Here is a 91,442-nt window from a genome sequence, read left to right as displayed (position 1 = left end):
CGGTGAATGGATAAAGAATTGGAATGAAGAAAAGCCTGCTGAGGTTTCTCAACAGGCTGAACGAACAACGTTCGTAGTTTATGGACTTTTGTTCTCTAACCACATTTCAAATTAATTCTCTCAGTTATTAGCGTCACATTGTTCGTTATTAGTGCACTGAGGGACTCAACTCTGGAGAACATGGGAAAAAGCAAGGCATGGCCTAAGAGATATCTGCAAAATCATGTTTAGTCTTCCCCATCCATCCTATACGCTTAAAACTGGAAATAAATAAAACTGCTGTCGCCATTGCGCAGCATAATAATCAACACCACAATCAGCAGCGTATAACAGGCAGCGCGTACAGGCGAAGGCAAGGATCGATACCAGACTTCGGCGATGCGCGACCGGTGCTTAAGCAGCCAGTGTTCCAGCACATGCAGTCCAAACAGCAAGATAGCCACATAGAAGTAGATGAGCATATAAGAAGGCACCTGCAGCGCCTCTTGTGAGAACATGCGTCCCAGCAGCATGGATACCGCGTGGCGGTCGTGAATACGGAACATGACCCAGCCGATGCAGGTCAAATGGAAAAAGACAGCAATCGTTAGCCAGCGGTAGACGAAAGATTGATCCCATTTTTCTAGACCTAGCTTCTGCTTGCCCATCCGATATAGATTATGAGCGATGAGCAGAATGCCATGGTACATTCCCCATAGGATAAACGTCCATAGCGCGCCATGCCAAAAGCCTGAGGCGGTCATTGCAATGAATAGAAATAAGTATTTCCGGAACGCACCCTTCCGCGAGCCGCCGAGCGGGATATAGATGTAGTCGCGAATCCAGTTGGACAGCGTAATGTGCCACCTCCGCCAAAATTCAGTCGCATTAGCGCTTAAATAAGGCGTCATAAAATTATGCGGCAGCTGAAGGCCGAACAAATAACCGATCCCGATGGCCATATCACTATAAGCTGAAAAATCAAAATAGATTTGAAATGCAAACAAGTAGGTTGTTATCCAAGCGGCTGAACCCGTCAACGCATAAGGATCTGCGAAAAGTACGTTTACCCGATCAGCGATAGGGTCAGCGAGCATCATTTTTTTCATTAATCCTAAGCCTAAATAAAAGCAGCCGAGCCTGAAGTTTGCATGATTCCACCGCAAAGTTGACAGCTTCTCTACTTGTGGCAAAAATTCATTCCCCCGCATAATGGGTCCTGCAATCAAATGAGCAAAAAATGAAATAAACATCCAGAACTCAAGCAGGGAGCGGGCTGGCTTAATTTTCTGCTTGTAGATGTCTACGGCATAGGAGATGAACTCAAAGGTGTAGAAGGAAATGCCAACCGGCAGCACAATGGAAAGCCAAAAGGAATCTTCGGTCAGGAGCTTGAGCGACAGCACTTTTTCCACATTACGAATAAAAAAGACCGAATATTTGAAAAAGCATAAATTACTCAAATTTACGAGCAATATCGACCACAGCACCGGTCTCCGGTAAGTGCCATTCAAGAAACGAGAGCTATAGTAAGTGAAGAGGGTCATGATGGCAAACAACACAAGCATGCCAAGACCGCTTACACTATAGAACAAAATATTGGCAGCCGTTAATATATATAGCCGTTTCGCAGGAAATAGATAATAGAGCGAAACCGTGATCAAGAGCAGGATCATGAACTCAGGTGTATGAAAAAGCAAGATGACTTCCTCCCTAGCGTTTTGCTTAGCAAAACTTACTTCGTAAGCTTTTGCTTAAAAATCATATGCCTTCAATAGTTTATCAGCCAATTGCCGATAACCTGCGGGTGTTAAATGCAAGTGATCCGTAAACAATGTGTCCGGGATCTGTTTTTCCATATTTACATATTTGAAAGAAGGGTTTTGACTTTTTTGCATAAATTGATCGAGCGCTTGCATGTTAATTATGAATTTCGCATTTTCCACAAAGGTTCGTGCAAGTGTGTGATTCGTGCCGGTTAATACAGCGAGCGTCGGTTTATCTTTTTGATGCTCCATAATTTTATACAGAAAATAAATATCCGGATTCGCATCCGTCATATTAAAAGGCCTAGGATCAAAGGCAGCGATCACGTTAGGGTCATTGACTCGCTCGGAAAGGTCACCCTTTTCCATCCAGGGTCTGGGGTCTCCGCCTTTCAGCGTGTCATCCGGGAGCGGTTGGTGAAGCAGTTTCAGAGCAAATTGCACAACCCACTTGTCCCAGTAGTCTTTGTACGCGTAGGGAACAAAATAGGGCAGGACGTCGTTGTTCAATTTTTTTTGCGACTGGTTGTAGAAGGTAGCTGGTTGGCTGTTGTCTTCAACATCAGGCAAGGAAAGCATGTGTTGATAAGTGCCCGGATCCAATTCGCGCAAATCGTCCTGAAACCATGCCAAAACCGGCTGCCAATAGTTTCTTTTCACGAAACTGGAGTAGCGGATATTGAACATGAGATGATCGCTCGAAATGCCTAAAGCGTCCATTTTCAACAACATCGCATATAAATCTCCGATTTGAGAACCGGGAAAAGAAAGATTGTAAATCGGGAGTCTGAACGATTGTTGCATGTAGGCATTCACATTCTGATTGGAATTACCAGGACTGCCGTACATGACGGAATCGCCCAATATGATCAGGTATTGCTGCAGATGCTTGCTGTCAATATCGCGCTTTACGGCTTCAAGAGTGATTTGGAAATCGTGATGGTTATCTTTGGCACGCGCGTAATCCATCCGGTTGTGATAGAAGACATCCGTGGTAAACAAGGCCGGAAACGATAGTTGGATAATAAATACGTAAATGAGTACATAAATGAAGGTCTTTGCTGGAGATTTCCAGATGTGAGGCCTCATCGCTCGATCCCCTTTTCGTAGATGAAATGTTAGAATGTGGTGAATCTCCTACACTATTCTATCATATCTAGTGGAAATCCTTTCCGTCAATTTGCACGATTGCATTTTGTACGCCTTCCTTAAGTTTCCATGATAAGGTATGATAGTACTAATTTGAAATTGGAAGGGAGATTCGATAGGATGCTGCAAAAACCTGAAAGTCACGAATACATTTCTTATTTCTCAACGTATATCGATACAGTGCCGGAAGGGGATTACGACCAGTTTCTTCACAATCAGCTCCATGTCATTACGAGCTTATTCACACAACTGTCGGAAGAACAAGGTGAGCATCGTTATGCGGCTGGAAAGTGGAGCCTCAAAGAAGTATTAGGCCATATGACGGACACGGAGCGGGTTATGAGCTATCGGATGCTTCGCATTGCGCGGGGAGATACGACGAATTTGCCGGGGTTCGATCAGGATTTGTTTATGGCGAACGGTTCCTTCAGCGAACTTACCCTTGCATCACTGTTAGCAGATTTTATTGCAGTTCGACAGGCGACGTTCACGTTGTTAACGACAATCTCGGAGGCCGCGTGGCTGCGAAAAGGATCGACGAGCAATCATGAAATTACCGCCCGTTCGCTTGCTTACATCATTGCCGGACATGCCCAGCATCATCTGAATGTTATCCAGCAGAGATATCTGTAAGTACAAAAAAAGAACGCATCCCGCCGATGGGAACGCGTTCTTTTTTATTTTCCGTTGATAGATTAATAGAGGGACAAAGCGAGCGAATCACGCTCGTTCAGTGAATGTAGAATGGCTTCACAACCAACAATTTCAATGCTGATGATGGAATCCAAACATTTTTTAATGGCATTTCTACCTTTGGCGACCTTCGCTTCAAGGGCTGATTTCAATAAGTTGAATTTCTTTTTATTTTTCTCATCGGAGTAAACAGGCACGGTTTTGTTTTGAATCGTAATAAACATTTTCATAGATTTTCACCATCCTAAGATTTGGATATATAAATAAGCATATATGAAGATTATTAATCTAACATTAAAATAGTTTTACAATATTAAAACAAAGCGTTGATTATATATTGGATTGGGTGAATTCCTCCATTTTCAGACTGTTTTTTGCATAGATTTTCCTGCCTATCTTTTAATACGAATGATACCATCAAAATGTTTCAATCGATCATCGCTCCTCCGTCAACAATGTTAAGCTCGACGTGAACATCAATGGGGAGATGCTGAATTTGGTTCTGCCAATCCGAAGTGTCCCATCCGCGTTGTCGAAAGGTTTCCCCGATGCCAAGCAAATCGACGCCTTCTTTCGTAGCTTTTTTCATCAAATCGGTCATTTTCTTTTCTATGTGCAAGGCTCCGGACTTCTCAAGCTGATTGACATTCTGTATCGGATGCTGGATATGGCTTTCGAGAATTGTACCTGAGACTTTGTAGGTCATGCTTACTTGACTGGGTGTATAGCGTTCTTTACGGCTCACCTTCTTAACCTGAATGGAGGTTGTCTCTTCATCGTCAATGAATAGAACGATATCTTTCCATTTATTATCCAACAATATATTGACGCCTCTGGATTCTTTGAAGTTCAAAATTACTTTAATTTGATTCATCAGCATGAATGCTTCCCCTACAAAATTAATCCTACCCTTATCAATCCGGACGCGGTTCAAATAAGTGGCTTCCAGAGGCGAACTAGCTTGAGAGAGCATTTTCCACAAATAGGAAGGAATATAAGTAGGTAAATACTGGAAACCTCTGGTTGTAAATTCCAACAACACTCCGTTATCCGCTTCAAAGAGTTCTTTGACCCGTTTTTCGGTGACGAACATCTGAACGGATAGATCAATTTCATTGGAACGCATCACAAAATCTTTAAACGGATCCAGCCCCTTCTTAGCCAGTGCTTCTCCGAAGACGATGAATGAAACTTTGCTTAGCGTCATTTGCTTGAAGTGCTCTGTGCGTAGAATTCGGAAACATTCGGAGATGGTTTTCGCTTTAGCCGTTCTGACATGATAGGGGCGGGATTTTCCTGGATTGTCCGATGAAGCTTGTTCCTTCCCGTCATTTTGAAGATTGATCTCCGTCAAGCTGACTTCGATAAGATTATCCTCTGCCTGATCGATCCCAAGACCTACGATAAAGGTCTGTTCACGAAGCTCAACAATATCCATGCATCCTGAGCATAATAGGAGCATAAAGCATAAGCCTGCAGTGACCCATCGTTGACGTTTCAATGAGCTGCACCTGCCTTTTTTCGAAGCAGCCCGGCGACCCACATATAGATGGGAACCAGAATGAAAACAAACAAATACATATAACTCCAGTAGGGATAAATTTTCATGGTGAACGGTAGGGATACCGGCCAAATTAATATTGACATAGCCAGGATTGTAATGATGATGAAAATCGGCCGTTCTTTTTTCGTTTTTAATAGTGTGCGAATGCTGGCTTCACAACAATATAAGGAAACCAACATCATCACGGTAAGCAACATGAGATAGAAGAAGGGCGCGATAAAGCTGATTTTTTCAATAGGTAATAAATATAAGGGAGCGGTTTCCATAGACTCCGAGTAAGGAAATGAAAATTTTGCAGCAGTCTTCGCACCAAAAACGGCTACAGGCAACAAAAAAGAGGGCAGCACCTGAAAAAATGCAAGCAGCAGCGCAAAAATGGAAAGAGGAAATAGTTTCCCGTTATCCTGAACATGGGGTTTCAGAAAGAAAATGACTAAGATCCCCTTGAACATCAGGAGTCCATGCAAACTTAAATTGTTGTGCAATTGTCCCCAATCCACATTCGTTAACGGCAGCAGTCTACCGAAGTTAGCGTTGCTCAGTTGAGGAAGATTTAAGAGAGGGATGGAAATCAGCAGAAAGAAGCCGAGAATTTGAACCAATCTCGACCATGCCTCCAGACCAGTCAAAAGTAAATACAGGATGACTAGCAAAAATAGCACGGCAATAAGGCCTACCGGTGTATTTTTTAACTGCGTATAAGAGACGTAAGCCCAGTTTTCCCAGAACATGAGAATGCTTAATAAGAACGACTCTCCGATAACAAAAAGCGCGTAAACCGCTCCCACCCACTTTCCCAAATATCTTCTGGATATTTCAATTAAGTTTTCATTCGGGTGCCGTTTGGTTAGGCTCATAGCGATAAAAAGATTGATCATCGCGATAATGAAGGCGAAGACGACGATCATCCAGGCATGCCGGTCCATAGCTTGGATGACGTGGGCAGGGAAACGGAGGGTGACCATCCCGATAGACGCCATGGCTTGAATGAAAAAAAACTGTAAATGTGTGATTCGTTGATATTTCATCATTGGTCCGGATCCCCCCTCTGTCTGATTTTGTTCTGTGGCTGAAAGGTATCTCCTCGTACATTCTGAGCGCTCATATCAGGCTCAACTATAAAGCTGCGCACTTCTTTATAGTTGAATGGCGAGATCGGCGATAAATAAGAAACGCCGAGCGATTTCTTGGCGCATAAGTGTCCAAGGATGACCAATGTCATGATGGAGATGCCGTAAAAGCCAAAAAATCCGGCTGCGATCAGCATCGGGTATTTCCATAACCGGACTGCGTAAGACACTTGATAAGAGGCGATGAAGGCGCCGATGGAAGAAAGGGCAGCAATAATAATCATGAACTTGCTGACAAGGCCCGCTTTGGCCGCCGCGTCGCCTATGATCAAGCTTCCCACTACGTTCAGCGCAGAGCCTACATTCCCGGGTACGAATGCCATGGCCTCATTAAGAATATCCATCACGAGCATCATGACGAACGTTTCGAAAAAGCTTAAGTACGGAATTCCCTCTTGATCCTTGGCAATGGATATGGCAAATTCCGTCGGCATAACGGATGAATTTACGGAAACGAGCGCCAAGTAAACGGCAGGCGCATAAAGTGCCACTACAAAAGCGAGCATTCGGATGAAACGGACAAAAGTGGGAATTAGGGTCCCTTGGTAGACGAATTCCGAACCGAGAAAGCTGCTTAGCAGTGTTGTCGGTAAAAAGGCTACGAACGGCGAGCCTTCCATCAATAGACCGATACGGCCTAAGGTCAAGTTGATGGCGGATCTTACTGGAAGTTCCGTAAGCTCATAGACAGGAAAAACGGTATGATTCTCACCGACAATAAGCTCCATCAGCTCTTTATGCGTGGAAACACGATCAATATTGATTTTATTTAAATTCGTTTCGATTTCTTCGACCCATTCGGGCTTAGCAATATCCTTAATGAATACGACGGCGACTTTGGTGCGGGAGCGCTGACCGATTTTGAAAAAATGGAACACCAGGTTCGGGTCCTTGACCCTCTTACGGAGTAATGACGCGTTCGTATCAAAGTCTTCAACAAAGGATTCCTGCGGTCCCAAAAGCACCTTTTCGAGCTGCGGAGGTTCAATCGAGCGGCCTTTCTCTATTCGTTTGGGTGCAGCAATGGCTTTCCCCGGCAAATCGTCGCGGATGAGGATGACACAACCTAGCAAGATGCTGTCGATCAGCTCTGCCAATGTACTTACAAGCGTCGCTTGGGGGAAAAATAGTTCCCAGCTTAACGGAGAAGTATCCAACCACGGCCGGATGCGCGGGACAATGTCCTGTTGAAGCCTTTCCGTTTCAATCAGTGTGTTAAGAAACAGAGTGGCTGCACCGTTTTGTTCGAAATGAGCGATTTCCAAATCATCTGTCACAAAAATTTGCTTGATCTGCTGGATCATCGATGAAGTGTCAGCTGCCAACAATTCATTCATATTTTCTAAGGAAACCGTCCTTGTATCGGGTTGTTTCTTGGCTTTCCACCGTTGTTTGATGAACGCCATACGGACCTCCCAAACTCCCAAATGGACTAGAATATTTTCGACTCGTATAAAAGTATTCAGCATTTTCCATTGAATTATGTAATTACTTGAAATTTGAGCTTACGGAATGACTGTAGTTATGTTATTTTTAAAGAGATATTTAGTATGGAGAGAGGGAAAAATATGTTTGGGATTGATCATTACACCGTTTTTTTAGTTTCTGGTTTACTTCTGAATATAACGCCGGGAAGTGACACGCTTTATATACTGGGGAGGAGTTTGGCGCAGGGTAAGGCGGCAGGGATGATGTCAGTGCTAGGTATCTTAAGCGGGGCTATCGTACATACGTTATTAGCAGCTTTCGGACTTTCGCTAATTTTGATGAAATCCGTCCTTGCTTTCCAGCTAATTAAATGGATCGGGGCCGGCTATTTGTTCTACATGGGGATCAAGGCGCTGAGGTCACGATCGAACGAAGATGGTTTGAAACAGATGGTACAGACGGCAAACAGGAAAATTTATATCCAAGGATTTTTGACGAATTTATTGAACCCGAAGGTCGCCCTGTTTTATTTGGCTTTTTTGCCTCAGTTCGTTTCGGTTGATAATACGTACGGAGCGCTGCCATTTCTTATTCTTGGGCTCACGTTCATTGCAACCGGGACCCTCTGGTGTTCCTTAATCGTGTTAGGTACGGATTTGGCTTCGCGCAGGCTGCGCTCAGGCTCGTTGGCGAAGTACTTAAACAAACTGACTGGTGTTATTTTCATTGCTCTTGGCATTAAATTGCTTCGCACCGTGAAGCCCTCATGAACTAGCTAAAGCGTTACGAACGTAGGGACTGCAGGCCTACTACATCGTAACGCTTTTTTCTTTTGCTTATGAGGTTCATGGCAACAACGGAGTCAGTTCTGCTGAGCCTGCTGCCGAAACAATTTGGGAGAGATCCCAAACTTTAACTTGAAGGCTCTATGGAAATAAGGATAGCTGCCGAAGCCGCAACTCAGCGCGATTTGTTCCAGCGACATCGAGCTGTCGTGCATACGCTCTACGGCGCTGGTAAGGCGAACTTCCAAGGCGTACTGCATCATCGTCTTGCCGAAGCATTCCTTGAACAGATGCACGGCGCGGGATACGCTCAGCTCGACATGGGCAGCGACGTCTTCGATCTTGAACGCCCTAGTGGCGTGGGCTTCGATAAACCGTTTCATGCGCGTTCCGGTGAACGGTCTCCCTTGGAGGGAGACCGTTTCAGTTGCGGCGCGCTCCAAGTATAGGCATAATGCTTGCAGCAAATAGCCGCTGAGCTCGCGGTCTTCCTCTTCCATTCTCCGCTTTTCGAGAATGAGCTGCCGCCAGAGTGAGATCAGCCGCGCATCCAGATCTATGCGGTTGCACGTGGCTTTCGCGCTGCGGTTCCACCAGCGATCGACCCAGCTGCCTTTGCAGAACAAATAGTAATCTCCGCTGGCGATTTTGCCGTCAGGCTGTTCGGGCTGCTCCGAGATGCGCAGCTCGTAGGGATCGCCTGGCTTAAACAGCAGCAAGTCGCCGGCTTCTATTTGTCGGAACCTTCCCTGTACGAGTGCAACGCTAGAGCCCTCTGTTTGCAAACGAAAAAGATAAGAATTGAGTCCGCTCTTGCTATTGACTTCGAACCTTTCCATATGGTAAGAATAGCCGCATGTTAACAGTTCCGTTTCCATCATGATCACCTTTCATAGCCAAATAGGAGATGTTTCAATTATATCGTGAATGGTCATATGAAGCTATGATCGGTATAATTGCATCATATTGGTATATTTCTTTTATTAGAGCAGTTCAAATATGAGCAAATGAATGGAGAGATGAGCGAATGGCACGAATTGGCATTGGTCTGCAATTGTTTACGCTAAGAGATAATATGGCTCAAGATATGGAAGGAACGCTTCGTCATGTAGCCAAGTTGGGCTATGAGGGCGTTGAGTTCGCAGGATATTACGGCATGGAGGCTGAATCGCTCAAGCAGCTGCTGGACGAGATTGGTCTGAAAGCGATTGCCAGCCACGTAAGTTTGGATAACTTGAAAAACAACCTGCAAGGTGAGATCGATTATCTCCGCACGCTCGGTGCGAAATATATTATTTGTCCATATGTTGCAGAAGATCAGCGCCAAACCGCAGAGCAATGGCAGCAAATTATCGCCGACTGTGAAGCGATTGCCGCGGAAGCCAAGAAACAAGGTCTGCAATTCCTTTACCACAATCATGACTTCGAGTTTCATGTGAAAATTGACGGTCAGTTTGTTTTCGATGCGATGTATGCCAAAACCGGCGAAAATGCAATCAACGTTGAGATGGACGTATGCTGGGTGCAATTCGCCGGCCAAGATCCATTAGCGTACATTGCGAAATATGCAGGACGCTTACCGCTGGTACATTTCAAAGACTTTAGCAAAGATGCGGACGGTAAAATCGTTACGTTGGAGCTTGGTCAGGGTAACGTGGACTTGGAGAAGGTCATTACTGCAGCTGAGCAAGCGGGCGTAGAATGGCTGATTGTAGAGCAGGATCACTGTCAGAACCCTCCGTTAACCAGCATTGCCAATAGCTTAAACTGGGTGAAAGAGCATTACACCAGTGTTCGCAACTAACCAATAAAAGGAGATTTGCAGCTCATGAGTAAAATTAAAGTTGCCGTCGTAGGATGCGGCTCCATTTCCAAATACAGACACATCCCGGAGTATGGCTGGAATACCAATGTGGAACTGGTCGCCTTCGTAGATCCGATCATCGAAAGAGCGGAGCACTATGCACAAACGTATGGCGGAAAAGCCTACAGCAGCTATGCGGAAATGTTAAAGCAGGAGAAAGTGGACGCGGTTAGCGTTTGCACACCGAATTTCCTCCATGCGGAAGTATCCATTGCAGCGGCAAACGCCGGGGCACATGTGCTTGTTGAAAAGCCAATGGCTTCCACGGCTGAAGAGGCAGAGGCGATGATTGCTGCTGCGAAGAAGAACGGCGTCTTCCTGATGGTTGGACACAATCAACGGTTAATGCCTCCGCACGTGAAAGCCAAAGAAATTTTGGATAGCGGCAAATTGGGGAAAGTGCTAACATTCCGCACGTCGTTCGGTCATCCTGGACCGGAAGGCTGGAGCGTGGACGGCCGTGAAAGCTGGTTCTTCCGCAAAGAAGAAGCAATTATGGGCGCAATGGGCGATTTGGGCGTACATAAGTCGGACTTGATTCGCTGGTTGCTATCCGATGAAGTATCGGATGTCGCTGCCTTCGTCAATACGCTTCACAAAGAAGGCACGCAAGTGGACGATAACGCGACCTGCGTGCTGCGTATGAAAAGCGGCGCCATCGGATCCCTCGTAGCAAGTTGGACTTATTACAAAGGTGAAGATAACTCTACGGTTCTGTGGTGCGAGAACGGTGTCATGAAGATCGGAACGCATCCGGATGACCAAGTAATCATTGAGCTGCGCGATGGAACGGTCGAGCGCTATAAAGTTGGAGCGATCGCAACGAACGAAAAGCAAACTTCCAGCGGCGTCATTGACGAATTCGTCGCGAGCATTCAAGCTGGGCAAGCGCCGCGCATTTCCGGTGAAGAGGGACTGCGTTCACTTAATGTGATCCTGGCGGCATTCGAATCGCAAGCAACAGGCAAAGTTGTTTCGTTGTCTTAATTGAATTCTTGATTGTGGTGAAGCCCATCTATAAGCGTAGATGCGGCTTCACTTTTTTTCCCTTGTATATGGAAAAAGAATGTGATAAAGTTTATTTGTTCGAAAATTCTCGAACAATTAAATAAAGGAGGTTGCCTACCGTTATGACAACCCAAACAGCTTCGACTGTTCCAGCCCCTCCCGCAGAGGCCGCAGTAATAAGAGAAAGATTGGTGCTTGGCTTCTGGAGTGTGGCTGTCATGCTGATCGTTATGAATACAACGATGTTTAATGTCGCTCTGCCGCAAATTATGAAAGAGTTCGCTCTATCTTCGACGACAGCCTCTTGGATCGTTACCGGATATTCGATCGTATTCGCGATATCGTCCATCACATACAGCCGCTTATCCGATTTTGTGCCTATCCGGAGACTGTTTGTTGTCGGGGTCGCATGTCTTGGGGCAGGTTCTCTGCTTGGCGTATTTAGTCATCACTTTTTGATGTTAATGCTCGCGAGACTTGTGCAAGCTGCTGGCGCAGGTTCTGGCGTCGCGCTCGGGGTCGTGCTCGTAACCCGTTATATCCCTCTGAGCAGAAGAGGAAGATCCATGTCGGCTATTATTTCTACGGCCACATTCGGCATGGGGCTTGGGCCCGTAGTGGGTGGCGCCGTTACGCAGTATGTCGGATGGAACGGATTATTCATCATCACGGCACTTATAGTCTTCCTACTGCCGATTTTGTTTAAACTACTGCCTAAGGAAGAGGCGGTTCATGGCCGATTCGACTTCGCGGGTGCTGTTTTTATCGGTATCGGAGTGACCGGACTGCTGTTATTTATGACAACGGGCTCGATGCTTGCTTTAGCCGCAGGCGTTATTTTCCTGCTTTCCTTCTGGATCCGGATCAAACGAACGGCACAACCCTTTGTACAGTCGGAGCTAATGAGCAATACGCCGTATATGCTGCTTAGCTTCATGAGTTTCGCTGCTTTTGCCGCTCATTTTGCCTGCTTGTTCTTAATGCCTATGATGCTAAGCCGATTATTCGGTATGAGTTCTGCCTTGACCGGGCTCATCATATTCCCTGGTGCAATGCTGTCCGCGTTTTTATCGAACCCGATCGGAAGGCTGATCGACCGGTATGGAAATCATCGGATTCTTCGTGGAGGCAGCCTACTGATGCTGCTCGGAGCGGTGCTGTTCGCATTTTTAAGCCATATGTCCCCATATGTCATCCTATGCATTTATATGCCGCTTAGTATAGGGGTCACGATGCTGACAACAAGCGTCTCTAATGAAATGTCGCGGATTTTGCCCAAAGAGCAAATTGGCGCAGGCATGGGGCTTGCACAGTTGATCCAATTCGTGGGCGGTGCGTTCGGCGTGGCGATGAGCGGAAAAAGTATCGCTTGGCAAAAATCGCTGCCACTGGCAGACGTATATGCTCATATTTTCTGGGGCATTTCGGTTCTTTTGCTGCTTGCTGTAATTAGCTACTTTTTGTACCGAAAGAGACAAACTTCGGTTGTACAAACCACGTAATTTACACAAAAAAATCCCCTACCGTCAGCGGTTAGGGGATTTCATGCAATTGTTATCGTCCGCCCATATCAATAGGCCACGTATTCGATTTACCGATTACGGTCTCCTTAGAATCTTTCACATTCACCTGGATGTCCCATATTCCGGGCTTCAGGGCATCGCCTTCGACCTTGGCGGTAAGGGAATATTCATCCTGCCAAGTCGTCGGCATCGGTTTGCCGTTCAGCGTAACGTAGCCGAGTGGCGGTAGATTCTTGCCGCTCACGGATATCGTGACACTTGAACGTCCGGACAAATCCTGCGTATCCGCGGCAGCTTTATCGATCGTAATAGGACCGTATCCGAGCATATAGTGCGAATCGATGATCGGGGTCTTATAATCCTTGTAAGCATGGCGTTCGCCGAACAAAATATCGTACTGCAACGTCTCGTAATCTTTAAGATCTTCTTCTTTAATATTCATAGCCGCATAATGGTCTTTGGGAGGAATGACAGGAATTTTTTTGGAAAGCTCCTCCAAATAATCGGTATAATAGCTGCCTTTCTGCTTGGATAACCCAATCAGATATGGGCCTAAGAAGGACGGACTGATATTCAATTTATCCTTGTGTAACGTATCAAAATTGTTCCATACGACGAGCGGAACGCTGTACATTTTTTTCAAGAAATCCGGATCATCTTTACCGCTTATATATTTGGTATCGATGAACGTGGCGTAATCATCTCCGAGAGCCGGCAGGTGGTCGCCCCAGAAAGCGATGATCGTCGGTTCGCCGCTTTTCTCATAATGATCAACGAGTTCTTTCAGCATGTTGTCGGCCGCGCTTATACCTTGTGCTAAAGTTTCCAGCATCCCTTGGGAAGAAGGGGCCATGTCGCCTTTAACGTCGATCGTATTTTTCGGGAATTTGCCAGGATAAAAATGGAAATGATTTTCCATCGTATTGGCGAACACAAAATCGGGTCCTTCGCTAAGACTTGTCGTATGAATGATATTAGCGGCCACTTCACTGTCTGCGATATAAGGGCCGGAATAGTTAGGTTTGAAATATTCAATCGGAATGTATTTGGAAAAGCCGAAATCCTCATATACTTTGTTACTGTTGAAATACCAGTTATGAAAAGGGCTAATGGCTGTTGATGTATAGCCTTGACGCGCATAAATGCTGGCTAAAGAATCCACTTCATTGGTGATAAACTGATTATAGGCAACAGAGCCCTGCGGTAAAAAGCGCATCGAATTGCCGGTTAAAACTTCAAATTCAACGTTGGCGGTACCTCCGCCGTATTGAGGAGATAGCATCCAACCGCTCGTTCCTGTCTCCTGAAGCTTATGGAAGAACGGAATAGGATCGCGGCTGAATTGCACGCCTTTTATCAATGTCGGATCCCAGAAGGCTTCACTCAGAACGACGATCACATTCGGCTTTACATTGCCGGAATAGCTGCCTGCTTTATCTGGCTTAGGCGTTTGATTGACGATGGCTTCAATGGCTTTATCATCATAACCTTCGCGCTTCCCATTCAGCATCGATTTGGTGTTAAGAACGGTTGCAAGCGCAAACCCATTTGTTTTTGTATTTTCCACCTGGTTCCAGGTAGATGCTTGAATGCCAAGCCATTTCTGTACGGGAAGCGGCTTGTCCGTGTATACGGCAGCTAACATCAATACGGCAAGAGCTGCAAAAATGCCGCGCTCATTCCATGTGATTTTATTTACGATTAGTTTGGTCCGATAGAGCAACAAATAACTAATGCCGATAAACAAGAGCAGGCCAATTAGTGTACGCACATTCAACACATTTGTTACGTATTTCACCATGTCGGAACCTTCACCGGCCAGGACGAGATCCCACGGCGTGAGCGGTACGCCTAATATTTTCAGCTTAATGCCGCTAATAAGGGCTGGAACTATGAGAATACCGGATAATATCCAGTAAGCAACTCGTGTTCGTCCGATTGCAGCAATGAACAGAAGCAAGAAGCCCAGCACGATCCAAATATTAAATATAAGCTCTAGTAAATGAAGCGCACCCCAGGAAAGCATTTCGAGATAGTGCCCGCGACTAAGTACTTCCATGAGGAGTAAAGGAATGATTGCAGTCAATAGGAGCGGGGACCAAAGCTTACATGTTCGCCATACGCGAAGTAATTGATGTTTCATAGTTTCTCCCGTTTATTCAGAAATTAAGAAATTGTAAATAACATCTGACATTATATCATGCCGTTTGATATTATTCGATGGGATCTCTTCTAACAATTTTCGTGCAGATTGCTCTCGATGGACCCTCGTATGAATGCGTTAAGCAGGAAAATGATGGTTCCAACGAGAACTGAAAATAAATGAAAAAATCATTCATGAAGGAGGAAATCACGGTGACGAACCCGCAGGTTAATTTGCAACATAAAGAAGCAGCGATTCAAGCTCAACATAAACGAATGACAAAAAGTACCCTGCTTAGGCGCAGCGTATTTCTATTCTTCGGAGCGGCGCTAATGTCCGTTGGTCTGGAAATTTTTCTGGTCCCTAATAAAATTATCGATGGGGGCATAACGGGGATTTCGATTATTTTGTCATATTTGACGAATATGCAGGTGGGGATCTTCCTGACAATCTTAAACCTTCCGTTTCTGTATATCGGATATAAGATGATCGGTAAAACGTTCGCTTTATCTACGCTCTTCGCGATTCTGGTCATGTCGTTGGGTACTTTATTATTACATCCGGTACCGCCGTTAACCATCGATCCTTTGCTGGCAGCCGTATTCGGGGGGATTATTCTTGGCATCGGAGTTGGCATGGTGATTCGATTCGGGGGCTCTCTCGACGGTACGGAAATCATTGCGATATTAACATCGAAAAAGATCCCATTTTCCGTAGGCGAAATTGTCATGTTCTTCAATCTGTTCATTCTGGGCAGCGCCGGTTTTGTTTATAGCTGGGATCGCGCCATGTACTCGTTGATTGCTTATTTCATTGCGTACAAAATGATTGATGTTACGATTGAAGGGTTCGATGAGTCCAAATCCGTATGGATTATCAGCGACCGTTTTCGGCTTATCGGCGAAGCCATTTTGGACCGTTTGGGCCGGGGAGTTACTTATTTGGAAGGGGAAGGCGGGTTCTCCGGTGACAATAAGAAAGTGATATTCTGCGTGATCACCCGCTTGGAAGAGGCAAAGCTGAAATCCATCGTGGAAGAGCTCGATCCTGCGGCATTTCTGGCGGTTGGCAACATCCACGATGTGAAGGGCGGAAGGTTCAAAAAACGCGATATTCATTAGTTATTCTTATCGGAACGATGATTTTCTTCAAATAAGCCGAGATCGCGGATTTTCTGCGCGGCTTCCTTGCTGCTTGAACTTCCCAGCTTTTTCAAGATATGGCCAACGTGAATTTTGACCGTGCGCAGCGAGATAAAAAAACGATTCGCGATTTCCGTCTGCGTATGGCCTTGATCGATCATTTCCAGCACTTGTAATTCAGTCGGCGTAATCAGATCTTTGACCTCTTTAACCTTAAACTCGTGTTCAAGCCGCTTAAGCCGACGGAATTCTTCTCGCATCTGTTCGGCGACAGCGGCATTAATGGACGACTGACGCGCATGCGCCGCGCGAATAACTGCAGGCAGTTCCTCAAACCTTGATTTGATCTGGTAATCAATGGCTCCTGCCTGAAAGGATCGGAATATGAGGTCTTTTTCCTCCATAGAGGTCAGCATAATGACCTTTACACCCCATGCCATAAGGGCTTGTTCCGCTAAACGGATGCCGGCAGGATCTTCTTGCAGCATGATGTCCATGAGTACAACGTCTGCAAGTGGCTCTAGCCCGCGAAAGAGTTCTTGAGCATCTTCGATCGTTGTCGCTGCGGCTGTTACGGTTAAATCCGGCTCCCGATTCAAATAAGCGGATAAGCCGCGCAGCCAGTCACGATCGTCCTCGACGATGGCGATTCTTATTGGTTCCATTCTGCAGACCCTTCTTTCTTATTCTAATCATTGAGAGTTTAAAAAGTCCGCTTTCAGAACCGAGAAGGTTGGATGAAATCCGGAGAAGGAGGAACGGAGCGTAGTGGTTTACTACGTGAGTACCGGACTTCCCGGTTTCATTCAAGATTCGATGTCGAATAACTTCGCTGAAATACTTCGTTATCAAAGTGGACTTTTTAAACTTCCTCTACTAATCGCGTTCCTGGGAAGGTAAGAAATACGCTGGTACCTCTTCCGGGTTCACTGCTGAGCTCCAGGGAACCTCCGTGTTTTTTCATCACGCTATAACAATACGCGAGCCCTAGCCCGAAGTTGTTACGGCTCCCGCTTTTTGTTGTATAAAAGGGCTCCAATGCTTGCTTAAGAACAGTTTTGTCCATACCTGTGCCGGTGTCCCTGACTTCTATGACCATATTCTTCTTGGCCATAAATGCTTTCACGGATAGCTCTCCGCCTTGCGGCATCGCTTCAACCGCGTTCATCAGGACATTCGTTAGGGTCTCGGCGATCTGGATACGATCCAAATCAAGTGATAGATTCGCCGGGACGCTTTGCTTGAGTTTAACGGAAGCAAGGTATGGTGTAATCGGATTCAGTACTTCAGTCAATAGCTCATCAAGTTTCACAGTTGTTGCCTTTAAAGGCAGTTCCTGAGTTTGCTCATGTACCCGTGAGATCATATCACGGATATGCATGGAGGCATGCATGACGACGTCGAGATCCTGCATAAGTTCCGGTTGATTCGTTTCCTCTGCGTACGTCTTCATTTTTTCAAGGAACAGACGCATCTTGCCGACATCGTTTTTAATAGCGTGGTTTAGGATTGCCGTTCCTGATGTAATGGCTCGCAGTGTAGAATCAAGTTTACGACGTTCGATAAGAAGACGGATGCCAAGAAACCCGTATTTGAAAAAGGTATAGATGAAAAAAGGCACGACAAATGCAAGAATCCACGTATGATATACCCACATGCGGTAAAAACCAAAGCTTGGCATGATGTAATTCAGTACGGCCACACAAATAACTGGCGGCAACAGCGCCAGACATGTGAACAAGTGTGTTCGTTTCATGGCGGGCATCCGTTCTTTTTTAATCGCAATCAAAAAGGCCCCGACTACAATATAGGGAACGGCCCAACTCGCCACGAGCGGGAAGGTGATCGGAATTTCATTATTATAACCGGGTGTAAATAGGACACACGCTATGGGCGGCAACATTAATAAAATCGGAAGATAGGAACGCATCTTACGGCTCGGCCAGGTTGAATTATATTGGAGCGCTAGCATAGCGATCGAATAGGGCATGCCATAATAGGATATTAAGGAACTCGCCGCCTGTATGCGATATAAGAGCTCGCTGATCGAAGCGTTCGGAATCGTTTGCCGGATATACGGAATGATATTTTCATCTAAAACAGCCGCGAGCGCTCCAAGCCCGCCAGTGAACACAAAGGCACTCATCCAGCGCATCGTGCTTGATCTGGGATCAATCATGAGCAGCAGCAAAGCGATGATCCATAAAGCGAATAATACGAACAGCATGTTTCCTCCATCAAACGATATTTCTTTTATTGTGTCATGGCAGGGGGCATTTGCACAAGAGTGAACTTCCTCTGGGAATGGCAGGAAATGGGCGCCTTCTCTCGAATAAAGTTGGGGAGAGAGGAGGAGAGACCATCAGCGAGCACAGAGGGACATTCATATCTATCCTTGCTATCGTAGGCAAAGTTCTATTGGCAGCGTTGTTAATTGTCGTGATTACCGTTGTCTTATCCATTGCAGCGGCGGTCATCGCCATCGTAAGGCGGCCTTCATTGGAAGTCGGTATCGCTGTGGTTGCCAAAGACGCATTTTTCATCAAAGCCGCGTTGTGGGCCCAAATTATCGGATTTATAGGCGGTGTGCTAATTGCCTACGCCAGTTTCGAAAGAAGAAAGGGTTGGCGTCTTGGTTTTCACACCCTTCATCTTTGGCGGAGAGCGGGAGAGGGCTTGGCTTCCGGAGCGATACTGATTACGATAAGCTGCGGCCTTATTTGGCTATCAGGCGGAGTCAAACTGCTTGCTTGGCAGTGGAACGGAACGGTCGCTAAGGAATTGCTTTGGGGGTTTGTTCTGTTTATCGGTGTTGCGGTTAATGAAGAGTTGTTTGCTCGCGGCTATTTGCAAGGGCTTGTGAAGATGAGGTTCGGTGTGGTACCGGCAATAACCGTATCCACAGTCGTATTTGCTTTGCTGCACTCCTTAAATCCTGGCATGTGGAATTCTCTTGTACCGATTCTGAATCTCCTGCTGGCCGGATTGCTGTTTGGCGTATGCCGTGAATGGTCTGGCGGATTATGGATGCCGATCGGCATGCATCTTTCCTGGAATTTCTTACAGGGCAACATTTATGGCTTTGACGTCTCCGGCACACAAACCGCTTCGATCGCCAGAATCGAACAAAGCGGATCCGCGGTTCTGTCCGGCGGTTCTTTCGGTGCGGAAGGCAGTCTGATTACAAGTGTAATTTTGCTGCTTGGTATTTTCCTCTTATACAGGTATTATCAGAGAAACAAGATTACATAAATGGATTGGAGAGAGTAAATCATGAGTGCCACCTATGAGATTATTCAAAGCGAGTGGGACGGTGTGCCGACATTCCGGCTTATCGACCGCAAAAGTCATGCCGAGGCTGAGGTCATCCCGGCCGTCGGTTTTCATTTGTTCCGCTTCGATGTGCGAAGCGAGTCCTACATCGCGAAGCCACCTTCGCTGGCGGTGCTTCGCGAACAGTCTTCGCGCTACGGCGTGCCCATTCTGTTCCCGCCTGGGCGCGTCAAATACGCGGCCTTCACCTTCGAAGGCCGCGAATACCGGCTCCCGGCGAATCGGGAGCCGCATCATGCCCACGGCGAGCTGCGCGAGCGGCCGTGGAAAGTCGTGGCCAGCGGCGCAGATCCCGCTGGCGGAGCATATGTCTCCGCGGAGATCGATTTCGCGGAGCATCCGGACATGCTGGCCTACTTCCAGCATGCCGCATGTTTTCGCTTCACGTACCGGCTGAAGGACGGTACGCTGTCGCTCAGCGGCGAGATCGTCAATCGCAGCCCGCTGACGATGCCGCTATCGCTCGGCTTTCATCCCTACTTCGCTTTCGCGAAGGAGGAAGCGAGCCGCGTGCGGGTGGTGATCCCCGCTGCGGCGGAATGGCCGCTCAGTGAGGACGGCTATGCGACAGGCGGTCCGGCGTCTTCGCAGCTGACAGCTGCGCTAAAGCAGGGAGAAGCTGTGACGACGCTGCCGGACTATCCGGGCGGCTCGCAGATGCTGACCGTTGAACCAGGGCCGCAGTCGTGCGAGTTGCACTACGAGGCGAGAGGCACGAAGCTGGTGTTCGACATGGGGGATCGGTTCCCCATTCATGTGTTGTTCACGGCGCCATGGGCCGATGCCGTATCCCTGGAGCCCTACACATCCATCATGAATGTGTTTAATGAACCGTACCCTGCGGAAATGTCCGGAGCTCAAGGCATCGAAGCGGGCGGCACATTCACATTCCAATGGTCGATTCGTGTGGAAGAATCGCATTAATTTTCATTCAAAAAGCCCAAGTGCTGTTTGCCATCGCGCTTGGGCTTTTTCATGTTTCGTTCGCAGGATCGGTTTTATTTCTTTTTCGGAAAACAGCAACGCATAGCAAAAGCAGCGGAATGAGCACCAAAATCGTCGTTATTTCAAACGGTGCGATGGTTTTTAAATAAAATCCTAATTTAGTGAAACTTGGTAACTCCCATAGACTGAACACAACAGATAGGACAGCAAGCAGGAAGACGAAGGGACGGTAATCGGAAAGTCGCAAGCATTGCGTAAAAGAGAGAACGGCCGCATAGAAATAGACACCCATTTTAACGAAGTTTCCGACGACCCACATCGCCAGGAGCAGGGCTTCTAAATTTTCGAAAATATTGCCGACTTTGATATAACGGAAAGCGATTAAAATGGGATAGATTTTGTTACCCGTGTCAGACCCAATTAAAAATAATGTAATTAAATTGACATATGTCATGCTTAGAATGACGGCGCATAATGATATCATACCCCATCTCCTGCCTTTTTCCGGATCAGCCAATTGGGGCAGAAAGAAGGTCATCGCGAAAAATTCGGATACCCAGGCCTCTGGGGTAAAGCTGCCCTTGATCACCGGAATCATCCCATGGCTTAGAATGGGGAAGATGTTTTTTACGTCCATTTCGGGGATAAGCAGCAAAAGAAAAAAAATCGGCAGAATAAAAATAGGCGTTAAAACCACTGCGCTTCTTGCCAACATCTCCGTTCCACCGCGAACGGCAATTGCGAAGAGCAGGGTTATGGACGAAATGATCAAGAGAATCGGGGTTTTAAACAGAAAATTGGCCTTAACAAACTCAGCGTACACCCTGGAAATGATTCCTGTGGAGTGGAGATAATAGAAGAAGTAAACGAGCCCAATGATTTTCCCGAGCAGTTTCCCGACAATTTGTTCGCTGTACTGAATGACAGTTAGCTTCGGATAAAGCTGATGTAACCGGGTTACAACATAGACGGTTATTAAACCTATCAAAGCCGCGAAAATCCCTGTCATCCAGAAGTCATTTTTCGCAAATTGGGCGGCAATGGTCGGAAGCACAAGAAAGCCGGTGGCTAACACGGTCGGGTACATCATGATTCCCAATTGGAAGGCTGAAATTTTCTCTTTCCCCAACATCCTTTTCACCACACTTTGGAATGAATTTCACTCTAGGAGCTCATTGTTCTATCAATCCCTTAAACGGTTTAAAAATTACCTGAAGAAATGATATCGGGCCCGGCGTATTGGGCAGATTCAACATCGACAAAAACCAAACGAGAATGATCAGCGTCAGGAATACGACCCTGTCCTTTTTCGGCTTTTGTTTAAGATTTCGCCATTCAAACCACAAGATCAGCAACACGGCGATTGTCACGCTACAGAAAAAACTCCCTCTCATTTTTCCCTTACCTCTTCAATAGGGACCCCGCCTGGCGAGTTGACAAGTCCGGGTCTGAGTATGTGCGCATCTACTTGAATACTCACGATAACCTTTGGAAATAGCTCCTCCCAATCGTCTTTTCTTTTTTCCCATTCTTTGGGATATTTTCGGTGAAATTCCTTGGCAAAATCAAAAATGTCCGCCTTCAGCCGATGCTGAACCTCATTAAGCGCAGATTGGATACGAGCTTTAACGTCCTGTTGAAACGCATTGTCAAGGATATTTAACAAGTCTGGATTCATAGGATTCATTAAGGAACCGTTCTGAACGATATCTCCTTCCGTATATACTTTTACAGTCATCATCCACGTATCTCCCTCGATTTTCGGTATCAGCCTAACATTCGCTTTTACCGGTTTTAAGGATACGACTCTGTTTTTCTCATCAGCTTTATAGGTGACTGTATATTCTTTGATATCATTATTGATCCACATGACGCCCCGGGTCACCTTTTCCGAAATTTCCCCAATCATTTTATCTTTTTTGAAAACAGAGGTTCCCATGATATAAGGAATCGTTTGAAAGGGTACTGCCGATTTGGCTTCCGGGAGAATATGAATCATTGGAAGTGCAGCCGCTAAAGAATCTCCCTTTAGCATGATGCTTAACTGCTCGTTGGTTACCTGAATGCCAATCTGTAATTCACTTAATTTCCGCAATACTTCGGCTGTGGAGCGCTCAATGGGCGGAAACAATTCAAGTGTATCCGCTGCTTTCCCTTTGCTGACAAACATAAAAGCCCTCTCTCTAGGCTGCGGATGACGAACCAGGAAATCGAATTGTTCCCGAATACCTGATCTCGCAAGCGTCTCGCCGAAAATAAATATTTTACATTGTCCCCAAAACAGTTTCCGCGGAATTAATCGTTGAAGTTTGGATAGAGCTTCAGCTGTATCGTTCCCTTTTTCTGTTCGAATGGTAGTCTTCTTTGCCACTCCGCCTCCGGAACCGCCTCCTCCGGTCCCTCCGCCTCCGGTTTGGTTCTGCGGAATGACGATTTGAACGGTCGTTTGAATGAGGTTGTTCTCAGTCTTGTCCAGGGCTAATACGGAAACAACCGCCAAGTCATTAAGTTCTGTACGGTCCCAGCAACCGCTAAGCAAAAGTAATAAAGGGAGTAGGATAACTGATTTCATCAACATGTTCATGGGGGCGTTTCTCCTTCACCAATTCCAGGGGGATCGACGATTTGATTTATGACTCCCCTCCCTGTTTAGGGCCAGGTTTTTGATTGGCTGCCTGCCGATTCTTGTTATAATCTCCTGTTAAGTGTGGGCGCGAATCCATCATCCACAAAGGAGCCCTGATAAGGACATCTTTCAGTTCGCGTCCCTTTGGAGCCGCAATGGAAGACAAATAAGGAACGCCGAAAGAACGCAAGCTGGCCATATGGAGAACAATGGCAATGAAGCCCATCATGATGCCAAGCAGTCCGAGTGATCCGGCAAGGAATATCAATGGAAAGCGCAGCATTCTTATCGCAATCCCGGCAACATAACGCGGAATCATGAAGGACGAGATACCGGTAATGGCGACCACAATGACCATCGGCGCAGAGACAAGGCCGGCCTGAACAGCTGCCTGTCCGACAACAAGAGCTCCGACAATGCTGACGGCAGAGCCTATTTGTTTGGGCAATCGTACGCCCGCTTCCCGAAGCGCTTCGAAGGTGACTTCCATCATTAGCGCTTCGATTAATGCCGGAAAGGGCACAGCTTCTCTTGAAGACGCCATACTTATCAGCAATGAGCCGGGCACCATCTCCTGATGATAGGTGAGAACCGCCACATAAAGGGATGGAAGAAAAAGAGAGATGAAAGTAAAAATATAACGCAACCAGCGTGTAGTGGTACCGATCCAGAAACGCTGATAATAATCTTCCGGCGATTGCATTAGAGAAAAAAAGGTGATCGGAGCGACTAATACAAAAGGTGTTCCCTCCATCAGAATGGCTATCCGCCCTTCCAGCAGATTACTGCTAACCACATCGGGGCGTTCGGTACTGAGCAGTTGGGGGAAAGGAGAGTAGGGATTATCCTCGATCATTTCCTCGATATATCCGCTTTCCAGAATGCCGTCAATTTGAATGCGACGGAGCCGATTCCTGACTTCTTCTACAAGCGTCTTATCCACGATGCCTTCAACATATGCGATGACGACATTCGTTTGGGTAAAATCGCCGATTTTCATGGATTCCATTTTGAGATGGGGACTCTTAATAATACGGCGTAATTGGGACGTGCTGATCCGCAAAGTTTCAGTAAAGCCTTCGCGCGGCCCCCTGATCCCCCCTTCAGCCACAGGTTCTTCGATACTACGCTTTTCCCATTTGCTCAAGCCTAAAGCAAGACCGCTTGCTTCATTTTCGATGAGCAGGATCGGATTGCCACTCGATAGATACTCGATGCACAAGGTTAAGGTGTTGAATTCATACGCATGAGAAACAGATATTTTTCGGGCGATAAGTTGATGGATAGGGAGGGGTTCTCCGTATTCTTCTTTCATGAGAGGGGCAATAACATACTCCTCGATTCCATCGGCGTTGGCTAATCCTTCGATATAGATTAATAGGGCTTTTGTTTTTCCGCCAATGACAAAGGAGCGGTAGATGACATCCGAACAATTGGCATAAATCGACCGAAGAATTTGCTCGTTTTGCGATAAATCTGAACTGAGTGTATGCTGATCGTCATTTTCTGCGCGCTGTTGTGGAGCATGGTGTTTGATTTGGTTTTTTATAAGTAACTTGAAAAAGTTTCTGATCAAGCCTGCTCCCTCTTTTGGCCGTCCAATTGGGACGAATTTCCTTCGTTGAATTTCTTTTCTTATAGTGAGCGGAATTTTCCTTTTATATACAAAGTCTAACGTTCATATCCAAAACCGATCGTAGAATAACCGGAATAAGTATGTTGATGCAATTCGCGGATCAACCCTTCTTTCTTGGCAGAAGAGACAAGCGCTCCTCCGCGAGAAGTGTTGAACGCGTTATTATCGACGATGCCTTCAAGCAAGTGAATGTGGGTTCCATTCTGTAAGGGGATGGCGGGGCCGGTCGTTCCGCGATAGATATGATAATGACCATATTTAATGCCGGTAATGCCTTGATACTGATGATCATGGCCATCGTAAGCGGTACCGTTATTATTGAAGGTATACAGGCGGATTAAATGATGATGGCGCAGTTCATCAGAGGTTCTCGTGGTGAAAAAATGGACGTGCGCAGGTGGAATCGGGGATCGCATGTGAAAAGCCCCCTTCTCGAATGGATTTGGTTCCATCCTATTCGAAGGGGGCTCGGGTCATGACTTATTGGAGGGTGAACAGGTTCGATTGGCCAATCTTCATTTTTTTATCGTCAATGATCCTTACTTCGACTTGATGCTGTTTATTTGGATCAAGGGCAGAGTCTTCAGGAATGTCCGCATATAACGTATTCGAGCCGTCAAAGCTGGACTTCAACTCAATCCCATCCACGTAGACGCTGCAAGAAGAGAAGAAGTTGGAGCCTTCAATTTGCAGCTTTTTATCTTGCTTCCTGACATTCTTAATGACGGGATCGCCATAACCGAGCGTATAGGACGGCTGCACGATTGTATCTTTATAGCCTATGGCTTCATAGCCGTAGCGGCTTCCAAACAAGTTATCGTATTGCATCATGGCGTAATCGCTAAGATCGCTGGCTTTAATGTTATATTTGTCCCACATGTCGTTCGGCGGAATGACAGGTATCTTTTGCGATAAATTGTACAAGTAGTCGGTATAATAGCTGCCTTGCACGCCAGCCATATGTAGAACGGCTGGTCCGAGAAAGGACGGGCTTATCCTCTGGTTCGGCTTTTCTTGATCGGCGGGCAAGAAGTTATTCCAGATGACAAAAGGCGTAGAGTGAGTTTTGGTGTAAAAGTCAGGATCGTTTGGAAGCAGGTACTTCGTATCACGGTATACTTTATAATTTTCATCTAAGAACGGCATATGATCTCCGAAGAACAGGATGATCGTAGGCTCTGATTGTTTGGAATAGTATTCGACCAGCGTTCGCAGGCATTTGTCCGCATCTTTAATGCCTTGCGCATAGGTTTCCAGCATACCTTTGGAATCGTTAGCCATATTCCCGGTCACATCAATTGTAGTTTTACTGAATTTACCCGGCTTGAAAGGAGCGTGGTTTTCCATCGTATTGGCGAAAATAAAGTCGGGTCCGGGGCTTTTCTCCGTCTCCTCAATAATCTTCTTGGCTACCGCCCGGTCCGCATAGTTCGGTCCCTCAAAATCGTTCGGGAAGAACTCGCTGGAGATAAAGCGGGAAAACCCGAAATGCTTGTACACCTTCCGACTGTCAAAAAACCAACTGAAAAAAGGATTGATCGCAGTAGCTGTATATCCTTGTCTGGTTGTAATGCTGGCGAGCGAGTCTACGCCGTGGTTCATGTACTCGATATAAGGTAAGATCTTGTCGGGTGATTGGCCGAATAAGCGCATGGAATTGCCTGATAAGACTTCAAACTCGACATTCGCCGTGCTGCCTCCGAATTGCGGAGAAAGCATCCAGCCGCTCGTATACGTTTTCTGCAGATTATGTAAAAACGGAATTGGATCTTCACTGAAGCTTACGTTTTTCATAACAGTAGGATCCCAGAACGCTTCGCTCAGCATGACGATAATGTTCGGTTTTTTGCCGCCAACGGCCTTCGTCTCGGGAATTTGATTCAAAATCGATGTAATGGCTTTTTTGCTGTAACCATCCGGCTTGGCGACATCGAGAAATCCGAGCATCTGGACCGAGGATAAAAGGAATCCGTTACTGTCATAGGTGATCGTTTGATCCCAAGGTACTGTATAAATATCGTACATGCTCGTAAAATTAATAGGCTTGTCCATATAAAGACTAGTCGACATCACAACGGCGATTAAAGCATAAACCGTGCGTTCAATCCAAGGGATACGTATCGGACGGCGTCGCAATAGTAAATGAAACAAGATCGCGATCAGCAGGAGAAAACAGGCGACATAGCCGATGATGCGCAGGTTCAAATACTGACTAAGAAAATTACGGTATTCCACGATTTCATTGTGAAACACGAGGTCCCAAGGGTAATAGGGAGCTCCTATCGCTTTCAGTTTAGCCCCGCTAATGGCGCCAAGCGGTAGCAGCGCAGCACAGAGTAACCAGAAAGATAATCGGCTCATTCCTGTGACCGCGATGAGGAAGAGGTAGAGCGTTCCTACTACGAAGTAAGCGAGTACCATGGATAGCGGGTGATTCGTTACCCACTTGTATAATTCTTGATAGGTTCCGCGTTCCAGAAACTCGACCATGAGCATGAGAAGTAAGGGCAGTAAGATAATCATGATTCGCGATGGTAAGCGCTTAAGAATTCGAAGAAATGTCGGCATGGATGAGCTCCTGTTCATTGATATCAGTTTTCACTCGTTGGTTGAAATACTTTTCCTTCTTTAATTTGCTCGACGAAAGTTTGCAGCCAAGCATAGTATTGCGTTGCATGTGCAAGCTTGTGATAATCTTTTAGCGCTTGCTGCCGAACGACTTCCGGGGTATCGATATCCAAAATGAGTTCTTTGAGTTCTGGGCTGACCTCGTCAATCGCGCTTCCCATCACGTCAATTTCGCGCTGCAATTTGGTGGAAAAAAAGTTTTGGAATGCGGTGAAAAAATTACTTTCAGCCTGATACAGATCTTTTCGTTCCTGTTTGTTAGTAAGTTTTATGATCATTTTGGAATCCATTAGAGCGCGAACCGCATAGCTCATATTGCTTTTGCTCATTCCCATCATATCTTTCATTTCTTCCTGGGTCATCGGTCTATCTTCAAATAGCATGATCCCATATAACTTGGCGACGGACGGAGTGATCCCATATAAGTCCATAGTCAATGCAATCGCCTCGATTACTTTTTCCTTGAGCTGCAGTCTTTTATTCGATAGCTGTTCGTCTTGCATCCATTCTCACTTCCCAACCTGCTCAGATTCGTTCGAAAATAATGAATTCGAAATCATTATATAACTTTTATCGCTTTCACTTCTACATTTATTAATATTCAAAATATATTGAATATATAGCGTATATTCCAATTTAAAGCGGATACATTTTGTAAAATTCAAAAAAAATTGAATTTTCGTATTGATTTCTTTCAGAATCCGGTTTATACTGAGCCTACAAGTTAATAAATAGGTTAGAGACATGGAGAAGACCGTTAAGCAGCAGCAATCCTTTTAAAAGGAAATGCTTCTATGTTAATGGTCTTCTTTTGTTTGGTTAAAAAAAGGGGGGCTATACGAATGAACGTTGATGTGGTGCAACATCAAATTAATGCTGCTTCTATAGCAAAGGGGCGCAGATCAAAGGTTTGGGCCAACTATTGGCAGGGGATGCTTTATTTGACTCCCATGCTTCTGCTGATGGTGGTATTTATTTTTTACCCGATTGTGAAAACGCTATATTACAGCTTTTTCTCGACGAATGCCAAAGGTGAGCCTGTGCTGTTCGTAGGTTTGGACAATTATGCGTCCCTGTTAACATCGGACAGTTTTCTCTCGAGTATGAAGTCTACTTTCCTGTACGTGTTGTATACCGTTCCCGTTGGTGTCGGATTAGCCTTGTTTCTTGCCATCATCGCTAGTGAGAAAGTACGCGGAATCGAGTTTTTCCGTGTTATCTTTTCCTCGACGATCGGTGTATCGGTTGCTGCGGGTTCCACCATCTTTATGTTTATCTTTCACCCGAGCGTCGGTTTCTTAAATAACGTGCTGCCCTCACTAGGCATGGAGCCGGTGAAGTGGTTGACCGATACGCATTGGTCATTGATCTCGGTTGCGATTCCGTCCATTTGGATGGGTCTTGGTTTTAACTTCATCATTTTGCTTGGCGGACTGCAGGGCATTCCGGAAGATATGTATGAGAGCGCTACGATTGACGGTGCCGGTTATTGGACGAGGTTATTTAAAATCACATTGCCGATGGTATCTCCAAGCTTATTTTTCGTCGTAATTGTAACCGTTATCAATTCATTCCAGTCGTTCGGGCAAATCGATATTTTAACCCAGGGCGGACCTGCGGAATCTACGAATTTGATCGTATATTCGATCTTTCAAAATGCTTTTATTCATTATAAGTTCGGTTTAGCCAGCGCTCAAGCGATCATTCTGTTTATTCTTGTACTGTTCATCACGCTCATCCAATTCAAGGTTGGAGAAAAGAAGGTGCATTACCAATGAGACCCGCGTTCAAACATTTTTTGCTATACACGCTGCTTGGGATTTCGGCGCTAGTCATCTTTTTCCCGATTCTGTATGCGGTTTTGGCGAGCTTTCTAAGATCGGATCAGCTCTTGGTAGGGAAAATGATTCCGACATCGTTTTCTTTTGAAAATCACATCAAGGCGATCCAAAGCGTTCCGCTCATGAAATTTATGACGAACAGCATTATCGTATCGTCCACCGTTATGATCGGACAAATCATCGTCTGCAGTTTGGCTGCATTTGCCATCGTGTTTATCGATTTCAAAGGCAAGCATATGATCTTCATGCTGCTTATTTCCACGATGATGATTCCGTGGGAAGCGATCATGATTCCGAACTACCTGACGATCGTTCATTTGAATTGGATCAATACATATCAGGGCTTATCGGCTCCATTCTTCGCCCTGGCTTTCGGAACGTTTCTGCTTCGGCAGCATTTTCTGACGATTCCGAAGGATTTGCAGGAATGTGCCGAGTTGGAAGGCTGCGGCCGATTCCGGTTTTTCGCATCGTTCGTTATACCGCTTTCGAAACCGATGATTAGCGCTCTAGGCGTGTATGGATTTTTAACGACCTGGAACATGTACTTGTGGCCGCTTCTTACCACAACGAACAATCAAGTCCGCACGGTGCAAATCGGTTTGAAAATGATGATTTCGCAAGAGACGAGCACGAATTGGTCCGTCGTTATGGCGGGGGTTGTCATTGTGCTTATCCCAACCTTGCTTTTCCTGTTCCTCGGCCTGAAGCAGCTGAAACGCGGCTTAATGGCTGGGGCAGTTAAAGGATAGATTAAACTAATTGATAAAGGGGTAGAAAAAATGAAGAAATGGATGGTATTACTTCTTGTATTCGCTTTAGTCTTATCCAGCTTCGGATGCAGCAATTCTGCGAGTCAAAGCGAACGTTCGGAAGCACGCAAAACGAACGATGGAAAAGTGAAAGTGACATTCTGGCATGCAATGAGCGGTGATCTTGGAAAGCATGTGCAAACCATCGTAGACAAGTATAACGCCTCGCAAAATAAAGTGCAGGTGGAAGCCGTATTCCAGGGCAGCTACGAAGAGGCTTTAACGAAGCTGAAATCCGTAGGTTCTACGTCCGAAGCGCCGACCGTCGTGCAAGTGAATGAAATTGGTACGAAATACATGATCGATAGTGGATTCATTCAACCGGTTCAAGATTTTATCGATAAGGAAAAATATGATATTTCCCAGTTGCAACCAGGAATTTTAGGTTACTACCAAGTTGGCGGCAAGTTGTACTCGCTTCCTTTCAACGCGTCTAACCCTGTTCTTTTCTATAATATTGATAAATTTAAAGAGGCGGGTCTCGATCCGGAGCATCCTCCAAAAACATTCAGCGAGATTCGTGATGCGGCAAAGAAATTGTCCAAGGGTGATGAGAAAGGCTTTTCGATTCTCATTTACAGCTGGTTCATCGAGCAGCTGCTCGCTAATCAAGGGGCGGATTTCGTCGATCAAGGAAACGGCCGTCAAGGAACGCCTGGCAAAACACTGATCAACGGTCCGGAAGGCATGGCTATCTTCAAGTGGCTGGATGATATGAACAAAGACGGATCACTCGGCAACTACGGAAGAAAATGGGATGATATTCTCGCTGCATTCCAAGCTGGAAAAGTGGCGATGTATCTCGATACAACAGGCGATACGACATACAATGTGAAGAACGCGAAGTTCAAGGTAGGTACAGGCTACATGCCGGTACCTGACGGCAAGCAACCTCAAGGCGTCGTCGTTGGAGGAGCTTCGCTCTGGATGATGAAAAACGTTGCCCAAGAGGAAAAAGACGCGGCGTGGAATTTCATGAAATTTATCGCTAAGCCCGAGACGCAAGCGGAGTGGTCATCCAACACCGGGTATTTCCCGATTACGAAAGCGGCTTATGAGCAGAAGTCGCTCAAAGATACGTATGCGACATACCCGCAGTTCTTGGTAGCGGTAGATCAACTGCAAAAAACCAAGCCGTCAACTGCGACGCAAGGAGCTTTAATTACCGTATTCCCGGAAGCCCGTTTGGAAGTCGCGACAGCAATTGAAAAACTGTACGGTGGTCAATCGCCTCAGTCGGTATTGGATGAACTGGCAGGTAAAATTAATAAAATGCTGGAGGAAAGCAAGAAAGTAAACGGCAAGTAGAACTGAAATCAACATGTGCTGATACGGTTCTGCCGTTTCAGCACATATTCATAAAGAAGGGAAGAGCGTTATGATTATTGCCCACAGGGGAGCATCCGGCTATGCACCGGAAAATACGATGGCAGCATTTCAGTTGGCGATGAAGTTGGGCAGCGACGGTATCGAGCTTGACCTGCAGCAGACAAAGGACGGTCATATCGTTATTTGTCATGATGAAGAACTGACGCGCACTACAAACGGTATTGGCCTGATAAAAGATTGCACATTGGATGAACTTCGGCAGTTGGACGCGGGTAGTTGGTACGGTCCCTCGTTTTCGGAGGAGCGCATGCCGACGTTGGAAGAGTTCATGGCGCTTGTTTCAGATACGAAACTCGTCATTAACCTGGAAATTAAAAATATTCCCTTCTATTACGAAGGCATTGAAAAAAAAATTGTTAGCGCGATTGAGAAATTTGACATGTTCGACCGTGTCATCGTCTCTTCTTTCGACCATTATGCATTATGGAAGACAGCAAGCATACATCCGGATGTGAAGTTGGGCGTGTTGTTTGCAACCCGGCTTATCGAGCCTTGGAGTTATGTTGTCGGCTTGCCGTTTTCAGCTTATAGTCTACATCCTGACTTTTCTTTTGTGGATGTAGATTACATACACCATTGCCATGAATATGGTTATAAAGTTTATCCCTACACGGTTAACTCCAGACATTGGTACGAAAAGATGCTTGAGAGCGGGCTTGACGGCGTAATAACGAATTATCCCGATCTCATGAGGCAATATGGTTAAGAAGTGGAGGTGGACGGGATCAGTTGGATATATTTGTCACTCGCCATATTGTTCGAGATTGCCGGAACAACGAGTATGAAATTTTCGCAAGGATTGACGAAGCTTGTTCCTTCAATTCTTATGTTTTTGTTCTATGGCCTGGCTTTTACAATTCTTAGTTTTGCTTTGAAAAAAATCGAAGTCGGAACGGCATACGCGATATGGTCCGGTGTGGGAACGGCTTTGATCGCCACAATTGGGATTTTATTTTTTGGTGAAGGATTTACTCTATCTAAAATTGCGTTTATCGCGTTGATCATGGTTGGAGTGATCGGTCTTAATATCAGTGGTGCTTCCCATTAAAGAAAGGGGGTAACCGGTATGTGGTATGATCCTTATATTAAATTATTTATCGCCTTGCTGCTCGGGTCATTGATCGGTCTAGATCGCCAACTTAAACATAAACCGCTTGGTCTCAAAACGAGTATGGTTATTTCTGTAGCAAGCTGTCTGATTACGATCGTTTCGATCGGATCGGTGCAAGTATATTCCATTCCGGGCCATACCAACATGGATCCGCTTCGGCTTGCGGCGCAAATCGTAAGCGGTGTCGGCTTTATAGGCGCCGGAGTTATTTTGAGGAGAAGCAATGATGTGATATCCGGACTGACGACAGCGGCGATGGTATGGACGGCTTCGGCACTAGGTATCGCAACCGGGGCTGGTTTCTATAAAGAAGCCTTGACCACAGTTGTGCTCGTCATCGCGGCCGTTAACCTTCTTCCAGGTTCCATCAAACTGTTGGGACCGCGCAAACTAAGCGAACGTGACTGGTCTGTGACGATCGTCGTCCCTCAAATCCGGGATATGACCCGGTTGATTGACGAGATTGAAGAAGACGGTATGAGAGTGAAGCATATAAAAATTAACGATGTAAGCGAGGATAAGCAGAAAATTCAGGTGGTGATCTCCGCTTCTGAAAAACGGAGAACGACATCAATATACTACACGTTGAAACAGCTGAATCAGGTGTTTTCCGTTGAAGTAGAAAGCATAAGTTCATAGTTTGAATCCTGGGACGCTTGTATGCGTCCTTTTTTCCATATTGACAACTTAAACTATAACATTTATTATTACAGTTAAAATGTAAACAATAAAATTACAGTTAAGTTGATTTTATTTGTTTTTTCCAGACCGCTTTAAGCCACCATGTGATAAGATGGCTGAGGATAAAGAACTGTGGAGGTGCAACTATGCAAGCTGCAACAGCAACAACCATGGCACAAGAGAGTGTAATAGATGCCAAAAAGGCAGTGCCTTGGATTATTTTTCTTATTTTTTTTGGCGTGTTGAACGAAACGGTTTTCAATGTCTCCACGCCTGAGATCGCGAAGCAATATGCGATCACGCCGACAGGTGTGAGCTGGGTGCTTACGACTTTCATCATTTTCTTCGGCATCGGTTCCGTTATTTACGGCCGATTGTCGGACATCTTCAGCTTGAAAAAGCTGATTGTTGTCGGGATCCTAATTTACAGCGCCGGTTCTATTATCGGCTTTGCCCTGCAAGCATGGTACCCGACTGTCATCTTGGCTAGAGCCATTCAAGGCGCGGGCGCTTCAGCGATTCCAGCCCTGATTATGGTTGTCGTCGCGCGTTACTTTTCTCCGGCAGACCGCGGAAAAATATTCGGTGTTCTAACATCCACGGTATCGTTTGCCATTGCGGTCGGACCCGTGGTCGGCGGATTTATTTCCGGAACGTTCCATTGGACCTTTTTGTTCATCATACCATTGTTTACGTTAATTTCTATTCCGTTTTTCCGCAAAATTTTACCGGATGAACAGGGCAAGAAAGGGAGCGTCGATATCCTTGGAGCTGCCCTTGTCGCTTTTACGGTAGCGGGTCTTATCGTTTACTTGTCATTCCCGCAATGGTATTATCTCGCCATTAGCGTGGTGCTGCTCGTCTGGTTCATTGTTCATATACGCCGGGCCAAAGAGCCGTTCATCGAACCGGCCTTATTCCGAAATCGCCTGCTTCGAGGCGGATTGATCATCGGATTTCTTATCTTTTGCACCGTAATGGGCATCATGTTTGTCATTCCATTGATGCTGGCTTCGGTTAACGACTTGAATACGAGCACGATCGGGCTCATCCTGTTTCCTGGTGCCATTTGTGCCGTCATCTTCGGGACAATCGGAGGCAATCTGGCGGATCGCAAAGGAAATAACTTTGTTGTTTATATCGGTCTTGGCTTGCTGTTCATTAGTCTGGCTGCCATTGCCCTCATGGTCGGCCATTCGCCTTGGTTCGTTTCTGCAGCGCTTTTGCCAACCTATGTCGGTTTCTCATTTGTCCAAACCGCCTTGGCGAACCGTGTTTCATTGACATTGGAACTTCACGAGACCGGTGTCGGAATGGGATTGTTTAACCTGATCAGCTTTATTTCCGGGGCTGTTGGAACGGCGTTGGTGGCCAAATTGATCGATGGCGGGATCATGAACTTCTATACGAATCCGATTTTGGGTTCAACAAAAGCGGTTCCTTACAGCAATCTGCTGCTCATTTTTGCAGCTGTCGTGATCATTAGCAGTTTAGTCTACATGCGCATTTTCGGGAAAAAGTCTACACTGCCTAGTCCCGATAAGTTATAATCAACAACGCTTTGCAAGACAAAGCCGCGGTTCGAGATCTTCCCGCGTTATCAAAACTAGGAGGCTTTCTTCTTATGTTTAATTTTGTATGGGGCATACTGTTTGTCCTCGTTAACTTCGCGTTGTTTCTGATTTGCTATCGCATTTTCGGCAAACAGGGGCTGTATGCGTGGGTCGGCGTGGCGACGGTGCTCGCGAATATCCAAGTGGTCAAAACCATCGACATGTTCGGTCTCGTGATGACACTCGGCAACACGATGTATGGTACCATCTATTTGACGACCGACCTGCTGAATGAAAAATATGGGGAAAAAGATGCCAAGAAAGCCGTCTGGTTCGGCTTCTTCACCCTCATTATGACCATCATCATTATGCAGATGGCTATGGTGTTCAAGCCGCAAGAATCCGATATCGGCCAGTCTTCTCTGGAAACGATCTTCGGGCTGCTCCCGCGCATTGCACTGGGTAGTTTGACAGCATACTTGATCTCTCAATTTTTAGATGTGAGAATCTACACCTATTTGAAAAAAGTATTTTCAGCCCGAAATCAGCTCTGGATTCGGAACAACGGAAGTACAGGAATCAGCCAATTGGTGGATTCATTCGTATTCTGCAGCATTGCATTCGGCGGCATCTACGACTGGAACGTATGGACACAAATTTTCCTGACCACCTACGGCATCAAATTCGTGATCTCCGTTGCTTCCACGCCAGTGCTTTATATAGCAAGAAATTTTGCGAAAAAACCCGAACTCTCATCACAATGAGGGCCGGGTTTTTCTTTGTTTAGAAGAGTTATATGGTTTAAGGAAAAGGGAATCCGGCCTCTGGTTTCATTATTGGAACATTTGTTCGCTAATAACGACTTTTTGGACGCAATAATCGAGCTAGTTACCTAAGAAAATGGCGAATATAGAACCAATGACTATAATTAGCGAACAAAATTCTTTCGATATAGACTTTTGTTCGCTAAAGGCATTCTTTTGGCCTTTTCGCCATCATTTAGCGTCAAAATGTGCTATTAATAAAGACCGTGATTCGTTATTCAAGCCATACGCGCAGGGGCAACGGCAATGTTGTTATTACCGATCCGAAATGCATGATTGGAAGCTACAGGTTCCTGTTGATCAAATAAAAACAATATTGAATAATTATAAATAATAAAATATAATAAATTAAATGATAAAAAACAATATGAAACACCGAAAGCATCGATCAATCCGAGTTAGGTGGCCAGCCGGTATGAGTAAACCAGGATCAACTTCATTGTTCAATGAGGAGCGCAGGAATCAGATCATTGCCTTCCTGGAAAAAGAGGGCAGAGTGGAAGTGAAACAACTTGCTGCGCTGTTTGGAGTGACCGAAGACTCCATTCGCAAAGATTTGCGTGCTTTGGAAAGCCGGGGCCTCCTTCAGAAAGCGCATGGCGGAGCGGTTCCCGTAAACCGTGTCTCGGGTTTCATTCCCTATCAGGAACGGGGAGAACCAGAGCGGAAGCGCCCGATTGCACGTACGGCTGTCGCTTTGATACAGCCAGGTGAGACAGTATTCATAGAGTCATCTAGCTACACGCATTTAATGTTTTATGAGCTTGGTGAAATGCCGGATGTGACCGTAGTCACGAATAGTATTTACGGTTTGCCCGAGCTTGTACGCAGAGTAAACCTCATCCAGCTTGGCGGCACCGTTCACAAGCAGGATGAAGCGTGCTACGGGCCGTTTACGCTTAACATGCTGCAGCAAATGAATTTTGACAAATGTTTTCTAAAACCAGCAGGCATTACGGAAGACGGCAAGCTTACGACAGGCTTGCAAGAAAGCTTGGCCATCAAGCAAACCGCGATAAAACAATCAGAACGCACAATTGTTCTAGTCGATGAACATGATTGGGGCCGCCGAGATGTATACAATGTTTGCGGCATAGATGCCGTCCATACCGTTGTAACTAACGGTTTGCCCGAAGCGTTAGCCAGGAAGTGGGAAAAGAAAGGGCTTGCGGTTGTAAGGGCTTGAAAAGGCAGGTAGTTTATGAATTAGGAGGCTAGTCGTATGAAATTCATATGTTTCGATTGCGGAGCGCTGCTCCCGGAGGATAAATTTGCTTATCAATGTGCCTGTGGAGGCTTGCTGGAAGCTGTCAACGATTTTCGGGGCCTGGATCCGGATAAGTTGAAACGTTTGTTCACAGAACGACTTGCGGAGCGAATGAGCCCTTACGCATCTGGCGTATGGCGATACAAGGAGCTGATCGCCCCAGAGCTGCCTCTAGAAATGATTTGCACCAAATACGAGGGAAATACCGGTCTCTATCCGGCCTCCGAGTATGCATTGTCTTTTGCGGGGATCCGAGGATTGTGGTTCAAAGCGCAAAGCGAGAATCCGAGCGGCTCTTTCAAAGACAATGGGATGACGGTCGCGGTTTCGCATGGCCGAGCTCTTGGTTATAAGCAATTTACATGCACCTCAACGGGTAATACTTCTTCCTCTTTAGCGATGTATGCGGCATTCGGCGGGGATTCGTCCTGCGTCTTTGTGCCCAATAAGGATATCTCCGTTAATAAAGTGCTGCAAACCCTAGCTTACGGTGCGACCGTAATTAGTTTTGAAGGCACCTATGATGACGGTATTCTCTTTCTGGAAAAGCATGCGGAGGAGCTGGGGTTGTATGTGTGCAACTCCGTAAACCCGCTTCGGATCGAAGGGCAGAAGAGCATCGTGTACGAGATTGCTCAATCCTTGAACTGGCAGCTCCCGGACTGGATCGTGCTTCCGGGAGGAGCCCTTAGCAACGCGACGGCGCTCGGCAAGGGGCTCCGCGATCTCAAGGAGCTCGGTTTCATCCGGCGGCTGCCGCGCGTCGCAGTCGTTCAGGCGGAAGGGGCGAGTCCCTTCCATCAGCTGATTGCAGAGGCCAAGGAAGAGCTCGCGCCGCAGCGCGAGCCCTATACCCGCGCCTCTGCGCTGAACATCGGCAACCCGCCAAGCTGGCGCAAAGCGCGGCGGGTGCTGGAGGAGACCGGCGGCGTCACGACGAGCGTCAGCGACGCCGAAATCCTCGATGCCAAAGCGGTCATCGACCGCAGCGGCATCGGCTGTGAGCCCGCGTCGGCGGCTGCGCTCGCCGGGCTGCGCAAGCTTGTCCGCGCCGGCATCGCGGACAAGGACGAGACGGCCGTCTGCATCCTGACGGGCCATCTGCTCAAGGACACCGATGCGCTGAAGGAATACCACTTGGACGCCAAGTGGCCCTCTGCTGCGCATCGTAATGCACTGCTCGCGTCTTCGCTTACACGCGAAGACGTGGCCAAGCACCTCCGCGCCTCCGAAGCCGCGCGGAGCTAGTTCATCTGACGGAACCTTTCCGGCGTCAGTCCGACATGCTTGCGAAAGCTGGCCACGAAGTGGCTCGCATCGCGAAACCCTACCTGCTCCGCGACATCCTTCACGGTCATGTGCTGCCGGTTCAGCAGCATTTCCTTGGATTTGCGGAGCCGGAGGAGGATCAGATATGAATACGGCGAAAGCGCGAAAGCATGTTGGAATAATGTATTCATATGTCTTGGAGTTACAGCCAGTGTTGATGCCATCTGCTCCAACCCGATATCCGGGTTGCCATATTCAAGCTCCAGCCAATCGAGTAAAGGCTGGAGCAGCATAATCTGATTCGTGATCGAAGCGCGGTTATTTACTTGACCGTGCTTTTTGAGCATCGTTAAAAAGTGATACAAATCCGAAGAAGCTTCGTAACCTGTGTACTCGGACCCTGCTTCGGCATGACCGATCATTTGCCCGACAGCGGCTTGCAGCGGAGAATGCTCCTCCCAGCGGAATAGTGCAGATTCATGCAATTCAAGTGTGCTTAGGATAACCTCGGCGAGTTTGCCGCCAAACGTAATATACTCTGTGCACCATCGATCGGTTACGGCCCAATACGCATGAGGCGTTGCGGGAAGCAGCAGCACGCCTGAACCTCTGAGCATACGGAAGCTTTTGCCCTCCAACCAGAACTCGCCCTCACCTGAGTAAGTTTGCAGCCAATGGTAACAAGGATACCCCTCATCCCTTACTAACTTCTCCTGATCTTCGTGATGTCCTATATTTTCGATAAACAATGGGAATGGTTGTCCGGCAGATGGCGTTAACTCGAATCTCTTATGCATAGTTAATAACTCCACTTCCATTTTCTTATATGTATTCGTAAGAATATTATATTTCAAGCGGAAACGGAATCCAATACAATGGTGATATTCTTATATCGATGATAAATCACATGTCAAGGAGTGTTCTTCATGATTAACGACAAACTGCCAAAAATCTGGTACGGCGGGGACTATAATCCGGAACAATGGGACAAACCCGTGATGGAAGAAGATTTGCGAATGTTTAAGCTTGCGGGAATTGATGTAGCGACATTGAATGTTTTTTCGTGGGCGCTTTCACAACCCGATGAGGATACCTACGATTTTTCTTGGTTAGACGAAATTATGGATAGACTTCTCAATAGCGGGACTTATGTATGCTTAGCGACAAGTACAGGCGCGCATCCGGCCTGGATGGCCAAAAAATACCCGGATGTGCTTCGTGTAGATTTCGAGGGACGCAAACGCAAATTCGGCGGTCGTCACAATTCCTGTCCGAACAGTCCTACATATCGCAAATACTCGGCACTCATTGCTGAAAAGCTTGCTGAACGTTACAAAGACCATCCCGCTCTGTTGATTTGGCACATCTCTAACGAGTATGGCGGGTATTGCTACTGCGACAACTGTGCCGATGCTTTCCGCGGTTGGCTCAAAGAGCGGTATACGAATCTGGAAACGCTGAATAAAGCGTGGAACACTCGATTTTGGGGACATACTTTTTATGAATGGGATGAGATCGTTCCGCCGAACGCGATTTCCGAAGAGTGGGGCACGGATAACACGAACTTCCAGGGCATTTCTCTCGATTATCGCCGGTTTATGTCCGATAGCCTACTGGACTGTTATAAGCTTGAGTACGAAGCGATCAAAAAGCATACACCTCATCTGCCCATCACAACCAATTTAATGGGAACTTATAAGGAATTAGATTATTTCAAATGGGCCAAACATCTGGACGTCGTATCGTGGGATAATTATCCTTCACTTGATACGCCAATCAGCTTGACGGCGATGACTCACGATCTGATGCGCGGATTGAAGCAAGGCCAGCCGTTCATGCTGATGGAGCAAACGCCAAGCCAACAAAATTGGCAGCCTTACAATTCGCTTAAGCGCCCTGGCGTTATGAAGCTTTGGAGCTACCAAGCGGTTGCGCGCGGGGCGGATACCGTCATGTTTTTCCAACTCCGCAGATCTGTCGGCGCGTGCGAAAAATATCACGGTGCTGTGATCGAACATGTCGGACATGAAAATACTCGTGTATTCCGCGAATGTGCGGAACTCGGGGCCGAACTGCAGCGTTTGTCTGACAATTTGCTAGATTCTAGAGTGCAAGCACGTGTAGCTATCGTTTACGACTGGGAAAATCGCTGGGCAGTTGAGCTGTCGAGCGGTCCGACAGTTGCCTTGAAATATGTGAATGAAGTTCATAAATACTATGATGCATTGTTCCAACAAAACATTCAGACCGATCTTATCGGCACCGATACGGATCTATCGGGATATGATATCGTTATTGCGCCGGTGCTCTACATGGTGAAACCGGGCTACGCTAAACGTATCGAAGATTTTGTTCGATCCGGCGGCACCTTCTTAACCACGTTCTTCAGCGGCATCGTCAATGAGAGCGACATTGTAACGTTAGGGGGCTACCCGGGCGAGTTAAGGAGCGTACTGGGTATTTGGGCGGAAGAAATTGACGCGCTGTTCCCTGACCAAAGGAATCAAATCGTTTTGAATGAACCGTGGGGAGCGCTCACAGGAGACTATTCATGCGGCTTGCTGTGCGATTTGATTCATGCGGAAGGCGCGCAAGTTAAAGCGGTGTACGGAAGTGATTTTTATAAAGGCATGCCGGTGCTTACCGTCAATCAATTCGGAGCAGGGCAAGCCTGGTATGTAGCCTCCAGTCCTGAGCCTGCGTTCTTGCAAGGCTTGCTGTCCAATCTGTGCAAAGATAAAGGTATCGAAGCGCCGATTGCTCCAATCCCAGGCGTCGAAATTTCCCAAAGAACCAAAGAAGACAGATCCTTCTTGTTCATTATGAATCATAATGATACGGCAGTGAACTTGGAACTTGGAAGTCTGCAAGGGATAGATTCGTTGACAGGTCAGCTTGTATCTAGCAGCACTTCTCTCGCTGCAAAAGGCGTTCTTATTTTGGAACTCAAATAGCGTATATCATCAATATCCCTGCTTTTTGCAGAAAACCTTTGTATAGCCACTTCAGGCGACAGAGGTTTTTTTGCTTTCTAGGAAAAATTTTACTATAGTAAGTTCATAGAGAGATAGAGATTCTGCAGGTAGAGTAAAGGGAGGAATCACTGTGAACGAACAGCAGCATTTGTATATTTGTTCAGATTCAATAGGAGAAACCGCCGACGCCGTAGCCCAGGCTACGATACGCCAATTCAATACCGAACAGGTCAAAATCAAACGATATGGCCATATCAGCCAAGAAAAAGAAATTGTGCTCATGCTTCAAGAAGCAGCTGCTGCTGGCGGTTTTGTCGCCTACACATTGGTGCAGCCGGAGCTCCGCGATACCATGAAAGCAGAAGCGCATAGGCTAGGGGTGCGTGCTGTAGACATAATAGGGCCTATGCTGCAAGCTTTTATGGATACATATGGAGATTCTCCCAAGCGTAAACCCGGCTTATTACACGAAATGGACGCTGACTACTTCCGACGTGTCGATGCCATCGAATTCGCTGTCAAATACGATGATGGTAAAGATACCCGCGGCATGCTGCAAGCCGAAGTCGTGCTTATCGGCGTTTCTCGAACATCCAAGACACCGCTTAGTATTTTTCTGGCACATAAGGGTATCAAAGCCGCTAATTTACCTCTGATTCCAGAAACTAAACCACCATCGGAGCTGTTCAAAATCCCAAACAAACGCATCATCGGCCTCACCATGGACGCGGACCATATCCTGCGAATTCGTCTGGAAAGACTCAAATCCGTCGGTCTGCCTCCCGGCTCCAAATACGCTACTTCCCAGCGTATCCAAGAAGAGCTTGATTATGCCAGCGGTCTTATGAAACAATTGGGCTGTACGGTCATTAATGTAACGAACAAGGCGATAGAAGAAACAGCCGGAATGATCGTTGAAACTATTCAAAGGATGTAGAGGCAGGAGGGGAGACGTCTGTGAAGATAAAGAAGACTTTGCAAGTTCCGATTCATTTTTATCGCAAATTCATCTCACCTCTGAAGCCGCCGACCTGCCGATTCTATCCGACCTGCTCCCAATACGCACTTGAAGCGCTTGAAGTTCATGGTGCGGTGAAAGGCTCCTGGCTGACTGTAAAAAGGATTTGCAAATGTCATCCTTTTCATCCGGGTGGCGTCGATCATGTCCCGCCGGCTTCCCATTCGCCTCATTCCGGCTAATCGACTTGACATCTTGCTTCCATTTTCGATATATTTTCCTTAAAGCGTCAAATATCGTTTCGATGAACGGATAAGTACAAGCGGATGCCTATGAACAGAGAGCCGGGTCAGGTGAAAGCCGGTATAGGAGCAGGTTTGGAAGATGGTCCGGGAGAATAAGCCTTCGAGCTGCCCAAGTTGCAATCATTATTGTCATGCAAATTTGGGAGTAAGCTGGCTTCGTGTCCCAGCGTTAATGGGCAAGTCGCAACAGACTTACTGAGCCCCGTTTCTTGTGAAAGGCGGGGGAACCTGGGTGGTACCGCGTGAGTTCAGCTCTCGTCCCAAGATGGATGAGGGCTTTTTGTGTTGTTAAAATGATTTGCATGGAGGAATGAATGATGTCAACTCAATCGAAAACTTTTTACATTACGACTCCGATTTATTACCCGAGCGATAAGCTCCATATCGGGCACGCGTATTCAACGGTAGCGGGTGATGTCATGTCCCGGTATAAAAGGCTGCGCGGCTTCGATGTAAGGTACTTGACCGGAACGGATGAGCACGGGCAGAAGATTGAACGCAAAGCGCAAGAGAAAGGCACGACTCCGCAGCAATTCGTCGATAATATCGTTGCAGGAATTAAAGAACTGTGGGCTAAGCTGGACATTTCCTACGATGATTTTATTCGGACGACGGAAGAACGTCACAAAAATGCGGTCGGCAAAATCTTTCAAAGATTGCTGGATCAAGGGGATATTTATTTAGGGGAGTACGAAGGCTGGTATTGCATCCCGGATGAAGCGTTTTTCCCGGAAAGCAAGCTGGTCGATGGGAAATGTCCGGACTGCGGTCGTCCTGTAGAGAAAATGAAAGAGCAAACGTATTTCTTCCGGATGAGCAAATATGTGGATCGGCTAGTCAAGTATTATGAAGAAAATCCGGATTTCATTCAGCCTGAATCCCGCAAAAATGAAATGCTGAACAACTTCATCAATCCGGGTCTTGAAGATCTGGCTGTGTCCCGTACGACGTTTGACTGGGGCATTAAAGTACCCGGAGATCCTAAACATGTGATCTACGTATGGATTGATGCGCTCTCCAATTATATTACCGCTCTAGGCTATGGTTCTGATGACGACAGTAAATTCAAACAGTATTGGCCGGCAGATGTGCATCTGATGAGTAAGGAAATTGTTCGATTCCACACGATCTACTGGCCGATTATGTTGATGGCCCTGGATTTGCCGTTGCCGAAAAAAGTGTTCGCGCACGGCTGGCTGCTCATGAAGGATGGCAAAATGTCGAAGTCGAAGGGCAACGTGGTCGATCCGGTTACGCTGATCGACCGTTATGGCTTGGATGCGCTGCGTTATTACCTCATGCGCGAAGTGCCTTTTGGCGCTGACGGTACGTTCACGCCGGAGAGCTTTGTCGAGCGGGTCAATCACGACCTCGCCAATGACCTGGGGAATCTGCTGAACCGTACGATCGTGATGATCGATAAGTATTTTGCGGGCAAGATTCCCGCTTATGTGCCGGGCGCTACCGAGTTTGATGACAGTCTCCTGGAGACGGTCCGGTCCACGGTAGCGAAGTACGAGGAGGCGATGGAGAAAATGGAGTTCTCCATCGCGCTCGCGGCTGTGTGGCAGCTGATCAGCCGCACGAATAAATACATCGACGAGACGCAGCCGTGGTCGATGGTGAAAGATGATGCCAAGCGCGATACGCTTGGCTCGGTGATGTATGTGCTGGCGGAGTCCCAGCGCATCTCGTCCGTGCTGCTGCGTCCGTTCCTGACGAAGACGCCGCAATTGATTTGGCAGCAGCTTGGCATAGCTGCCGAAGACCTGCCACGCTTGACCGCGTGGGAAAGCGTGCAAACCTTCGGGCTGCTCCCTGCCGGCACCAAGGTGCAGAAGGGAGAGCCCATGTTCCCTCGTCTGGACGTGGAGGCGGAAACCGCCTATATCGTCCAGGCAATGGGCGGCGGCGCTGCATCAGACGCCGCGGCAGCTGGAACGGCAGCGCCTGCGGCCGCTGCCTCTGCGGTGCCCGCGCCGGAACCGAAGGACGAAATCGGCATCGACGATTTCGCCAAGGTGGAGCTGCGCGTGGCGCAAGTGCTCTCAGCCGAGCCTGTGAAAGGCGCGGATAAGCTCTTGAAGCTGCAGCTCGACCTCGGGTACGAGCAGCGTCAGGTTGTCTCGGGCATCGCGAAGTTTTACTCGCCCGAGGAGCTGGCTGGACGCAAAGTGATTTGCGTCACGAATTTGAAGCCCGCCAAGCTGCGCGGCGAGCTGTCGCAGGGCATGATTCTCGCCGCTTCGCACGGCGACCAATTGACGCTTGCGACTGTGCCGGACAGTATGCCCAACGGTGCCATTGTGAAATAGAAGCGATCCACATCCCAACTCTGTATTTACAGAATTGGGATGTTTTTTGTTGCAGAACTTTCTCGGAGTATGGACATCCTAAAGAAAAAGAAACAGAGGGTGAGGCACATGAACGTTAAATTTTTCGCGAAATTTATAAGTGTAGCCGGGCTTTCATTTCTGCTTACGGCTTGCAGTCTATTTGGGAGCAGCAGCGCCGGCAAAAGCAAAAGTAAAACGGATCAAGGTGGGCAAAAAGCGCAAAGCAGTCCGGGAAAAGCAAGTATTATCGATCAGGAGCTGAAGAAGCAATATGACATATACAAAGAGATCATCCAGTATCAGATGGAGCAGGATAAAAAGGTAATCAAACAATCCGAAGAACGTTTCAAGAAGTTGAAAGAAGAGAGCAATAAACCCGCTAAAACGGAAAAAGCAGAAGGGAAGAAGCAAAGCAAGGACACTTCTTCAAAAAGTTCGAATAAACAAACGGAAGGCAAAGGCGGTCAGTCCGGAAGTACATCTAAAACTTAAATTCGAAAAGCTGAGAGCCGCTTTGTGAAAATTCACTTGGTGGCTTTTTAGATTGGAATTTCAGTATCTCATTTTTTCAGATCACCGGTTTGTATTGACATTCGGGAAGCCTAGCTCGTATAATCAAGGTCGTTAATAAAAAAAATTACGATTTAGGATGGGTCGGAGGGGCAATATCATGAGAAAAATAGGGTTCATTTATATAGGCTTATTAGCCGTTTTTACCTTGTTATTATCCGGATGTGGCAGTACAACGAGCTCAAAAGCCGAGCTTGTTCAAGGCAAAGTCAACGTCGTGACGAGCTTCTACGCGCTTTATGATTTTACGCGGAATATCGGCGGGGAGTATGTGAATGTAATAAATCTCGTGCCGGCAGGCGTTGAACCGCATGATTGGTCACCAAAGAGCAATGATATGAAAAATTTGACTAACGCACAAGTTTTTGTGTACCAGGGTGCGGGATTCGAAGGTTGGGTACAGGATTTTCTTGGAACGGTAAAGCCTGATTCCAAATTGAAGGTTGTAGAAGCCAGCAAAGGTGCCGAATTGATCAAAACAGCAGACAATAAAGAAGAATTTGATCCGCATGCCTGGTTAAGCCCGTTAAACGCTATAAAAATGGCTAATAATATTAAAGAAGCGCTAATTCAAGCGGATCCGACGCATAAAGACGCATATGAGCAAAATTACAACAATTATGCCTCCAAATTAACTGACTTGGATGCACGTTATAAATCCGAGCTTTCCAAAACGACGAAGAAGGAAATTGCAGTCTCCCATCAGGCTTTTGCCTATTTGTGCCGGGATTATGGCTTGACGCAAATGGCTATTATGGGACTCTCACCGGATTCGGAGCCAACTGCGCAAGATTTGAAAAAAATGAATGAATTCATTAAAGAGCATCAAGTGAAATATATTTTCTTTGAAGAGCTTGTTTCGGATAAACTCGCCAAGACATTAGCAAAAGATGCGAACGTCGATACGATGGTTTTGAACCCGTTGGAAGGTTTGACGGATAAAGAGATTCAAGCTGGCGAGAATTATATTTCGATTATGGACAAAAATTTGAAAAATCTCGTGAAAGCTTTACAATAACAGTAGTAAGACACTTAGGAATCTCATCAAGTTAGGAGTTTTGCAGATGGAGAAAAGCATGAAGCAGTCGTGCCATCGCAGCGTTGTCTCTATAGATAACGTTTCTTTTTCCTATGAGCATAAAAAAGTAATAGAGAAGCTTCGCTTTGACGTGCTTGAACGGGATTTCGTCGGCGTGATCGGTTCCAACGGCGCCGGCAAAACGACGCTGTTGAAAATGCTCGTCGGCCTGCTCAAGCCAACCGATGGAGAAATCCGGCTCTTCGATTATCCGCTCGGCCAATTCAAAGACTGGGAACGAATCGGATACGTCCCGCAGAAAAATGCATTCAATCCGTTGTTCCCGGCAACTGTCCGTGAAATCGTCCAGTCGGGGATGTATAGCAAGAAGCGGGTCTATCGTCGCCTATCCAAATCCGATATAAAAAAAGCCGAAGATGCAATGTTGGCTATGCGCATTGAGGATCTGGCTGACAGGCGTATCGGTCAGCTGTCCGGCGGGCAACAACAGCGCGCTTTCCTCGCCCGGGCGATCGTCAACAATCCCGAGCTGCTCATTCTCGACGAGCCGACGGTTGGTATCGACGCGGAAACGCAGGCGGGCTTTTTTCGAATGATCCGGCACATGCACCAGCATCATCATATGACATTTATTATGGTGTCGCATGATATGGACATGATGCAGTCTTATCTCGGTTCGGAACCGCAGCAGTCAAGCGGCGGTATTAAATTTTATGTGAAGCATACCCATGATCCAGAGGATTGCCGGGAGACGGACCTGACACATTCCATCGGCCAAATTCGTGAAATGATCGGCATTTATTAGGAGGAACATTTTGGATATTTTTAGTGAATATTTTTTTCAGCGAGCTTTAATCGGAGGCATTCTGATTGGGCTTACGGCGCCTCTAATGGGCGTTTTTCTTGTCCTAAGGCGGTTGTCGATGATAGGTGATACGCTTGCGCATGTATCCATTGCAGGCGTTGCCCTAGGCTTTCTCATCAACATATATCCGCTTGGTGTCGGACTTGTATTTGCCTTGTTAGCTTCCTTTGCCATCGAACGGCTGCGCAAAGCTTATAAGACCTATGCAGAGCTTTCCATCGCCATTATCATGTCAGGCGGCGTTGCGCTGGCAACTTTACTTTTTACGCTAGGCAAAGGGTTTAATATGAATGTAATGAGCTACTTGTTCGGCAGCATTTATACGCTCGATACAACCGATTTATGGGTCGTTTTTGGTGTGTGCGTGCTTGTGGTAGGCGTCATTGCGTTTCATTTTAAAGAATTTTTCCTGATGTTTTTTGACGAGGATGCGGCTAGCGTCAGTGGACTTCCGCTTCGATTTTATAACCTGATGATTACCATGCTTACCGCTCTAGTCATCTCGGTTGCGATCAAAATTGTAGGCGCTCTTCTGGTTTCGTCGCTGCTAACCATACCTGTGGCATGCAGTCTCTTAATCGCCCGCAGCTTCAAACATTCCGTATTTCTGGCGGTCCTATTTTCAGAGATCGCTGTGATCGTCGGACTTATTATGGCTGGTGTATGGGATCTGGCGCCGGGCGGCACGGTTGTGCTCACATTAATCGTACTGTTAATCGGAATTATTGTGAAAAGAGGATTGAGAATCTAATATGGACTCGGTAAATTTATGGATTGCGCTTTGGGCTGGAATCGCTTCGTTCATATCGCCATGCTGCTTGCCTTTGTATCCTTCTTATCTTTCATACATAACGGGAATTTCAGTTAGTGAATTAAAATCCGGACAATCGTCCTCGGATGTACGCCGGAGAACGATGCTGCACACGCTAAGTTTTATCGTCGGTTTCTCGATCATCTTTTATGCGCTTGGATTGACGGCCGGTTTTTTAGGTAATTTTTTCGTGGAATATCGCGATTTGCTTCGTCAAATTGCCGCCATTTTAATTTTTATCATGGGATTGTTTTTGCTTGGTATTTTCCAACCTCAATGGCTTATGAAAGAACGAAAACTGCAAATTAAGTTTAGACCGGCAGGTTATGTAGGATCCGTTGTAATTGGTATGGGCTTTGCAGCAGGCTGGTCGCCATGCATTGGACCGATTTTGTCGGCGATTTTGGCATTAGCCACGACCGAGCCTGGCACTTGGTTACAGCTGACAACGGCCTATTCGCTTGGATTTGCAATTCCCTTTTTTATCTTATCCTTTTTCATCGGGTCGACCCGCTGGATTCTGCGTTACTCGAATACGATCATGAAAATAGGCGGGGGCCTGATGGTACTCATAGCGATTCTGCTCTATACTGGAAAAATGACGCAGATTACGCTTTGGTTAAATTCCATAACCCCCAATTGGTTAAAGTTCTAACCCCCTTTGGAGATTTGACCGCGTCTGCATTCATGCATTATGATAGGTAAAGCATTGAACTGGAAATAAAGGAAGCACAGGGGGAAACAACGCAATGGCTACGCCAAGCATGGAAGACTATCTGGAGAGAATCTATAAGCTCATTGACGAGAAAGGCTACGCTCGTGTCTCCGACATTGCTGAAGGGCTTGAGGTGCATCCCTCATCCGTAACGAAAATGATCCAAAAGCTGGATAAAGACAATTATCTGGTCTATGAAAAATATCGAGGGCTTATGCTCACCTCCAAAGGGAAAAAGATGGGCAAACGATTGGTGGATCGCCATCAATTGTTAGAGGAATTCCTTACGGTCATTGGTGTTCATGAGGATAATATATATAAAGATGTAGAAGGAATCGAGCATCATCTAAGCTGGGATTCCATTACTTGTATCGAAACATTGTTGGAATATTTCCGTCGCGAACCGAATCGGCTGGACGGGCTATTGCAAGTACGCAAAGAATTGGAAGCGGAAAGCTAAGACTCGTCTATTGATGAAGACAGAGGCTGTTTATGCAGCGCTCTGTCTTTTTGTCATATAAATAAACTCCTTCCGCATATAGAACAATGGGGCCTGATGTCCTTGCGGCCGGGCTTCCTAGGGAGGGATGGGAGTGAAGATCAATGGTGTCTTTGAAGGCGGTGGCGTTAAAGGGATTGCTCTTGCCGGCGGTGTAAGCGCTGCGCAGCAACGAGGATATGAATTCCATCAGGTTGCCGGCACCAGTTCAGGGTCCATGGTAGCTGCATTTCTTGCAGCAGGATACACAGGGGAAGAGATGAAGGAGCTGATCCTCAGAACGCCTTTCAAATCCTTTCTGCAAAGGTCCCCGATATTTAACGCGAAAATTATCGGCCCTGCCGCGCGGCTGTTGATCAAGAAAGGTATGTACTCAGGCGAAGCTCTTGAACATTGGGTGTACCGTCACTTATTGGCTAAAGGGATACGCACATTCGGTGATTTGTTGCCCAATCAGCTTCGCATTATTGCTTCGGACATTACACAAGGCAAGCTGCTTGTTTTGCCGGATGACATCGCGCAATATGGCATTGACCCACGCAAGTTTTCAGTGGCTAAGGCGGTTCGCATGAGCACCAGCATTCCTTACTTTTTCGATCCGGTCATGATTCGTCGCAAATTAAAAAGCTCTGCAGCCGCAGAGCCTTTCACACAACAATTTTATTATATTGTAGATGGAGGACTACTAAGTAATTACCCGCTCTGGGTATTCGATCAGGAAGCATATACACAGCGTGTACCGGTAATTGGCTTTCAACTGGTTGGCAAGAGTGGTCCCCATATACACAAGATCAAAGGGCCGATTACGATGTTTGAAGCGCTTTTCGGCACAATGCTGGATGCTCATGACGAACGTTACATCGAACAGCAAAACCGTTTTCGTACGGTTAAGATCCCTACGCTAGGCGTTCAGAATACTCAATTCGATCTATCCAAAGAAACAAGTATGGACTTATACCATTCCGGCTTTAAAGCCACGGATCATTACTTTACCAAATGGACTATGGAGACCTATGAAAAAGATTATGAGAAATATGTGCTCAGACACAGAAAATCATGATTGCATTAGTGATATTTCGGGAAATCGTCCGAATCCGAATCCTTGTTGCCGTTAATGACGCGGAATTTCCCGTTTTTTCTCTTCCCTTTTCCTTTGGGCTTGCCAATTGTTGACGCCCATTTCCAGCGAGATGGCGGAAATTTATACAGCAGGAAAATAATGCCTAGCACGAGAATGGGAATGAATAAAGTCCGTAAGCTCGCAAGTAAACCGATCGCAATGAGAACAGCAATAGCAATCTCGACCCCGGAAAATCTTCTTCTCATGCCCGTCCCTCCATAATTTTTTGTTCCGCTTCACGCATGCGGTTGAAAGAGGCAATGGATACCTCTACTTGACTGTCCTCAGGTTCTTTCGTTGTCAGCAATTGCAGCCACAGGCCGGGATAACCCAACACACGAAGCACGGGAGTGTCCCGCAACGAATTGGTAAAGCGCAGTACTTCATAAGATACGCCAATCACTACCGGAAGCAGAAGAAGCCGCTGTAAAATGCGCTCTACATAGCCGTCATAGTGCAGGAATGAGTAAATAACAACACCAATAATGACTGTAAACACGATAAAACTACTGCCGCAGCGATAGTGCAAGGTGTTAAATTTTTGTACGTTACTGACCGTTAATTCTACACCGGCTTCATAAGCACTGATGACTTTGTGCTCGGCCCCATGGTACTGGAATAGGCGTTTTATCATAGGCGTTAATGATATAAAGTAAATATATCCGACCAGCAAAATAATCTTGATAACGCCCTCTATTAGATTATGAAGAATTTGATTGCTAAATACATGTTCAAACAAAAACTGCTCAATGATAGCGGGAACCAGCGTAAAAACAAATTTTCCGAATAAAAAAGAAATCACGCCAACCACGGCTACGCCGAGAATCATCGAAATATTGGAAAAAAAGCCGGGTTTCTCATCTTTTTTTGCTGCCTGTTCCGCATCGCCTTCTTGTTCGGCGAATGTTTCGGCAGAAAAATTCAAATGCTGCGCACCTTTGGCGCTGGATTCAATAATGCCTACAATACCACGAATAAAAGGGATTTTTTTAAGCGTTTGTACCCAAGGAATTTCTTTCTTAGGCACCTCCAAATATTCTAAGGACCCGTCCTTTTTGCGCACAGCGGTAACATGCACATTTTTTCCTGCGAACATGACGCCCTCGATGACGGCTTGTCCTCCGTATATACTGTTCTGTTCTGCCAATTCATCCACCTTCTTTATCTATGCTCTTTGCTACTTTCTCATTGTAACGGATTCGCGGTTTGAATGCTACCGATAGCAGTAGAACATACTATTCCTGTTTAGGAAGCGGCGGACAGCTTGTGCAGAGAAAGGAAGAGGGAGTGCGATGAGTGAGAACATCGAAGACAAAATGAAAACGAATCGATGGGTATTTGCTCTCTATATCGGTTTTTTTGCCGGATTGATTTGGGGAGCTTTAAAAATTGTCGAGCAGTATTTGAAATTCACCAAAATTGTAATCGGATTTTTGGTTGAGCCGTTTTTTAGACATGATTTTCTGCTATCTTGGCAGGGAACTCTCATCGGATGGGGCTTTTTCACTTTATTTTCGATTGTAGCGGCATACATTTATATGGTAACTCTTTGGAGACTGCAAGGTCCGTGGTGGGGAATCGCTTACGGTGCGGTTTGGTGGGGCGCTCTATATTTATTGGTTGGCCCTTTGGCAGGAATGACATACTGGATCAAAGATCTGGATATAAACTCTGTTTTAAGTGATCTCTGTTTATTCCTGGTATGGGGTATGTTCATCGGTTACTCGATTGCCATTGAATATACAGACGAAAGAACGAGAGAACCTATACACAAGTCATGAAAGTTATGGTAAAATATCAAAGTTAAAATGCAAATGAAACTCAGCTTGCGCTTAAGAAGAAGTTTCCTTCGGGAAACTCTAAGGGGGTACCCTATTGAAGAAGGTCCTGGTCATTAACGGTCCGAACTTAAATATGCTTGGCGTCAGGGAGCCCGGGATCTATGGAACAGCTTCGCTTGCCTCCATCATTCAAAGTCTGAACGAGCTTGCCCATGAGTTGTCGATCGAAATCGAGAGCTTTCAGTCCAATCACGAAGGTGACATCATCGACAAAATACATGAAGCGCTCGGCACAAAAGACGGTATCCTGATTAACCCCGCGGCGTTTACTCATTACAGTTACGCGATTCGTGATGCGCTGGCAACCGTTCAGCTGCCTACAGTGGAAGTTCACCTCTCGAACATTCACAAGCGTGAAGAATTCCGCCACACTTCCGTAACCGCACCTGTCGTTATTGGACAAATTTGCGGCTTTGGATCCGCAAGCTATGAATTAGGTTTAAGAGCGCTAGTACCTCACTTGTGAGAAAGATTGGTGATTGGATGCAGGAGAAACGCATTGAACGTCTGAGAAAAGTTATGCAGCAGCAAGATTTGCCGGCACTGCTCATCACAAATGCTTATAACCGTACATATGTATCGGGCTTCACAGGTTCTTCCGGTTATATTCTCATAACGATGGACCGAGCCCTGCTATTAACCGATTTTCGGTATATGACGCAAGCGCCTCAGCAAGCCAAGCATTTCGAAATTGTTGAACATAAGCCTAAAATGATCGAATCTGTAAAAGATCTGCTTGGGCAGCAAGGCATTACAAAGCTTGGGTTCGAGCAGGCGAATCTGACCTACGCTGATTATCTCAGGTATCAGGATGGCCTGTCGGGTATCGAATTCGTGCCGACGAGCCGCCTTGTCGAGCAGATTCGCATCATTAAAGATGATGGCGAACTGCAGATTATGCAGGAAGCCGCTGATTTGGCAGATGCGACGTTTTCGCACATTTTATCTTTCCTTAAGCCAGGTGCCGTGGAGAAAGAGATTGCCCTGGAAATCGAGATGTTTATCCGTAAAAATGGTGGAACTTCGACCTCGTTTGAAACGATTGTCGCCTCCGGCGAACGCTCCGCACTGCCGCATGGCAAAGCTAGCGATCGCGTTTTGCAGGGAAATGAATTTGTCAAATTGGATTTTGGAGCGTATTATAAGGGATATTGCTCGGATATTACGAGAACAGTAATGTTAGGCAAGCCGACGGACAAGCATAAAGAGATTTATGATATTGTGCTGGAAGCTCAGCTGAACTGCTTGGCGAACCTTAAGCCCGGCATCACCGGCGCAGCGGGGGATGCCTTTGCCCGTGATGTCATCGTGAAACACGGCTATGGCGATTACTTCGGTCATGGCACCGGTCACGGCTTAGGCATGGAGGTTCATGAATCTCCGCGTTTGTCGAAGACCGAGGATATGATTTTAACTCCCGGCATGGTTGTTACCGTTGAACCCGGCATCTATCTCCCCGACTTTGGCGGCGTTAGAATCGAGGATGACGTTGTAATTACCGACACCGGCATTAAAATACTCACACATTCTACCAAAGATTTTCTTATTATTGATTAGCGGAGGGACTTACCAGTGATTTCAGTTAACGATTTTAAAACAGGCCTTACGATTGAAGTAGAAGGCGATTTATTTACAGTTCAGGATTTCCAACACGTAAAACCGGGTAAAGGCGCGGCATTTGTACGCTCCAAACTTAAAAACTTGCGTAACGGTAACACGGTTGAGCGTACGTTCCGTGCAGGCGAGAACGTAGGCCGCGCGCACATTGACAACCGCGAGATGCAATACCTCTATGCAAGCGGTAGTGAACATACTTTCATGGATACAGAAACTTTCGATCAAATCAGCTTAGAGCAGGATCAATTGAAATGGGAATTGAACTTCTTGAAAGAAAACATGATGATCAAGATCATGAGCTATCAAGGCGAAATTCTAGGGATCAACTTGCCGAAAAGCGTTGAGCTCAAAGTTGTTGAAACGGAGCCGGGCATCAAAGGCAACACGGCAACAGGCGCAACGAAAAGCGCGAAAGTGGAAACTGGACTTAACGTTCAAGTGCCTCTTTTCATTAACGAAGGCGATGTGCTTTTGATCGATACCGATGAAGGCAAATACATTTCTCGCGCATAATTAAGAATAATATCGATCAAGCTCCTTGACCATGTCAGGGGGCTTTTTTGTTGTTTGCAAATCGGGGGCTCTCCAAAATATTTTTTAACAATCTGGACAAGCTAAAGTAAAAAATGGAATTGGAGGTGTGGCATGGAAAAACTGCAAATATCCACGACTCAAGCTTTCATGCTTGGGATATCAAGCATAACCGTCACAGGCCACTTGCTTTTTATTCCAATTATTTTAAATCAATCTGGCAGAGATGCGTGGATATCCTTGTTATTCACATTGTTTCCTGTTGTACTTCTTGGTTGCGTAACTGCACAGTTAGCGCAGCGCTACCCTGGCAAAACCATTATTGAATACTCGGAAGACATTATGGGAAAATGGCTGGGCAAATTATTTGCTGTCTTGTTCATATTTTATTTTTTTCACGATGCTAGCATTTCTATAAGGGGCTTTGGTGAATTTTTTACCACTTCAGTAACACCGCGTACCCCTATTCTAGTCTATATGAGCTGCATCGTCTTTCTTGCGGCATTTACAGTACGAAGCGGTCTTGAAACGTTGGCGCGAACGAACCAGATTTTTTTATTTTGTATGATACTTATTGGCATACTAGCATCTACGCTTACGCATAAGGACAAAGATTATCAAAACTTTCTGCCCATTCTTGAACATGGGATGAAGCCTGTCCTGCTAGGTTCATTGAGTTTATTATCTTTGTACAGCACGTTTTTTGTACTGGGAATGATATTTCCCAATGTTCGGACTGATAAGCAGTTAAAACGATACAGTGCATTAACCATGTTTATTTTGATCCTTATGTTTCTGGGGCCAATTACGGGTCCAGTCGCTCTCTTTGGTGCCGAACGAAGCCAAGGCCTTAGTTTCCCTACTTTTCAAATCTTGCGGGATATTAAAGTAGGACAGCTGCAAAGACTGGATTTCATTGGAATCTTTCTTTGGAGTCTTGGATCCTTCGCCAAAATATCCTTGTTTCTTTTTGCGACCTGTCTGGGAACAGCCAAATTACTCAGATTAAATGACCATAAGAAACTAACGTCTCCAATGGGCATATTGTTGATCATCGTTTCTTTATTAAACGAAGATAATTTTGTTGGGTTATATCGATTTTTATCCAACATTTATCCTTATTATTCCACTTTGTTAGGCTTCTTGTTACCTTGTGTACTCCTATTGGTTTCAATGGTTCGAAGGCTGAGTAAATAAAGATTGGAGGCCTTGTCGTATGCTGAAAAAATTATTGAAACTTAATCATTCCCGAAAAAATCACGCCGGTCCGGATACGACAATGTCCGGAGGGAAGGAATACCCGCAAATATCATTCTTTCTAGAAGAAAATTTACAGAGTCTCACCAACATGTTTGGTGAAAATAGCGATATGGCGCTGCGGAGAATGCATGCAGAGGATGGATTACACGCAGCTATTGTGTTTATAAACACGCTGGTTGATAAATCCATTTTGGATCTGCACGTAGCCAAGCCCATTCAGATGGAACTGGAGAAATATTCGGAGGAGATCCAGGACCTTCCATTCGATATCCACCGAATTCGTGCAACAACGAATAGCGCCTCAATCGTCTCAACGTTTAAGGAAATCACAGATTCCCTGTTAAAGGGCAACACCATCGTTTTGTTTCAAAGCTGCAATTTAGCTATGGCTTGTGAAACAAGCGGAGGAGAACGGCGATCCGTATCTGAACCGAATATGGAAAATGTGGTTAGAGGACCCCGTGAGGCTTTCAATGAATCCTTGCAAACGAACCTGGGACTCGTTCGTCGTCGCCTGAATACGCACAAGCTGCAGGTTGAACTTATGTCATTAGGCACAATTTCCAATACGCCGATTGCGCTGCTTTATATTAATCAAATAGCAGATGCTGAAATTGTAAGTAAGGTACGGGATCGCTTAAAGCAAATACACGTGGACGGCGTGCTTGAGTCTTTATATATCGAAGAGTTGATTGAGGATCGGTCTTACACGCCCTTTCCAACTATTTTTAGTACGGAAAGGCCGGATCGGGTGGCGGCCAATCTGCTCGAGGGACGCATTGCTATCCTTTTGGAAGGAACGCCAATCAGCCTTGTCGTCCCAGCGACAATCAGTTTATTTCTGTTCTCGAATGAAGATTACTACCAAAGGTATGATATTGCTTCCTTTCTTAAACTTCTAAGGACGTTTACGTTTATTCTCTCTTTTGTGATGCCTGGTTTTTATGTGGCGCTGCTCACCTTTCATCAGGAGATGCTTCCGACACCGCTGCTCATTGCTTTGACTGGACAAAGGGAAGGCGTTCCTTTTGGGGCGGCGATCGAAATCGTCTTAATGGAATTGACCTTCGAGATCTTGAGGGAAGCAGGCATACGCTTGCCCAAGACGGTCGGTACAGCCGTTTCCATCGTAGGGGGTCTCGTACTCGGACAAGCAGCGGTAGAAGCAGGACTCGTAGCACCAGGCACTGTTATAACAGTAGCCTTGACTGCAGTTGCTTCTTTTTGTACGCCTGCTTACAATATGGCGATTGCCGCAAGACTCATTCGCTTTATGCTGTTGCTTTTCTCTTCGATTTTAGGGGCATTTGGCTTCTTTTTCGGTGTGATCTTGATTTTTACCCACCTCAATTCACTCCGGTCCTTCGGTGTGCCTTATTTAGCCCCGATCATCCCATTTCATAAAAGCGGTTGGAAAGACCTCTTTGTTCGTCTGCCTTGGACAAAGATGAAAACGCGTCCCGCGGAGGTGTCCAAAAAGAATAGTATCCGGATGAAGGAGGAGTAGTGCCGGCATGAAAAATTTCTTGCGTGTACTTTTTCTTTTTTTCATGATGGTCATTAGCGGGTGCTGGGACAAAAAAGAATTGAATGATTTGGCGGTAGTTATGGGAGTTGGCATAGACAAAGGCCCTAAGGGGGAGATTCGGGTCACGGCTCAGGTTATCAGGCCTCCAAGCAAACAAGGCGGGAGCACAGGCGGTTCATCACTCCCAACGTGGAGCTTATCGGCGAACGGTTCTACCGTTCTGGACGCAATTGCTCATTTGAATGAAATATCTCCACGCCGGCTTTATTGGCCGCATATGCAGCTCATTATATTTGGAGATGCATTGGCTCGAGAAGGCGTAGCGCCTTATTTAAACTGGTTTGCTAGAGATCTGGAAAGCCGTACAAGCACAATATTGGCCGTCACACAAGGCAAAGCAGAGGACCTCCTGAACCAAAAAGTCGAGCTAGGCAACGTGCCTACCAAGACAATGGCGGATTTGATCCAGACATCGGATCTACGCCAGCTGCCGACCCGGAAAATGACGCTGCGGGACTTTGTAAGCTTTCTAGCAACTCCAGGAATTGATTCTGCTGTTGATGTTATTAATATGAAAAGTGTGCGAGGGAAACCAGAGACATATTCCGTTGCGAAGATCGCTGTTTTTAAAGGTGATAAATTAGTGGGATACATTTCTGGCGCGCAAAGGACGGCGGTGGAGATGGTAAACAATAAGTATCGAAATGCATTGTTGAAGGTGGCTTGCCCGAACGATAAGACCAAAGAGTTCATCTTTCAAGTTACGGATTACTCGATTACAAAAAGCATTTCAGCAAAAGATGAGAACATCCAAGTTGGCATGAATATTTTTGTTGAAGGAAATTTAAATGACCAATCCTGTGCGGTAAATTTATTGCAACCCAAGATGATGCAGCGTGTCGAAAAAAATATCCAGAGCCAAGTGCAAACTTATATTCTGACAACCTTTGAAAAAAGCGCTGAGATGAAAGCTGACATTTATGGGATCGGAAGAAACCTAAAAAGACACTATCCCCATGTTTGGGACAACCTGCAAAAGGATTGGAAAAATATATTGCCACAGGTGAAATTCAACATCAAAGTCAAATCTTACATCAGAAGAAACGGTTTAATCATTCTGCCGACGAACCAAATGATGGAAGAATAACCCTTAGAAAGGATGAGTTGGATGAAAACATTTTTTCTCATACTTGTCTTTTTAGTCATTGTGATTTTAGAAATTCCCGGCTTGAAGAAATCAAATAAAAAGGAGTCGTATACGTATGGGGCAGTTTTATTGCTTGCATTTACGCTTTGTGAGCTTTACCTTTTAAAATTTCATGTACCTGGTCCCGATAAATGGATTACAGCTTTATTTCAGACCTTTCTGCCCATTCCTGAAAAATCATTCATTATTACTCCACAGCGTTAAAGCTTTATGTTATAATATTGAATTGTTATGCTACTTGATGCGTTAGGAGTGGGTCAGCTTTGTCTCTTATAGTGATGAAATTCGGCGGCAGCTCTGTCGGTGATGCGGAGCGAATGAAACGTGTTGCAAAAAGAATCGTGGAACGAAAACGAGATGGGCATAGCTGCGTAGTTGTCGTTTCGGCGATGGGAGATACAACGGATGATTTGATCGACCTGTCCAAGCAAATTTACGATGGAGCCCCACCGGCTCGTGAAATGGATATGCTTTTAACGACGGGAGAGCAGGTTTCGGTAGCCCTCTTATCGATGGCGATACATAGTTTAGGCGAGAAGGCAGTGTCGTACACCGGCTGGCAAAGCGGTATCTATACAGAGCCTTTACATGGTAAAGCCAGAATTTCGGATATTCAACCGCATCGTGTGCTTAACGCCATCGAACAAGGCCATGTTGTGATTGTAGCCGGTTTCCAGGGCATGACCGAATCGGGCGAGATTACAACGCTGGGACGAGGCGGATCGGATACGACAGCTGTAGCGCTTGCGGCAGCGATTAAAGCGGATCTTTGCGAGATCTATACGGACGTTGATGGCGTATATTCGACAGATCCTCGTATCGTCAAAGTGGCTAGAAAGCTTAACGAGATCTCATACGATGAAATGCTGGAGCTTGCCAATCTTGGCGCTGCCGTACTTCATCCAAGAGCCGTGGAATATGCCAAAAATTATAACGTCACCTTAGTGGTGCGTTCCAGTTTTAACTACAATGAAGGAACCAACGTGAAGGAGGAAGCAGTCATGGAGCAAGGCATCGTTGTTCGAGGCATCGCTTACGATAAAAATGTGGCAAGAATCAGTATTCTGGGTGTCCCTGAGAAACCGGGTCAGCTGGCGAAAGTATTCACGTCGCTAGCGGATGTCCAAATCGATGTCGACATTATCGTACAAAGCGGAGTGACCGACGGTTCGGCTGATTTCTCATTCACAACGACGTTGGAAGATCGTGAAAGAGCGCTCGACGTCATCGAACAAATTCGCGGTGAAGTCGGATATCGTGAAGTGACTTCCGAAATAAATCTGGTTAAAGTGTCCATCGTAGGCGCAGGAATGGTAAGTACACCAGGCGTCGCCGCTACGATGTTCAAAGTGATTTCAGATCTTGGCATCAGCATTTTCTTGGTCAGTACGTCTGAAATTAAGATGTCCTGTGTCATTGACGCTACTCACTTGAATGATGTCATTGGTGCCCTCCATACAGCTTATGGCTTGGACACTGCAGCTCAAGTATTTGTCGGCGGGCCGCAGGATCGTAGATAATAAGCGGCTTGATTTTAACGGATTTTATCAGCGATAAAGTACGCTACTTTCAATAAAAATGCCGTAATTCCGGCAGCCATTAGCGGACCAACCGGAATGCCGCGCATAAAAATAATGCCGAATATCGAACCAATAACAAGACCCACAATTAATTGTGGGTCTATTTTCAATAGCTCTAGCCCCTTGCCGTTCATGTAGGTAGCAATAGCCCCGCCGATCAGCGCGATAATTCCCGGCCAAGTCGTAAAGACAGAGGCGATATCTTTTAGCGATATACGTTCGCTAGCAAAGGGGACCAGCACGCCCATTGTCAGAAATAGCAAACCGATTTCAAGTCCTCGGCGTTCCACTGTCGGCAGAAATCGATCGAGACCGATCAGTTTAAACACGAGCAAAATGCAAGCGGCGGTCGTAATGATGGGCGAGCGACCAACCAGACCGATAATGATGAGAATAACCAATAACATATCGCCGTTCATGTCAAAACCCCTTGTCTCATGAGTAGTCAATCCTAGTTTATGAGGGGGGCTTGTTTTTAGAACGGAGCAGGCACCATCTGATCACGGTCCCGAATAGGGACAATGGTGGTTTCGTTTACCTTGGAGCACGCCACTAAGTCCTCTCGAAAGCCGATCTTGCATAATCGCTTCGCGTTGGCACACGTCAGCAACGTATCGAGGAGGGCATCTTTGGCTTGCAAATAACAGCTTCGCATTGCCAGGCCGAAATCGTTGACAGCCAGATTTTTATCGCCTACGATTCTACCTATTTCCTCTAATATTAGTCCTGCGCATAGACCATCCTCTAAGGAAAACACGTCCTGTGTTCCCGCACATAGGATGACGACATCCCGTTTAAAGGTTACTGCCGCCTTTGCACACGCGTTCCCATTCGTTAATGCGCCGGCCAACACATGATCGGCTTTCATCGCTTTTTGAATGCCTCTAGTGCCATTGGTTGTGGTCAAAATGATTCGTTTCCCTTGAACAGCTGCTCGGGTGTACTCGGCCGGAGAATTTCCAAAATCGAAGCCCGGTATTTTCTTGCAAAAGCGTTCACCGCCAAGAAGATCGCCGGGTTTTTGTAAATCTTTGGCCTGCAGCACCGTTTCAACGGGTACGACGGCTTTACATCCGTTGCCTAACGCAGCGATCATCGTGCTTGTCGCACGAAGCACGTCGATGACGATGACGGTTTTGTGAATGAACTCATCGGCTCTGGCTTCGCCGATATTGGCGACCACATCGATTTGCATCGTTTATTCCTTTCTGGTTCCAAAGGACAGGGTATCGGAACGAAGCCCTCTACGTAAAGCTTCCAAGGAAATAATATCGTGTGTTGATATATTCCCCAAATGGATGTCCGGGCCTAGCAGTTGCATCAAATGTACCTGTTGGTTTTTAAGCGGCGCTTCCCATAGGAGTAAATGCTGCCCCGGAATGGCGGAAAGCACTTTTTGCAGTTCTTCATCTTTACAGTTTCCCTGCGTATCGAAAATGCCTACCCCCATCCCGGATTCACGGGCCTCAATCGTGATCAGCTCCGCCCCGAATTGAGCGTCGATCGTCACTGTTTCAATGAGCTCTTCGAGCTCGATGGACGATCCCCATCCTTTTTTGCCATATTCGGTTATGACTTGCAAGCCTTCGTTTAATCCTCTCAAAATGAGCTCATTTCTCAACCTACGCGTCACTTCGATCGTTCCATCCGATACTTCAAGTCCATTAAACCCAAGCGCGATCACCATATCAAAAAAAGAGGGTACCGCGTCTTGTGCGATTGCAACCTCAAGAAACGTTCCGCCAGGATAGATGCAAATGCCAGCCGCTTTGGCCATGTCAATTTTGGTCTTAAGCAGTTGCTGCGGATAAAGCGGAGAGGTGCCGAAGCCAATCTTGATCATATCCAAATGGTCTCCGGACGTGCTGAGCAAATCTTCAAAGGCGTTCAAGCCCAAACCTTTATCAATTACCATCGTTTTTCCTAGTGTTCTAGGTTTGGCCTGCCTGCGCCCCGTGGGATCGGCCAGAACCGGATTCCATTTTAGATGAGAGGTCACTTCCATTAGTAAATCTCCTCACTATCCCTCTAAGGTTCAATTCTGTGTTCATCATATGCATTTTGAAGTAGGGAGGTGCCCACCATGCCTAAAATCAGACGAGCTCGCATAAGGTAGGGTAAAAAGGCAGCAAGCCGTTGAACCTCGCATCCTGTTACATTCGAGAGCTCCGCGATTTTAAAAAAACCTCCGGTTCCCGTTGTAAGACTGTTCCTTTCATTAATGGGCCTTCGGTTGGTTGGAACAGTCTTACAAAAGTCACACTCCGGCCTTTTTTAAAATCGCTCCGCGGTGCAACTTGGGCAAGGTTCAAAAGTTTGCTTGCTTTTTAAGGGAGGGTAGAAAGAAATGATCAATAAAATCGTGATGAGCATGGCAACGCTCAGGTTGATGTCCGGGAGCATCGAGATTATCGCGGCGATTATTATGCTGAGGCTGGCGAATATCGAGAAGGCGCTCCTGGTCAATTCGGGACTGGCTCTAGTAGGTCCTCTAGTATTACTAGCGACCACGACTATCGGTCTAGTAGGCATCGCGGAGAAACTATCATTTGGCAAAATGCTCTGGGTGCTTGCGGGCGTAAGCTGTATCTTTATCGGCATTTTAAAAAAGTAATCTGTCATATTTCTTTCTAGCAGGCATACAAATGAATATAGAAGACTGGACAACTTGGAGGCTTGTCTGCCCATGCTGGATTCGATTATGAACCTGATGCCCCATTCTCTCAGATGGATTCTCGCGCAACTGCCGGCTGACGTACAAGCTAGTATTGAAGAAATTCGCGTCCGAGAGTCGCGACCTTTGGAAATCAGCTACCAGGATCAATATGTCTTTCTAGGTGAACGAGGTCAATTCGTGAATCAAGAATCGCAGGCTTACAAGCCAACTTCACAGGATTGTTTGGCTCTGCTCGAACAGCTAACGAATCATTCCTTGTATACCTATGAGGAAGAGCTGCGGAGAGGCTTTATTACGATTGTTGGCGGCCATCGTGTCGGACTGGCCGGTCGTACGGTTTTAGATCAGGGACAAGTCAAACAGATCCGCGATGTAAGCTCCTTCAATATTCGGATTGCCCGGGATATCCAAGGTGTGGGAAAAGCGATAATGCCTTATCTCTACGACCCGGCAGGCCCAACCATCTATCATACGCTGATTATCTCACCCCCGCAGCAAGGGAAAACAACGCTTGTTCGCGATTTGGCCAGGCTGGTCAGTCGGGGAGAATGGGGAGCCGCCGGTGCGATAACAGCTCTTGCAGGCCGCAAAGTGGGAATCGTTGATGAACGCTCCGAATTAGCCGCTTGCGTCAAAGGCGTTCCGAGATTTGATCTGGGACCACGCACGGACATCCTGGATGGATGCCCAAAAGCGGAAGGGATGATGATGATGATCCGCTCGCTATCGCCGGAAGTGCTCGTCGTCGACGAAATCGGTCGTCCCGAAGATGGGGCGGCGATTCAAGAAGCGCTTCATGCAGGCATCCGAATGATAGCTACTGCTCATGGTGCTGATTATGAAGATGCTCGGATGCGGCCTGTTTTGAAGCGATTAATGGAAGAGGGGGTGTTCGCGCGTTATGTCATCTTGGATCGAAGGAAGGGCCGGCTGGCGCCATTTCGGGTCTTGGACCGTCAGGGCAAGCAGCTTGGACTGCAAACGTGAAGAAATATTGTGGGCTCCTCGCAAACTTTGTGGAGACCTTTAAAGGATGATGGATGATGGTTAAGTTTGTCGGAGCGGTGCTTATTATCGGGGCGGCCGCCCTAATAGGATTCCTTCAAGCGGCCCATTTCGCAAGGCGTCCGAAACAAATCAGGCTGCTCATCAGTGCTCTACAGCGAATGGAGACAGAAATCATCTATGCGTTGACTCCGCTTCCCGAAGCATTCGCTTCGCTAGCCAAGCAGATTGCTGAACCGTTATCTTCCTTGTTCCGAGTGGTATCGGAGCGCTTGCTGGCAAGTGTGGGGATGTCGACCCGGGAGATTTGGCAGCAAACGGTCAAGGATGTTTGGAAGCGAACGTCCATGAAGCAACCAGAGCAAGAAGTGGTCTTGCAGCTGGGAAACGTGCTGGGGCTCACGGATCGGGGTGATCAAGTGAAGCATCTGCGGCTTGCCGTCAGCCAGCTTCAAGCGGAAGAGACGGAATCCAGGGACGAGCAGCGGCGCTACGAAAAAATGTGGAAAAGCCTCGGAGTCCTGATCGGAGCATTGATCGTGATTTTGATGTATTAAGTTGCAGCGGGTGCATCTGCATCAGATGTCAGCTGTCAACAAGAGTGGGGTGCCTGGAATGAACGTAGATGTGAACGCCATTTTCCAGATCGCCGGCATCGGCATCATCATCGCGATGATCCATTCGGTGCTCAAGCAGATGGGCAAAGAGGATATGGCGCACTGGGTCACGGTCATCGGCTTTGTGGTCGTGCTCTTCATGGTCGTCAGTATGCTCGATAATTTGTTCAAAGAAATCAAAACGATCTTTTTGTTTCAGTGAGGTGGGCCCTATGGAAATCATCCAGATCGTTGGGCTGGGGCTCATCGTTACCATATTGTCGCTGATCATCAAAGAGCAGAAGCCGATGTTCGCATTCCTGCTCGCCGCCTTTACCGGCGTTATGATTTTCCTGTTTCTCATCGGCAAAATCTCTTCGGTCATCCAGGTACTGGAGAACTTGGCGCAAAAATCGAACATCAACATGGTATTCCTTAAAACCATTCTTAAAATCATCGGGGTCGCCTATATTGCCGAATTTGGGGCGCAAATCGTAAGGGATGCCGGTCAAGAATCAATTGCTTCCAAAATTGAATTATCCGGCAAAATTCTCATCATGGTGATGGCGATTCCCATCATCACCGTCATCATTGAGACCGTCGTCAAGTTGTTACCGGCTTAAAAAGGAGCTGAACCCATGATCCCACACTATTCGCGCCAAATGATGCACAACCGCTGGATGATGATTATGGTCATGACCATGGGCCTGTGGCTCGGGTGGACAGGTTCATCGACGGCAGGATCTCCAACCGACGTTCTCATTAAAGAACAGGCGAGCCATTTGAACACTGATCAAGTGGAGCAATATTGGGATAAGCTGATGAAAGATTACGGTGGATATTTTCCGGAAAGCAAAACACCCACTTTCATGGAACTGCTCTTAGGAACAAAAGGAATCAGCATGACTAGCATCTTCAAAGGACTGCTGAAGTACGTATTCCACGAGATCATTGTCAATGGAAAATTGCTGGCTTCTATCGTAGTTTTGACCGTTTTCAGCATGATTCTGGAGACACTTCAAAGTTCCTTCGAAAAAAATACGGTTAGCAAGCTGGGATATTCGATCACCTATATGGTGCTGATTATTATCGCGATCAACAGTTTTAGCGTGGCCATCGGGTATGCCAAAACCGCGATTACCTCGATGATACAGTTCATGATAGCTATCGTGCCGCTCTTACTGACATTGTTAGCATCCATGGGGAATGTAACATCGGTAGCGATTTTGCATCCGTTAATCGTCTTCATGATTCATTCCGTGGGAACAGCCATCTATGTGTTCATTTTTCCTTTGCTTTTCTTCTCGGCAGTTCTGCACATCGTCAGCTCAATCAGCGACAAATACAAGGTCACACAGCTGGCGAACCTGCTTCGCACGATAAGCCTTAGTATGCTCGGCGTGTTTGTAACGGTCTTCCTGGCTGTCATCTCCGTACAAGGTACGGCAGGAGCCGTCAGAGACGGTGTGGCAATTCGGACCGCCAAGTACGTAGCAGGCAACTTCGTTCCTGTCGTTGGACGGCTCTTCTCGGATGCGACGGAAACCGTGATTGGCGCATCGCTGTTAGTGAAGAACGCCATCGGACTTGTGGGCGTCGTGGTTCTGATTCTGCTCTGTGCGTTTCCGGCGATCAAAATATTAACGCTCGCCTTTATCTACAACGCATCGGCGGCCATTATGCAGCCGTTAGGCGATAATCCGATGATCAGCTGTCTCCAAACTATCGGAAAAAGTCTTGTTTATGTGTTTGCAGCCTTGGCGGCTGTTGCTTTGATGTTCTTCCTGGCCATTACCATCATGATTGCCGTTAGCAACGTTTCGGTCATGATGAGGTGAGCGAATGCTTATGAAGCCAGTTTTCTAAAGAATACATGAAGGAGCGTTGCCATGGATTGGTTAGGAGGATGGCTAAAATCAGTCATTATGGTCATCATGCTGGCGACCTTCGTGGATCTGATGCTTCCCAGCAATACGATGCAGCGTTATGTCAAAACCGTCATGAGCTTATTTGTTCTCCTCACGCTGTTGTCGCCGGTGATGCAGCTTTTTAAGAAAGATTGGAATGTAGACGAGTTGATCAGTTCGGCTGAAAAGAAACAGAACGAAATCACGATGCTGGCAAGCGGCGGCAAGAGCAGTATGAAATCCCTCGACGCTATCACCAAAGAAGCGCAAAAGCTTGGAGCCGAAGGACAGAAGCAATCCCAGCAAATGGTTCAAGCCCAGCTAGCGGCTTTGATGAAAGAGGATTTGCAAAAGCAAACCGATCTTGGGGTCGAAGACGTGCAGGTGCTCGTACAATTCGACAATAACGGGAAGCCCGGCGTTAGTAAAGTGAGGGTAACCCTTAATGATATAGATTCGAAAAAGAAGCTCCCAGCAGCGTCCGGTCCCAAAAGTATAGCAGCAATGGAGCCGGTCAAGCCCATAGATCCAATCCGGATCGAACCGGAGTCAAAGCTGCAAGCCGGCATATCGAATCAAGTGAACGCCGGCCAGGAAGCTAAGCTTACACCTGGACAAGAACAAGAACGAGACCGATTAGCGAAGGGAATTGCCCGTGACTGGCAGGTTGAACCCGCACAGATTGACATCCGTTTTCAACAATCGAATGGAACGATTGCGAGGTGAAAGGGTGGGAACATTGCTGCAATGGATGGAGCAGAAATTTGGCGGCGGACCAGGAGGACCTAAACGCAAGAATACGTTGTTATGGGTCGTTTTAATAGGACTTCTGGGGGCTGCGCTGATGATCTTGAATTCGTTTATAACCGTAAAAGAGGTTGATCCCATCAACGTGGGCCGAGCCTCTCCACCGCCTAGCAAAGAAACGTTTCTCGGAAGCTCGCCCAAAGAAAACTCCGCATTCCACGATTACGAAGTGGCTTATCAGTCACAGCTTAGAGAGATTCTTCAGAAAATTGTGGGTGTGGGCGAAGTTGAAGTGCTCGTTACGATCGAATCGACCGAGGAATTGAATGTCGACAAAAATTATAACGACAATCAGCAAATGACGACAGAACGCGACACGAATGGAGCAACCCGGAACATATCCCAGGTTACGCGAAGCGGGGAAGTGGTGATCTATCAAGTGTCAGGTGACCAGAAACCGCTTGTGCTCAAATATATTAAGCCCAAAATTAGAGGCGTTATCGTCGTAGCAAAAGGGGCTGAAAACCTCACGGTCAAGAAGATGATTATCGAAGCTGTTGAGCGAGGTCTGGATGTTACCTCCAACCGTATTTCCGTACTGCCCCGAAAAACAGGTGAATAACGAAAAACCTATAAACCTAAATTCAAGGAGGAATTTTCAATGAACGCGAAAAGACAAACAATTTGGCTGGTATCCATGCTTAGTTTAATGGTTGTACTCTCCGCCTATTATCTGTTCACTGAGGATGTAAATAAGATGGATTTGGCAGCGACAGATTCCGCCACAAAACCGCAAGAAGTGAAGATCGATATGAGTCAGGTCGATCCGGCGGCTGCAGCAGCTGACAAAGGAAAAACAGATGCAAAAGCGACTACAGGCACAGGTGCGAAAACAGATGCTAAATCAAATGCCCAAACGACGACTAAAACTGATGCCAAAACTGATGCCAAAACTGATGCCAAAACTGATGCTTCTAAAACAACGACATCGACCGACGCCACCAAAACAAAAACGGATGCTTCCGCCAAAACAAGCACCGCGAAGACAGATGACCAGATTATTAAACAAATGGAAGAGCAAGCGAAAACGACTTCCGCCAGCGACTATTTCACGAATGAGCAAATGAAACAGCATGATATGTTCGCCAAGAAATCCTCTGATCTGCTGGGAATTGCCACGGATCCAAAGCAAACGCCTGAAGCTGTAGCTAAAGCCAACAATGATTTGGAGAAGCTCGCAGATATTCAAGATAAAGTGGAGAATCTGCAGGATACACTGAGAAAAGACTACCCGCAAGTCGTCGTGAATCAAGATGGTAACCAATGGAAAGTAACGGTTCAAAGTGATAAACTGGAGAAAAGCCAAGGCGTTACTATCGTTGATTTGGTCATCAAAGAACTCGGTGCTTCTGCGGAAAATATCAAGATTCAATACGTAAGACCATAGTCTTTCACGATACGCGTGGCTGCTCGCGCGAAGGAGCTGGAAAGGGGCCGGATAAACTGGACTCTTTCCATTTCTTACGTTTATGGGTATAATACATACGGTGCGGCGATTGCTTACCCGCATGTTTATGGTTCACCAACTTTGAAGGAGTGACTTGAATGTTCAAATTGAGTGAAATTAAAGAGTTGATCAAACTCGTCGATCAATCCTCTTTACAAGAGCTTGAAATCGAAAATGAAGGCGCTCGCCTTATGATTCGCAAGCCGAATAAAACAGAATCCGTACTTGTAACGACGGCTCCTGTACAACACTCATACGCTCCAGTCGGACAAGCCAGCGTACCGCAACACACGCCTGCTGCTGCACTGGAAGCCTCTGTACCTGCGACTATTCAAAATGCAAAACAAGAGGACTCATCTTTACATAAGATTGTTTCGCCGATGGTAGGGACTTTCTATGAGGCATCTTCACCTGGTGCGGCTCCTTTCGTTAGTGCTGGCTCCAGAGTAGGCGACAAAACGGTTGTCTGCATCGTGGAAGCGATGAAGCTGATGAATGAAATCGAAGCTGAAATTAAAGGTGAAATCGTGGAAGTTCTCGTGGAGAACGGACAGCTTGTCGAGTATGGTCAGCCTTTATTCTTAGTAAGACCGGAGTAAGCGCGTTTTAAGTATGTGCTTACGATGCAAGTTTTCCTTGAGGAAAACTCTTAGGAGGAAAAATAATGAAATTCCATAAAATCCTAATTGCGAACCGTGGAGAAATTGCTGTTCGTATTATTCGGGCCTGCCGCGAACTTCGCATTTACACGGTTGCTGTTTTTTCAGAAGCTGACCGTGATGCGCTGCATGTGCGTCTTGCCGATGAGGCTTATTGCATCGGACCGACCCCGTCCAAAGACAGCTATTTGAATTTCACGAATCTGATGAGCGTAGCTACGCTTACGGAGTGCGATGCCATTCATCCTGGCTATGGATTTTTGGCGGAAAATGCAGACTTTGCGGAGATTTGCGAAAGCTGCAACATTACGTTCATCGGACCTTCGCCAGACGCCATCAGCCGTATGGGCGATAAAGCGGTTGCGAAGCAAACTATGAAAGAAGCTAGAGTTCCTATCATTCCGGGTTCAGACGGTCTGGTAGAGAATATTGAAGATGCACTAAGCATTGCTAGAGATATCGGTTATCCGGTTATCATTAAGGCAACGGCTGGCGGCGGCGGTAAAGGTATTCGGATTGCCGATGACGAGGATATGCTCGTAAGTCAAATCACGACCGCTCAGCAAGAGGCGCAGAACGCTTTCGGAAATTCCGGCGTCTATTTGGAAAAATACTTGACAGGCATGAAGCATGTCGAGATTCAAATCTTAGCAGACAAACACGGCAACGTGGTTCACTTGGGCGAGCGCGACTGCTCCGTTCAACGCCGCAGACAAAAGCTGGTTGAAGAAGCGCCATGCCCGATCCTGACGCCTGAGACTCGCAAGGCGATGGGGGATGCTGCCGTTCGCGCCGCGAGAGCAGTAGATTATTCCGGTGCAGGTACGCTTGAATTCTTGCTTGGACCAGACGGCAAATTCTACTTCATGGAAATGAATACGAGAATTCAGGTCGAACACCCGGTTACGGAAATGATCACAGGTGTAGATATCATCAAAGAGATGATCAGCGTCGCAGAAGGCAACCCGTTATCCTTTGCTCAAGAAGATGTCACCATCAACGGCTGGGCGATCGAATGCCGTGTAAATGCGGAAGATCCGAACAAGAACTTCATGCCTTCAGCCGGCCAAGTGAAGTTTTACTTGCCTCCCGGCGGCTTTGGCGTGCGGGTGGATAGTGCGGTTTATCCGGGCTATACGATTCCACCGCATTATGATTCAATGGTAGCGAAGCTGATCGTATGGGGAACTACGCGTGAAGATGCGATTGCCCGCATGAAGCGTGCTCTCACTGAATTCGCGGTTGAAGGTGTGCATACGACCATTCCGTTCCACCTGAAATTGCTGGAACACAAGAAATTTATTAAGGGCGACCACGATATCAAGTTCCTGGAAGAGCATGATGTGAACGACCCGAATTCGTAGACAAACATTTGTCATATTTTTGGCGAAATGGTATAGTTATTAATTAGAACGGCTTATCCAAAGCCTGGAGAAATGCTTAACGGTGCCAGTTCATCTGGCGCAAAACTCAGTAATTCTTACGAAGCAAGTTTGCTTCGCAAACTCTTAGGAGGTGCCACAATGAGCACAATCGCTCCGGACTACGTCAAAACAGATTTGGGCAGCATCCAGATTGCCCCTGAGGTTATCGAAATCATTGCCGGACTGGCGACGGTGGAAGTACAGGGAGTAGCAGGGATGAGCGGCGGATTGGCAGGAGGCATTGCCGAATTGCTAGGTCGCAAGAATTTGTCCAAAGGCGTAAAAGTAGAAGTGGGACAGCGTGAAGCAGCCATTGACGTCTCCATTATTATCGAGTACGGTAATCGGATTCCCGAAGTAGCCAGCGACATTCAAAAAAATGTAAGACAGGCGATTGAATCGATGACCGGCTTGAACGTCGTTGAAGTGAATGTTCATATTCATGACGTCCATTTCAAGCAGGCAGAAAAACCGATCGAAGAAGAAACAGCATCCGCTCTTCGCGTGAAGTAAGCGGAAGTGCTGAATCCATATGGATCATTCGAGACCCCCTACAAGTTTGCAGGGGGTTTCCTCTCACCATAGGAAGGGGACAAGCTTACGTGGGTAAAATTATGGACAGGCTTTTACTGCTTATTTATAGCCTGATTGTTTTTGTGGCTTCCATTATTGTTTTGTTTACGGCTTGCAGTTGGATCCCTAGAGCTCAAGCAGAGCTGGTTCTGGGTAATTTTTACGTGGAAAAAAATTATGCATATCCAGGTATCGTCATCAGCTTGATTGTAGTGCTCATCAGCATTCGCTTCTTGTTTATTGCGCTTCGCCGCAGCCGAGCGCAAGCACCTTCGATCGACCAACGTACGGATTTCGGCGATATTCGGATATCCATGGAAACGGTTGAGAATTTATCTTTAAAAGCCGCCGGTCGTACCAAAGGCGTCAAGGATCTGCGTGCGCGCGTAAAAGTCAATCAATCCGGACTGGAAATCACGATCCGCACCGTAGTTGACGGAGAAACTTCCATTCCAGAATTGACGGAAGACATGCAAAGCACCGTGAAAAGTTACATAGAAGACATTACCGGCATTCCAGTTGCCGCCGTAACCGTGTTCGTAGCGAACATCGTACAATCCGCACCTACTTTTAAAAGCCGAGTCGAATAGAGGTGAACCCACATGTGGAATGAGCTGTGGGAGCAGCATAGGGGCAAAGTGATCGGAGTGGCAGCTGGTATTTTCTTCGGCTTCATTTATTTGTTTTTTGGTTTCTGGGACATGCTGATCTTTGCTTTCATCGTCCTTGTAGGGTTTTATGTCGGCTACAAGCTGGATCGCAAGGAAAACTTCGTGCTGCTGGAAGACATTTGGCGCTATCTCACGCAAAAATGGAGAATGTTTCGCTAAAATCCTTGGGTAGCTCCATGGATTTTTTTGTTAGTTTGGGGTCCCCGCAAAGTAATCGGAATATTCTTCAGAGGCTCGCTTCACTTTGCGGGGTAATTTTGTTTGGAATCAATGAAATATGACGTATACTAGTAGAAAAGGAAAGTTGGGCTCATAATGAAACGCAGAGTTGCGCGAGAAATTGCATTGCAAAGTTTATATCAGATTCAGATGAATGAGGCTTCGCCCAAAGAAGCCGTTCAAAGTGCGATTCATGAAGCGGAGAACGACAATGAAGCGCAGTTGGATGTGCCATCTGAGAAGATTTCACCTGTTTTCGTCTATGAATTGGTCGAGGGCACATACAACAATAAAGTTAAAATCGATGAGCTTCTGGAAGAGTATTTGAAGGGCTGGCAAATGGGCAGGCTTTCTAGAATCGACCGCGAGGTACTGCGTCTAGCTGTTTATGAACTCCTCTATCGGGACGATACGCCTCCGAAAGTTGTCGTCAATGAAGCGATTGATTTGGCGAAACATTTTGGCACGGATGAATCCGGAAAATTCGTCAACGGCGTGCTCGGGAAGATGATTAAAGAACTGGATGATTTGAAAAGCAAAGCTTTGCAGCCTTAATTTTGAGGTACCTCTCATTTTTACGCGGAAAAACCGTGTTAAAGCAGCAGATACGAGTTATCTATGATCGTTAAGACGGTAAATCAGCCTTAAACCTGAATCGATTGGGGCAATCTGCGGCAATTAACAACTTTTACGCGGAAAAATCGTGTTAAAGTATCAGACGTAACCTTTGTTAGACCTATTAAGACGGAAAGACCGTGTTAAAGCTTTTTTTTCAGGAGATCTAAGGTCTGCGGTGTTAATAGATTTTTGGCGAAAAGGTAAATAACTTTACTATTCGTATGCTTGCGATGCAAGTTTTCTACGAAAACTCTTAGGAGGAATCAACATGTCCGGACAAGTCATTAATGGTAAAGAACTCGTTAGCTCCATACGTGAGGAAATTAAAGCGGAAGTCGCTGAGCTAACGGCTGCAGGTCATCAGCCTGGTCTAGTGGTTGTTATTGTTGGGGAAGACCCTGCATCACAGGTTTATGTAAGAAATAAGGCCAAATCATGCGATGATGTCGGCATTTATTCAGAGGTACATCGTTTGCCGGAAAACACAACGCAGCAAGAATTGATTGCTCTCATTCATAAATTCAATGCAGACAGCCGCATTAACGGGATACTGGTTCAATCGCCGCTGCCCAAACATATTGACGAAGAAGCGGTTGTGGATGAAATCGACCCGGCCAAAGACGTAGATTGCTTCCATCCTGTGAACGTTGGCAACCTGATGATTGGCAAGGATGGCATGAAACCTTGCACGCCTCATGGCGTCATTGAAATATTGAAGCGTACGGGCGTAGAAATTGCAGGAAAGCATGCGGTTGTTGTTGGAAGAAGCAATATTGTCGGTAAACCGATGGCCATGCTGCTGCTAAGAGAGAATGCAACCGTATCAGTCGTCCATTCCCGCACGCCGAATATGGAAGAGATTACGAGACAAGCGGACATTCTAGTCGTAGCTGTCGGTAAAGCGCATCTGATCAAAGCACATCACGTAAAACCGGGCGCGGTTGTCATTGATGTTGGAATGAACCGCCCTGCAGACGGCAAGCTGACAGGAGATGTTGATTTCGAAGCCGTGAAAGAAATCGCCAGCGCGATTACACCGGTTCCTGGGTGCGTAGGACCGATGACAATCACAATGCTGCTTCGTAATACCGTTGATGCGGCTCATCGCGCATCTAAAGCAAAAGTGAGCGTGTAACTGAAAGTATGGCGAAAAACGAGACGAAGATCTTATCCGTAAAGGATTTGAACCGTTATATTAAAATGACGCTTGAAGGCGATAACCGGCTTCAAGATGTATGGGTGCGCGGCGAAATTTCCAACTTTACGCATCATTCCAGCGGCCATATGTATTTTACGTTAAAGGATGCGGATGGCAGGCTGAAGAGTATCATGTTCGCTTCGCAAAACCAGAGACTTGGATTTATGCCGAAAGAAGGCACGCGAGTGATTGCTCGAGGCAATATTTCCGTCTATGAAAGAGACGGCGCCTATCAATTCTACGTGACGGCGATGCAGCCGGACGGCATCGGCAGCCTTTATCTCGCCTTCGAGCAGCTGAAAAAGAAGCTCGAAGGCGAAGGGCTGTTCTCGCCTGAGCGCAAGAAACCGATACCCCGGTTTCCACGCGCGATCGGCGTGATCACCTCGCCGACGGGGGCCGCTGTACGTGATGTCATCATCACGCTGCAGCGGCGCTTCCCGTCGATCCCGATTCTCCTGTACCCGGTATTGGTACAGGGGGCGCAAGCGGCGCCTTCGATCGTCAAGGCGATCGAAGCGATGAATCGGCTCGGTGAAGCCGATGTGCTCATTGTCGGCCGCGGCGGCGGCTCGCTTGAGGAGCTGTGGGCGTTCAACGAGGAAGCGGTCGCGCGGAGCATAGCAAGCTCCGCGATTCCCGTCATCTCGGCCGTCGGCCACGAGACGGACTTCACGATCGCCGACTTCGTCGCCGATCTGAGGGCGCCGACGCCTACGGCGGCGGCCGAGCTCGCGGTGCCGCACCACCTTGAGCTGAAGCAGCAGCTGTCGCAGCAGGCGCAGAGGCTGCACTACGGGCTGCTCCAGCAGCTGCGCCGCAAACAGGAACGGCTGGAGCGTGCGAAGCGCTCGCCGTTCCTGACCAACCCCCGCAGGCAGCTGCTCATGCAGCCTGCGGAGCGGCTCGACCGGCTGGCGGAGCAGCTCGGTTATCGGATGCGGCAGCGGCTTTCGCAGCTAGCCGAACGGCATATGAGGCTGGAGCGCAGCTTATCCGGCTTCAACCCGAAAGAGCAGGCCGTTTTCGCTAAGCGCCGGCTGGATACTTCAAACCGGCAGCTGCTCACGGCCATGCAGTCGCTCCTGCGCAGCAAGAAGCAGGAGTGGCAGGCCAGCGTCCGTCATCTGGACGCGCTTAGTCCGCTGAAAGTCATGCAGCGCGGCTACAGCTTGGCCTACGATGAGAAGGAGCAGAAGCTGCTCCGTTCGGTCGGGCAAGTGCAAGTCGGGGATGTCGTAAAGATTCGGCTGAAAGACGGCAGATTGGATTGTCATGTATGGGGGATGGAGGAGAACAAGGATGTCAAATAACGAAACGGAAATTAGCTTCGAGCTCGCCATCGAACAGCTGGAACGTATTGTCTCACAGTTGGAAAGCGGCGATGTTCCTTTGGAAAAAGCAATTGAGCTTTATCAGGAAGGGGTTCGTCTATCCCATCTGTGCGGGGTGAAGCTCGAGCAGGTAGAGAAAAAAATTGAGATGTTGGTGGAGGGGGAAGCGGGCACAGTTACCCGGAAGCCGTTCCAACCAGCTTTGGAAGATAAGGGGAATTAGGTTGAATAAGACAAGCTCGATTAGCGAATACATAGCATCATATGCAGATATAGTAGAATCGGCTTTAACACATTCGCTGCCTCCGACGTGGCAGATTCCTCTTCCTTTACGAGAATCCATGAATTATTCGCTCATGGCGGGGGGCAAACGGTTGCGCCCTATCTTTGTTCTTGCCGCTGCAGAAGCACTTGGAGGTTCCCTGGAAGCGGCACTTCCAGTCGCATGCGCCATTGAGATGGTTCATACGTATTCTTTAATCCATGATGATCTGCCGGCTATGGATAATGATGATTATCGAAGAGGCAAGCTGACGAACCATAAGGTATATGGTGAAGCGATGGCGATTTTGGCAGGCGATGCGCTGCTGACCCATGCTTTTCACAGCATTGCTCAAGCACACAAAGTGCATGGGATCCCGGCTGATCGCGTATTAGCCATTACGGAAGAGCTGTCTGCTTATGCGGGAGCAAGAGGGATGGTAGGGGGACAGGCAGCGGATATGCTTGGGGAACAAGGCATAACGAAGCTTGAAGAACTCGAATACATCCACACGCACAAGACGAGCGACTTAATCGTGTTTTCTTTACGTGCCGGGGGCCATATCGCAGGTGCATCCGATGCGGGACTCGAAGCGCTCAGTCGATTCGGTCATGCTATTGGACTTGCTTTTCAAATTCAAGATGATATTTTGGATATTATCGGGGATGAGTCGAAGCTCGGCAAGCCGGTGAAAAGCGACGAGAAACAGCAAAAAGTAACCTATCCGTATTTCATCGGCATGGATGCCTCGGAGCGGAAAGTGAACGAACTGACGAACCAAGGCAAAGAAGCATTGCTGCAAGCGAATTTGCCGAATCCGGAAAGGTTGCTGCAATTGGCGGACTACCTGATGCGAAGGGACCATTAAGAGGTCTTTTTCGTATCTAAAGAAGCGAACTTTTTAAGCATTCATCAAAAAGCCTTTCGGATCAAACTTAAATGGTTTTCACAGCTTTTACGTGTGAACCCCTAATTTATGTTATAATGGTGTAATCTTAGCATTTTCACATTGAAAGTGAGGAAACAAGCGTGCTGCTCGAACATATCAATCAGCCTGAGGACTTGAAGCGTTTATCCTTGACAGAGCTTGAGACATTGGCCGGTGAAATCCGTCAATTTCTGATTGAAAAGCTGTCTGTCACAGGCGGACACCTTGCGCCAAACTTAGGAGTGGTTGAGCTCACTCTCGCTTTGCATACCCTGTTCCACAGCCCGTACGATAAATTGATTTTCGACGTGGGACACCAAGCCTATGTCCACAAAATATTAACCGGCCGCAAAGACAAATTCGACACCCTGCGTAAATACAAAGGGTTATGCGGATTTGTAAAGCGTTCCGAAAGTGAACATGACGTCTGGGAAGCCGGTCACAGCAGCACTTCGCTGTCTGCAGCGATGGGCATGGCTTTGGCGCGCGACTTGAAAGGCGAGCATAACAAAGTGATTGCGATCATTGGTGACGGCTCCATTACCGGTGGTATGGCGCTGGAAGCGATGAATCATATCGGTCACGAGAAGAAAAATATTATGGTCATTCTGAATGACAACGAAATGTCCATTGCGCCCAATGTCGGGGCGATTCATAATTATTTGAGCAAAATTCGCTCAGATCGTCATTATTTGAAAGCCAAAGAAGAAGTCGAAAACTTACTGAAGAAAATTCCTGCCATCGGCGGAACGCTGGCCAAAACCGCGGAGAAGCTGAAGGACAGTCTCAAATATTTTGTGCTTAATGGAGTCTGGTTCGAAGAATTAGGCTTTACCTATATGGGCCCTGTTGATGGTCATAATCTGTCTGTGCTGATGGATACCCTCAAACAAGCCGAAAAAGTGAACGGACCCGTACTGGTCCATGTAGTTACAACCAAAGGTAAAGGTTATACGCCAGCGGAGAAAGACTCACACACTTGGCACGGGCTGGGACCTTATAAGATTGAATCCGGTCAAGTGCTGAAACCGGTCGGTCAACCGCCGATGTATACGGAAGTTTTTGGCAATACGCTGATAGAGCTCGGTGAGAAAGATACAAGAATCATCGCGGTTACCCCTGCAATGCCGGGAGGTTCCGGCTTGTTGAAATTCGCTAAGCAATTCCCGGATCGAATGATCGATGTCGGGATTGCGGAGCAGCATGCGGCTACGCTTTGCGCAGGTTTGGCAACCGAAGGGTTGAAGCCGGTATTTGCGGTGTACTCGACATTCTTGCAAAGAGCGTATGATCAAGTCGTTCATGACATTTGCCGACCTAAGCTGAATGTGACATTCGCGATTGACCGTGCCGGCTTTGTAGGTCCTGACGGTGAAACTCATCAAGGCGTTTACGATATCGCCTTCTTGCGCAGCTTGCCGAATATGGTGCTGATGATGCCGAAGGATGAACATGAGTTGCGCGATATGATGCAGACTGCCCTTGAGTATAACGATGGACCGATCGCTTATCGCTATCCGCGTATTAATGGAACAGGAGCGAGCACGGATTTACCTCCTAAAGCAATACCGATTGGCACATGGGAAACCGTAAGAGAAGGCGATTACGCTGCCGTGCTGGCTGTTGGCCCGATGGTTCAAATCGCTGAAACGGCGGCTGAACAGCTCGCTAAGGAAGGCATCAACCTCCGAGTGGTTAATGCGCGCTTCATTAAACCGCTTGACGAAGCTTACTTGCTGCAGCTGGCGAATGATTCAACGCCGATTATTACGATGGAGGAAGGATCTATTCAAGGCGGATTTGGCAGTGCCGTTATGGAGTTTTTCGCTGGAAAAGGCATTATTGGGCTGCCGGTCAAAGTGCTGGGCATTCCGGATTACTTCGTCGAACACGGCTCGGTGTCGGAGCAGCGTGAGGAAGTCGGGCTGACTTCGCAGAACTTGATTGCCGAAGTCAAAAAACTAATGCCCCGCAAACGCCAACGCGCCTAAATAGGAAGTTTAATAAGCCCACTTTGATAACGATACTTACACAGGAAGGTTAATCGACATCGAATCTTGAACGAATTCGGGAAGTCCGGTACTCACGTAGGCTCACCTACGCTCCGTTTCCTCCTTCTCCGAAGTTCGTCCAACCTTCTCGGTTCTGAAAGCGGACTTTTTAAACTCATATTTAAGGTAAAAACTCATTAAAAGCCCACTCAACGATAGGAGCTAACACGAACATAATGGCATCCGATAAAGAGCGTTTAGATATACTGCTCCTCGAGCAGGGTTACTTCGAAAGCAGGGAAAAAGCAAAGGCCGCCATTATGGCAGGCCTTGTTTTTGCTGATGAAGAGCCAATTGATAAGGCTGGAACGAAGATCAGCCGCAAAGCTGTATTGAAAGTGAAAGGAGCCCTGCATCCCTATGTCAGCAGAGGGGGGCTCAAGCTGGAAAAAGCGCTCAAGCAGTTTGACATTCGTTTAGACGGCGCAGTCATGCTGGATATCGGAGCGTCCACAGGGGGATTTACGGACTGTGCGCTGCAAAACGGGGCTTCTTACGTATACGCTATTGATGTTGGCTACAATCAATTAGATTGGTCGTTGCGCAACCATGAGCGAGTAAACGTGATGGAACGGACGAATTTCCGCTTTACGAAAGCGGAGGATTTAAGCGGTCCTCGGCCTACTTTTGCCTCTATTGATGTTTCTTTTATCTCGCTTCGCATCATTTTGCCTCCGCTGAAGGAGATTTTCCAGGATCAAGGCAGTGTCGTTGCGCTGATCAAGCCGCAATTCGAAGCTGGCCGCGAGAAGGTCGGCAAATCCGGCGTAGTCCGAGATCCGGCGGTACATGAAGATGTACTAACCCATGTACTTACTTTTGCGTCAGACCTTGGCTTTGTTTTGAAAGGCCTCACCTATTCTCCGATCACTGGCGGCGAGGGAAATATAGAGTTTCTTGCTTACTGGACTTGCAGCAACGAGGAAGCACCTATTGCAGAAGGTTCTTTGGAGTCCCTAATTTCGGCTACAGTGAAAGAAGCACAGAAATTGCACGGTAAATAACTCATCTTAGCGACTGCGATGGCTCGCGGCCCAGAGATGGGTTTTTTGCTGGAAAAAAAGGATTTTTCGGGTAAATCCGCGAATACTATGGCGAGGTGATGGACATGGAGAAAGGCGATGTCACAGTCATTTTGCTAATCCTGATTGTTTTAGTGTGCTATCTCATATGGAGATTTCAGAGATGGCTTCAAACACCGAGAAAACATAGGTTCCATATCCCCGTGCAGTCTGAGATCCCACAGGATGAAGCGGTGGAACTTCTCGAAGGGGCGGGCTTCGATGTGCTTGCCGGCAAAACAAAAATCCCCATCACCATGACCGTAGGCGATAGCGAGCAGTTAGAAAGCCGGCTCTTTATCGACTATTTTGTCCAGAAAAATGATGAAATTTATTTGGTAAAGCTTGCTAAAGAGCGGAAGCCGCTCGAAATGACAGGCAGTTCTGTGCGCGATATGCTGCTCCCTTACAGCCTTATTTACCCGGAAGCAGCTGGGGTGCTTTATGTAGATATGGGGCAAAGCAAAATCAAAAAAATCACGTTTCATATAGAGGTGTAAGCATGAAAGGTCAACGACATGTGAAAATCAGAGAAATCATCACGAACAACGAAATTGAAACGCAAGATGAACTTGTGGAATCGCTTCGGGCTGCTGGTTTTCATGTTACGCAAGCGACGGTTTCCAGGGATATTAAAGAGCTTCATTTGATGAAAGTACCGCTTGATGATGGCAGATATAAGTATTCTATGCCGGCCGATCAGCGTTTTAACCCGTTGCAGAGGCTGCGCAGGGCGCTCAGCGATCATTTTGTAAGTGTTGATTATACGGATAATCTTGTAGTAATGAAATGCCTTCCAGGGACGGCCAACACCATATGCGCATTGATCGATAATCTGGAATGGACAGAAGTGATGGGGACGATCTGCGGTGACGATACCATTCTGGTCATTTGCCGCGGCAAAGAAAATAGTCAATCTTTTGTTAATCAGGTCATGTCATTATTATCCTAAGCTTGGGGAGGCGCGCATGCTCACAGAACTATCGATCCGCAATTTGGCGGTCATTGAACATGTACATATTCGTTTTAAAACCGGTTTTCACGTATTAACCGGGGAGACTGGCGCAGGTAAATCCATTATTATCGATGCGCTTACGCTCATCGTCGGCGGACGGGGCTCTTCCGACCTTGTGCGCTACGGTGCAGACAAAGCAGAGATCGAGGCTATGTTCGATTTGCCCGCCACGCATCCGGTTTGGCATACGCTTACAAGTCTCGGTATTGAGGCGGATCCAAGCGAACATCTTCTCATTCGGAGAGAAATCACAGCCTCGGGCAAAAGTTCCAGTCGCATTAACGGTCAACTCGTCAATTTGACGATGCTGCGTGAGACCGGAGAATGGCTTGTTAACATTCATGGTCAGCACGAACATCAATCGCTCCTTGATGTGGAAGAACACATTCATTCCCTCGACCTGTTTGCGGATGCAGAAATCCGCTCTGCTAAAAAAGCATACCAAACTTCCTATGATGCCTATATGAAACTGCAAAAGGATCTTCGTGAATTGCAAGAAACGAGCAAGCAGGCGCTCCAGATGCTGGATCTGTACCGATTCCAGATCGATGAGCTGTCCTCTGCCAAGCTAAAGGTTGGCGAAGATGAAGCTTTGCTTGAAGAGAAGCGAAAGCTTGCCAACGCAGAGAAGCTGTATCAAAGTTCTTCAGAAGCGTACGACATGCTTTATGCGACAAATCGAGGTTTGGACGCCACCAACAAGGCGGTAGCGCGTCTGCAGGATATCGTACAGCTTGATCCTAGTATACTCGGCCCACTATTAGAGCAAGCTCAATCGGCATACTATCAGCTTGAAGATGCGGCGTTTCAGCTTCGTGATTACCGGGATGGGATTGAATTCAATCCGGCTCGTCTTGATTTTATTGAGCAAAGACTCGACACGATCACATCATTGCGCCGCAAATATGGGGAAAACATTCAAGAGATGCTGGCTTATTTGGACAAGATTAAAAGAGAAGTTGATACCATCGAGAATAAAGATGAACATATTCGCAAGCTCGAGGACCAGCTCGCCAAAGAAGAAAAGCAGCTCGGGATTGCTGCCCTTGATCTCTCAAATATCCGTAAAAGCATCGCTCAGCAGCTTGCAGCACAAATCGAAATTGAGCTTCGTGACCTGCAAATGGAGCGTACGCAGTTCCGTGTCCAAGTCGAACAAATCCTCGACGAACGAGGTATTGAGGTGGATGGGAACAAGGTGCGCTTTTCGCGGGAAGGGATCGATCAGGTTGAGTTCCTGATGGCTCCAAACCCGGGCGAGCCGCTTCGCGGTTTAAGCAAAATCGCATCCGGCGGCGAGCTTTCGCGCATTATGCTGGCGATGAAAACGATATTCGCACGTACGGATCAAATTCCGGTGCTCGTTTTCGACGAAGTCGACACAGGGGTGAGCGGCCGCGCGGCGCAAGCAATTGCGGAGAAAATGTCTGCTCTTTCCGAGAGCTGCCAAGTATTTTCGATTACTCACTTGCCACAGGTGGCCAGTTTCGCCGATGTTCATTTTTACATTCGGAAAGAAGTGGATCAAGAGCGAACGTTTACTCGCGTGCAAGATTTACCGGAATCCGGACAAATTGAAGAATTGGCGCGCATGCTTGGCGGCGTAGAAGTGACTGCGACAACACTCCACCATGCAGGGGAAATGCTTGCCATGGCTCGCACCAAGAAATCTAGGGTATGAAAGTATAGATAGTCATCATTTTCAGTTATAAAACGGAGAGAGTGAGGTTAACTTAAAGGTACGCATTTGACGAAGCGATCGTCAGGGCTCAAGGAAGTGTGAAGGAGCGTGAAGAACTTGCAATCCAGCAAAAGAAAAAGATTGATTGGACTCCTGCTCGTCTTCTTCGTTTGTATGGTTAGTTTGTCTCCGCCTTTTCAAAGCTTTGCCTCATTTCCCCAGGAACTTCGCTTATTCAGCGGCCAAGGGAAACTGCTTCAGTTAACGATGCCGGTCAACGCGCAAGTTACGGTCAAAGACCCGGAAATCGTGAAAGTCAACGGCAATGCCAAGCACTCATTTCAGGTTAATCTGAATGAACCCCTCTCCTTGCAATCCGACCGTTCTGGTCAAACGGAAATGAAGCTCAAGCTCTTTGGCGCCATTCCGCTTAAAACAGTGAAAGTCAATGTCGTTCCTGATCTAAAAGTGATCCCAGGTGGCCAAACGATCGGCGTGAAAATTAAGTCTGCCGGCATATTGGTTGTGGGGCATCATCTCGTAACTGTTGCCCAAGACCAAAAAGTTTCTCCTGGGGAAGAAGCAAAAATCCAAGTCGGTGATCTCATTACAAAAATCAACGGCAAGGAATCTAAAGATGTCAGTAAAGTTGCTGATCTTGTTGCCAAATCCGGAGAAAACAAAGAGCCTCTTGATCTGACCATCCTTCGCAATAACGAGGAAGTTAAAGTCAAGCTGCAGCCCGCTTATGATGTAGTGGACAAGTCTTATCGGTTAGGTTTGTATATTCGCGATTCAGCCGCCGGTGTAGGAACGTTAACGTTCTATGCCCCCGATCAAGGGGTGTACGGAGCCCTCGGTCATGTCATTACCGACATGGATACCCAAACGCCTATTATTGTCGGTGACGGAGATATCGTCTATTCCAATGTCACATCCATCTCGAAGAGTCATAACGGAGAGCCCGGCGAGAAGCGTGCCACCTTGTATAAGGACAGCAAAGTTATCGGCAATATCGAGAAAAATACGTCCTTCGGTATTTTCGGCAAGATGTATGCCGCACCGGATCACAGCTTGGATAAAAATGCGATTCCGGTTGCCTTTGCTGAAGAAGTAAAAGAAGGACCTGCCCAAATATATACAGTTGTAGAAGGTCAAAAGGTAGAGAAGTTCGACATTCAAGTCGTTCATGTCTCCAAACAAGATTTCCCCGCAACTAAAGGAATGGTGATTAAAATAACCGATCCGCGGCTGCTGGAGAAAACGGGTGGAATCGTACAAGGCATGAGCGGCAGTCCGATTATCCAGAACGGCAAAATGATTGGAGCTGTCACACACGTTTTTGTTAACGATCCGACTAGCGGTTATGGTTGTTTCATCGAATGGATGCTGCAGGATTCGGGTATCATTCTCAGACCATCATCCTCAGAATCAAAGGCGAGCTAAATGCCTTTGATTTTTTATTTATGGGGTTTGTACTTCTTATTTTACAGGATGGCATGATATCGGTTTGAATATGTCGAAAAATGTTGGAAATAGAAGATAAATATATTATTATATAAGAAAGTGAAATAAAAGAAAAGAAAAATAATTTTCGACAGAAGGAATTTTAATTGGGGTGTCGAATACCTTAACCTAAGAGAAAAATTACCAACTTGTACAAGTAGCTAAAAGGAGGATTTCAAGTTGCAAAAAATTCAGGTGCTGTTAGCAGATGATAATCGGGAGTTCACCCACTTGTTATCGGAGTTCATTGGCGAGCAAGAGGATATGGAAATTGTAGGTGTCGCGTACAACGGAAATGAAGTACTTCGTTTTATGGAACAACAGCGCGAAGTGCCGGATGTTCTTATTTTAGATATTATTATGCCTCATCTTGATGGTCTGGGCGTACTTGAGAAACTACGTGAGATGAACCTGAACCCACAGCCTAAAATCATTATGCTGACTGCATTTGGCCAAGAGAACATTACGCAAAAAGCTGTTCAATTGGGTGCCTCCTATTACATATTGAAACCTTTTGATATGGAAGTTCTTACGAATCGAATTCGCCAGTTGGTATCCAATAATATTGCATCCACGACAACGTCTGTGTCGCCAAAAGCAAACGTCGTTCACATGCCGAAAGGTAAAAATTTAGACGCCAACATCACCAGCATCATACATGAAATCGGCGTACCTGCGCATATTAAAGGATATCAATATCTCCGCGAAGCGATCACAATGGTGTACAACAACATTGAGATTCTCGGAGCAATCACCAAAACGCTTTATCCAGCGATTGCCGAAAAATATAAAACAACGCCAAGCCGCGTCGAACGTGCCATCCGCCACGCCATTGAAGTCGCCTGGACGCGCGGTAACATCGACAGCATCAGCTTTATTTTTGGCTATACGATTAATATTTCAAAATCAAAGCCGACCAATAGCGAATTTATTGCGATGGTAGCGGATAAACTCAGAATTGAGCATAAGGTTTCATGAGAGGGTTAGAATCCTTGAGCTGAGCGGGGTTTAGGGATTTGGGAATCCCATCCAGCTAAACGGATATACCAACAAATAGCTTTTGAAAGCCAACAAATTTTTTGTGGCTAACCAACTAATTCCTACTATTCATTGGGTTGCAATCAAACTCACTGATTAGGAGGAATTTTTTCTTTTATGACAAATCTTGAATTTCATTTGGAAAGTTTCATGCTCTATTGCTCGTCGAAGAACTTGTCAAAGAAAACATTAGCAAGCTATGAACAATCGCTTAAATTGTTTCTCACGTATCTTCAAGAACATTTTAAGATTGTTGAAGCGGCAAAAGTCCAAACTGCGCACATTAGGCACTACATTAAGTACGTTCAGGAACGTGGAAAGTATACGGTAGTTAGTCGTGAGAGTGCGAAACAAGTTAATTACCCTGATCGTAGAACGGATTTTAACAAGCCAGTTTCTATGACAACAATTGCCAACTACGTTCGTAATATCAAGGTGTTTTTCAATTATTTGTTTGAAATCGAACGAGAAATACCTAAAAATCCTGTAGGAAATTTGGAAAATCCAAAGACTGAACGCAGAATGAAAAAAATAATAACACCAGAGGAGTTTAAGAAGGTGTTAGAAAGCTTTGATACCACTACATTTCATGGGTATAGGAATTTCATTATCACGAAACTTTTACTTGATACAGGCATGCGTGTGTCTGAATGTATCAATCTAACACCAGAGGTGCTTGAGTTCAACCACAAGAGCATTCTAATCAAGAATGCTAAAAATAATCATGAGCGGTATGTATACTTCTCATTTAAAATTGCAAAAGAGATCAAACAATGGATACTTTACAAAGATCGCTACAATAACAGTCCCTTCCTATTCCCAACGAACAGAGGAACCCCGCTAGAAATCAGGAATTACGAAAAAGCACTAAGGGATGCTGGAAAAAGTGTAGGAGTAGATATTCATCCTCATCAGCTTAGAAACAACTTCGCTAAATATTACATCCTTAATGGTGGAGATTGGTTCTCTCTTTGCAGAATCATGGGGCATTCATCCGTAGAGGTTACACAAAAGGCATACCTTGATTTCACAAATGAAGAAATTGGTAAGAAATATCAAAAACATAGTCCTCTTGCCTTTATGGATGGACTATGAGGATACAATTTGAACATATCAACGATACCCAACACCAGCGCCTTATCATCAAGAGTTAAACTTAAGTCAAGCTCCAATCCTTGCTCAGGGTACAACATTAGTTCCACTAAGAGATATTTTTGAATCATTAGGTTCAAGAGTTGTATGGGATAGTGAAAAGTATGTTGTTTATGCATTCAAAGGAAATTCATCAATTTCTATTCAAATTGGAAGCATGGCTGCCTATAGTTCTAAGGATAATGTGAATGTGAATTTTTCAATTCTTAGTGTTCCTCCAGTAATTGTTAACAACGTTACAATGGTTCCATTGAGGTATGTAAGTGAATCTTTGGGAGCTGGAGTTACTTGGGATGAAAATACTAGGACAGTTTATATAAGGAATTAGAAGATACATATTTCACAATTAGTGTGACTATTAGTAAAAGGAATGGCATCTGTGAAGGATGCTTTTTTCTTGTTTCTAAAAGGGAACAGGGGGCATATTTTAACCAATTAGAAACTTCGCTTTTTCCCCATACCCCCTATGCGCTCCAGACCAGCGTCCCTAAATTCAATTTGAACGAAAAATTATCACCTATAGCGAAACGCCAAATGGTACAATAGGGACAAAAAGGAAATAGGAGCATATCCGTTTGAAATACTTTACAGATGAACTATGGACTCAAATGAATCATGGAAACGTAGTAGATCAGGAAAATGCGCAATCTAAATGGACAGAAAATAGTAAAGCATATAATAAACTCTACCCCAAATTAGAAAATAGGCTTTCACGTAAGGTCTACGAATACTTCAAAACAAAGGGCTTCCACGATTATCGCCTTAAGAATGTAGATGTGATACATTCTGATTATGGTGTGTTGAACCCAGTTGAGGTTACGGTAATAGTGACCAATGATACAGAGGAATGGAACATTACGTTCAAGAAAATAAAGAAGCTTGAATTGAAATTTGGGTGTGGTGAGAGTGACTTTGAACAACGTAGAGGATTCGATGTTTGGGGATATAATGAAATATTGATTGTAGATGATGAAACATTGTCGTTTGAGGTGTTATTTGCATCAGGAGCGATAATTTTGCTTCACTTTAAGAACAAGCAGTTGTTTTTGGAGAAAGTTAGGGTGATAAATTGAACAGTAATCCTTATACATCAGCAATAATAACAGCTTCTACTGCATTTATTGCCGCAGTTATAGCTCAAATAATATCCCATTGGTTAACTAAAAAACGTGAAAATCATAAGTATAATAAAGAAGTGTATCAAAAATTATATGCACCAATTCTCTTTGAGTTATACGTTTATCTTGATGTAAGAACAGCATTTAGAAGAGTGCATGATATTAAACCTGGTATAGAAATAAGTGAAATAAAGGAAAACATTCTTAATCATATAAACACAAATCTTATGTATGCAACTCCACAAATTATCTCTGCATTTCATAATGTAAAATATTATGATTATCATGAAGATTTACGTGTTGGCAATTTGCAAGTAATTGCTGAAATTGAACTTTTTTGGTGCATGTTAGATCAATTGTTTAGACTTAATGAAAAAACAAAGTTGTTTGATAGAAATAACAAAGATACACTTGTGAAATATAACTTTCACTATATCTTATGGACTGTTATCTCAATATTAAGAGGTGAAGATGCCTTCGATATTTTAAGCTATAAACATGTACTAAAATTTCATAAACCGATTGGGAAGTTATACAAAGGCTTAAAGAAGGACTTTACAAGGTTTCGACTTGGAAAAAAAGACAAACAATTTTTAAGAAAATCACTTGAAAAAGTAATAATCAAACTTACAAATGGTTCTGGTGAGTTTAGTCCTCATGGGAAAACATACTTGGAGAGATCAAAGAATACTTGATAAAGTAACTAAAGCGAAGATGTTAGGGGGTTAAACCATGAAGACTGAAATGGGAGAATTAATCGTAGGTGCTTATCTTAAGCAGATTGAAGGTTGTGATTTCATTGAATACAATGTTAGAACACGTGGCGGTGGTTTGAAGGGCTTAGATGAACTGGATGTTGTTGGTTTGAACTTTGTCACCAAAACAGCATATTTATGTGAAGTAACCACTCATCTTCTTGGAGCATTATATGTAGATAACAAAACCACTGTTGAAAAGATTAAAACAAAGCATTTTAAGCAGAAGGAATATGCTACTGATTATCTAACTAACTTTGAAAATATACGCTATATGTTCTGGAGTCCTTATGTACCTGTTGGTTACATAACGAATGGATTAAGTGAAATAGCTGGTTTAGAATTGGTTATTAACAAGGAGTATACGCAAAAAATCAACGAATTAAGAGAGCTTGCAAGGAAGACTACTAATGATTCAGGAAATGATTTCTTCAGAGCAATGCAGATATTGGAGCATCTAAGGTAATCAAGTTATAAAAGCTATCCGAAAATGGGGATAGCTTTTTTGTTTGGGTTTAATGGTATAATGTACCAAATGAGGTTGTGGAAAGGGGATTGCGTTTGATGACTCATGTTCCAGCAGAAATTAGTTTGATAATGATATTCCCCACTATTGTTTTCATTCTTTGGCTAGGTGGTTCATTGTTTATTGCGATTGCTCCTTACACATTCTGGAAGATAACTCAAAGCTGGAAAGCTGTTAAAGAACCACCAAAGGTGTATTTTGTGATGCAGAGGATAATGGGGATATTATTTGCGACGATTGGGATTTCGTTTTGGGTGTTTGTATTGACTAGACATTAATGTATGGAGTGAAATAAATGAGAAGGTTTCTTATTGTGATTAGTTTTATAATATTCATGTTTCTTTCATTTGTAGGTTACGAACACCTTGATATTATGGGTAGTAAAGGCGGTAATGTGCTTAATAAGCAAATTAACAAAATGATTTCTAACCATGACTTGCAAAAATTCAAAGAAGTAGCAAAAGACAATGAAACGTATGATTTTTTAATTAAACTCCCAAATATAACAAGATGTGAAAAGACTTCAGATGCCCAAGGTGGAGATCAAACAACATCATATTTTGTAACTGTGCTAAATCACCGTAAAGTAGAGGTTTGGATGAAGCGGAGTCATGGTTTCTGGCTTGGTAATCAATATACTCTTGATAAGGTAAAAGTTACAGACCTAAATGTAGAATAAATGAATGATTTATTGAAGAATTTTGGAGGATGCTGTATGTTTGATGATTTTTGTAAGGATTTTAATACATCCATAAAGAAACTAACCATTGAAAATGAATATACTAAAAGATTAGAACCTTTCAAGAGTTCTATTGGCGCTATTGAGTTTATGCTTAATTTTCATGGAATGACTTTTAAGGATGGACTTTATAGAGTTCATTCGCTAAATGAATTGGATAAATGGAATAGAATAGCCATTGACACCTTTCCATTCTTATCAAACAGGATTCAATGTTTTGCTTATGATTGGTTAGGTAGACAATTTGTATTAGATTTTAAAAGGAAAATAGATAATGAACCAATGATACTGATGTTAGAAGTTGGTACAGGCGAAGTTTTGGAGATGCCATGTACTTTCAAGTCTTTTCATGAAGAAGAACTCATTGAATACCAAGATGCTGCTATTGCCACAGAGTTCTTTAACGAATGGAATAAGGAAAATGGAAAAAGACTTGAACATAACAAATGTGTAGGTTACAAGGTTCCTTTGTTCCTGGGTGGCAAGGATTCAATTAATAATTTAGAGGTTAATGATATGGATGTTTATTGGGGAACAATTGGACAATTGATAAGGTCATAAAAGTACGATTTTATTGAGGGAGAACAATATGTCACATTATGATAATTTGTATTGTAAGCTATTTATTCACACAGATATGGATAAAAACTCCCTTGTTGGCTTGGTATGCAGTATTGTAACAGGTACAAAAGAAGCTACAAGAACAATTGTGACAGACTTTAGTGAAATAGACATTTTAAAAAATGAAGACTTTGATATTGAAAAAACGAATAACAGAGATGGTTTCCTCTTCTATAGATATTATCTTGATATTGAACCAAGGAATCATGCTGACAAAGATGAGAAAAAGTATATGTCAAGTGTTGCAGAATTACTGCAATGTCTTTGGGATTTAGGATTTAATGCAGTATGTGCATGTGATTTTGAGGGAGAACTGCCAAATATAGGTGGAAATATTCCCGATTGAGGATAAAAGAGCAATTTTATGGCATGGAAGGAGTGTAATCATGATTGATGTAGCTAAACAGATAATAAAATTAAGGGCATCATTGCATATGAATGACCCTAAAATTGAGGAATACAGACAAGAATTGATAACAGTTTTGAGTGAAGATTCTAAAAAGACAATTGACTTTCTGATGTCATGTACAAAAGATGAAATATTATACTCAAGTGAGGTTTTTGAAGAAGTTGCATACAATCTTCAAAGCGTAGAGTACTTAAAATGTCTAAGGTTTATTGATAAACAAAACCCTGAACTGAATCTAACTAGATGTGTTGAAGTAGCAGAATCATATATGAATTAGTATAGATTGTTCAAATAAAACATGGAATCCATAAAAGGTGGAAAACGAAGAAATCATGAAACAATCTAGGTTTAGGGAAAACGGTGAGACTCTGTATGATTTTCTTTTCAAAACGGACGTATTGGTGGAGTGTCCTTACTGCTTTAAGTGTGCAAAAGGGGTAAGAGTACCAGAAGTAAGGTATCAATACAAATTAATTTGCACTCAATGTGGACTTATTTCGAATCCAAGTATCGTTTCATGGGGTAAAGGTTCATTCATGGGCTTGAAACTTTGGTTAAGAACTAATTGTTGTGGGAATATTCTTTGGGCGTACAATCATGAACATCTGTCCTTTTTGGATAGTTTCATTAATTCGTCGTTGAGAGAACGAATGCCAAATAAAAATCAGAGTTTGGCGAGCAGACTTCCTGATTGGATAAAAAGTTCAAAGAATCGTTTAGAGCTTTCAAAAGGTATAACAAGGCTAGAGAAAAAGCTTAAAGTGTCATTACAATAACGGAGGATATGTCATGTCAGATGTGTTTTTGAAGCTTATTCCTAAAAACCCTGAATATATCCCTGCGGATACTAAGTTATTAGAAATTAAAGAATGGATAGCGCAGAGTGTAAAAAGTGACAAAACAGAATTTATTTTGACTGATGAAGTTCGTTTTATAGATCAAGGTGGGAACTTTGAGAGTGTTAGTTGCCCTTTCTGCGCATCGAATATTGAGATTGGTTGGTGGCAAAGAGCCATGGACAAGGCTTATGAAGATTCTTTTCACAACCTTAGAATAGTTGTTGATTGCTGTGGTAAGAGTACATCGTTAAATGAGTTGCGCTATGTGTGGAATGCTGGCTTTTCGCGTTTTTCAATTGAAATCATGAATCCACAAGACGAGCTTAAGGATGAAGATTTCGAACATATAGAGCAAGTTTTGGGTAGTCCAGTTAGTAAGGTTATAGCGCGTTATTAGTTGAGGTATTGGGTGGCGCTATATGAAATGGGGCGTTTTTTATGATGTGGCAAGATATTATAGTGAATAGGATTCTAACAAAAGTTGAACTAACTAATGCACTTTGCTCAATCTTCCAAATAGACAATTCCAAGTTAATCATTACACCCACTTTAGAAGATACAATAGTTGCTGACGATGCCGAAGTGATTTGTGAAACAAGTGAATGTAAAGCTGAGTACCCTTTAATATTAAGTATATACTTAAAGAAAGAAAACCCAAAGGATAGTCTCGCGTTGATTGGCACGTTCTGTGAAATGTTGAATTGCGAAGCAATTATAAGTGACGATAGTCCTAATCCATTTACGATGCTCCATGTTCTGG

General features: G+C 45.8%; 98 protein-coding genes (1 of these 98 running past the window's edge). 76 read left to right on the top strand and 22 right to left on the bottom strand.

What is annotated here, in order from left to right:
- Positions 1 to 254: 254 nt before the first annotated feature.
- A complete protein-coding gene (locus tag ACFQZT_RS13235) occupies positions 255 to 1,679 on the bottom strand; it encodes an MBOAT family O-acyltransferase (RefSeq protein WP_379300441.1) in 1,425 nt (474 codons plus the stop codon).
- Between the two features lie 54 nt (positions 1,680 to 1,733).
- A complete protein-coding gene (locus ACFQZT_RS13230) occupies positions 1,734 to 2,834 on the bottom strand; it encodes an SGNH/GDSL hydrolase family protein (RefSeq protein ID WP_379300439.1) in 1,101 nt (366 codons plus the stop codon).
- A gap of 180 nt (positions 2,835 to 3,014) precedes the next feature.
- Here ACFQZT_RS13230 and ACFQZT_RS13225 point away from each other — a divergent pair, with 180 nt between their 5' ends.
- Positions 3,015 to 3,527 carry a DinB family protein gene (locus tag ACFQZT_RS13225; RefSeq protein WP_379300437.1) on the top strand — a complete coding sequence of 171 codons (513 nt, stop codon included), beginning with the start codon at positions 3,015 to 3,017 and terminating at the stop codon, positions 3,525 to 3,527.
- Positions 3,528 to 3,589: 62 nt separating this feature from the next.
- On the opposite strand, the gene ACFQZT_RS13220 is transcribed toward ACFQZT_RS13225, so the two are convergent.
- The 4 genes from ACFQZT_RS13220 to ACFQZT_RS13205 all read right to left on the bottom strand — a co-directional run bounded on the left by ACFQZT_RS13220 (position 3,590) and on the right by ACFQZT_RS13205 (position 7,687).
- On the bottom strand, positions 3,590 to 3,817 hold the full coding sequence (locus tag ACFQZT_RS13220) for a 3-dehydroquinate dehydratase (RefSeq protein WP_379300435.1): 228 nt from the start codon (positions 3,815 to 3,817) through the stop codon (positions 3,590 to 3,592).
- 197 nt (positions 3,818 to 4,014) lie between these two features.
- Positions 4,015 to 5,025: a Ger(x)C family spore germination protein gene (locus ACFQZT_RS13215; protein ID WP_379300433.1), complete on the bottom strand. Its 1,011-nt coding sequence runs from the start codon at positions 5,023 to 5,025 to the stop codon at positions 4,015 to 4,017.
- 59 nt (positions 5,026 to 5,084) lie between these two features.
- On the bottom strand, positions 5,085 to 6,182 hold the full coding sequence (locus ACFQZT_RS13210) for a GerAB/ArcD/ProY family transporter (RefSeq protein ID WP_379300431.1): 1,098 nt from the start codon (positions 6,180 to 6,182) through the stop codon (positions 5,085 to 5,087).
- Positions 6,179 to 7,687 carry a spore germination protein gene (locus tag ACFQZT_RS13205; protein ID WP_379300429.1) on the bottom strand — a complete coding sequence of 503 codons (1,509 nt, stop codon included), beginning with the start codon at positions 7,685 to 7,687 and terminating at the stop codon, positions 6,179 to 6,181. The genes ACFQZT_RS13210 and ACFQZT_RS13205 overlap by 4 nt, the downstream gene beginning before the upstream one ends.
- Before the next feature lie 162 nt (positions 7,688 to 7,849).
- Here ACFQZT_RS13205 and ACFQZT_RS13200 point away from each other — a divergent pair, with 162 nt between their 5' ends.
- A complete protein-coding gene (locus tag ACFQZT_RS13200) occupies positions 7,850 to 8,479 on the top strand; it encodes a LysE family translocator (RefSeq protein ID WP_379300483.1) in 630 nt (209 codons plus the stop codon).
- A 92-nt stretch (positions 8,480 to 8,571) separates the two neighbouring features.
- Here ACFQZT_RS13200 and ACFQZT_RS13195 read toward each other — a convergent pair whose 3' ends face one another.
- Entirely contained in the window at positions 8,572 to 9,375 is an 804-nt protein-coding gene (locus ACFQZT_RS13195) for an AraC family transcriptional regulator (protein WP_379300427.1), read from the bottom strand.
- 146 nt (positions 9,376 to 9,521) lie between these two features.
- On the opposite strand from ACFQZT_RS13195, the gene ACFQZT_RS13190 reads away from it, so the two are divergent.
- The 3 genes from ACFQZT_RS13190 (at position 9,522) to ACFQZT_RS13180 (ending at position 12,868) form a co-directional block, all read left to right on the top strand.
- On the top strand, positions 9,522 to 10,298 hold the full coding sequence (locus ACFQZT_RS13190) for a sugar phosphate isomerase/epimerase family protein (RefSeq protein ID WP_379300425.1): 777 nt from the start codon (positions 9,522 to 9,524) through the stop codon (positions 10,296 to 10,298).
- A 24-nt stretch (positions 10,299 to 10,322) separates the two neighbouring features.
- Complete coding sequence (locus ACFQZT_RS13185) at positions 10,323 to 11,345, top strand: Gfo/Idh/MocA family protein (RefSeq protein ID WP_379300423.1); 1,023 nt, start codon at positions 10,323 to 10,325, stop codon at positions 11,343 to 11,345.
- Positions 11,346 to 11,488: 143 nt separating this feature from the next.
- On the top strand, positions 11,489 to 12,868 hold the full coding sequence (locus tag ACFQZT_RS13180) for an MFS transporter (RefSeq protein WP_379300421.1): 1,380 nt from the start codon (positions 11,489 to 11,491) through the stop codon (positions 12,866 to 12,868).
- A gap of 52 nt (positions 12,869 to 12,920) precedes the next feature.
- Here the strand turns inward: ACFQZT_RS13180 and ACFQZT_RS13175 are convergent, their stop codons facing one another.
- Positions 12,921 to 15,032: an LTA synthase family protein gene (locus ACFQZT_RS13175; RefSeq protein ID WP_379300419.1), complete on the bottom strand. Its 2,112-nt coding sequence runs from the start codon at positions 15,030 to 15,032 to the stop codon at positions 12,921 to 12,923.
- 275 nt (positions 15,033 to 15,307) lie between these two features.
- On the opposite strand from ACFQZT_RS13175, the gene ACFQZT_RS13170 reads away from it, so the two are divergent.
- The gene (locus ACFQZT_RS13170; protein ID WP_379300481.1) at positions 15,308 to 16,153 is read left to right on the top strand and encodes a YitT family protein; all 846 of its coding nucleotides are present in this window, start codon (positions 15,308 to 15,310) and stop codon (positions 16,151 to 16,153) included.
- Here ACFQZT_RS13170 and ACFQZT_RS13165 read toward each other — a convergent pair.
- Both ACFQZT_RS13165 and ACFQZT_RS13160 read right to left on the bottom strand, forming a co-directional pair.
- On the bottom strand, positions 16,150 to 16,839 hold the full coding sequence (locus ACFQZT_RS13165; protein ID WP_379300417.1) for a response regulator transcription factor: 690 nt from the start codon (positions 16,837 to 16,839) through the stop codon (positions 16,150 to 16,152). The two genes, ACFQZT_RS13170 and ACFQZT_RS13165, sit on opposite strands and share 4 nt — an antisense overlap.
- Before the next feature lie 197 nt (positions 16,840 to 17,036).
- Positions 17,037 to 18,401: an ATP-binding protein gene (locus ACFQZT_RS13160; protein WP_379300415.1), complete on the bottom strand. Its 1,365-nt coding sequence runs from the start codon at positions 18,399 to 18,401 to the stop codon at positions 17,037 to 17,039.
- Between the two features lie 50 nt (positions 18,402 to 18,451).
- Between ACFQZT_RS13160 and ACFQZT_RS13155 the strand changes: the two genes are divergently transcribed.
- Together ACFQZT_RS13155 and ACFQZT_RS13150 are read left to right on the top strand one after the other, a co-directional pair.
- Positions 18,452 to 19,426 carry a CPBP family intramembrane glutamic endopeptidase gene (locus ACFQZT_RS13155; protein ID WP_379300413.1) on the top strand — a complete coding sequence of 325 codons (975 nt, stop codon included), beginning with the start codon at positions 18,452 to 18,454 and terminating at the stop codon, positions 19,424 to 19,426.
- Between the two features lie 21 nt (positions 19,427 to 19,447).
- Positions 19,448 to 20,431 (top strand): aldose 1-epimerase, encoded by a 984-nt coding sequence (locus ACFQZT_RS13150; protein ID WP_379300411.1) that lies wholly within the window; start codon positions 19,448 to 19,450, stop codon positions 20,429 to 20,431.
- 49 nt (positions 20,432 to 20,480) lie between these two features.
- Here ACFQZT_RS13150 and ACFQZT_RS13145 read toward each other — a convergent pair whose 3' ends face one another.
- The 6 genes from ACFQZT_RS13145 to ACFQZT_RS13120 all read right to left on the bottom strand — a co-directional run bounded on the left by ACFQZT_RS13145 (position 20,481) and on the right by ACFQZT_RS13120 (position 27,845).
- A complete protein-coding gene (locus ACFQZT_RS13145) occupies positions 20,481 to 21,584 on the bottom strand; it encodes a GerAB/ArcD/ProY family transporter (RefSeq protein ID WP_379300409.1) in 1,104 nt (367 codons plus the stop codon).
- A gap of 258 nt (positions 21,585 to 21,842) precedes the next feature.
- On the bottom strand, positions 21,843 to 23,036 hold the full coding sequence (locus ACFQZT_RS13140; RefSeq protein WP_379300407.1) for a Ger(x)C family spore germination protein: 1,194 nt from the start codon (positions 23,034 to 23,036) through the stop codon (positions 21,843 to 21,845).
- 46 nt (positions 23,037 to 23,082) lie between these two features.
- On the bottom strand, positions 23,083 to 24,654 hold the full coding sequence (locus tag ACFQZT_RS13135) for a spore germination protein (protein ID WP_379300405.1): 1,572 nt from the start codon (positions 24,652 to 24,654) through the stop codon (positions 23,083 to 23,085).
- A gap of 95 nt (positions 24,655 to 24,749) precedes the next feature.
- Positions 24,750 to 25,130 (bottom strand): YmaF family protein, encoded by a 381-nt coding sequence (locus tag ACFQZT_RS13130; protein ID WP_379300403.1) that lies wholly within the window; start codon positions 25,128 to 25,130, stop codon positions 24,750 to 24,752.
- A gap of 64 nt (positions 25,131 to 25,194) precedes the next feature.
- Positions 25,195 to 27,282, bottom strand: a complete 2,088-nt coding sequence (locus ACFQZT_RS13125) for an LTA synthase family protein (protein WP_379300401.1) — start codon at positions 27,280 to 27,282, stop codon at positions 25,195 to 25,197.
- A 23-nt stretch (positions 27,283 to 27,305) separates the two neighbouring features.
- Complete coding sequence (locus ACFQZT_RS13120; protein ID WP_379300399.1) at positions 27,306 to 27,845, bottom strand: GbsR/MarR family transcriptional regulator; 540 nt, start codon at positions 27,843 to 27,845, stop codon at positions 27,306 to 27,308.
- A gap of 339 nt (positions 27,846 to 28,184) precedes the next feature.
- Here ACFQZT_RS13120 and ACFQZT_RS13115 point away from each other — a divergent pair, with 339 nt between their 5' ends.
- From ACFQZT_RS13115 to thrC, 10 genes are all read left to right on the top strand, one after another.
- Positions 28,185 to 29,120 (top strand): carbohydrate ABC transporter permease, encoded by a 936-nt coding sequence (locus ACFQZT_RS13115; RefSeq protein ID WP_379300396.1) that lies wholly within the window; start codon positions 28,185 to 28,187, stop codon positions 29,118 to 29,120.
- A complete protein-coding gene (locus ACFQZT_RS13110) occupies positions 29,117 to 29,935 on the top strand; it encodes a carbohydrate ABC transporter permease (RefSeq protein WP_379300394.1) in 819 nt (272 codons plus the stop codon). The genes ACFQZT_RS13115 and ACFQZT_RS13110 overlap by 4 nt, the downstream gene beginning before the upstream one ends.
- 30 nt (positions 29,936 to 29,965) lie before the next feature.
- Positions 29,966 to 31,303, top strand: coding sequence for an ABC transporter substrate-binding protein (locus ACFQZT_RS13105; protein ID WP_379300392.1), 1,338 nt, complete (start codon positions 29,966 to 29,968; stop codon positions 31,301 to 31,303).
- Positions 31,304 to 31,373: 70 nt separating this feature from the next.
- Positions 31,374 to 32,090, top strand: coding sequence for a glycerophosphodiester phosphodiesterase (locus ACFQZT_RS13100; protein ID WP_379300390.1), 717 nt, complete (start codon positions 31,374 to 31,376; stop codon positions 32,088 to 32,090).
- A gap of 18 nt (positions 32,091 to 32,108) precedes the next feature.
- Complete coding sequence (locus ACFQZT_RS13095) at positions 32,109 to 32,432, top strand: DMT family transporter (RefSeq protein ID WP_379300479.1); 324 nt, start codon at positions 32,109 to 32,111, stop codon at positions 32,430 to 32,432.
- An 18-nt stretch (positions 32,433 to 32,450) separates the two neighbouring features.
- Positions 32,451 to 33,134 (top strand): MgtC/SapB family protein, encoded by a 684-nt coding sequence (locus ACFQZT_RS13090; RefSeq protein ID WP_379300387.1) that lies wholly within the window; start codon positions 32,451 to 32,453, stop codon positions 33,132 to 33,134.
- A 188-nt stretch (positions 33,135 to 33,322) separates the two neighbouring features.
- Positions 33,323 to 34,726: an MFS transporter gene (locus ACFQZT_RS13085; RefSeq protein ID WP_379300385.1), complete on the top strand. Its 1,404-nt coding sequence runs from the start codon at positions 33,323 to 33,325 to the stop codon at positions 34,724 to 34,726.
- Positions 34,727 to 34,800: 74 nt separating this feature from the next.
- The gene (locus tag ACFQZT_RS13080; RefSeq protein WP_379300383.1) at positions 34,801 to 35,493 is read left to right on the top strand and encodes a queuosine precursor transporter; all 693 of its coding nucleotides are present in this window, start codon (positions 34,801 to 34,803) and stop codon (positions 35,491 to 35,493) included.
- Positions 35,494 to 35,968: 475 nt separating this feature from the next.
- Positions 35,969 to 36,739, top strand: a complete 771-nt coding sequence (locus tag ACFQZT_RS13075; RefSeq protein ID WP_379300381.1) for a DeoR/GlpR family DNA-binding transcription regulator — start codon at positions 35,969 to 35,971, stop codon at positions 36,737 to 36,739.
- A gap of 36 nt (positions 36,740 to 36,775) precedes the next feature.
- A complete protein-coding gene (gene thrC, locus ACFQZT_RS13070; RefSeq protein ID WP_379300379.1) occupies positions 36,776 to 38,068 on the top strand; it encodes a threonine synthase in 1,293 nt (430 codons plus the stop codon).
- Here the strand turns inward: thrC and ACFQZT_RS13065 are convergent.
- The gene (locus tag ACFQZT_RS13065) at positions 38,065 to 38,886 is read right to left on the bottom strand and encodes an AraC family transcriptional regulator (RefSeq protein ID WP_379300377.1); all 822 of its coding nucleotides are present in this window, start codon (positions 38,884 to 38,886) and stop codon (positions 38,065 to 38,067) included. The two genes, thrC and ACFQZT_RS13065, sit on opposite strands and share 4 nt — an antisense overlap.
- A gap of 129 nt (positions 38,887 to 39,015) precedes the next feature.
- On the opposite strand from ACFQZT_RS13065, the gene ACFQZT_RS13060 reads away from it, so the two are divergent.
- From ACFQZT_RS13060 to ACFQZT_RS13010, 11 genes are all read left to right on the top strand, one after another.
- Positions 39,016 to 41,043, top strand: coding sequence for a beta-galactosidase (locus ACFQZT_RS13060; protein ID WP_379300375.1), 2,028 nt, complete (start codon positions 39,016 to 39,018; stop codon positions 41,041 to 41,043).
- A 145-nt stretch (positions 41,044 to 41,188) separates the two neighbouring features.
- Complete coding sequence (locus ACFQZT_RS13055; RefSeq protein ID WP_379300477.1) at positions 41,189 to 42,001, top strand: pyruvate, water dikinase regulatory protein; 813 nt, start codon at positions 41,189 to 41,191, stop codon at positions 41,999 to 42,001.
- Between the two features lie 26 nt (positions 42,002 to 42,027).
- A complete protein-coding gene (gene yidD, locus ACFQZT_RS13050; RefSeq protein WP_379300475.1) occupies positions 42,028 to 42,264 on the top strand; it encodes a membrane protein insertion efficiency factor YidD in 237 nt (78 codons plus the stop codon).
- 380 nt (positions 42,265 to 42,644) lie between these two features.
- Positions 42,645 to 44,642 (top strand): methionine--tRNA ligase, encoded by a 1,998-nt coding sequence (metG, locus tag ACFQZT_RS13045; RefSeq protein WP_379300473.1) that lies wholly within the window; start codon positions 42,645 to 42,647, stop codon positions 44,640 to 44,642.
- 108 nt (positions 44,643 to 44,750) lie between these two features.
- A complete protein-coding gene (locus tag ACFQZT_RS13040) occupies positions 44,751 to 45,155 on the top strand; it encodes a hypothetical protein (protein ID WP_379300373.1) in 405 nt (134 codons plus the stop codon).
- 178 nt (positions 45,156 to 45,333) lie between these two features.
- Positions 45,334 to 46,251 (top strand): metal ABC transporter substrate-binding protein, encoded by a 918-nt coding sequence (locus ACFQZT_RS13035; protein ID WP_379300371.1) that lies wholly within the window; start codon positions 45,334 to 45,336, stop codon positions 46,249 to 46,251.
- 46 nt (positions 46,252 to 46,297) lie between these two features.
- A complete protein-coding gene (locus ACFQZT_RS13030; RefSeq protein WP_379300369.1) occupies positions 46,298 to 47,077 on the top strand; it encodes a metal ABC transporter ATP-binding protein in 780 nt (259 codons plus the stop codon).
- Between the two features lie 10 nt (positions 47,078 to 47,087).
- Entirely contained in the window at positions 47,088 to 47,888 is an 801-nt protein-coding gene (locus tag ACFQZT_RS13025; protein ID WP_379300367.1) for a metal ABC transporter permease, read from the top strand.
- Between the two features lies 1 nt (position 47,889).
- A complete protein-coding gene (locus ACFQZT_RS13020; protein ID WP_379300365.1) occupies positions 47,890 to 48,603 on the top strand; it encodes a cytochrome c biogenesis CcdA family protein in 714 nt (237 codons plus the stop codon).
- 94 nt (positions 48,604 to 48,697) lie between these two features.
- Positions 48,698 to 49,123, top strand: coding sequence for a transcriptional regulator MntR (gene mntR / locus ACFQZT_RS13015; protein ID WP_379300363.1), 426 nt, complete (start codon positions 48,698 to 48,700; stop codon positions 49,121 to 49,123).
- A gap of 133 nt (positions 49,124 to 49,256) precedes the next feature.
- Complete coding sequence (locus ACFQZT_RS13010) at positions 49,257 to 50,222, top strand: patatin-like phospholipase family protein (RefSeq protein WP_379300361.1); 966 nt, start codon at positions 49,257 to 49,259, stop codon at positions 50,220 to 50,222.
- A 5-nt stretch (positions 50,223 to 50,227) separates the two neighbouring features.
- On the opposite strand, the gene ACFQZT_RS13005 is transcribed toward ACFQZT_RS13010, so the two are convergent.
- Together ACFQZT_RS13005 and ACFQZT_RS13000 are read right to left on the bottom strand one after the other, a co-directional pair.
- Positions 50,228 to 50,488, bottom strand: coding sequence for a hypothetical protein (locus ACFQZT_RS13005; protein WP_379300359.1), 261 nt, complete (start codon positions 50,486 to 50,488; stop codon positions 50,228 to 50,230).
- On the bottom strand, positions 50,485 to 51,378 hold the full coding sequence (locus ACFQZT_RS13000) for a DUF1385 domain-containing protein (RefSeq protein ID WP_379300471.1): 894 nt from the start codon (positions 51,376 to 51,378) through the stop codon (positions 50,485 to 50,487). The genes ACFQZT_RS13005 and ACFQZT_RS13000 overlap by 4 nt, the downstream gene beginning before the upstream one ends.
- Before the next feature lie 196 nt (positions 51,379 to 51,574).
- Here ACFQZT_RS13000 and ACFQZT_RS12995 point away from each other — a divergent pair, with 196 nt between their 5' ends.
- The 9 genes from ACFQZT_RS12995 (at position 51,575) to ACFQZT_RS12955 (ending at position 59,786) form a co-directional block, all read left to right on the top strand.
- Positions 51,575 to 52,063: a YqhR family membrane protein gene (locus ACFQZT_RS12995; protein ID WP_379300357.1), complete on the top strand. Its 489-nt coding sequence runs from the start codon at positions 51,575 to 51,577 to the stop codon at positions 52,061 to 52,063.
- Between the two features lie 94 nt (positions 52,064 to 52,157).
- Positions 52,158 to 52,589: a type II 3-dehydroquinate dehydratase gene (gene aroQ, locus ACFQZT_RS12990; protein ID WP_379300355.1), complete on the top strand. Its 432-nt coding sequence runs from the start codon at positions 52,158 to 52,160 to the stop codon at positions 52,587 to 52,589.
- A 17-nt stretch (positions 52,590 to 52,606) separates the two neighbouring features.
- Positions 52,607 to 53,680: a M24 family metallopeptidase gene (locus ACFQZT_RS12985; protein WP_379300353.1), complete on the top strand. Its 1,074-nt coding sequence runs from the start codon at positions 52,607 to 52,609 to the stop codon at positions 53,678 to 53,680.
- 15 nt (positions 53,681 to 53,695) lie between these two features.
- Positions 53,696 to 54,253 (top strand): elongation factor P, encoded by a 558-nt coding sequence (efp, locus tag ACFQZT_RS12980; RefSeq protein ID WP_379300351.1) that lies wholly within the window; start codon positions 53,696 to 53,698, stop codon positions 54,251 to 54,253.
- 132 nt (positions 54,254 to 54,385) lie between these two features.
- Positions 54,386 to 55,468 (top strand): GerAB/ArcD/ProY family transporter, encoded by a 1,083-nt coding sequence (locus ACFQZT_RS12975; RefSeq protein WP_379300349.1) that lies wholly within the window; start codon positions 54,386 to 54,388, stop codon positions 55,466 to 55,468.
- Positions 55,469 to 55,487: 19 nt separating this feature from the next.
- Positions 55,488 to 57,038: a spore germination protein gene (locus ACFQZT_RS12970; RefSeq protein WP_379300347.1), complete on the top strand. Its 1,551-nt coding sequence runs from the start codon at positions 55,488 to 55,490 to the stop codon at positions 57,036 to 57,038.
- Between the two features lie 7 nt (positions 57,039 to 57,045).
- Positions 57,046 to 58,206 (top strand): Ger(x)C family spore germination protein, encoded by a 1,161-nt coding sequence (locus ACFQZT_RS12965; RefSeq protein WP_379300345.1) that lies wholly within the window; start codon positions 57,046 to 57,048, stop codon positions 58,204 to 58,206.
- Positions 58,207 to 58,227: 21 nt separating this feature from the next.
- Positions 58,228 to 58,470 (top strand): hypothetical protein, encoded by a 243-nt coding sequence (locus ACFQZT_RS12960; RefSeq protein ID WP_379300343.1) that lies wholly within the window; start codon positions 58,228 to 58,230, stop codon positions 58,468 to 58,470.
- 59 nt (positions 58,471 to 58,529) lie between these two features.
- The gene (locus ACFQZT_RS12955; protein WP_379300341.1) at positions 58,530 to 59,786 is read left to right on the top strand and encodes an aspartate kinase; all 1,257 of its coding nucleotides are present in this window, start codon (positions 58,530 to 58,532) and stop codon (positions 59,784 to 59,786) included.
- Positions 59,787 to 59,800: 14 nt separating this feature from the next.
- On the opposite strand, the gene ACFQZT_RS12950 is transcribed toward ACFQZT_RS12955, so the two are convergent.
- Genes ACFQZT_RS12950 through comA form a run of 3 tightly spaced genes read right to left on the bottom strand, consistent with a single transcriptional unit; the run spans position 59,801 to position 61,851 of the window.
- Positions 59,801 to 60,265, bottom strand: a complete 465-nt coding sequence (locus tag ACFQZT_RS12950; protein WP_379300339.1) for a DUF441 domain-containing protein — start codon at positions 60,263 to 60,265, stop codon at positions 59,801 to 59,803.
- Between the two features lie 56 nt (positions 60,266 to 60,321).
- Positions 60,322 to 61,041 carry a 2-phosphosulfolactate phosphatase gene (locus tag ACFQZT_RS12945; RefSeq protein WP_379300337.1) on the bottom strand — a complete coding sequence of 240 codons (720 nt, stop codon included), beginning with the start codon at positions 61,039 to 61,041 and terminating at the stop codon, positions 60,322 to 60,324.
- A 3-nt stretch (positions 61,042 to 61,044) separates the two neighbouring features.
- Positions 61,045 to 61,851, bottom strand: coding sequence for a phosphosulfolactate synthase (comA, locus tag ACFQZT_RS12940; RefSeq protein WP_379300336.1), 807 nt, complete (start codon positions 61,849 to 61,851; stop codon positions 61,045 to 61,047).
- 342 nt (positions 61,852 to 62,193) lie between these two features.
- On the opposite strand from comA, the gene ACFQZT_RS12935 reads away from it, so the two are divergent.
- The 38 genes from ACFQZT_RS12935 to ACFQZT_RS12750 all read left to right on the top strand — a co-directional run.
- Positions 62,194 to 62,460: a YqhV family protein gene (locus tag ACFQZT_RS12935; RefSeq protein WP_379300335.1), complete on the top strand. Its 267-nt coding sequence runs from the start codon at positions 62,194 to 62,196 to the stop codon at positions 62,458 to 62,460.
- A 72-nt stretch (positions 62,461 to 62,532) separates the two neighbouring features.
- Positions 62,533 to 63,510 (top strand): stage III sporulation protein AA, encoded by a 978-nt coding sequence (spoIIIAA, locus tag ACFQZT_RS12930; protein WP_379300333.1) that lies wholly within the window; start codon positions 62,533 to 62,535, stop codon positions 63,508 to 63,510.
- A 56-nt stretch (positions 63,511 to 63,566) separates the two neighbouring features.
- A complete protein-coding gene (gene spoIIIAB, locus ACFQZT_RS12925) occupies positions 63,567 to 64,085 on the top strand; it encodes a stage III sporulation protein SpoIIIAB (protein ID WP_379300469.1) in 519 nt (172 codons plus the stop codon).
- 58 nt (positions 64,086 to 64,143) lie between these two features.
- Entirely contained in the window at positions 64,144 to 64,347 is a 204-nt protein-coding gene (gene spoIIIAC / locus ACFQZT_RS12920) for a stage III sporulation protein AC (RefSeq protein ID WP_056614718.1), read from the top strand.
- Between the two features lie 10 nt (positions 64,348 to 64,357).
- Positions 64,358 to 64,747, top strand: a complete 390-nt coding sequence (spoIIIAD, locus tag ACFQZT_RS12915; RefSeq protein ID WP_379300330.1) for a stage III sporulation protein AD — start codon at positions 64,358 to 64,360, stop codon at positions 64,745 to 64,747.
- Between the two features lie 15 nt (positions 64,748 to 64,762).
- The gene (gene spoIIIAE, locus ACFQZT_RS12910) at positions 64,763 to 65,962 is read left to right on the top strand and encodes a stage III sporulation protein AE (RefSeq protein ID WP_379300328.1); all 1,200 of its coding nucleotides are present in this window, start codon (positions 64,763 to 64,765) and stop codon (positions 65,960 to 65,962) included.
- Between the two features lie 51 nt (positions 65,963 to 66,013).
- Positions 66,014 to 66,757 carry a stage III sporulation protein AF gene (gene spoIIIAF / locus ACFQZT_RS12905; RefSeq protein ID WP_379300326.1) on the top strand — a complete coding sequence of 248 codons (744 nt, stop codon included), beginning with the start codon at positions 66,014 to 66,016 and terminating at the stop codon, positions 66,755 to 66,757.
- A gap of 4 nt (positions 66,758 to 66,761) precedes the next feature.
- Complete coding sequence (gene spoIIIAG, locus ACFQZT_RS12900; RefSeq protein ID WP_379300324.1) at positions 66,762 to 67,400, top strand: stage III sporulation protein AG; 639 nt, start codon at positions 66,762 to 66,764, stop codon at positions 67,398 to 67,400.
- Positions 67,401 to 67,439: 39 nt separating this feature from the next.
- Positions 67,440 to 68,225 (top strand): SpoIIIAH-like family protein, encoded by a 786-nt coding sequence (locus ACFQZT_RS12895; protein ID WP_379300322.1) that lies wholly within the window; start codon positions 67,440 to 67,442, stop codon positions 68,223 to 68,225.
- Positions 68,226 to 68,383: 158 nt separating this feature from the next.
- Positions 68,384 to 68,884 (top strand): acetyl-CoA carboxylase biotin carboxyl carrier protein, encoded by a 501-nt coding sequence (gene accB / locus ACFQZT_RS12890; RefSeq protein WP_379300320.1) that lies wholly within the window; start codon positions 68,384 to 68,386, stop codon positions 68,882 to 68,884.
- A gap of 65 nt (positions 68,885 to 68,949) precedes the next feature.
- On the top strand, positions 68,950 to 70,308 hold the full coding sequence (gene accC / locus ACFQZT_RS12885; protein ID WP_379300318.1) for an acetyl-CoA carboxylase biotin carboxylase subunit: 1,359 nt from the start codon (positions 68,950 to 68,952) through the stop codon (positions 70,306 to 70,308).
- Between the two features lie 159 nt (positions 70,309 to 70,467).
- A complete protein-coding gene (locus ACFQZT_RS12880; protein WP_379300316.1) occupies positions 70,468 to 70,881 on the top strand; it encodes an Asp23/Gls24 family envelope stress response protein in 414 nt (137 codons plus the stop codon).
- 89 nt (positions 70,882 to 70,970) lie between these two features.
- A complete protein-coding gene (gene amaP / locus ACFQZT_RS12875) occupies positions 70,971 to 71,531 on the top strand; it encodes an alkaline shock response membrane anchor protein AmaP (RefSeq protein ID WP_379300314.1) in 561 nt (186 codons plus the stop codon).
- Between the two features lie 12 nt (positions 71,532 to 71,543).
- Positions 71,544 to 71,771 (top strand): DUF2273 domain-containing protein, encoded by a 228-nt coding sequence (locus ACFQZT_RS12870; RefSeq protein ID WP_379300312.1) that lies wholly within the window; start codon positions 71,544 to 71,546, stop codon positions 71,769 to 71,771.
- Between the two features lie 156 nt (positions 71,772 to 71,927).
- A complete protein-coding gene (gene nusB / locus ACFQZT_RS12865; RefSeq protein ID WP_379300310.1) occupies positions 71,928 to 72,386 on the top strand; it encodes a transcription antitermination factor NusB in 459 nt (152 codons plus the stop codon).
- Between the two features lie 331 nt (positions 72,387 to 72,717).
- Positions 72,718 to 73,584, top strand: coding sequence for a bifunctional methylenetetrahydrofolate dehydrogenase/methenyltetrahydrofolate cyclohydrolase FolD (folD, locus tag ACFQZT_RS12860; RefSeq protein ID WP_379300308.1), 867 nt, complete (start codon positions 72,718 to 72,720; stop codon positions 73,582 to 73,584).
- A gap of 8 nt (positions 73,585 to 73,592) precedes the next feature.
- Positions 73,593 to 74,960: an exodeoxyribonuclease VII large subunit gene (xseA, locus tag ACFQZT_RS12855; RefSeq protein WP_379300306.1), complete on the top strand. Its 1,368-nt coding sequence runs from the start codon at positions 73,593 to 73,595 to the stop codon at positions 74,958 to 74,960.
- Positions 74,950 to 75,204 (top strand): exodeoxyribonuclease VII small subunit, encoded by a 255-nt coding sequence (xseB, locus tag ACFQZT_RS12850; protein ID WP_379300304.1) that lies wholly within the window; start codon positions 74,950 to 74,952, stop codon positions 75,202 to 75,204. Before xseA ends, xseB begins: the two co-directional genes overlap by 11 nt.
- Position 75,205: 1 nt before the next feature.
- Entirely contained in the window at positions 75,206 to 76,111 is a 906-nt protein-coding gene (locus ACFQZT_RS12845; RefSeq protein ID WP_379300302.1) for a polyprenyl synthetase family protein, read from the top strand.
- A gap of 161 nt (positions 76,112 to 76,272) precedes the next feature.
- Positions 76,273 to 78,162, top strand: a complete 1,890-nt coding sequence (gene dxs / locus ACFQZT_RS12840; RefSeq protein WP_379300300.1) for a 1-deoxy-D-xylulose-5-phosphate synthase — start codon at positions 76,273 to 76,275, stop codon at positions 78,160 to 78,162.
- 236 nt (positions 78,163 to 78,398) lie between these two features.
- On the top strand, positions 78,399 to 79,226 hold the full coding sequence (locus ACFQZT_RS12835; protein ID WP_379300298.1) for a TlyA family RNA methyltransferase: 828 nt from the start codon (positions 78,399 to 78,401) through the stop codon (positions 79,224 to 79,226).
- A 251-nt stretch (positions 79,227 to 79,477) separates the two neighbouring features.
- Positions 79,478 to 79,783, top strand: a complete 306-nt coding sequence (locus ACFQZT_RS12830; protein WP_379300296.1) for a hypothetical protein — start codon at positions 79,478 to 79,480, stop codon at positions 79,781 to 79,783.
- A 2-nt stretch (positions 79,784 to 79,785) separates the two neighbouring features.
- Positions 79,786 to 80,235: a transcriptional regulator AhrC/ArgR gene (ahrC, locus tag ACFQZT_RS12825; protein WP_379300293.1), complete on the top strand. Its 450-nt coding sequence runs from the start codon at positions 79,786 to 79,788 to the stop codon at positions 80,233 to 80,235.
- A 16-nt stretch (positions 80,236 to 80,251) separates the two neighbouring features.
- On the top strand, positions 80,252 to 81,979 hold the full coding sequence (gene recN / locus ACFQZT_RS12820) for a DNA repair protein RecN (protein WP_379300291.1): 1,728 nt from the start codon (positions 80,252 to 80,254) through the stop codon (positions 81,977 to 81,979).
- Positions 81,980 to 82,096: 117 nt separating this feature from the next.
- On the top strand, positions 82,097 to 83,425 hold the full coding sequence (gene spoIVB, locus ACFQZT_RS12815) for a SpoIVB peptidase (RefSeq protein ID WP_379300289.1): 1,329 nt from the start codon (positions 82,097 to 82,099) through the stop codon (positions 83,423 to 83,425).
- Positions 83,426 to 83,665: 240 nt separating this feature from the next.
- Positions 83,666 to 84,463, top strand: coding sequence for a sporulation transcription factor Spo0A (gene spo0A, locus ACFQZT_RS12810; RefSeq protein ID WP_379300287.1), 798 nt, complete (start codon positions 83,666 to 83,668; stop codon positions 84,461 to 84,463).
- Positions 84,464 to 84,640: 177 nt separating this feature from the next.
- The gene (locus tag ACFQZT_RS12805; RefSeq protein ID WP_379300285.1) at positions 84,641 to 85,618 is read left to right on the top strand and encodes a tyrosine-type recombinase/integrase; all 978 of its coding nucleotides are present in this window, start codon (positions 84,641 to 84,643) and stop codon (positions 85,616 to 85,618) included.
- A 76-nt stretch (positions 85,619 to 85,694) separates the two neighbouring features.
- Positions 85,695 to 86,003: a copper amine oxidase N-terminal domain-containing protein gene (locus ACFQZT_RS12800; protein ID WP_379300467.1), complete on the top strand. Its 309-nt coding sequence runs from the start codon at positions 85,695 to 85,697 to the stop codon at positions 86,001 to 86,003.
- 247 nt (positions 86,004 to 86,250) lie between these two features.
- Entirely contained in the window at positions 86,251 to 86,748 is a 498-nt protein-coding gene (locus tag ACFQZT_RS12795; protein ID WP_379300283.1) for a hypothetical protein, read from the top strand.
- Positions 86,745 to 87,488 (top strand): hypothetical protein, encoded by a 744-nt coding sequence (locus ACFQZT_RS12790; protein WP_379300281.1) that lies wholly within the window; start codon positions 86,745 to 86,747, stop codon positions 87,486 to 87,488. The genes ACFQZT_RS12795 and ACFQZT_RS12790 overlap by 4 nt, the downstream gene beginning before the upstream one ends.
- A gap of 37 nt (positions 87,489 to 87,525) precedes the next feature.
- Positions 87,526 to 88,014 carry a hypothetical protein gene (locus ACFQZT_RS12785; RefSeq protein ID WP_379300279.1) on the top strand — a complete coding sequence of 163 codons (489 nt, stop codon included), beginning with the start codon at positions 87,526 to 87,528 and terminating at the stop codon, positions 88,012 to 88,014.
- Between the two features lie 98 nt (positions 88,015 to 88,112).
- Complete coding sequence (locus ACFQZT_RS12780) at positions 88,113 to 88,352, top strand: DUF6199 family natural product biosynthesis protein (RefSeq protein ID WP_379300277.1); 240 nt, start codon at positions 88,113 to 88,115, stop codon at positions 88,350 to 88,352.
- A 17-nt stretch (positions 88,353 to 88,369) separates the two neighbouring features.
- On the top strand, positions 88,370 to 88,753 hold the full coding sequence (locus ACFQZT_RS12775) for a hypothetical protein (protein WP_379300275.1): 384 nt from the start codon (positions 88,370 to 88,372) through the stop codon (positions 88,751 to 88,753).
- Between the two features lie 36 nt (positions 88,754 to 88,789).
- On the top strand, positions 88,790 to 89,374 hold the full coding sequence (locus tag ACFQZT_RS12770) for a T6SS immunity protein Tdi1 domain-containing protein (RefSeq protein WP_379300273.1): 585 nt from the start codon (positions 88,790 to 88,792) through the stop codon (positions 89,372 to 89,374).
- A 28-nt stretch (positions 89,375 to 89,402) separates the two neighbouring features.
- Positions 89,403 to 89,780 carry a 1,4-dihydroxy-6-naphthoate synthase gene (locus ACFQZT_RS12765; RefSeq protein ID WP_379300271.1) on the top strand — a complete coding sequence of 126 codons (378 nt, stop codon included), beginning with the start codon at positions 89,403 to 89,405 and terminating at the stop codon, positions 89,778 to 89,780.
- 40 nt (positions 89,781 to 89,820) lie between these two features.
- Complete coding sequence (locus ACFQZT_RS12760; RefSeq protein WP_379300269.1) at positions 89,821 to 90,120, top strand: hypothetical protein; 300 nt, start codon at positions 89,821 to 89,823, stop codon at positions 90,118 to 90,120.
- A 512-nt stretch (positions 90,121 to 90,632) separates the two neighbouring features.
- Positions 90,633 to 91,079: a hypothetical protein gene (locus ACFQZT_RS12755; RefSeq protein WP_379300267.1), complete on the top strand. Its 447-nt coding sequence runs from the start codon at positions 90,633 to 90,635 to the stop codon at positions 91,077 to 91,079.
- A 41-nt stretch (positions 91,080 to 91,120) separates the two neighbouring features.
- On the top strand, positions 91,121 to 91,442 hold the 5' portion of the coding sequence (locus ACFQZT_RS12750) for a hypothetical protein (protein ID WP_379300265.1). It continues 74 nt past the right edge of the window; 322 of the gene's 396 nt are visible here — the first part of the coding sequence; the start codon lies at positions 91,121 to 91,123; its stop codon lies off the right edge, out of view.

The organism is Paenibacillus sp. GCM10027628, assembly GCF_042676385.1.
Classification (GTDB): Bacteria; Bacillota; Bacilli; order Paenibacillales; family NBRC-103111; genus Paenibacillus_E.
Note: the sequence above shows the minus strand (reverse complement) of the source record. Positions and strands in the feature narration are given on the sequence as shown.

Bases quoted from the DNA above. Each gene is read 5' to 3' on its own strand.
- ACFQZT_RS13160 (WP_379300415.1), bottom strand. From the start codon at position 18,401: ATGCTGTTCGTATTATTCGCTTTATGGATCATCGCTTTGCTGCTGCTC.
- thrC (WP_379300379.1), top strand. From the start codon at position 36,776: ATGAAATTCATATGTTTCGATTGCGGAGCGCTGCTCCCGGAGGATAAA.
- ACFQZT_RS13120 (WP_379300399.1), bottom strand. From the start codon at position 27,845: ATGCAAGACGAACAGCTATCGAATAAAAGACTGCAGCTCAAGGAAAAA.
- ACFQZT_RS12765 (WP_379300271.1), top strand. From the start codon at position 89,403: ATGTCACATTATGATAATTTGTATTGTAAGCTATTTATTCACACAGAT.
- ACFQZT_RS13005 (WP_379300359.1), bottom strand. From the start codon at position 50,488: ATGAGAAGAAGATTTTCCGGGGTCGAGATTGCTATTGCTGTTCTCATT.
- xseB (WP_379300304.1), top strand. From the start codon at position 74,950: ATGTCAAATAACGAAACGGAAATTAGCTTCGAGCTCGCCATCGAACAG.
- ACFQZT_RS12895 (WP_379300322.1), top strand. From the start codon at position 67,440: ATGAACGCGAAAAGACAAACAATTTGGCTGGTATCCATGCTTAGTTTA.
- ACFQZT_RS13175 (WP_379300419.1), bottom strand. From the start codon at position 15,032: ATGAAACATCAATTACTTCGCGTATGGCGAACATGTAAGCTTTGGTCC.
- ACFQZT_RS12760 (WP_379300269.1), top strand. From the start codon at position 89,821: ATGATTGATGTAGCTAAACAGATAATAAAATTAAGGGCATCATTGCAT.
- ACFQZT_RS12985 (WP_379300353.1), top strand. From the start codon at position 52,607: ATGCAGGAGAAACGCATTGAACGTCTGAGAAAAGTTATGCAGCAGCAA.
- spoIIIAD (WP_379300330.1), top strand. From the start codon at position 64,358: ATGGAAATCATCCAGATCGTTGGGCTGGGGCTCATCGTTACCATATTG.
- ACFQZT_RS12960 (WP_379300343.1), top strand. From the start codon at position 58,228: ATGAAAACATTTTTTCTCATACTTGTCTTTTTAGTCATTGTGATTTTA.
- spoIIIAE (WP_379300328.1), top strand. From the start codon at position 64,763: ATGATCCCACACTATTCGCGCCAAATGATGCACAACCGCTGGATGATG.
- folD (WP_379300308.1), top strand. From the start codon at position 72,718: ATGTCCGGACAAGTCATTAATGGTAAAGAACTCGTTAGCTCCATACGT.
- ACFQZT_RS13230 (WP_379300439.1), bottom strand. From the start codon at position 2,834: ATGAGGCCTCACATCTGGAAATCTCCAGCAAAGACCTTCATTTATGTA.
- ACFQZT_RS13000 (WP_379300471.1), bottom strand. From the start codon at position 51,378: ATGTTCGCAGGAAAAAATGTGCATGTTACCGCTGTGCGCAAAAAGGAC.
- ACFQZT_RS12995 (WP_379300357.1), top strand. From the start codon at position 51,575: ATGAGTGAGAACATCGAAGACAAAATGAAAACGAATCGATGGGTATTT.
- ACFQZT_RS13200 (WP_379300483.1), top strand. From the start codon at position 7,850: ATGTTTGGGATTGATCATTACACCGTTTTTTTAGTTTCTGGTTTACTT.
- ACFQZT_RS13210 (WP_379300431.1), bottom strand. From the start codon at position 6,182: ATGATGAAATATCAACGAATCACACATTTACAGTTTTTTTTCATTCAA.
- ACFQZT_RS13020 (WP_379300365.1), top strand. From the start codon at position 47,890: ATGGACTCGGTAAATTTATGGATTGCGCTTTGGGCTGGAATCGCTTCG.
- ACFQZT_RS13180 (WP_379300421.1), top strand. From the start codon at position 11,489: ATGACAACCCAAACAGCTTCGACTGTTCCAGCCCCTCCCGCAGAGGCC.
- comA (WP_379300336.1), bottom strand. From the start codon at position 61,851: ATGGAAGTGACCTCTCATCTAAAATGGAATCCGGTTCTGGCCGATCCC.
- ACFQZT_RS13205 (WP_379300429.1), bottom strand. From the start codon at position 7,687: ATGGCGTTCATCAAACAACGGTGGAAAGCCAAGAAACAACCCGATACA.
- ACFQZT_RS13110 (WP_379300394.1), top strand. From the start codon at position 29,117: ATGAGACCCGCGTTCAAACATTTTTTGCTATACACGCTGCTTGGGATT.
- ACFQZT_RS13080 (WP_379300383.1), top strand. From the start codon at position 34,801: ATGTTTAATTTTGTATGGGGCATACTGTTTGTCCTCGTTAACTTCGCG.
- ACFQZT_RS13090 (WP_379300387.1), top strand. From the start codon at position 32,451: ATGTGGTATGATCCTTATATTAAATTATTTATCGCCTTGCTGCTCGGG.
- ACFQZT_RS13165 (WP_379300417.1), bottom strand. From the start codon at position 16,839: ATGGAACCAATAAGAATCGCCATCGTCGAGGACGATCGTGACTGGCTG.
- ACFQZT_RS13140 (WP_379300407.1), bottom strand. From the start codon at position 23,036: ATGAACATGTTGATGAAATCAGTTATCCTACTCCCTTTATTACTTTTG.
- ACFQZT_RS12870 (WP_379300312.1), top strand. From the start codon at position 71,544: ATGTGGAATGAGCTGTGGGAGCAGCATAGGGGCAAAGTGATCGGAGTG.
- ACFQZT_RS12770 (WP_379300273.1), top strand. From the start codon at position 88,790: ATGTTTGATGATTTTTGTAAGGATTTTAATACATCCATAAAGAAACTA.
- ACFQZT_RS13065 (WP_379300377.1), bottom strand. From the start codon at position 38,886: ATGCATAAGAGATTCGAGTTAACGCCATCTGCCGGACAACCATTCCCA.
- ACFQZT_RS13030 (WP_379300369.1), top strand. From the start codon at position 46,298: ATGGAGAAAAGCATGAAGCAGTCGTGCCATCGCAGCGTTGTCTCTATA.
- spoIIIAF (WP_379300326.1), top strand. From the start codon at position 66,014: ATGGATTGGTTAGGAGGATGGCTAAAATCAGTCATTATGGTCATCATG.
- ACFQZT_RS13225 (WP_379300437.1), top strand. From the start codon at position 3,015: ATGCTGCAAAAACCTGAAAGTCACGAATACATTTCTTATTTCTCAACG.
- ACFQZT_RS13125 (WP_379300401.1), bottom strand. From the start codon at position 27,282: ATGCCGACATTTCTTCGAATTCTTAAGCGCTTACCATCGCGAATCATG.
- ACFQZT_RS13040 (WP_379300373.1), top strand. From the start codon at position 44,751: ATGAACGTTAAATTTTTCGCGAAATTTATAAGTGTAGCCGGGCTTTCA.
- ACFQZT_RS13215 (WP_379300433.1), bottom strand. From the start codon at position 5,025: ATGGATATTGTTGAGCTTCGTGAACAGACCTTTATCGTAGGTCTTGGG.
- ACFQZT_RS13035 (WP_379300371.1), top strand. From the start codon at position 45,334: ATGAGAAAAATAGGGTTCATTTATATAGGCTTATTAGCCGTTTTTACC.
- ACFQZT_RS12965 (WP_379300345.1), top strand. From the start codon at position 57,046: ATGAAAAATTTCTTGCGTGTACTTTTTCTTTTTTTCATGATGGTCATT.
- ACFQZT_RS13170 (WP_379300481.1), top strand. From the start codon at position 15,308: ATGACAAAAAGTACCCTGCTTAGGCGCAGCGTATTTCTATTCTTCGGA.
- ACFQZT_RS12805 (WP_379300285.1), top strand. From the start codon at position 84,641: ATGACAAATCTTGAATTTCATTTGGAAAGTTTCATGCTCTATTGCTCG.
- ACFQZT_RS12755 (WP_379300267.1), top strand. From the start codon at position 90,633: ATGTCAGATGTGTTTTTGAAGCTTATTCCTAAAAACCCTGAATATATC.
- ACFQZT_RS13220 (WP_379300435.1), bottom strand. From the start codon at position 3,817: ATGAAAATGTTTATTACGATTCAAAACAAAACCGTGCCTGTTTACTCC.
- nusB (WP_379300310.1), top strand. From the start codon at position 71,928: ATGAAACGCAGAGTTGCGCGAGAAATTGCATTGCAAAGTTTATATCAG.
- ACFQZT_RS13195 (WP_379300427.1), bottom strand. From the start codon at position 9,375: ATGATGGAAACGGAACTGTTAACATGCGGCTATTCTTACCATATGGAA.
- ACFQZT_RS13100 (WP_379300390.1), top strand. From the start codon at position 31,374: ATGATTATTGCCCACAGGGGAGCATCCGGCTATGCACCGGAAAATACG.
- ACFQZT_RS13150 (WP_379300411.1), top strand. From the start codon at position 19,448: ATGAGTGCCACCTATGAGATTATTCAAAGCGAGTGGGACGGTGTGCCG.
- ACFQZT_RS12780 (WP_379300277.1), top strand. From the start codon at position 88,113: ATGACTCATGTTCCAGCAGAAATTAGTTTGATAATGATATTCCCCACT.
- spoIIIAC (WP_056614718.1), top strand. From the start codon at position 64,144: ATGAACGTAGATGTGAACGCCATTTTCCAGATCGCCGGCATCGGCATC.
- accB (WP_379300320.1), top strand. From the start codon at position 68,384: ATGTTCAAATTGAGTGAAATTAAAGAGTTGATCAAACTCGTCGATCAA.
- mntR (WP_379300363.1), top strand. From the start codon at position 48,698: ATGGCTACGCCAAGCATGGAAGACTATCTGGAGAGAATCTATAAGCTC.
- ACFQZT_RS12785 (WP_379300279.1), top strand. From the start codon at position 87,526: ATGAAGACTGAAATGGGAGAATTAATCGTAGGTGCTTATCTTAAGCAG.
- ACFQZT_RS13105 (WP_379300392.1), top strand. From the start codon at position 29,966: ATGAAGAAATGGATGGTATTACTTCTTGTATTCGCTTTAGTCTTATCC.
- ACFQZT_RS12775 (WP_379300275.1), top strand. From the start codon at position 88,370: ATGAGAAGGTTTCTTATTGTGATTAGTTTTATAATATTCATGTTTCTT.
- recN (WP_379300291.1), top strand. From the start codon at position 80,252: ATGCTCACAGAACTATCGATCCGCAATTTGGCGGTCATTGAACATGTA.
- ACFQZT_RS13190 (WP_379300425.1), top strand. From the start codon at position 9,522: ATGGCACGAATTGGCATTGGTCTGCAATTGTTTACGCTAAGAGATAAT.
- metG (WP_379300473.1), top strand. From the start codon at position 42,645: ATGTCAACTCAATCGAAAACTTTTTACATTACGACTCCGATTTATTAC.
- ACFQZT_RS13145 (WP_379300409.1), bottom strand. From the start codon at position 21,584: ATGTTGGGGAAAGAGAAAATTTCAGCCTTCCAATTGGGAATCATGATG.
- ahrC (WP_379300293.1), top strand. From the start codon at position 79,786: ATGAAAGGTCAACGACATGTGAAAATCAGAGAAATCATCACGAACAAC.
- accC (WP_379300318.1), top strand. From the start codon at position 68,950: ATGAAATTCCATAAAATCCTAATTGCGAACCGTGGAGAAATTGCTGTT.
- ACFQZT_RS12880 (WP_379300316.1), top strand. From the start codon at position 70,468: ATGAGCACAATCGCTCCGGACTACGTCAAAACAGATTTGGGCAGCATC.
- ACFQZT_RS12975 (WP_379300349.1), top strand. From the start codon at position 54,386: ATGGAAAAACTGCAAATATCCACGACTCAAGCTTTCATGCTTGGGATA.
- ACFQZT_RS12835 (WP_379300298.1), top strand. From the start codon at position 78,399: ATGGCATCCGATAAAGAGCGTTTAGATATACTGCTCCTCGAGCAGGGT.
- ACFQZT_RS13075 (WP_379300381.1), top strand. From the start codon at position 35,969: ATGAGTAAACCAGGATCAACTTCATTGTTCAATGAGGAGCGCAGGAAT.
- ACFQZT_RS13130 (WP_379300403.1), bottom strand. From the start codon at position 25,130: ATGCGATCCCCGATTCCACCTGCGCACGTCCATTTTTTCACCACGAGA.
- ACFQZT_RS13115 (WP_379300396.1), top strand. From the start codon at position 28,185: ATGAACGTTGATGTGGTGCAACATCAAATTAATGCTGCTTCTATAGCA.
- xseA (WP_379300306.1), top strand. From the start codon at position 73,593: ATGGCGAAAAACGAGACGAAGATCTTATCCGTAAAGGATTTGAACCGT.
- ACFQZT_RS13060 (WP_379300375.1), top strand. From the start codon at position 39,016: ATGATTAACGACAAACTGCCAAAAATCTGGTACGGCGGGGACTATAAT.
- ACFQZT_RS12935 (WP_379300335.1), top strand. From the start codon at position 62,194: ATGATCAATAAAATCGTGATGAGCATGGCAACGCTCAGGTTGATGTCC.
- ACFQZT_RS12950 (WP_379300339.1), bottom strand. From the start codon at position 60,265: ATGAACGGCGATATGTTATTGGTTATTCTCATCATTATCGGTCTGGTT.
- spoIIIAB (WP_379300469.1), top strand. From the start codon at position 63,567: ATGGTTAAGTTTGTCGGAGCGGTGCTTATTATCGGGGCGGCCGCCCTA.
- ACFQZT_RS13085 (WP_379300385.1), top strand. From the start codon at position 33,323: ATGCAAGCTGCAACAGCAACAACCATGGCACAAGAGAGTGTAATAGAT.
- ACFQZT_RS12945 (WP_379300337.1), bottom strand. From the start codon at position 61,041: ATGCAAATCGATGTGGTCGCCAATATCGGCGAAGCCAGAGCCGATGAG.
- ACFQZT_RS13185 (WP_379300423.1), top strand. From the start codon at position 10,323: ATGAGTAAAATTAAAGTTGCCGTCGTAGGATGCGGCTCCATTTCCAAA.
- ACFQZT_RS12970 (WP_379300347.1), top strand. From the start codon at position 55,488: ATGCTGAAAAAATTATTGAAACTTAATCATTCCCGAAAAAATCACGCC.
- spoIIIAA (WP_379300333.1), top strand. From the start codon at position 62,533: ATGCTGGATTCGATTATGAACCTGATGCCCCATTCTCTCAGATGGATT.